The 112,833-nt window shown below is 66.1% G+C and carries 100 protein-coding genes, 2 tRNA genes and 1 pseudogene (1 of these 103 only partly in view); 68 read left to right on the forward strand and 35 right to left on the reverse strand.

From position 1 onward, the window contains the following. The 4 genes and pseudogenes from AC5P9W_RS14070 to AC5P9W_RS14085 form a co-directional block, all read left to right on the forward strand. Positions 1-111 (forward strand): annotated as a pseudogene (locus AC5P9W_RS14070) (IS110 family transposase); the annotation flags it as partial. 166 nt (positions 112-277) lie between these two features. Next, complete coding sequence (gene pyk / locus AC5P9W_RS14075; RefSeq protein WP_021203676.1) at positions 278-1,744, forward strand: pyruvate kinase; 1,467 nt, start codon at positions 278-280, stop codon at positions 1,742-1,744. A 161-nt stretch (positions 1,745-1,905) separates the two neighbouring features. Next, positions 1,906-2,910 (forward strand): class I fructose-bisphosphate aldolase, encoded by a 1,005-nt coding sequence (locus AC5P9W_RS14080; protein ID WP_019660018.1) that lies wholly within the window; start codon positions 1,906-1,908, stop codon positions 2,908-2,910. Between the two features lie 129 nt (positions 2,911-3,039). After that, complete coding sequence (locus AC5P9W_RS14085; RefSeq protein WP_019660019.1) at positions 3,040-4,188, forward strand: hypothetical protein; 1,149 nt, start codon at positions 3,040-3,042, stop codon at positions 4,186-4,188. Between the two features lie 92 nt (positions 4,189-4,280). Here the strand turns inward: AC5P9W_RS14085 and AC5P9W_RS14090 are convergent, their stop codons facing one another. Beyond that, complete coding sequence (locus AC5P9W_RS14090) at positions 4,281-4,880, reverse strand: O-acetyl-ADP-ribose deacetylase (protein WP_021203675.1); 600 nt, start codon at positions 4,878-4,880, stop codon at positions 4,281-4,283. Positions 4,881-5,117: 237 nt separating this feature from the next. Then, a complete protein-coding gene (gene cysK, locus AC5P9W_RS14095) occupies positions 5,118-6,077 on the reverse strand; it encodes a cysteine synthase A (protein ID WP_188250287.1) in 960 nt (319 codons plus the stop codon). Between the two features lie 206 nt (positions 6,078-6,283). Between cysK and AC5P9W_RS14100 the strand changes: the two genes are divergently transcribed. The 8 genes from AC5P9W_RS14100 (at position 6,284) to AC5P9W_RS14135 (ending at position 18,079) form a co-directional block, all read left to right on the forward strand. Continuing rightward, entirely contained in the window at positions 6,284-7,267 is a 984-nt protein-coding gene (locus tag AC5P9W_RS14100; protein WP_019660022.1) for a LysR family transcriptional regulator, read from the forward strand. A gap of 685 nt (positions 7,268-7,952) precedes the next feature. Continuing rightward, positions 7,953-8,384 (forward strand): DUF2946 domain-containing protein, encoded by a 432-nt coding sequence (locus AC5P9W_RS14105; RefSeq protein ID WP_111101809.1) that lies wholly within the window; start codon positions 7,953-7,955, stop codon positions 8,382-8,384. A gap of 72 nt (positions 8,385-8,456) precedes the next feature. Beyond that, positions 8,457-10,520, forward strand: coding sequence for a TonB-dependent copper receptor (locus tag AC5P9W_RS14110; protein WP_206621703.1), 2,064 nt, complete (start codon positions 8,457-8,459; stop codon positions 10,518-10,520). Between the two features lie 273 nt (positions 10,521-10,793). Next, a complete protein-coding gene (locus AC5P9W_RS14115) occupies positions 10,794-11,900 on the forward strand; it encodes an efflux RND transporter periplasmic adaptor subunit (protein ID WP_495219326.1) in 1,107 nt (368 codons plus the stop codon). Further along, entirely contained in the window at positions 11,897-15,022 is a 3,126-nt protein-coding gene (locus AC5P9W_RS14120) for an efflux RND transporter permease subunit (protein WP_111098279.1), read from the forward strand. The genes AC5P9W_RS14115 and AC5P9W_RS14120 overlap by 4 nt, the downstream gene beginning before the upstream one ends. Continuing rightward, the gene (locus AC5P9W_RS14125) at positions 15,015-15,554 is read left to right on the forward strand and encodes a GNAT family N-acetyltransferase (RefSeq protein WP_019660195.1); all 540 of its coding nucleotides are present in this window, start codon (positions 15,015-15,017) and stop codon (positions 15,552-15,554) included. Before AC5P9W_RS14120 ends, AC5P9W_RS14125 begins: the two co-directional genes overlap by 8 nt. 179 nt (positions 15,555-15,733) lie before the next feature. Further along, a complete protein-coding gene (locus tag AC5P9W_RS14130) occupies positions 15,734-17,245 on the forward strand; it encodes an alanine/glycine:cation symporter family protein (protein WP_021202003.1) in 1,512 nt (503 codons plus the stop codon). Beyond that, positions 17,246-18,079, forward strand: a complete 834-nt coding sequence (locus AC5P9W_RS14135) for a TrmH family RNA methyltransferase (protein ID WP_111101807.1) — start codon at positions 17,246-17,248, stop codon at positions 18,077-18,079. Positions 18,080-18,158: 79 nt separating this feature from the next. Here the strand turns inward: AC5P9W_RS14135 and AC5P9W_RS14140 are convergent, their stop codons facing one another. From AC5P9W_RS14140 to AC5P9W_RS14155, 4 genes are all read right to left on the reverse strand, one after another. After that, positions 18,159-19,580: a M28 family peptidase gene (locus AC5P9W_RS14140; protein WP_021202001.1), complete on the reverse strand. Its 1,422-nt coding sequence runs from the start codon at positions 19,578-19,580 to the stop codon at positions 18,159-18,161. Positions 19,581-19,805: 225 nt separating this feature from the next. Next, a complete protein-coding gene (mscL, locus tag AC5P9W_RS14145; protein WP_019660191.1) occupies positions 19,806-20,210 on the reverse strand; it encodes a large-conductance mechanosensitive channel protein MscL in 405 nt (134 codons plus the stop codon). 54 nt (positions 20,211-20,264) lie between these two features. After that, entirely contained in the window at positions 20,265-20,981 is a 717-nt protein-coding gene (locus AC5P9W_RS14150; protein ID WP_019660190.1) for a fumarylacetoacetate hydrolase family protein, read from the reverse strand. Positions 20,982-21,056: 75 nt separating this feature from the next. Next, positions 21,057-21,338, reverse strand: a complete 282-nt coding sequence (locus AC5P9W_RS14155) for a hypothetical protein (protein WP_019660189.1) — start codon at positions 21,336-21,338, stop codon at positions 21,057-21,059. 178 nt (positions 21,339-21,516) lie between these two features. On the opposite strand from AC5P9W_RS14155, the gene AC5P9W_RS14160 reads away from it, so the two are divergent. Next, the gene (locus tag AC5P9W_RS14160; RefSeq protein WP_111098281.1) at positions 21,517-21,852 is read left to right on the forward strand and encodes a Rieske (2Fe-2S) protein; all 336 of its coding nucleotides are present in this window, start codon (positions 21,517-21,519) and stop codon (positions 21,850-21,852) included. Positions 21,853-22,015: 163 nt separating this feature from the next. On the opposite strand, the gene AC5P9W_RS14165 is transcribed toward AC5P9W_RS14160, so the two are convergent. The 4 genes from AC5P9W_RS14165 to thiS all read right to left on the reverse strand — a co-directional run bounded on the left by AC5P9W_RS14165 (position 22,016) and on the right by thiS (position 25,726). After that, positions 22,016-23,863 (reverse strand): SLC13 family permease, encoded by a 1,848-nt coding sequence (locus AC5P9W_RS14165; RefSeq protein ID WP_019660187.1) that lies wholly within the window; start codon positions 23,861-23,863, stop codon positions 22,016-22,018. 27 nt (positions 23,864-23,890) lie between these two features. Next, positions 23,891-24,625, reverse strand: coding sequence for a tRNA (guanosine(46)-N7)-methyltransferase TrmB (gene trmB, locus AC5P9W_RS14170; protein ID WP_019660186.1), 735 nt, complete (start codon positions 24,623-24,625; stop codon positions 23,891-23,893). Continuing rightward, complete coding sequence (locus AC5P9W_RS14175) at positions 24,625-25,419, reverse strand: thiazole synthase (protein ID WP_019660185.1); 795 nt, start codon at positions 25,417-25,419, stop codon at positions 24,625-24,627. The genes trmB and AC5P9W_RS14175 overlap by 1 nt, the downstream gene beginning before the upstream one ends. Positions 25,420-25,525: 106 nt before the next feature. Further along, a complete protein-coding gene (gene thiS, locus AC5P9W_RS14180) occupies positions 25,526-25,726 on the reverse strand; it encodes a sulfur carrier protein ThiS (protein WP_019660184.1) in 201 nt (66 codons plus the stop codon). Positions 25,727-25,966: 240 nt separating this feature from the next. Between thiS and AC5P9W_RS14185 the strand changes: the two genes are divergently transcribed. Both AC5P9W_RS14185 and AC5P9W_RS14190 read left to right on the forward strand, forming a co-directional pair. Continuing rightward, positions 25,967-27,787: an autotransporter domain-containing esterase gene (locus AC5P9W_RS14185; protein ID WP_026347045.1), complete on the forward strand. Its 1,821-nt coding sequence runs from the start codon at positions 25,967-25,969 to the stop codon at positions 27,785-27,787. A gap of 115 nt (positions 27,788-27,902) precedes the next feature. Beyond that, positions 27,903-27,976: transfer RNA gene (locus AC5P9W_RS14190), tRNA-Gly, on the forward strand. Positions 27,977-28,110: 134 nt separating this feature from the next. Here AC5P9W_RS14190 and AC5P9W_RS14195 read toward each other — a convergent pair. After that, the gene (locus AC5P9W_RS14195) at positions 28,111-29,001 is read right to left on the reverse strand and encodes a PoNe immunity protein domain-containing protein (RefSeq protein ID WP_495219327.1); all 891 of its coding nucleotides are present in this window, start codon (positions 28,999-29,001) and stop codon (positions 28,111-28,113) included. 94 nt (positions 29,002-29,095) lie between these two features. On the opposite strand from AC5P9W_RS14195, the gene AC5P9W_RS14200 reads away from it, so the two are divergent. Then, a complete protein-coding gene (locus AC5P9W_RS14200; protein WP_241745004.1) occupies positions 29,096-30,280 on the forward strand; it encodes a hypothetical protein in 1,185 nt (394 codons plus the stop codon). A gap of 64 nt (positions 30,281-30,344) precedes the next feature. Here the strand turns inward: AC5P9W_RS14200 and AC5P9W_RS14205 are convergent, their stop codons facing one another. After that, a complete protein-coding gene (locus AC5P9W_RS14205) occupies positions 30,345-30,710 on the reverse strand; it encodes a hypothetical protein (RefSeq protein ID WP_238558821.1) in 366 nt (121 codons plus the stop codon). 165 nt (positions 30,711-30,875) lie between these two features. Here AC5P9W_RS14205 and rimK point away from each other — a divergent pair, with 165 nt between their 5' ends. The 6 genes from rimK to AC5P9W_RS14235 all read left to right on the forward strand — a co-directional run bounded on the left by rimK (position 30,876) and on the right by AC5P9W_RS14235 (position 35,991). Continuing rightward, entirely contained in the window at positions 30,876-31,754 is an 879-nt protein-coding gene (gene rimK, locus AC5P9W_RS14210; RefSeq protein ID WP_206621699.1) for a 30S ribosomal protein S6--L-glutamate ligase, read from the forward strand. Between the two features lie 250 nt (positions 31,755-32,004). After that, complete coding sequence (locus AC5P9W_RS14215; protein ID WP_495219328.1) at positions 32,005-32,481, forward strand: hypothetical protein; 477 nt, start codon at positions 32,005-32,007, stop codon at positions 32,479-32,481. A 93-nt stretch (positions 32,482-32,574) separates the two neighbouring features. Continuing rightward, entirely contained in the window at positions 32,575-33,048 is a 474-nt protein-coding gene (locus AC5P9W_RS14220; protein WP_021201975.1) for a hypothetical protein, read from the forward strand. Positions 33,049-33,056: 8 nt separating this feature from the next. Then, the gene (locus tag AC5P9W_RS14225; protein ID WP_005410804.1) at positions 33,057-33,734 is read left to right on the forward strand and encodes a response regulator transcription factor; all 678 of its coding nucleotides are present in this window, start codon (positions 33,057-33,059) and stop codon (positions 33,732-33,734) included. Continuing rightward, positions 33,697-35,064: a sensor histidine kinase gene (locus AC5P9W_RS14230; protein ID WP_031269244.1), complete on the forward strand. Its 1,368-nt coding sequence runs from the start codon at positions 33,697-33,699 to the stop codon at positions 35,062-35,064. Before AC5P9W_RS14225 ends, AC5P9W_RS14230 begins: the two co-directional genes overlap by 38 nt. A 540-nt stretch (positions 35,065-35,604) precedes the next feature. Next, positions 35,605-35,991 (forward strand): hypothetical protein, encoded by a 387-nt coding sequence (locus AC5P9W_RS14235; protein WP_171953456.1) that lies wholly within the window; start codon positions 35,605-35,607, stop codon positions 35,989-35,991. A gap of 173 nt (positions 35,992-36,164) precedes the next feature. On the opposite strand, the gene coaE is transcribed toward AC5P9W_RS14235, so the two are convergent. The 3 genes from coaE to AC5P9W_RS14250 are packed head-to-tail and all read right to left on the reverse strand — an operon-like array spanning position 36,165 to position 38,918. Beyond that, positions 36,165-36,776, reverse strand: a complete 612-nt coding sequence (gene coaE / locus AC5P9W_RS14240) for a dephospho-CoA kinase (RefSeq protein ID WP_288041440.1) — start codon at positions 36,774-36,776, stop codon at positions 36,165-36,167. Positions 36,777-36,787: 11 nt separating this feature from the next. Continuing rightward, positions 36,788-37,651 carry a prepilin peptidase gene (locus AC5P9W_RS14245; RefSeq protein WP_021204211.1) on the reverse strand — a complete coding sequence of 288 codons (864 nt, stop codon included), beginning with the start codon at positions 37,649-37,651 and terminating at the stop codon, positions 36,788-36,790. Positions 37,652-37,658: 7 nt separating this feature from the next. Beyond that, entirely contained in the window at positions 37,659-38,918 is a 1,260-nt protein-coding gene (locus tag AC5P9W_RS14250) for a type II secretion system F family protein (protein WP_207048964.1), read from the reverse strand. A 354-nt stretch (positions 38,919-39,272) separates the two neighbouring features. On the opposite strand from AC5P9W_RS14250, the gene AC5P9W_RS14255 reads away from it, so the two are divergent. Further along, a complete protein-coding gene (locus AC5P9W_RS14255; protein ID WP_276577069.1) occupies positions 39,273-39,668 on the forward strand; it encodes a pilin in 396 nt (131 codons plus the stop codon). Positions 39,669-39,785: 117 nt separating this feature from the next. After that, entirely contained in the window at positions 39,786-41,513 is a 1,728-nt protein-coding gene (gene pilB, locus AC5P9W_RS14260; RefSeq protein ID WP_227852961.1) for a type IV-A pilus assembly ATPase PilB, read from the forward strand. Positions 41,514-41,686: 173 nt separating this feature from the next. Here the strand turns inward: pilB and AC5P9W_RS14265 are convergent, their stop codons facing one another. After that, positions 41,687-43,060 carry a sigma-54-dependent transcriptional regulator gene (locus tag AC5P9W_RS14265; protein ID WP_021204206.1) on the reverse strand — a complete coding sequence of 458 codons (1,374 nt, stop codon included), beginning with the start codon at positions 43,058-43,060 and terminating at the stop codon, positions 41,687-41,689. A 60-nt stretch (positions 43,061-43,120) separates the two neighbouring features. Continuing rightward, the gene (locus tag AC5P9W_RS14270) at positions 43,121-44,734 is read right to left on the reverse strand and encodes a sensor histidine kinase (protein WP_111098288.1); all 1,614 of its coding nucleotides are present in this window, start codon (positions 44,732-44,734) and stop codon (positions 43,121-43,123) included. 380 nt (positions 44,735-45,114) lie between these two features. Between AC5P9W_RS14270 and sucC the strand changes: the two genes are divergently transcribed. From sucC to AC5P9W_RS14285, 3 genes are all read left to right on the forward strand, one after another. Beyond that, the gene (gene sucC / locus AC5P9W_RS14275) at positions 45,115-46,284 is read left to right on the forward strand and encodes an ADP-forming succinate--CoA ligase subunit beta (protein ID WP_005418614.1); all 1,170 of its coding nucleotides are present in this window, start codon (positions 45,115-45,117) and stop codon (positions 46,282-46,284) included. A 24-nt stretch (positions 46,285-46,308) separates the two neighbouring features. Beyond that, complete coding sequence (gene sucD, locus AC5P9W_RS14280) at positions 46,309-47,184, forward strand: succinate--CoA ligase subunit alpha (protein WP_005418610.1); 876 nt, start codon at positions 46,309-46,311, stop codon at positions 47,182-47,184. A 223-nt stretch (positions 47,185-47,407) separates the two neighbouring features. Then, positions 47,408-49,042, forward strand: a complete 1,635-nt coding sequence (locus tag AC5P9W_RS14285) for an NAD+ synthase (RefSeq protein ID WP_021204204.1) — start codon at positions 47,408-47,410, stop codon at positions 49,040-49,042. A 113-nt stretch (positions 49,043-49,155) separates the two neighbouring features. On the opposite strand, the gene AC5P9W_RS14290 is transcribed toward AC5P9W_RS14285, so the two are convergent. After that, positions 49,156-50,358, reverse strand: coding sequence for a lipase family protein (locus tag AC5P9W_RS14290; RefSeq protein WP_111098289.1), 1,203 nt, complete (start codon positions 50,356-50,358; stop codon positions 49,156-49,158). Positions 50,359-50,548: 190 nt separating this feature from the next. Further along, a complete protein-coding gene (locus AC5P9W_RS14295) occupies positions 50,549-51,436 on the reverse strand; it encodes an outer membrane protein assembly factor BamD (protein WP_026347042.1) in 888 nt (295 codons plus the stop codon). A 112-nt stretch (positions 51,437-51,548) separates the two neighbouring features. Between AC5P9W_RS14295 and rluD the strand changes: the two genes are divergently transcribed. Genes rluD through AC5P9W_RS14315 form a run of 4 tightly spaced genes read left to right on the forward strand, consistent with a single transcriptional unit; the run spans position 51,549 to position 54,247 of the window. Then, positions 51,549-52,538 (forward strand): 23S rRNA pseudouridine(1911/1915/1917) synthase RluD, encoded by a 990-nt coding sequence (gene rluD, locus AC5P9W_RS14300; RefSeq protein ID WP_021204201.1) that lies wholly within the window; start codon positions 51,549-51,551, stop codon positions 52,536-52,538. Next, positions 52,538-53,308 carry a peptidoglycan editing factor PgeF gene (pgeF, locus tag AC5P9W_RS14305; protein ID WP_111098291.1) on the forward strand — a complete coding sequence of 257 codons (771 nt, stop codon included), beginning with the start codon at positions 52,538-52,540 and terminating at the stop codon, positions 53,306-53,308. The genes rluD and pgeF overlap by 1 nt, the downstream gene beginning before the upstream one ends. Before the next feature lie 20 nt (positions 53,309-53,328). Next, the gene (locus tag AC5P9W_RS14310; protein ID WP_329867496.1) at positions 53,329-53,835 is read left to right on the forward strand and encodes a DUF4166 domain-containing protein; all 507 of its coding nucleotides are present in this window, start codon (positions 53,329-53,331) and stop codon (positions 53,833-53,835) included. Then, on the forward strand, positions 53,810-54,247 hold the full coding sequence (locus tag AC5P9W_RS14315; RefSeq protein ID WP_188250265.1) for a thiol-disulfide oxidoreductase DCC family protein: 438 nt from the start codon (positions 53,810-53,812) through the stop codon (positions 54,245-54,247). Before AC5P9W_RS14310 ends, AC5P9W_RS14315 begins: the two co-directional genes overlap by 26 nt. A gap of 125 nt (positions 54,248-54,372) precedes the next feature. Here AC5P9W_RS14315 and otsA read toward each other — a convergent pair whose 3' ends face one another. From otsA to AC5P9W_RS14335, 4 genes are all read right to left on the reverse strand, one after another. Continuing rightward, the gene (gene otsA / locus AC5P9W_RS14320; RefSeq protein WP_021202062.1) at positions 54,373-55,737 is read right to left on the reverse strand and encodes an alpha,alpha-trehalose-phosphate synthase (UDP-forming); all 1,365 of its coding nucleotides are present in this window, start codon (positions 55,735-55,737) and stop codon (positions 54,373-54,375) included. Then, positions 55,734-57,515 (reverse strand): glycoside hydrolase family 15 protein, encoded by a 1,782-nt coding sequence (locus AC5P9W_RS14325; RefSeq protein WP_031269310.1) that lies wholly within the window; start codon positions 57,513-57,515, stop codon positions 55,734-55,736. Before AC5P9W_RS14325 ends, otsA begins: the two co-directional genes overlap by 4 nt. A 39-nt stretch (positions 57,516-57,554) precedes the next feature. After that, a complete protein-coding gene (otsB, locus tag AC5P9W_RS14330; RefSeq protein ID WP_021202060.1) occupies positions 57,555-58,313 on the reverse strand; it encodes a trehalose-phosphatase in 759 nt (252 codons plus the stop codon). A gap of 263 nt (positions 58,314-58,576) precedes the next feature. Beyond that, positions 58,577-61,009 (reverse strand): TonB-dependent receptor plug domain-containing protein, encoded by a 2,433-nt coding sequence (locus AC5P9W_RS14335; RefSeq protein WP_188250264.1) that lies wholly within the window; start codon positions 61,007-61,009, stop codon positions 58,577-58,579. A gap of 214 nt (positions 61,010-61,223) precedes the next feature. Between AC5P9W_RS14335 and AC5P9W_RS14340 the strand changes: the two genes are divergently transcribed. The 4 genes from AC5P9W_RS14340 (at position 61,224) to AC5P9W_RS14355 (ending at position 66,497) form a co-directional block, all read left to right on the forward strand. After that, complete coding sequence (locus AC5P9W_RS14340; protein ID WP_021202058.1) at positions 61,224-61,706, forward strand: DUF3574 domain-containing protein; 483 nt, start codon at positions 61,224-61,226, stop codon at positions 61,704-61,706. Positions 61,707-61,742: 36 nt separating this feature from the next. Next, a complete protein-coding gene (locus AC5P9W_RS14345) occupies positions 61,743-62,600 on the forward strand; it encodes an SH3 domain-containing protein (RefSeq protein WP_111098296.1) in 858 nt (285 codons plus the stop codon). Positions 62,601-62,709: 109 nt separating this feature from the next. Beyond that, positions 62,710-64,428, forward strand: a complete 1,719-nt coding sequence (locus AC5P9W_RS14350; RefSeq protein ID WP_329867493.1) for a thiamine pyrophosphate-dependent enzyme — start codon at positions 62,710-62,712, stop codon at positions 64,426-64,428. Positions 64,429-64,886: 458 nt separating this feature from the next. After that, the gene (locus AC5P9W_RS14355) at positions 64,887-66,497 is read left to right on the forward strand and encodes a SulP family inorganic anion transporter (RefSeq protein WP_329866907.1); all 1,611 of its coding nucleotides are present in this window, start codon (positions 64,887-64,889) and stop codon (positions 66,495-66,497) included. Positions 66,498-66,661: 164 nt separating this feature from the next. On the opposite strand, the gene AC5P9W_RS14360 is transcribed toward AC5P9W_RS14355, so the two are convergent. Beyond that, positions 66,662-67,372, reverse strand: a complete 711-nt coding sequence (locus AC5P9W_RS14360) for a glutathione S-transferase (RefSeq protein ID WP_111098911.1) — start codon at positions 67,370-67,372, stop codon at positions 66,662-66,664. A 169-nt stretch (positions 67,373-67,541) separates the two neighbouring features. On the opposite strand from AC5P9W_RS14360, the gene AC5P9W_RS14365 reads away from it, so the two are divergent. The 3 genes from AC5P9W_RS14365 (at position 67,542) to AC5P9W_RS14375 (ending at position 71,769) form a co-directional block, all read left to right on the forward strand. After that, the gene (locus tag AC5P9W_RS14365) at positions 67,542-68,363 is read left to right on the forward strand and encodes a DUF3014 domain-containing protein (protein WP_021204730.1); all 822 of its coding nucleotides are present in this window, start codon (positions 67,542-67,544) and stop codon (positions 68,361-68,363) included. A 181-nt stretch (positions 68,364-68,544) separates the two neighbouring features. After that, positions 68,545-71,130 carry an ATP-dependent chaperone ClpB gene (clpB, locus tag AC5P9W_RS14370; protein WP_180877706.1) on the forward strand — a complete coding sequence of 862 codons (2,586 nt, stop codon included), beginning with the start codon at positions 68,545-68,547 and terminating at the stop codon, positions 71,128-71,130. Between the two features lie 93 nt (positions 71,131-71,223). Then, entirely contained in the window at positions 71,224-71,769 is a 546-nt protein-coding gene (locus AC5P9W_RS14375) for a hypothetical protein (RefSeq protein ID WP_194445346.1), read from the forward strand. Between the two features lie 39 nt (positions 71,770-71,808). On the opposite strand, the gene AC5P9W_RS14380 is transcribed toward AC5P9W_RS14375, so the two are convergent. The 3 genes from AC5P9W_RS14380 to AC5P9W_RS14390 form a co-directional block, all read right to left on the reverse strand. After that, complete coding sequence (locus tag AC5P9W_RS14380) at positions 71,809-72,609, reverse strand: MipA/OmpV family protein (protein ID WP_111098908.1); 801 nt, start codon at positions 72,607-72,609, stop codon at positions 71,809-71,811. Between the two features lie 140 nt (positions 72,610-72,749). After that, positions 72,750-74,039: an ATP-binding protein gene (locus tag AC5P9W_RS14385; protein ID WP_111098907.1), complete on the reverse strand. Its 1,290-nt coding sequence runs from the start codon at positions 74,037-74,039 to the stop codon at positions 72,750-72,752. Further along, positions 74,036-74,773 carry a winged helix-turn-helix domain-containing protein gene (locus tag AC5P9W_RS14390; protein WP_043400508.1) on the reverse strand — a complete coding sequence of 246 codons (738 nt, stop codon included), beginning with the start codon at positions 74,771-74,773 and terminating at the stop codon, positions 74,036-74,038. Before AC5P9W_RS14390 ends, AC5P9W_RS14385 begins: the two co-directional genes overlap by 4 nt. 182 nt (positions 74,774-74,955) lie before the next feature. On the opposite strand from AC5P9W_RS14390, the gene AC5P9W_RS14395 reads away from it, so the two are divergent. Further along, positions 74,956-76,242, forward strand: a complete 1,287-nt coding sequence (locus AC5P9W_RS14395; RefSeq protein ID WP_188250406.1) for an O-acetylhomoserine aminocarboxypropyltransferase/cysteine synthase family protein — start codon at positions 74,956-74,958, stop codon at positions 76,240-76,242. Positions 76,243-76,565: 323 nt separating this feature from the next. Here AC5P9W_RS14395 and ybaL read toward each other — a convergent pair whose 3' ends face one another. Continuing rightward, positions 76,566-78,263, reverse strand: coding sequence for a YbaL family putative K(+) efflux transporter (gene ybaL / locus AC5P9W_RS14400; protein ID WP_155030003.1), 1,698 nt, complete (start codon positions 78,261-78,263; stop codon positions 76,566-76,568). 483 nt (positions 78,264-78,746) lie between these two features. Here ybaL and AC5P9W_RS14405 point away from each other — a divergent pair, with 483 nt between their 5' ends. From AC5P9W_RS14405 to AC5P9W_RS14415, 3 genes are all read left to right on the forward strand, one after another. Beyond that, positions 78,747-79,286, forward strand: a complete 540-nt coding sequence (locus AC5P9W_RS14405; protein WP_206621692.1) for a hypothetical protein — start codon at positions 78,747-78,749, stop codon at positions 79,284-79,286. 44 nt (positions 79,287-79,330) lie between these two features. After that, positions 79,331-79,828 carry a hypothetical protein gene (locus tag AC5P9W_RS14410; RefSeq protein WP_109814736.1) on the forward strand — a complete coding sequence of 166 codons (498 nt, stop codon included), beginning with the start codon at positions 79,331-79,333 and terminating at the stop codon, positions 79,826-79,828. A 63-nt stretch (positions 79,829-79,891) separates the two neighbouring features. Further along, positions 79,892-80,836 (forward strand): hypothetical protein, encoded by a 945-nt coding sequence (locus AC5P9W_RS14415; protein ID WP_229301563.1) that lies wholly within the window; start codon positions 79,892-79,894, stop codon positions 80,834-80,836. Positions 80,837-80,932: 96 nt separating this feature from the next. Here the strand turns inward: AC5P9W_RS14415 and AC5P9W_RS14420 are convergent, their stop codons facing one another. Next, entirely contained in the window at positions 80,933-83,320 is a 2,388-nt protein-coding gene (locus AC5P9W_RS14420; RefSeq protein WP_206621691.1) for a TonB-dependent receptor plug domain-containing protein, read from the reverse strand. A gap of 334 nt (positions 83,321-83,654) precedes the next feature. Here AC5P9W_RS14420 and AC5P9W_RS14425 point away from each other — a divergent pair, with 334 nt between their 5' ends. After that, the gene (locus AC5P9W_RS14425) at positions 83,655-85,520 is read left to right on the forward strand and encodes an ATP-binding cassette domain-containing protein (protein WP_197575572.1); all 1,866 of its coding nucleotides are present in this window, start codon (positions 83,655-83,657) and stop codon (positions 85,518-85,520) included. A 78-nt stretch (positions 85,521-85,598) separates the two neighbouring features. Here the strand turns inward: AC5P9W_RS14425 and ampR are convergent, their stop codons facing one another. After that, positions 85,599-86,465 (reverse strand): LysR family transcriptional regulator AmpR, encoded by an 867-nt coding sequence (gene ampR, locus AC5P9W_RS14430; RefSeq protein ID WP_207050048.1) that lies wholly within the window; start codon positions 86,463-86,465, stop codon positions 85,599-85,601. Between the two features lie 174 nt (positions 86,466-86,639). Between ampR and blaL2 the strand changes: the two genes are divergently transcribed. The 3 genes from blaL2 (at position 86,640) to AC5P9W_RS14445 (ending at position 89,549) form a co-directional block, all read left to right on the forward strand. Next, positions 86,640-87,551: a L2 family extended-spectrum class A beta-lactamase gene (gene blaL2 / locus AC5P9W_RS14435; RefSeq protein WP_207050049.1), complete on the forward strand. Its 912-nt coding sequence runs from the start codon at positions 86,640-86,642 to the stop codon at positions 87,549-87,551. Between the two features lie 85 nt (positions 87,552-87,636). Then, entirely contained in the window at positions 87,637-88,851 is a 1,215-nt protein-coding gene (locus AC5P9W_RS14440) for a cation:proton antiporter (protein WP_019660140.1), read from the forward strand. Between the two features lie 53 nt (positions 88,852-88,904). Next, positions 88,905-89,549, forward strand: coding sequence for a hypothetical protein (locus tag AC5P9W_RS14445; protein WP_207050051.1), 645 nt, complete (start codon positions 88,905-88,907; stop codon positions 89,547-89,549). Positions 89,550-89,625: 76 nt separating this feature from the next. Here AC5P9W_RS14445 and AC5P9W_RS14450 read toward each other — a convergent pair whose 3' ends face one another. Then, positions 89,626-90,363, reverse strand: coding sequence for a DUF3011 domain-containing protein (locus tag AC5P9W_RS14450; protein ID WP_111098901.1), 738 nt, complete (start codon positions 90,361-90,363; stop codon positions 89,626-89,628). A gap of 158 nt (positions 90,364-90,521) precedes the next feature. On the opposite strand from AC5P9W_RS14450, the gene aspS reads away from it, so the two are divergent. The 18 genes from aspS to queC all read left to right on the forward strand — a co-directional run bounded on the left by aspS (position 90,522) and on the right by queC (position 106,866). After that, entirely contained in the window at positions 90,522-92,273 is a 1,752-nt protein-coding gene (gene aspS / locus AC5P9W_RS14455; RefSeq protein ID WP_111098900.1) for an aspartate--tRNA ligase, read from the forward strand. Positions 92,274-92,289: 16 nt separating this feature from the next. Then, positions 92,290-92,604: a DNA primase gene (locus tag AC5P9W_RS14460; protein WP_111098899.1), complete on the forward strand. Its 315-nt coding sequence runs from the start codon at positions 92,290-92,292 to the stop codon at positions 92,602-92,604. Positions 92,605-92,635: 31 nt separating this feature from the next. Continuing rightward, a complete protein-coding gene (locus AC5P9W_RS14465) occupies positions 92,636-93,157 on the forward strand; it encodes a GNAT family N-acetyltransferase (protein WP_155029997.1) in 522 nt (173 codons plus the stop codon). A 75-nt stretch (positions 93,158-93,232) separates the two neighbouring features. Continuing rightward, positions 93,233-93,865, forward strand: coding sequence for an esterase/lipase family protein (locus AC5P9W_RS14470; RefSeq protein ID WP_019660134.1), 633 nt, complete (start codon positions 93,233-93,235; stop codon positions 93,863-93,865). Between the two features lie 226 nt (positions 93,866-94,091). Continuing rightward, entirely contained in the window at positions 94,092-94,823 is a 732-nt protein-coding gene (locus AC5P9W_RS14475) for a YebC/PmpR family DNA-binding transcriptional regulator (protein ID WP_456115834.1), read from the forward strand. Between the two features lie 105 nt (positions 94,824-94,928). Then, positions 94,929-95,450 (forward strand): crossover junction endodeoxyribonuclease RuvC, encoded by a 522-nt coding sequence (ruvC, locus tag AC5P9W_RS14480; RefSeq protein WP_019660132.1) that lies wholly within the window; start codon positions 94,929-94,931, stop codon positions 95,448-95,450. A 13-nt stretch (positions 95,451-95,463) separates the two neighbouring features. Further along, the gene (gene ruvA / locus AC5P9W_RS14485) at positions 95,464-96,057 is read left to right on the forward strand and encodes a Holliday junction branch migration protein RuvA (protein WP_111098896.1); all 594 of its coding nucleotides are present in this window, start codon (positions 95,464-95,466) and stop codon (positions 96,055-96,057) included. A 49-nt stretch (positions 96,058-96,106) separates the two neighbouring features. Next, a complete protein-coding gene (locus AC5P9W_RS14490) occupies positions 96,107-98,026 on the forward strand; it encodes a potassium transporter Kup (RefSeq protein ID WP_021203145.1) in 1,920 nt (639 codons plus the stop codon). 330 nt (positions 98,027-98,356) lie between these two features. Then, positions 98,357-99,397 (forward strand): Holliday junction branch migration DNA helicase RuvB, encoded by a 1,041-nt coding sequence (ruvB, locus tag AC5P9W_RS14495; protein ID WP_019660129.1) that lies wholly within the window; start codon positions 98,357-98,359, stop codon positions 99,395-99,397. Then, the gene (ybgC, locus tag AC5P9W_RS14500; RefSeq protein ID WP_495219329.1) at positions 99,387-99,818 is read left to right on the forward strand and encodes a tol-pal system-associated acyl-CoA thioesterase; all 432 of its coding nucleotides are present in this window, start codon (positions 99,387-99,389) and stop codon (positions 99,816-99,818) included. Before ruvB ends, ybgC begins: the two co-directional genes overlap by 11 nt. A gap of 10 nt (positions 99,819-99,828) precedes the next feature. Further along, positions 99,829-100,608, forward strand: coding sequence for a protein TolQ (gene tolQ, locus AC5P9W_RS14505; RefSeq protein WP_005410752.1), 780 nt, complete (start codon positions 99,829-99,831; stop codon positions 100,606-100,608). 24 nt (positions 100,609-100,632) lie between these two features. Further along, positions 100,633-101,061, forward strand: coding sequence for a protein TolR (gene tolR, locus AC5P9W_RS14510; protein WP_006438804.1), 429 nt, complete (start codon positions 100,633-100,635; stop codon positions 101,059-101,061). After that, complete coding sequence (gene tolA / locus AC5P9W_RS14515) at positions 101,051-102,106, forward strand: cell envelope integrity protein TolA (protein WP_495219330.1); 1,056 nt, start codon at positions 101,051-101,053, stop codon at positions 102,104-102,106. Before tolR ends, tolA begins: the two co-directional genes overlap by 11 nt. Positions 102,107-102,392: 286 nt before the next feature. After that, positions 102,393-103,712 carry a Tol-Pal system beta propeller repeat protein TolB gene (gene tolB, locus AC5P9W_RS14520; protein WP_019660126.1) on the forward strand — a complete coding sequence of 440 codons (1,320 nt, stop codon included), beginning with the start codon at positions 102,393-102,395 and terminating at the stop codon, positions 103,710-103,712. A gap of 64 nt (positions 103,713-103,776) precedes the next feature. Continuing rightward, positions 103,777-104,295, forward strand: a complete 519-nt coding sequence (pal, locus tag AC5P9W_RS14525) for a peptidoglycan-associated lipoprotein Pal (protein WP_005418510.1) — start codon at positions 103,777-103,779, stop codon at positions 104,293-104,295. Positions 104,296-104,298: 3 nt separating this feature from the next. After that, positions 104,299-105,117, forward strand: a complete 819-nt coding sequence (gene ybgF, locus AC5P9W_RS14530) for a tol-pal system protein YbgF (protein WP_019660125.1) — start codon at positions 104,299-104,301, stop codon at positions 105,115-105,117. 303 nt (positions 105,118-105,420) lie between these two features. Next, positions 105,421-106,122 (forward strand): 7-carboxy-7-deazaguanine synthase QueE, encoded by a 702-nt coding sequence (gene queE / locus AC5P9W_RS14535; RefSeq protein WP_019660124.1) that lies wholly within the window; start codon positions 105,421-105,423, stop codon positions 106,120-106,122. A gap of 78 nt (positions 106,123-106,200) precedes the next feature. Further along, positions 106,201-106,866: a 7-cyano-7-deazaguanine synthase QueC gene (queC, locus tag AC5P9W_RS14540; RefSeq protein ID WP_111098894.1), complete on the forward strand. Its 666-nt coding sequence runs from the start codon at positions 106,201-106,203 to the stop codon at positions 106,864-106,866. 63 nt (positions 106,867-106,929) lie between these two features. Here queC and AC5P9W_RS14545 read toward each other — a convergent pair whose 3' ends face one another. After that, positions 106,930-107,925, reverse strand: a complete 996-nt coding sequence (locus tag AC5P9W_RS14545) for a DUF2268 domain-containing putative Zn-dependent protease (RefSeq protein ID WP_495219331.1) — start codon at positions 107,923-107,925, stop codon at positions 106,930-106,932. Positions 107,926-108,092: 167 nt separating this feature from the next. Between AC5P9W_RS14545 and AC5P9W_RS14550 the strand changes: the two genes are divergently transcribed. From AC5P9W_RS14550 to AC5P9W_RS14565, 4 genes are all read left to right on the forward strand, one after another. Next, positions 108,093-108,168: transfer RNA gene (locus tag AC5P9W_RS14550), tRNA-Lys, on the forward strand. 173 nt (positions 108,169-108,341) lie between these two features. Next, a complete protein-coding gene (locus AC5P9W_RS14555) occupies positions 108,342-109,445 on the forward strand; it encodes a DNA cytosine methyltransferase (protein WP_495219332.1) in 1,104 nt (367 codons plus the stop codon). A gap of 66 nt (positions 109,446-109,511) precedes the next feature. Further along, positions 109,512-110,840, forward strand: a complete 1,329-nt coding sequence (locus AC5P9W_RS14560; protein WP_495219333.1) for an ATP-binding protein — start codon at positions 109,512-109,514, stop codon at positions 110,838-110,840. Further along, complete coding sequence (locus AC5P9W_RS14565; RefSeq protein WP_495219334.1) at positions 110,840-111,805, forward strand: O-methyltransferase; 966 nt, start codon at positions 110,840-110,842, stop codon at positions 111,803-111,805. Before AC5P9W_RS14560 ends, AC5P9W_RS14565 begins: the two co-directional genes overlap by 1 nt. Positions 111,806-111,842: 37 nt before the next feature. Here AC5P9W_RS14565 and AC5P9W_RS14570 read toward each other — a convergent pair whose 3' ends face one another. The 3 genes from AC5P9W_RS14570 to AC5P9W_RS14580 all read right to left on the reverse strand — a co-directional run. Then, entirely contained in the window at positions 111,843-112,220 is a 378-nt protein-coding gene (locus AC5P9W_RS14570; RefSeq protein ID WP_495219335.1) for a site-specific integrase, read from the reverse strand. A gap of 54 nt (positions 112,221-112,274) precedes the next feature. Then, a complete protein-coding gene (locus AC5P9W_RS14575) occupies positions 112,275-112,697 on the reverse strand; it encodes a response regulator (RefSeq protein ID WP_005418495.1) in 423 nt (140 codons plus the stop codon). A gap of 92 nt (positions 112,698-112,789) precedes the next feature. Continuing rightward, positions 112,790-112,833, reverse strand: partial view of a CPBP family glutamic-type intramembrane protease gene (locus AC5P9W_RS14580; RefSeq protein WP_495219336.1) — the final stretch only. It continues 724 nt past the right edge of the window; only the last 44 of its 768 coding nucleotides appear in the window; its start codon lies off the right edge, out of view; its stop codon occupies positions 112,790-112,792.

Consider the following 112,833-nt stretch of genomic DNA (forward strand, 5'->3'; position numbering starts at 1 on the left):
AACATCCTGGCCAGAAAGCTGGCCAGGATCGCTTGGGGCGTCTTCAAGAGCGGCCGGGACTTTGACCCGGCCATGCTGAAAGTGGGTCAAGCCTGCTTCCAGCAGGCTTGACCACGAACATAGGATCTCGGCTCTACAGAACTGCCTGCGCCGGCGTATGTCCGGGTGATGTCCGTTCCATGACCCGCGAAGACAAGCGGCACAAGGCTGTAACCGTATACATGCGACGTGAAGGATGTGCTAATTTCCGTCCTTTACCGGGAGAGGCCCATTCACCATGTTCGAGCGTCAGCGTCGCACCAAGATCCTTGCCACCCTCGGTCCGGCCACTGATCCGCCGGGCGTGCTGGAGGATCTTTTCCGCGCCGGCGTCAACGTGGTACGCCTGAACTTCAGCCATGGCGACCCCTCCGGCCAGGCCAAGCGTGCCGCCGAAGTGCGTGCCGCCGCTGCCCGCGTGGGCGTGGAAGTGGGCATCCTGGCCGACCTGCCGGGCCCGAAGATCCGCATCGAGCGCTTCGCCGAAGGCAAGGTGCAGCTCAAGGCGGGTGACCGCTTCGACCTGATCGCCAGCACCAACGCCGGCCCCGGCGATGCGACCCAGGTAGGCGTCAGCTACCTCGGCCTGCCGCAGGACGTCGGCCCGGGCGATGTCCTGCTGCTCGATGATGGCCTGATGCAGCTGCAGGTGGTGGAGGTGCAGGGCGAGCGCATCATCAGCACCGTGCTCAACGACGGCGCGCTGTCTGATCGCAAGGGACTGAACAAGCAGGGCGGTGGCCTCTCGCTGGGCGCACTGACCGAGCGCGACAAGGAACTGATCGGCATCGTCGCCAAGATCGGTGTCGACTTCATCGCCGTGTCGTTCTGCCGCAACGCGCAGGACATGAACGACGCGCGCGAGATCGCCCGCTCGCACGGCTGCGATGCCGCGCTGGTGTCGAAGATCGAGCGCACCGAGGCGATCGAGAACCTGGAAGAGATCGTCGAGGCCAGTGACGTTGTGATGGTCGCCCGTGGCGACCTCGGCGTGGAAATCGGCGATGCCGAGCTGCCCGGCCTGCAGAAGAAGATCATCAAGGCCTCGCTTGCGCAGAACAAGGTGGTGATCACCGCCACGCAGATGCTGCAGTCGATGGTTGAAAGCCCGATCCCGACCCGCGCCGAAGTGCTGGACGTGGCCAACTCGGTCATCGATGGTACCGACGCGGTGATGCTGTCGGCCGAGACCGCTGCCGGTGCCTGGCCGGTCAAGGCGGTGGAAGCGATGGCGCGTATCTGCCTGGGTGCCGAGCGCCAGTTCCAGACCGAGACCGACTTCAACGCCTCGCCGCGTAATCTGGAACGTGCCGACCAGGCGATTGCCATGGCCACCATGTTCCTGTCGCAGCACGTGGGCGTGCGTGCGATCGTGGCGATGACCGAATCCGGTGGCACCGCCCGCTACCTGTCGCGGTTCCGCGCCAAGGCGCCGGTGTTCGCAGTCACCCGCCACGACGGCGCGCGCCGCCAGATGGCCCTGATGCGCGATGTGTTCCCGATCAACTTCGACAGCCGCGGGCTGACCCCGCGCGAAGCCGCGCGCGGCAGCATCCGCCTGCTGGTGGAAGCCGAACTGCTGCAGGCCGGTGACCGCGTCGTGTTCACCAGTGGCGAGCACATGGAAACCCACGGTGCCACCAATACCCTGCGCCTGCTGGAAGTGGGAGAGGACGGCCGCGCCATCGGCCTGGGCGACCTCTGAGGCCCGCCGGGGTCGGATCCCCGCAAGGGCTCTGACCCCGTGCCGCAGGACATCGCTTGTCCTGCGCCGACATTGGAATCGTTTCCATTCTGGCCTGCACGCCGGCGCAACGGGCGGCGGGGCTATACTTGTGTTTTTCCCGCACCCGCCACAGGAAGTACATGAGCATCGAACAGCTGGCTGAAACCGCCCAGGCCATGGTTGCCCCGGGCAAGGGCATCATCGCGATCGACGAATCCACCGCTACCATCGCCAAGCGTTTCGCTGGCGTCGGTATCGAGAACACCGAGGAGAACCGTCGTGCCTACCGCGAACTGCTGCTGACCACGCCGAAGCTCAACGAGCACATCTCCGGCGCCATCCTGTTTGACGAAACCATCCGCCAGTCGACCAAGGACGGCGTGCCGTTCGCCAAGTACATGGCCGACCACGGCATGATTCCGGGCATCAAGGTGGACAAGGGCGCGCACCCGCTGGCCGGCTGCCCGGGCGAGCTGGTGACCGAAGGCCTGGATGGCCTGCGCGAGCGCCTGCAGGAGTACTACAAGCTGGGCGCGCGGTTTGCCAAGTGGCGTGCTGTGATCAACATCGGCGAGAGCATCCCGTCGGGCACCTGCATCGAGTCCAACGCCCATGCGCTGGCCCGCTACGCAGCGCTGTGCCAGGAATGCGGCCTGGTGCCGATGGTTGAGCCGGAAGTGATCATGGACGGCGACCACGACATCGAGACCTGCTACGAAGTCACCGAAGCGACCCTGCGTTCGCTGTTCGACGCCCTGTACCAGCAGAACGTGCTGCTGGAAGGCACCATCCTGAAGGCTTCGATGGTCATCTCGGGCAAGGACTGTGAAGAGCAGGCCGATGTCGAGGAAGTGGCCGAGTCGACCGTGATGTGCCTGAAGAGCACCGTGCCGGCCATCCTGCCGGGCGTGGTGTTCCTGTCCGGTGGCCAGAGCGACGAGCAGTCCACCGAGCACCTGAACGCGATGAACCAGCTGGGCAACCTGCCGTGGCCGCTGAGCTTCTCCTACGGCCGTGCCATGCAGCAGGCCGCGCTGAAGCTGTGGGCCAAGGACATGAAGGGCAACTACGCTGCTGCCCAGAAGACCGTGTACGAGCGCGCCAGGGACAATGGCCTGGCCGCGCTGGGCAAGTGGAACGGGTGATCCGTCCCATCGCTGGATGAACAAGGCAGCGCCGGCATCACGCCGGCGTTTGCTTTTGCGGGTATCTTTTCCGCCCCCATGCGCCCGGCCGGTGCGTGGGAACCACATGGAAGGCCAAGGAGAAACAACATGCGTTTGGCAGCAATCACACTGGCCGTAGCCACGGTCCTGGTCGCCGGCGGGTGCAACCGCATCGGTGGCGGCGGTGCCGAGGCAGGCAAGGCCGCGTCGCTCGATTTCGACAAGCCGGTCTCCGGCGAGATCACCTCGCGCAGCGGCATCAACTTCAATGACGGCAGCCATCACCAGCTCTACCAGATCAAGCTGGAAGACAGGGATCTGGTCGGCCTGAAGCTCACTGGTGCCCTCAGCGGCTCGATTGCGGTGTTCAACAACGGCAGCCTGGTATCCACCAGCAACACAGGCTATGAGCGCGAGGGGGACGTCTCGCTGGCTTTCCGTGCCAACGGCAGTGGTACCTACCAGGTGGCAGTCAACGCCGATGGCCCGACCGCGTTCGGCCCTTATCGCCTTCGCGCCGAGAAGCTGAAGCCGTACGACGGCAAGCCGCTGGCGGGCAGTGGCGAGATCGTCGATATGCTGGCCAGCAACTCGCAGGACTACACGTTGCAGGTGGACAAGGCGGGCCTGTACGAGATCCGGCTGGTCTCGGACGCCTTCGACCCGGTGCTGAAGCTGTCCGGGCAGGGCGTGGATGCCGAGAATGACGACGGCGGGGACAGCACCAACTCGCGCCTGACCCTGTCGCTGAAGCCGGGCAAGTACACGCTGACCGCGCGTGGCCTCGGCGACGGCGTCAGTGGCATGTTCACCTTGTCGGCCAATCGGATCGAGCTGCCGGGCAACCTGGTCGATCGCGATGGCACCGCACTGCCGAAGTCCGGCAGCGTGTACACGATGCTCGATAACGATGGCGTCCGCCGCTTCCTGCTGACGCTGGACCGTCCGACCAATGTGCGGCTGGATGCAATCTCCGGCCAGGTCGATACCGTGCTGCGCGTGGTTGGCGGCGATGTCGAACTGACCGACGATGACGGTGGCAACGATACCAACGCACGCCTGGAAGAAGCGTTGCCTGCCGGTCATTACACCGTCGAGGTGTCCAGCCTCAGCAACGGCGCGGGCATGGTGGAAGTGCGTGTGCAGGTGGACGGCGCCAGCGCCGATGGGGCTGCTGCTTCGGCGGCAAGTGCCGCTGCCGACGCGGCCGCTGCTGCGGCCGATGATGCCGCCGCGGTGGAAGCTGCCAGCCGTTGAGCGTGTTCCACACTCCGTGGGAGTGTGGACAAGGGCGCAACAGGAAAGGCCGGGCAATGCCCGGCCTTTTTCCTTGACGCTGACCGCCGGATTCAGTGCGCGGCGGCGAAGCCCGCATCACCCAGCGGCGACAGCATCGAGCCGCGCGGTTCGCCGTCTGCGCCTTGCCCGGCGGCGCTCAACGCTTGCTGGTACGCCTTGGCCGTCGCGGTATTGAACGCCACCAGCACGATGCGCATCGGCTGTGCATGGCTGCGCTGCCAGGCCAGTGTCTCGGTCACGGCGATCTGCGCCGCCTGGTACAGCGGATAGCCATACACACCGCAGCTGATCGCCGGGAAGGCGATCGACTGCACTCCCAGCGACTCGGCCAGCTGCAGCGATTTCCAGTAGCAGTTGGCGAGCAATGCCGGCTCGTCGCGCTGGCCGTCGTGCCAGACCGGGCCCACCGTGTGCAGTACATGCCGTGCCGGCAAGGCGTAAGCGCCGGTGGCGCGCACTTCGCCGGTCGGGCAACGCACGCCCGGGCGCAGTTCCGGCAGTTGCTCGCACTCGGCCAGCAGCGCAGGGCCCGCGGCACGATGGATCGCACCGTCGACACCGCCGCCACCGAGCAGTGTTTCATTGGCCGCGTTGACGATCGCATCCACCGCCAGGGTCGTGATGTCGCCCTGCCAAACTTCGATCTTCATGCGTCCGTCTCCTGCCTGTGAGGTGTTCCGCGCAGCATCTGCGCCGGCTGTTCCCACGGTAGGGGACAGGGCATCGATACTGCGTCATGACCGTCTCACGCGCTGCGATCCGACGGCCTTCACGCACGATGGCGGGCGACGCCTTCACGCAGGCTGAAGCAGGGCGCACGCCGGGCACGGCCCGGCGCTACCTGCAGTCGGACGTCGGTAGCGCCGGGCCATGCCCGGCGGATCGCATCACGGCAGGCCGGCCAGCCAGTCGTCGTCGGAACCCTCATTCACATCGGCGAACAGCGGCGTGGAGAAATAGCGTTCACCGGTGTCGGGCAGCATCGCCAGGATCACCGCGCCCGGTTCAGCACGGGCCGCAACGTCCAGCGCGCTGGCCACGGTAGCGCCGGCGGAGATGCCGACGAAGATGCCTTCTTCTGCAGCCAGCCGGCGTGCGGTGGCGATGGCGCGGTCATCCTCCACCGACACCAGTTCATCCACCACATCGCGGTTGAGCACGTCCGGCACGAAATCCGGCGTCCAGCCCTGGATCTTGTGTGGCTTCCAGTCATCGCCCTTCAACAGTGCGGCGCCGGCCGGTTCGGTGGCGATGATGCGGGTCTGCGGGCGCGCGACCTTCAGCACTTCGCCCACACCGGTGAGCGTGCCGCCGGTGCCCCAGCCGCTGACGAAGTAGTCCAGCCGCTTGCCGGCGAAGTCGCGCAGGATCTCGGCGGCGGTGGTGTTGCGGTGGTACGCCGGGTTGGCCGGGTTGGCGAACTGGCTGGCCAGGAACCAACCGTGCTGTTCGGCCAGTTCGGCGGCCTTGCGCACCATGCCGCTGCCGCGTTCGGCGGCCGGGGTCAGGATCACCTTGGCGCCATAGGCGCGCATCAGCTTGCGGCGCTCCACCGAGAAGGTTTCGACCATGGTCGCCACGAATTTGTAGCCGCGCGCGGCAGCGACCATCGCCAGCGCCACGCCGGTGTTGCCCGAGGTGGCCTCCACGATCGTGTCGCCTGGCTTGAGCACGCCACGCGCTTCGGCGTCGAGGATGATCGCCAGCGCCAGGCGGTCCTTCACCGAGCCGCCCGGGTTGAACGACTCGACCTTGGCGTAGACGCTGACCTGCGGGGGCGCCAGGCGCTGCAGCCTGACGATGGGGGTGTTGCCGACGGTATCGAGGATGGAGTCGTACAGGGCCATGGAAGCGCTCCGGAAACGGGGCCGCGCCGGGCTTCGGCGGGCAAAGGGGAGGGCTGGCTGTTCAGGCCAGCGGCTGCCGGCTGACCGTAGCGCCGGCATATGACGCCCGGAAATGACCAGATACCTTTCTTAAACAACCTTTGGTTATAAGCTGGTGACGGCAAATGACCCTAGAGTGGACTTCCGCCCCACGCCGCCTGCCTCCCATGACGCTGACCCAGCTGCGCTACCTGGTTGCCATTGCCGATGCCGAGCTGAACATCACGCTCGCTGCCTCGCGCGTGCATGCCACCCAGCCTGGCCTGTCCAAGCAGCTCAAGCAGCTGGAAGACGAGCTCGGCTTCCTGTTGTTCGTGCGCAAGGGCCGCAGCCTGGAGTCGGTCACTCCGGCCGGCACCGAAGTGATCGCCCGCGCCCGCGCGGTGCTGGCCGAGGCCAACAACATCCGCACCTACGCGGCCAACCAGCGCCGCGAGAGCCAGGGCCAGCTGATCCTGACCACCACGCACACCCAGGCGCGCTTCGTGCTGCCGCCGGCGGTGGCGGCGATCAAGCAGGCCTACCCGCAGGTCAGCGTGCACCTGCAGCAGGCCGGTGAAGCCGACGCGCTGGACCGCTTGAACCAGGGTGATGCCGATATTGCGATCATCAGCACCGCAGGCGGTGAGCCCACCGATGGCATCGCAGTGCCGCTGTTCCGGTGGCGGCGCCTGGTGGTGGTGCCCAAGGGCCATCCGCTGGACCGCGCCGGCCGCGCACCGGACCTGGCCGCGCTGGCCCGCCAGCCATTGATCAGCTACGAATCCTCGACCCGACCGAACTCATCCCTGCAACGCGCCTTCGCCGCCAATGGGCTGGTGCCCGATCTGGCACTGACCGCGCTGGATGCGGACCTGATCAAGACCTACGTGCGCACGGGTCTTGGCGTAGGCCTGCTGGCCGAGATGGCGGTCAGTTCCAACGATGAAGACCTGCGTTCGTGGCCGGCCCCGGACCCGATCGCCGAGTGCATCGCCTGGGCGGTGCTGCCGCGCGACCGCGTGCTGCGTGACTACGCGCTGGAGCTGGTGCATGTGCTGGCACCGCAGATTGATCCGCGTGACCTGCGCAGGGTGCTGGATGGCAACCAGGCGGCGGCGTGGCCGGTGCCACCGACGTGGGAGTCACTGACCCAGACCATCACGGTGTGAGGGGTTGGTCGAGCAGGGCTTGCAGCCCTGCACCCACTACGACATTCAAGCAACAGCAACAGCAGAAGCGTGCATTCCGTGGGTTGGCGGGGCGGTGTCGGAGTGCGGGGACGCTGCAAGTACGTCCCTGTAAGCTTGGCAGCCGCATCCATGCGGCTGACACCCCGCACTCCGACACCGCCCCACCTCTGACAGATCCCGATGGCTGTTGGTAGGAGTCGACCTTGGTCGACACGTAGATCCATGCCATGCGTGGATGAATCTCCATCGAAATCGAATATTTCGAATTGAAATCGAAAAGCATCCACGCATGGCGTGGATCTACTGCAGATCGCGGAGATCTGTCGAAGGTGGGGTGGGTCCGGTTGCGGGAGTGTCCGCGGCATGGGCCCGAGGCATGCCTCGGGCGGGTTGGGCAGGACGCCCAACCCCGGTCTTGCCGTGTGCGCAGGAAAGCGCACACGAGCAAGCCGCGGCCAAGCCCCGGGGGTCACTTCATGGATGGGTTTACGGCGTCTCCCGCAACCGGACCCACCCCGCCCACCCTCAGGAAACCGCTTTTGCTGTTGCTTCGGCTCTTGCCGTGGTCCGCAGCAGGTGCAGGGCTGCAAGCCCTGCCGATAAACTCCCTCCTGCGACGGTTCGTCGCACAGGGCAACCCTGGACCCACCTCTACACTAGCGCGGTGACCCGCCTGTCCCGCCCGCAGCGCCTTCTGCTCCAGCTCGCCGTCCTGGCGACGCTGCTGATGGTGCTTGCGCCGCTGGTCAGCCGCGCGCTGCAGGCGCCGCCGATGGACCACACCGCAATGGCGGGCATGGACCACGCCGCCATGGGCCATGGCATGCACGACATGACCATGGCCGGGCACGACCCGCATGGCGCTTCGCAGGCAGCACCCAAGCGCCCAGCCGACCCCCACGCCATGCATGGCGAAGTCTGCGAATACTGCGTGCTGGCCATGCGCCTGCTGCCGTGGCTGGCGGTGCTGGTGCTGCAGTTGCCGCTGCTGTGGCGGCCGCGCCTGGTGTTCCCGTGGTCGCAACAGGTGCTGCCGGCACTGCGCTGGCCGGCGCATGCCGCACGTGGACCACCACGCTCCTCCATCGTCCGCTGATGTCCCTATCGAATCTGCCGCACGACGCCTGACCGGGCGCCGTGCGCGCGTGCGTACCTTGGAGCTGTTCCGATGAAAATGACTTCCCGCCCCGCGGGCGCCTGCGCGCGCCTGCCGGTTGCCCTTGGCCTGGCCGTGGCCGCGTCACTGGCCCACGCTGCGCCTGCTGAAGAAGCGCGCACCCTCGACACGATGGTGGTCACTGCCGCCGCGCCTTCGTCGCCACTGCACTGGGTGACCGATCCGCGCCTGCCGCGGCAGCCGGTCCCCGCCAGTGATGGCGCCGATTACCTGAAGACCGTGCCTGGCTTCTCCGCCATCCGCAACGGCGGCACCAACGGTGACCCGGTGCTGCGCGGCATGTTCGGTTCGCGGCTGAACATCCTCAGCAACGATGGCAACCTGATCGGTGCCTGCCCGTCGCGCATGGACAATCCGCTTTCCTATATCGCGCCGGAGAGCTTCGACCGGCTGACCATCATCAAGGGCCCGCAGAGCGTGCGCTGGGGCGCAGGTGCCTCGGCCGGCACCATCCGTTTCGAGCGCGATACGCCGCGCTTCGAGGAACCCGGTCTGCGTGCCGATGCCAGTGGACTGGTCGGCTCGCGCAACCGCAACGACCAGGTGCTGGACCTGACGCTGGGCAATCCGGCCGGTTACGTGCGTGCCAGCGGCAATCGCTCGGAAGCGGACGACTACAAGGATGGTCATGGTGACGTGGTGCCGTCGAAGTGGCGCAAGTGGAACGGCGACGTGGCCATCGGCTGGACGCCGGACGCCGATACGCTGCTGGAAATCTCCGCCGGTGCCGGCGATGCGATCGCGCGCTATGCCGGGCGTGGCATGGACGGCGCCGCGTTCGAGCGCACCAGCTACGCGGCACGCTTCGAGAAGCGCAACCTGCCGGGCGCGTGGGAAACGTTGCAGGCCAACGTGTACTACAACGAAGCCGACCATGTGATGGACAACTACACGCTGCGCACGCCGAATCCCAACAGCATGATGCCCATGCCGATGGCTTCGAATGTGGACCGCCGAACCCAGGGCGGCCGGGCCAGTTCCGAGTGGCGCTGGCAGGAGGTGCAGCTGGTGGCCGGTGTGGACGGTGAGGACAGCCGCCACCGTGGCCGCAACGGCATGGGCCGCGGTACTTACCGCCAGGCCGCGTGGCAGACCGATGCGAACTTCCGCCGCTACGGCGTGTTCACCGAGTTGACCCTGGGCGCCGGCACCGACCAGCGCTGGATCAGTGGCCTGCGCATCGACCGTGCCAGCGCCCGCGATGAGCGGCAATCGATCGGCGGCATGATGGGCAACCGGCCCAATCCCAGCGCCGGGCAGACGCGCAAGGAATGGCTCGGCAGCGGGTTCCTGCGCTACGAGCAGGACCTTGCCGACGGCCTGACCTGGTACGCCGGCCTCGGCCACAGTGAACGCATGCCCGACTACTGGGAGCTGTTCTCGCCCAACCATGGCCCGTCGGGCGCAGTGAACGCGTTCACCGGCGTGCAGCCCGAGCGCACCACCCAGCTCGACATGGGCCTGCAGTTCAAGGGACCGCGTGTGCAGGCATGGGTATCGGCGTATGCCGGGCAGATCCAGGACTACATCCTGTTCACCTATCACGGCAGCGGCATGATGGGCATGAGCCAGGCCAACAACGTCGATGCGCGCATCGCCGGTGCCGAAGCCGGGCTGGAAGTGAGCCTGGCTGCGCAGTGGAAGCTGGGTGGCACGCTGGCCTATGCCTGGGGCGAGAACCGCGACCAGCAGCGTCCGCTGCCGCAGATGCCGCCGTTGGAAGCGCGCCTGAGCGCGAACTGGGAAGGCCAGCGCTGGAGTGCCGGTGCGCTGCTGCGTGCGGTGACCCATCAGCATCGTGTCGCAGATGGACAGGGCAACGTGGTCGCGCAGGACCTGGGGCCGAGTGCCGGCTTCGCTACCTTCGCGCTCAATGCCGCTTACCGCTTCAGTTCGCAGCTGCAGCTCAGCGCCGGCGTCGACAACCTGTTCGACCGCGCCTACAGCGAGCACCTGAACCTGGCCGGCAGCGCCGACTTCGGCTTCCCGGCCGACCCGGTACGCATCAACGAGCCCGGGCGCAGCCTGTGGATGAAGGTGAACTACCGGTACTGATCGGCCGGGTAAAAAAAAACGGGGCCGGATCCCCGCCAGGATCCGTCCCCGCCCGACGCCCTCTGTCGGGCAGCTTCGACTCTACGATGACAACGCCTGCGGCGCACGGCGGGATACACCTCGACACATGCCGACACCGCTGCTGCGAGCCTTGCACGGAACAGGTTCACGGCGCTATCGCCCCGCCGGTGCCACGCCAGTAAACGCTTGGCACATATCGCTTCCACGGGTGCTTGCCTACACTCGGCGGCCGTGGATCTATCAGGACCGTTCATGTTGGCTCGCATTGCTTCGACCCTGGCCCTTGGCCTCAGCCTGGCCCTTCTGGCCGGGTGCGGGGGCAAACAGGAGGCCGCCGCCCGTCGGCAGGGCGAAGCGGTGCCGGTGACCGCGCAGGTCGTGCAGTCCTCGCAGTGGAATGACACGCTGCAGGCGCTGGGCACGGCCAAGGCGCGCGAGTCCATCAGCGTGACGGCCAAGGTCAGCGAAATCGTCGAGAAGGTGCACTTTGAAAGTGGCCAGCATGTGGCCGCCGGTGCGCCGATCGTGACCCTGCGCGGGCAGGCCCAGGAGGCCGCGCTGGTGCAGGCGCAGGCCACCTTCCACGAAGCCGACCAGCTGTACAGGCGCCAGCGCGAGCTGGCCTCCCAGCGGCTGGTGTCCAGCGCCACGCTGGATACGCAGAAGTCGATCCGCGACGCCGCCGAGGCACGCGTGATGCAGATGCAGGCAGACATTGGTGACCGACGCGTGCGTGCGCCCTTTGCCGGTGTGCTCGGCATCCGCCAGGTCAGTCCGGGATCGCTGCTGACCCCGACCACGGTCATCGCCACGCTCGATGACATCGAGCACATGCACGTCGATTTCCAGGTGCCGGAAGTGGAACTGGCTGCGCTGGGCGTCGGTGACAAGGTCAGCGCCACCAGCGTGGCGTGGCCGGGCCGCACCTTCGAGGGTGAGGTCAGCACCATCGATGCGCGCATCGATCCGGTCACCCGTGCGGTGACCGTGCGCGCCGACTTCGCCAACGGCGATCATGCGCTGCGCCCGGGCATGCTGCTGGACGTGCGGCTGTTCCGCCCCGAGCGCCCGGCGCTGGTGGTCCCGGAAATCGCCGTGGTGCAGGTCGGCCGCGATACCTTCGTGTACCGCATCAAGGCCGACGACAGCGTCGAGCGCGTGGACGTGGTCACCGGTGCGCGCCGCGCCGGCGTGGTCGAGATCAAGCAGGGGCTGGAAGCGGGCCAGCGCATCGTGGTTGATGGCACCGGCAAGCTGCGCCCGGGCCTGAAGGTCGCGGCCAGGGATGCGGCACCGGCCAGCGGCGCGAAACCGGATGCCGCGCCGGCACCGGCCGCGGCCGAGGGGCACGGCGGATGAAACTGTCCGACATCTCCATCCAGCGGCCGGTGTTCGCCGTGGTGATGAGCCTGCTGCTGCTGGTGCTGGGCGTGATGTCCTTCACCCGCCTGACCCTGCGCGAGCTGCCTGCCATCGACCCGCCCATTGTTTCGGTGTCGGTGGATTACACCGGTGCCTCGGCGGCGGTCATCGAAAGCCGCATCACCCAGGTCCTGGAAGATGCACTGGCCGGCATCGAAGGCATCGATACGATCAACGCGCGCAGCACCAACGGCCGCTCGCAGGTCAGCATCGAGTTCACCTCCAACCGCGATATCGAAGCGGCGGCCAACGACGTGCGCGATGCGGTCAGCCGCGTCGCCGACCGCATGCCGGAAGAAGCCCGGCCGCCGGAAATCGCCAAGGTCGAAAGCGATGCCGACCCGATCATCTGGTTCAACATGGTCTCTTCGACCATGGACACGCTGGAACTGAGCGATTACGCCGACCGCTATGTGGTCGACCGCTTCTCCAGCCTCGACGGCGTGGCCCAGGTCCGCATCGGCGGCCGCCAGCGCTATGCGATGCGCATCTGGCTGGACCGCGACCAGCTGGCCGCACGCGGGCTGACCACCGGCGACGTGGAAACCGCACTGCGCAACGAGAACGTGGAACTGCCGGCCGGTCGCATCGAGTCGACCGACCGTGATTTCACCCTGCGCGTGGAGCGCAACTACATCAAGCCCGAGGATTTCGCCACCATCCCGCTGGGCAAGGGCCGCGACGGCTACGTGGTGCGCATGGGCGACGTGGCGAAGATCGAACTGGCCTCGGCCGAGCGCCGCGCCTACTACCGCAGTAACGGCGAGCCGGGCATCGGCCTGGGTATCGTCAAGACCTCCACCGCCAACTCGCTGGACGTGGCGCGCACCGCGCGCGCTGAAGCCGAGCGGGTGGCACTGACCCTGCCCAAGGGCACGCAGATCTTTGTTGCGTTCGACAACACCACCTTCATCGAAGCCGCCGTTGACCGCGTCTACGCCACGCTGGTGGAGGCAATGATCCTGGTGCTGGCGGTGATCTGGCTGTTCCTCGGCAGCTTCCGTGCCGCACTGATTCCGGCGGTGACCGTGCCGGTCTGCCTGGTGGCCGCGTTCATCGCACTGTACGCGTTCGACTTCTCGATCAACCTGCTGACCCTGTTGGCACTGGTGCTGTGCATCGGCCTGGTGGTGGACGATGCGATCGTGGTGGTGGAAAACGTGCAGCGCCGCATCGACCTGGGCGAGCCCCCACTGGTAGCCTCCAAGCGCGGTACCACGCAGGTTGCCTTCGCGGTGATCGCCACCACCGCCGTGCTGGTGGCGGTGTTCCTGCCGGTCGGTTTCCTGGAAGGCAATACCGGGCGCCTGTTCCGCGAGCTGGCGGTGGCGCTGGCGGCAGCGGTGGCGCTGTCCGCATTCGTAGCGCTGACGCTGACGCCGATGATGGCGTCCAAGCTGCTCAAGCCGCACACCGGGCAGGCACCGCGTGGCCTGCATGGCTTCATCAACCGCAATCTGGAGCGCCTGGCCTCGGGCTATGGCCGCGTGCTCGACCACCATGTCGACCGCACCTGGATCTACCTGCTGGTGATGGTGGCCGCACTGGCTGCCAGCTGGGGCCTGCTCAAGCTGCTGCCGTCGGAACTGGCGCCGGCCGAAGACCGCGGTTCGTTCCAGATCATGATCGACGGCCCGGAAGGCGCCGGCTACGACTACACCGTGCAGCAGGTGCAGCAGGTGGAAGCGCTGCTGGCACCGCATGTCGGCCCGGACAAGCCGATCGTGCGCGCCAACCCGCGCGTGCCGGGCGGCTGGGGCGCCAGCGAGGAGATGCACACCGGCCGCGTCAGCATCTTCCTGCAGCCGTGGCGCCAGCGCAGCGAGGGGACGCCTGAAGTGGCCGACGCGCTGCAGAAAGAACTGGACACCATCCGCGGCGTGCGCGTGCGCACGCAGGTGGGCGGTGGCCTGGTGCGCAGTGGCGGGCAGCCGTTCCAGATCGTGCTGGGCGGCCCCGAATATGCCGAGATCGCGCAGTGGCGCGACCGCATCCTGCTGCGCATGGCCGACAATCCCGGCCTGGTTGGCCCGGACTCGGACTACAAGGAAACCCGGCCGCAGATGCGGGTGAACATCGACCGCCAGCGCGCGGCCGACCTCGGCGTGCCGGTCACCGCGATCGGATCGGCGCTGGAAACCATGATGGGTTCGCGCCGCGTCACCACCTTCGTCGACAACGGCGAGGAGTACGACGTGCTGGTGCAGGCCGGGCGCGATGGCCGTGCCAGCCCGGCCGACCTGGCCGCGATCCGCGTGCGTGCCACCTCCGGCGAGCTGGTGCCGCTGTCCAACCTGGTCACGCTGAGCGAAGTGGCCGAGGCCGGAACCCTGAACCGCTTCAACCGACTGCGCTCGATCACCATCAGTGCCGGCCTGGCGCCAGGCTATCCGTTGGGCGAGGCCATTGCCTGGGCACAGAACGTGGCCCGGGAAGAGCTGCCGCAGTACGCACAGGTGAACTGGAAGGGTGAGTCGCGTGAGTACCAGAGTGCCGGCGGTGCGGTGCTGCTGACCTTCGCGATGGCCCTGCTGGTGGTGTACCTGGTGCTGGCCGCGCAGTTCGAAAGCTTCATCCACCCGCTCACCATCATGCTGACCGTGCCGCTGGGTGTGCTCGGTGCGCTGGTCGGCCTGTGGGTGAGTGGCGGCACGGTGAACCTGTTCAGCCAGATCGGCATCGTGATGCTGGTTGGCCTGGCCGCGAAGAACGGCATCCTCATCGTCGAATTCGCCAACCAGCTGCGCGATGACGGGCGCACGGTGCGCGAGGCGATCATCGAATCGGCGATGGTGCGCCTGCGCCCGATCCTGATGACCTCGATCGCCACCGTGGTCGGCGCGATTCCGCTGGTGGTCGCCGGTGGTCCTGGTTCGGCCAGCCGTGGCACGATCGGTATCGTGATTATCTTCGGCGTAACTCTTTCGACCTTCCTGTCGCTGTTCGTGGTGCCGGCGTTCTACGCACGGCTGGCCCCGTACACCCGCTCGCCGGAAGCGGTGAAGCGCGAGCTGGAGAAGCAGGAAGCGGAATCGCCATCGGTGGGTGGCCATGCCTGACCCGACCACCGTGCTGCGAGGTGAAGGCTTCCAATTGCGCCCCTGGCGCCCGGATGACCTGGAATCGCTGCTGCACCACGCCAACGACGCCGAGGTGTCGCGGGGCCTGCGTGATCGCTTTCCGTACCCGTACACGCGCGGGGATGGCGAGGCCTTCCTCGCCGGCCGCGTGCTGGCTCCCGGCACCCTGAACCTGGCCATCGAGATAGACGGCCAGGCCTGCGGCAGCGTCGGTGCCCAGCAGGGCGTGGCCGAGCGTGGGCATACCGCCGAACTGGGTTACTGGCTGGGCCGGGCCTACTGGGGCCAGGGCCTGATGACCCGGGTGGTCGGTGTGTTTGCGCCTTGGGTGATGGACGAGCTGCGCCTGTTCAGGCTGCAGGCCACGGTGGTCGACTTCAATCTCGGCTCGGCCCGGGTGCTGGAGAAGAACGGCTTCCAGGAAGAGGGCGTGGAGCGCTGCGCGGTCTACAAGCGCGGCGTGCTGCACGACCTGCGCCGCTTCGCCCGGGTACGCACGCAGCTGCCCTGAACGCGCGGGCTGGCCGCTGTAGCACCGAGCCCATGCTCGGCTGATTCCGGGGCCCAAGCCGGACATGGGCTCGGCGCTACAAGACAGCGCTACCGCAGCGGCCTTCGATCAGGGAGAATCGACCGGTCCCCTCCAGCCGACGGGACGTCCTTACAACCCGCCGACTGGAGAGAGCGCGCGTGGAAGCAACCGTACACTTCATCAACAGCATCATCTGGAGCAAGGCACTGATCTTCGTGTGCCTGGGCGCCGGCCTGTTCTTCAGCCTGCGCACGCGCTTCATGCAGATCCGTGGCTTCTTCGAAATGTGCCGCCTCACCGTCAGGGGTGAGAAATCCGACGCCGGCGTGTCCTCGTTCCAGGCGCTGGCCATGTCGATGGCCGGCCGCATGGGCATCGGCAATATTGCCGGCGTGGCCACCGCCATCGCCTTCGGCGGCCCCGGGGCGATCTTCTGGATGTGGGTGATGGGCTTCCTCGGCGCGTCCACCTCGTACGTGGAATGCACCCTGGCGCAGATCTACAAGACCAAGGACGCCGAAGGCCGCTACCGCGGTGGCCCGGCGTACTACATCGAGAAGGCGATGGGCCTGAAGTGGTATGCGCTGGCCTTCGCCATCGCCACGATCATCGCCGCAGGTTTCCTGATGCCGGGCGTGCAGGCCAATGCCATCGCCGACAGCATCATCAACGCCTGCCGTGGGACCGCGCTGTGCGGGCCGCTCGACGGCCAGGCCTTCGGCATGGAATCGGTGCAGGCGCTGAAGCTGGGCATCGGCATCGTGGTCGCGCTGCTGCTGGGCGTGGTGATCTTCGGTGGCGTCAAACGCATCGCCAACTTCGCCGAAGTGGTGGTGCCGTTCATGGCTGCCGGTTTCATCCTGATGGCCATCATCATCATGGTCATCAACTACGACCGCGTGCCGGAAATGTTCGGCATCATCTTCCAGAGTGCCTTCGGCACGCATGCCGCATTCGGCGCGATGATGGGCCTGGCGGTGGAGTGGGGCATCAAGCGCGGCATCTACGCCAACGAAGCCGGCCAGGGTTCGGGCCCGCATGCAGCGGCCGCCTCGGAAGTCTCGCACCCGGCCAAGCAGGGCTATGTGCAGGCCTTCGCCATCTACTTCGACACCATGATGGTGTGCACCGCCACCGCGTTCCTGATCCTGGCCAGCGGCACCTACAACGTGTACTCGCCGGCAGGTGCCAGCGCACCGCCGATCTTCCAGGGCCTGGCCGGCATTCCCGAAGGCGCCGGTTACGCCCAGGCCGGCGTGGAAGCGGTGCTGCCGGGCTGGGGTTCGGCATTCGTGTCCATCGCCATCTTCTTCTTCGCCTTCACCACCATCATGGCGTACTACTACATGGCCGAGACCAACCTCAGCTATGTAAACCACAACAGGAAGCGCCCGCTGACGGTGCTGGTGCTGCGCCTGGGCATCATCGGCATGGTGGTGTTCGGCGCGTTCCACAATGCCACCCTGGCCTGGGCGCTTGGCGACATCGGCGTGGGCCTGATGGCCTGGCTGAACATCATTGCCATCCTCATCATCCAGAAGCCGGCGATGCTGGCCCTGCGTGACTACGAACGACAGAAGAAGCTGGGCCTGGATCCGGTGTTCGACCCTGATGCCTTGGGCATCAAGAACGCCGATTTCTGGCGCCAGCGCAAGCAGGAGAGTGTGTAAGTGAACAACCCTTGGAACAACCGCCGCCCGTCCGCCCGTCCGCCGCGCGCAACGCCGTTGCCGCGCCCGGAGGTGCCGGCCACGGGCGGTGGTGGGCGCGGTGGCAGCGATGAGCTGCGTCTGTACGGCCTGAATGCCGTGCTGGCTGCGTTCGAAGCGCGGCCGCAGGCGCTGCGCAAGCTGTACCTGCTGGAAGCACGCATTCCGCGCCTGCAGCCGTTGTTGAAGTGGTGCGTGGCCAACCGCGTGGGCTACCGCGTGGTCGAGGATGGCGATCTGAACAAGCTGGCCGGCACCACCCATCACGAAGGCGTGGTGGCCGACATGCTGCGCGCACCGGCACTGCCGCTGGCGCAGTGGCTGCAGCAGGTCGGTGACGGCCCGGCGCTGGCGCTGTGGCTGGATGGCGTGGGCAACCCGCACAACCTCGGTGCGATCCTGCGCTCGGCCGCGCACTTCGGCGTCAAGGCGCTGCTTCTGCCGGCTGGCAGCACGCTGGCCCTGTCCGGCGCCGCCGCGCGCGTGGCCGAAGGCGGCGCCGAAGCGGTGCCGCTGGTGCAGCTGCCGGAGACCGCTCAGGCAATGGCACAACTGCGCGCAGCCGGTTTCGGCCTGGCCGCGACCCTGGTCGAGGGCGGTGATGACGTGTTCCGCGCGTCCCTGCCAGACCGGCTGGTGTACGTGATGGGCGCCGAAGGCGAGGGCATGGACCGTGGCCTGGCGAGCCAGTGCGATCTGCAGGTCTCGATCCCCGGCAGCGGCGCGGTGGAAAGCCTGAATGTTGCTTCCGCCACGGCCGTGCTGCTGGCGCAGTGGGCGAGCCGCCGCGGCTGAGTGACGCCCGGTGGGTGCGAACCTTGGTTCGCACCGCTCTTCCCGCCGCAAACGCCGGGCATGGCCCGGCGCTACCGCATCATTCGTTCGGCGGCGTGGTCGCCTTGGCCTCGCTGCCGAAGCTGCCATCGGCTTCCGCCGCCAGGTAGGCGAACACAGTGTAGGCGGCCACGTTCTGTGCCAGCGCCTTCGGGTCGATCTTATCCAGCGTGTCGTCGGCGGTGTGGTGCAGGTGGAAGTAGTCCGAGCCGTCCTGCGCCAGCCACGCCCACGCACCGCCCTTGGCGGCCAGCGGGCCGACGTCCGGGCCCGGGCCACCCTTGTCGGCCTGGTACTCGATGCCCAGCGGCTTCATTACTTCGGCAATCTGCTTCGTCGCTTCGCGCGAGCCGTCCGGATTCGGCGAACCGGTATTGAAGGCGTAGATGCGGCCCGCGCCGAAGTCGCTCTCGGCGGCCAGCTGGTGCAGGGCCACGTCCTTCGCGTGCGCTTCGGCATAGGCCTTGCCGCCATACAGGCCCTGTTCCTCGTTGGCGAAGGCGATCACGCGGATGGTGCGCTTCGGTGCCTGCTTGAGCTGGCCGATCAGGTGGCCTGCGGCCATGGTGATGCCCACGCCCGCGCCGTCATCCACCGCGCCGGTGCCCAGGTCCCACGAATCCAGATGCCCGCCAATCACCACTACTTCCTTCGGCAGGCTGCGGCCGGTGATCTCGCCGATCACGTTGTACGAGGTCGCCGTACCATCCCAGCCGCAGTCCAGCGCCACCTTCACCGTGGTGCTGCCACGGGCCAGCAGGCGGGCCAGCTGGTCGGCATCGGGCACCGACAGTGCCGCAGACGGCACCGGGGTCAGGCCGTCATCGAAACGGGTGATGCCGGTGTGCGGCACGCGGTGCGAGTCGGTGCCGGCCGAACGCATCAGGAAACCGACCGCGCCCTTGCGGATCGCCTCGGACGGACCCTTGCTGCGGATCGCACCGCCGCGGCCGTAGTCGCGGCCATCGCGGAACGGCAGCATCTGGTAATCGACGAAGGCGATCTTGCCCTTGAGCGAACCGGCCGGCGCCGCCTGCAGTGCGGCCAGGTCGGCGAAGCGCACCACCTCGGCTTCAACGGTGCCGCCCGGGCTGCCGCCCAGTGCGGTGATCTGCAGCGGCTGCGGATTTTTGCCGGTCACGGCAGCGTGTTCACTGCGGCGCTCCCACTTCGGGAAGGTCACCGGTTCCTTCCACACCTTGTCGAAGCCCAGTGCCTTGAACTTGGCTTCGGCCCAGGCCACGGCGCGGGCGTCAGCCTCGCTGCCGGCGATGCGCGGGCCGATCTCGGTGGTGAGCGATTCGACCACCTTCCAGCCGGTGTCATCGGCCAAGGCCTGGTCGCGCAGCTGTGCGGCGGTGGCCAGCGACGCCGGGGGCAGGGTAGTGGTGTGCGGCGCCGCGAAGGCCGGGGCGGCCAGCAGGGCGAGGGAGGATGCGATGGCAAGAACGCGGCGACGCATGGACAACTCCGGGAAGGGACCTAAGCCTTGGAGCTTAACAGTCGTTCAGCCCGGCGCATGGGCGGGAGGTCATGGCTGGCGCGGATGCTGTTTCCCGCCAGATGCAGCAAAGCGAAAGCCCCGCCGGGGCGGGGCTTTCGCCTGCTTCTGCGGTAGCGCCGGGCCATGCCCGGCGAGCGCAGCGTCAAGATGGCGTCCCGCCGGGCATGGCCCGGCGCTACTACCTTATTTCTTCAGGCTGTCGCGGATCTCGCGCAGCAGCACCACTTCCTCGGCCGGTGCGGCCGGTGCAGCTTCCTTCTTGCGAGACAGGCGGTTGATCGCCTTGACCACGATGAAGATCGCGAAGGCCACGATCACGAACTGGATCAGGGTGTTGATGAAATCACCGTAGCCGATCACCACCGCCGGAATCTCCTTGCCGTCCGGGCCGATCCGTGCCGGCGACAGCGTCCACGCCAGCTGCGAGAAGTCCACCTTGCCGATCAGCAGGCCCAGCGGCGGCATGATGATCTTCTCGACCAGCGCCGTCACGATCTTGCCGAAGGCCGCGCCGATCACCACGCCGACGGCGAGGTCGATGACGTTGCCGCGCATGGCGAATTCCTTGAACTCGGTGAGCATTCCCATTGTTGTTTTTCTCCGGTGGGGAAGTGGACAGCGCGCAGGGTAGCGCAGGTGACGTCAGCCGGCGATCACGCCGTGGCGCTCGGCCACGTTTTCCAGGCGGGCACTGAAGCGGTCGCCGGGCTTCAGCGCAGCCACCCCGGACGGGGTGCCCATGAACACCAGGTCACCGGCACGCAGCTGCCACAGCTTGGACAGCTCATGCAGGATCTCCGGCACGTTCCAGATCATCTGGTCGAGCAGTGCCTGCTGGCGCACCTCGCCGTTGACCTCCAGCGACAGGTTCAGCGCAGCCAGGTCGCCGACTTCTTCGGCGTGCACGATTTCGCTGATCGGCGCGGAGGCATCGAACCCCTTCGCGGCATCCCAAGGATGGCCCTTGTCCTTGGCTGCGGCCTGCAGATCGCGGCGGGTCAGGTCCAGGCCGACGGCGTAGCCGTAGACCAGCGCATCGGCGTCGGCGACGGCCAGCTCGCCGGCGGGCGCATCGCGACCGATCGCCACCACCAGTTCCACTTCGTGGTGCAGGTTGGCGGTTGCTGGCGGATAGGGGATGGCATCGTCGTGGCCGACCACGATGGCGTCGGCCGGCTTGCTGAAGAACATCGGGCGGCCGCGGTCATCGGCCGCCGGCACCGCCGCGCCCATTTCGCGGGCGTGGTCGGCGAAGTTGCGGCCGACGCAGTAGATACGGTGCACGGGGAAGCTGCCGCCACCGGCTACCGGTACACGCGGCAGGGCTACGGCAGGGATCACATCGGAGACATCGGACATGCGGGCATCCAGGAAGGGCGTGCCCGCAGTCTAGAACGCATGGCGCCCGCCGTCAGCGGGCGCGGAAGGCCTGGATCAGCGCGAGGCCGGCAACACCGGCTTGCGCACCACGCGGTACTCGCCCTCGACCACGGTCGGGTCGACCGGACGCGCGGCGCCCGGCTTGCGCGAGGCCAGCAGCTTCCATGCCAGGCCAACCAGGATCATCGCGGCACCGACGAACACACCGATGAACACCATCGCGGCCAGGATCGCCAGGCCGAGCAGGCCCACGGCAACGCGCACCAACGGATGGCGCGGCTTGCGCGGCGCGAACAGGGTGCGGAACTGGTTGAAGGCGGATGCGCGGTTGAACATGGCGGCTCGATAGGCTGGGATCAGCGAAGACAGAGTATCGGGACGCGCCACTGTCATTGAGTGAAAAACTCGTTAAATATAGCCTGTGCTTATTACGGATCAATGACTTGTGTTCATGTCGCAGCCAGTCACCTGAGCAGGCATGCGACAATTCCGGTTTACCGTCCGAGCTTTCGCCATGACTATCGCTGCTGCCCTGATCGCCCTTGATGCCATTGCCGATGGCGCGTTTGCCGAGGTCGAAGCGGTGATCGATGGCGATGCCGAATCGCTGGTGCTGTACCGCGACGGCGCGCAGGTGCGCGCATTCCTGAACATCTGCCCGCACGCCGGCCGTCGCCTGGACTGGGCCCCGGGCCAGTTCCTGAAGAGCCGCGAGGGCCACCTGGTGTGCGCCGCGCATGGCGCCTCGTTCACGCTGGACAGCGGCGACTGCATTGCCGGCCCGTGCAAGGGCGACCGCCTGCGTGCGGTGCCGGTCGATATCCGCGATGGGCAGGTCTATCTGGCCTGAGGCCGGAAGCAGTCGAGCACGGCTCGATTCTACAAAGGCTCCACGCATGGCGTGGACCCACCCCGCCATCCCACGGAATGCCAGCCGTTGACGTTGACGTTGACGTTGACGTTGACGTTGATTCTGCGGGTGCAGGGCGCAGCCCTGCCAACAAACCCAACCCTCAGAACATCAGGTTGATCATCAACACCACCACGCAGGTGTAGATCAGCGACAACGGTCCGCCGACCCGCCACATCTCGCGCGGGGTGTAATTGGCCGGGCCGGTGATCATCGAAATCACCGGGTTGGAGGCCGTCATCAGGTTGTTGGACGCCGACAGCGCCACGATCAGCGCGAACGCGGTCGGGTTGCCGCCCGCCGCCAGTGCCAGATTCACCGCGATCGGTACCATCACGATGGTCGCGCCCACATGGCTGATCACCAGCGAGAACGCCGTGGTCAGCAGTGCCAGCGCCACCTCCAGCACCCACACCGGGATGCCGGTGGGCAGCTTGTCGATGGTGTGGCCGGCCACCCATGCCGCCGCACCACTGGAGTCCATCGCCCATCCGAGCGGGATCAGCCCGGCCATCATGAACACCGTTTTCCAGTTGATCGAGGCATACGCCTCGTCCATGCGCAGCACGCCGGTCAGCAGCATGCCGGCCACGCCGGTCATCAGCGTCAGCGCGACCGGCAGCTTGCTGGTCAGCGCGATCAGGATGGTCAGCGCGAAGATCGCCATCGCAATCTTGAACTTGTGCGGGCGCTGCTCGCCGGTCGGATAGTCGGTCACCACCACGAAGTCGCGGCTCTTGGCCGCCTGTGCCAGGTCGGTCCAGATGCTGTGGAAGACCAGCATGTCGCCTGCACGCAACTGCACGTCGCGCACGTCCTCGCGGATCACCTGCTTGTCGCGGTTGATCGCCAGCAGGCTGATGCCACGCTCCTTGCGCAGGCGCAGGTCGGCCGCGCTCTTGCCGATCACGTTCGAGGTCGGCGGTACCACCGCCTCGGAAATACCGGCGCGGCTCGGGTTGAACAGGTCACCCAGGTGCTTCAGGCGCGAAGACATGCGCAGGAACTGGTTCTGCGCGAAATCGTTGATCTGCTGGCGCGGGCCCATCGCACCGAGCACGCTGCCTACCCAGATGCGCATCTCCGCCGGCGGCGCCAGGCGGGTGTCATTACCGGTTTTCAGGGCCAGCAGCAGCGGGGCGTCGTGCAGGTTCTCGGCCTCGCCCAGGGTCATGCCCACCAGCGGACTTTCCGCGCTGACCACCAGCTCGAACACATCGCCTTCGATGCCATAGGTCTTGGCGAAGTAGCTCTCGGTGCGTGCTGGGGTGACCCCGTCGTTGACCAGGGTTTCTTCCTCGATCAGCTTGCGGTCGCCGTAGTAGCGGAAGTACAGCAGCGATGCGATCAGCAGTGCCACGCCAATCGGCAGCGGCGCGAACATGCGCAGCGGCTCGATGGTGGCCAGGCCGGAAGGCAGGTTGTTGTTGGCCGAGGCCAGCAGATCGTTCAGCAGGATCAGCGGCGAATTGCCGACCATGGTCAGCGCACCGCCCATCACGATCGCCGCCGAGATCGGCAGCAGCAGGCGCTGCATCGTCAGCCCGGTGCGCGCTGCCAGTCGCGAGGCGACCGGCAGATACAAGGCCATCACCGACGGGTTCTGCATGAAGGACGAGTTCAGGCCGGCGATGGCGGTGGTCATCATCAGCAGCCGCTGTTCGACGCCGTGGCCGCGCCGCAGCAGCCATGCGGCCAGCCGGTTCAGCGCCCCGGTGCGGTCCAGGCCCGCACCGAGGATGGTGGTGGCGATGATGCTCATCACCGCGTTACCGGAGAAACCGCCGAAGATCTCCTCCGGCGCGATCAGGCCGGTGACACCGAGTACCACCAGCACCACCAGCGCGACCACGTCGGCGCGGATGCGCTCGAACAGGAACATCGCCATCGTGAAGCCGACCAGCCCGAGCACGAGCTTCATGTCGTTGGTCAGCGTCAGCGCGGTATCCATGTGGGGCGCGGCGTCCTCAGGCGATCATCAGGTGCGGTCGTACAGCAGGTCCCAGACGCCGTGGCCGAGTTTCTGGCCGCGGGTCTCGAAGTGGGTCTGCGGGCGCCAGTCCGGACGCGGCACGCTGCCACGCGGGCCGGCGCGGTTGACCAGGCCGGCAGTCGCGTCAAGCACGTCCCACATCTGCTCGGCGTAGTCTTCCCAGTCGGTGGCGCAGTGCAGGCGGCCACCCGGGCGCAGCTTGCGCACCAGCAGCTCGGCAAATGCCGGCTGCAGCAGGCGGCGCTTGTTGTGGCGCTTCTTGTGCCACGGGTCCGGGAAGTAGATGCGCACTTCATCGAGCGCGCCATCGGCGATCTCGTTCTGCAGCACTTCCACCGCGTCATGGTGGTACAGGCGCACGTGGTCGGCATTGTCCTCAGCCAGCGCGTTCAGCAACCGGCCCACGCCGGGGGCGTGCACTTCGATGCCGATGTAGTCGCGCGACGGATCGTGCTGGGCGGCGAAGCGCAGCGCGGCACCGTTGCCGAAGCCGATTTCCAGCACCTTGTGTGCCGGGCGGCCGAAGGTGGCATCCAGGTCACGCGGCTGGCCGGTGTAGTCGAGGCCGAAGCGCGGCCAGCGTTCGTCGAACGCGCGCTGCTGGGCGGGGGTGAAACGTCCCTGGCGCAACACGAAGCTGCGCACCTCGCGGCGGCCCTCGCTTACGGTGAAGGGCTTGGGTGGGGCCTTGGAGCCGGCGCTGTCAAAAGGATTGGTCATCAGCCGATCAGCCCGTCCACCGGAGAGGATGCGCTGGCGTAGCGCTTGCGCGGGATGCGCCCGGCCAGGAAAGCCTCGCGGCCGGCCTCGACTGCCTTGCGCATGGCAGTGGCCATCAGCACCGGGTTGCGCGCACCGGCAATGGCGGTGTTCATCAACACGCCGTCGCAGCCCAGTTCCATCGCGATCGCCGCATCCGACGCGGTGCCCACGCCGGCATCAACAATGATCGGCACCTTGGCGTCTTCGATGATCTGCAGCAAGTTGTACTTGTTCTGGATGCCCAGGCCCGAACCGATCGGCGCGGCCAGCGGCATCACTGCGGCGCAGCCGATCTCTTCCAGGCGCTTGGCCAGGATCGGGTCGTCGGAGGTGTAGACCATCACCTCGAAGCCGTCCTTGACCAGCTGCTCGGCGGCCTTGAGGGTCTGCACCACGTCCGGGTACAGGGTCTTCTGGTCGCCCAGCACCTCCAGCTTGGTCAGGTTGTGGCCGTCCAGCAGCTCACGGGCCAGGCGGCAGGTACGCACCGCGTCTTCGGCGGTGTAGCAGCCAGCGGTGTTGGGCAGGATGGTGAAGCGCTCCGGTGGCAGCACGTCCAGCAGGTTCGGCTCGCCCGGGTTCTGCCCGATGTTGGTGCGGCGGATGGCCACGGTGACGATCTGGGCGCCAGCAGCCTCGGTGGCCAGGCGGGTTTCTTCCAGGTCCTTGAACTTGCCGGTGCCGGTGAGCAGCCGCGAGCCATAGGTCTTGCCGGCGATCACCAGCGAATCGGGGGAGACATGAACGTTCATGGCGCGATTATCGCCTATCCGCCTGAAGATGGGATCACGCAATGGCGTGCCGGCCGTGGATCGGCATGGGTAGTGCCGGCCGCTGGCCGGCAAACCCGGACAGGCCTCAGCCCCCACCCAGCGCGTGCACGATCTCGACAATGTCGCCTTCAGCCAGGACATGCTCGCGATGGCGGCTGCGGCTGACGATCTCGCCGTTGACCTCCACTGCCACCCGGCGCTGCAGCAGCTGCTCGGCCTCGAGCAGGTCGTGAAGGGTCGCCGAGGCGGGCAGGGTGCGGGGTTCGCCGTTGAGCTGGATGTTCATGCCTGCATTGTCGCTTATAGCCCTTCGTGATCGGAACGTTTGCAATTTGATCGGGGCGCCAGCTCCAGCACAGCAGGCTTCGGCGTGCTCAGGCGACAATCCATGCGGCGGCGCAGCGTGAGCAAACGGCGGCCCGGTGAAACCATTGACCGTGCGCCGGCGTACGTGTGCCGGATTCCAACCTATTTACCCCACAGGAGTTCCTAGATGCAGCTCAGCAAACACCCGATCCGCTCCCTGATGGCGGCTGCGATCGCACTCGCCGCGCTGCCGGCCATGGCAGGCGAAAGTCCGTATTCCAAGGCCGTGTTCTTCGGCGACAGCCTCACCGACGCCGGCTATTTCCGGCCGCTGCTCGATCCGGGCGTGCAGCCGGTCACCGGCCAGTTCACCACCAACCCGGGTTGGGTGTGGGCACAGCAGGTCGCCAACTACTACGGCCTCAACGGGGGTGCCAACGGCAACGGCCAGAGTGGCGACAACTACGCCGTGGGCGGTGCCCGGGTATCGGTGGACGAGGCCGGTGGCCTGGGCGTGATTCCGTCGCTGAAGTCGCAAGCAACCCGCTACCTTGCCGCGAACGGTGGCAAGGCTGACGGCAACGCCCTGTACACCGTATGGGGAGGCGCCAATGATCTGTTTGCGGCCACCCGTGCGGCGGCAGGTGGCGCGTCGCAGGCCCAGGTGCAGGGCATCATCGGCGCAGCGGTCACCGACCAGATCGCGCTGGTAGGTGCGCTGAAGCAGGCTGGTGCCCAGTACGTGCTGGTACCGAACCTGCCGGATGTGGGCATCACCCCGCAGTTCCGCGGCCCCAATGCCGCCGCCGCCACCGCACTGTCGGCCGGCTACAACAAGGCGCTGTACGGTGGCCTGAAGCAGGCAGGCATCGAGTTCATTCCGCTCGATACCTTCAGCATCCTGCGCGAAGTGACTGCCAATCCGGGCATGTACGGCTTCACCAACGTCACCAGCACTGCCTGCAGGATCGATCCGAACAACTCCACCGCCAGCATCATCGGCTGCAACCCGACCAGTTACGTCAGCCCGGATGCAGCCAACACCTACCTGTTCGCCGACGGCGTGCATCCGACCACCGCCGGCCATCAGCTGCTGGGCCAGTATGCTGTCTCGGTGCTGGAAGGCCCGCGTCTGCAGCAGGTGCTGAGCCACTCGGCCCAGACCATCGGCCGTTCGCGTGCCGACCAGGTCAGCATGCACCTGGGTGGTCGCCCGGCCGATGGCCTGTCCTGGTGGGGCGGCGTGCGCGGTGACCTGCAGCGTTATGACCATGCCGACCTGTACGACGGCCTGGCGCCCGCCGGCCTGTTCGGTATCGACTGGGCACGCGACGGCATGGTGTTCGGCGGCTTCGCCGGCTTCGGCCGCCTCAACGCAGACTTCGGCAACAGCCGTGGCGACTTCACCCAGAAGGACACCACTGCCGGCCTGTTCGCCGGCTGGTATGGTGACCGCATCTGGATCAATGGCCAGGTCAGCTACACCTGGCTGTCCTATGACGTGAACCGCAAGGTCCAGCTGGGCCCGGCCACTCGTGAGCACGGCGGTTCGCCGGACGGCAGCAACCTGACCGCCGCGCTGAACGCCGGCTACGAGTTCGGCACCGAAGGCGGTTTCCGCCACGGCCCGATTGCTTCGGTGATCTGGCAGAAGGTGAAGATCGATGGCTACACCGAAAGCGCTGCCGCCGGCACCCTGGCCACCGCACTGGGCTACGACCGCCAGAACGTCGATTCGACCGTCGGCCGCATCGGCTGGCAGGCCCGCTTCGATGGCGGCACCGTCAAGCCGTACGCGCAGGTGACCTACGACCACGAGTTCGAAGACACCAAGCAGGCCAGCGCATGGCTGCAGACCCTGCCGGAACTGGGCAGCTATCGCGTGCCGGGCCTGAACTTCGACAAGAACTACGCCACCGTGGTGCTGGGTGCCCGTACCGAGCTGTTCGGCCTGCAGAGCAACTTCGGCCTGAGCGCTTCGGCCGGGCAGAAGCGTGCCCAGGACGCGACGCTGTTCGCCAACTTCAGCGGCAGCTTCTAAGCAGAAACCAGGCGGGGCCGGATCCCTTTCGGGAACGAAGGGGATCCGGCCCCGCTCTGATGCGGGGGCACCATTGCGCAACACCGGCCCCAGCGCATAGACTTTCCACCGCATCGCGGGCGTAGCTCAATGGTAGAGCTGTAGCTTCCCAAGCTACTGACGTGGGTTCGATTCCCATCGCCCGCTCCATGTCTCCAGGGTATTCACCCCCGGCAGACGCGGCGTACTCGATGCACCACACCCAGCTCGAGCGTGTGGCAGCAGCGCCGCAATCTCTTCCTCAGTGTTGGGCTGTGGTCCCTTCGAACCATAGCTCGAGTGGCTTATGCGCCCGCTTGCGGCCGGGCGAAGTCCACCAGGTCGGAAGGATAGTGCGGGCAGGTGCGCAGCGCGGCATCGTCGCCGCCATACAGCACCACCAGCGCTGCTACCTCCAGCGCCCAGTAACCCCATGCATGCGGTCCGGTCAGCCGTCGGGTCCGCTTCTGAGCCTGGGGCGACAGTAGAAAGAAGTCACGGTAGTGCACCTGCAGGTAGCCGGTCAGCAGGGATGGAACGAACGCTTCACCGTCGCGCAACGGCGCGAACAGCTCGGCGAACGGGCGCGGATGGAATATCGCATCGCTGGCTTCGGCAAGGCCCAGTGCCGGTGCGCTGAGGTAGTCCAGCACGCGGTCGGTGTCGAAGCAGAGCACCTTCTCCACCAACGCTGGAAGACGGTCCTGCGCATCCAGCAGCACGCCCAGTGACAGCAGCTGCAGGGCGTACTCGTAGTGCTGCGTTGTGCGCGGTTGCAACGGCGCGGCCAGCGCGATGTCGTGGCCCTGCTGTTGCAGGCTGTTCCGGGCAATGGCCAGCAAACGTGCATGCTCGAGCCAGAGTTCTGCAACGTCGGCATGCATCTGCTGCAATGCCGTGGGGGCGAATCCACGGTCGATGCCTTTCAGCAGCAGGTTGCTGCCGGTCTGGGCAACCGCTTCCCAGCCGTACGCATGTTCCAGCGCCGCATGCCCCTGCAGCGGTTCCTCCGCAGGGTCACCGCCATTGCGCGCATGACGCGCAAGCAGGGCCATGCCCGCGTTCCAGTCTGCCTGCCAGTCCGGCAGGCGAAGCATGCGGCGCGGTACTCCCGGATCCTTGGCCAGTGCTCTCCATCGCGGTAGTAAGTCCAGCAGCAGATTCCGGCGGTTCACGGCAGTCATCGGTTCCATCATCAGGGAAAGTCTAGCGGCAATGCCGGTTCGACCCCCATTGCCTGGCACCGCGTTGAAGGTTTGAATGGTGCGCAATCGCAGTCACCATGCCCGCATGACCGTTGATCGAATCGCCCTCCGCCGTTTCACCCAGTGGCTGCCGTTCCTGGTCCTGGTCGCCATCTGCGTGGCCTGGTGGTCGCCGCTGGGCGTGGTTGTCGCCCTGGCCGCGTGCCTTGCAGTGGGTGGTGTGCTGCAGCGCCTTGATCTGGTCGGCGATACCGTAGGCGGCGCACTGCTGCGCTCGCGGGCGACGCTGCCCTTTGCTACCCGGCCGCCCACGCATGATGTCCTGTTGGATTGGGGCGAACTGGGCATGGGGGGGCCGGCCTACAGCACCCAGATGCTGCGCGATGGCGCCATTGTCGAGGGCGTATCCACTGGAGGCAGCCACGACGCCAGTGGCGAGTGGCAGACGCTGGCGGGAAGCGGGCTGCGTGTGGCCAGTGGCTATGTTGATCGCAGCGAAGCGGTGATCGTCTACGACGAAGCGGACAAGCGGGTGATGCACCTGCAGGCGATTGTTCCCAGCCTGTTCTGGCAGGAACTGCACGAGCGCCGGCAGCTTGGCGGGGATGCCGAAGCCGCAATGTGGTTGCGGGATATCCCCTGTCGATCGACCACGCTGCGGCCCTGCCGGGGTCTATGGCTGGAACCGGAGCATCCCGCGCTGGCCGCCGGGTTGCCGCAGGCATTGCGGCATGTCCTGCCGGATGCCCGGGTGCTGCAGGCCATACCGCTGCTGCCCGACGATCTGCGCCTGACCGCGCATCCGACGCTGTTCGCGCGCATCTGCCCGTACGCGCTCTGTCTTGATGGCGAGCCCAGTGACCGTCACGCCTGCGATCTGGAAACGGTGATCACCAGCCCGTCCGGACGGTGCGTGGCGGTGGCGGGCAGCGTGCTTGATGGGGATCTGCGTCCCATCGAGGGCGTATGGCTCGTCCACTGGCAGGGGTGTTGGCAGGCCATTGGCCGCCGTGCAACGGGCGGCAGCGGCAAGGCCCGCAGTGGTGCCTGGATCGATGTGATCGAGGCCGGCGATGACGGTTCGCTTCGCTGCGAAGCCTATGAGGAACACTGGACGTTCGACGCGATCACACGCGTCCCCACGCCACACACGGCGCTCGCCCTGCCTGTGGAATGGCGGGAAACCGCGCTGGCCGTGCGTGTCCGCGATGGGCACTTCTCGCTGCGCCTGCCCCGCGCTGATCAGCGGCGGCAGGCATCCCTTGGATGAGCCATGAGGATGTCCCCGGCGACGGTGCGGTCATCGCCGGAGACGGTGCGGCGACTATCGGCTGTCAGTCTGAGTAGAAGCCGTTGCCAAGGGTGCCGGGCAGGCTGGGTTCCGGCCACGGCATCAGTGATGTGCAAGCGTCATACAGCGTGCAGAAGTCCTGCCGCAGTTGCGCAGGCACCCAGCTGCCGTAGGACACGTCGGTCGAGTCGCCCTGGCAGGCGTAGGAAACATCGATCCAGCGGATATTGGCGTGTGAGGCAACGCCTTGGTGCTGTGTCTTGCCCGTGCAGTAGCGCAGGCCCTGGCCGATCAGGGTGTTGTTGGCATCGAAGTAGAGCCGGGAGACTGCGTGGGTCGGCGCAGCCCGTACGTCTGCGGCGCCTCCCACCAGGCCAAACAGCAACAACAGCGGAATTCCCATTCGCATCTGTGGTTCTCCTTGGATTGTGCAAGCCGGCCGTTTATGTCCATCAGCCGGCAACGGCATATTCGCACAGCCCCGGCAGGCATGCAGATGCGGTGGCCTGCGGGGCATCATCCACCCGCCACACGCCCGCGCTATGCTGCGCGCCTGCCGCCCGATCCTGCCGCGATGAAGCTCGCCATCCTGTCCCGCAACAGTTCCCTGTATTCCACCCGCCGGCTGGTCGAGGCGGCACGCACGCGTGGCCATACCGTTCGCATCCTCGACCCGCTGCGCTGCTACATGCGCATCGCCGCCGATGGTTTTTCGATGCACTACAAGGGCCGGCCGATGACCGGCGTGGACATGGTCATTCCGCGCATCGGTGCCTCGATCACCCGCTATGGCACCGCCGTGCTGCGGCAGTTCGAGCTGATGGGCGCACGCACCCCAAACCCCTCCGACGCGATCCTGCGTTCGCGCGACAAACTGCGTGCGCACCAGCTGCTGGCCGCCAAGGGCATCGACATGCCTGTCACCGTGTTCGGTGACAACCCGGATGACACCGTCGACCTGTTGTCCATGCTCGGCCCGCCGCCCCACGTGGTGAAGCTCAACGAGGGTACCCAGGGGCGGGGAGTGATCCTCACCGAAAAGGCCAGCGCATCGCGCGGCATCGTCGAGGCCCTGCGCGGGCTGTATGCCAATTTCCTGATGCAGGAGTTCATCGGTGAGGCCAAGGGCGCCGACCTGCGCTGCTTCGTGGTGGGCGACCAGGTGGTGGCCTCGATGCAGCGCCAGGCGCCGGAAGGCGACTTCCGCTCCAACCTGCATGCCGGTGGCACTGCGGTGGCGGCCAAGGCCAGCCGCGCCGAACAGCAGGTGGCGGTGCGTTCGGCCAAGGCGCTGGGCCTGTCGGTGTGCGGGGTGGATCTGATCCGCTCCGCGCGCGGCCCGCTGGTGCTGGAGGTCAACTCCACGCCGGGGCTGGAGGGGATCGAAGCCGCCTGCGGGGTAGATGTGGCCACGCGCATCATCGAGCACGTCGAGAAGCTGAAAAAGTCATGACAAATCAATATCTTGAGATTCTCATGGGCGAATGAGGCCGGCTTTAACATGCCTTTAATCGGCGCCGGCGTAGCCTTCAGCGAACCGCAGCTCTGCCTCTCAGCAGGATCGGTATCGGGATACGACTTCAGACCCAGGCGGGCCACCGCCTGGGTCTTTTTTATACCTGCTACCTGCCGGAAGTCCCTTGTGGAGGCCGCGTGACGGCCGTAGAGTGGCCATCGTTCCTGGATGGATCCGGAGGCTGGCGATGTACCGCATCACGATGATCGCGTTGTTGCTGGGGTTGTCTGGCACTGTCTCCGCCAAGCCGGAGAAGACCGCCATACAGATGGACGGGCAGGCACCGGTGGCCGAGCAGGTCCGGCGGGTTGAAAGGGCCCTTGATGATGGCGAGTACAGCGAGATTTCCGCTGACGACCGCGCCCAGGTGCAGCAGGCACTGGCGCGCATCACCCAGCGCATGGGGGACCACAGCACGCTTCAGGAGCTCCCGCCGCAGGTCCAGGCAGAGGTCTTCAACGACCAGGAGCGGATCAACGCCGTTCTTGTCCGCGCCCACGAAGACAGCCGCCAGATCTGCCAGCACACCCGCACCACGGGCAGCAACATGCCCAAGGGCCGCTGCCTGACGGTGGCCGAGCGCCGCCGGATCGAGGAAAAGGGCAAGGCCCTGCTCAACGACCAGCGCACCTTCAACAATCTCACGCCTCCCAGTAACCGCTAGCCGGGCCGATTGCCGCCCGAGCGACCGGCACTTGCTCGCGTGAAGGCGGTGCGAATACAGTCAACCCTCAACTCAAACAAGGATTCGTTTGTCATGAAGTCCCTCCTGATGTCGGCGGTCCTGGTCTCGGGCCTGACCCTGGCCACCGCCGCCTCCGCATCCAGCCAGGCCGGTGAGGTCTTTATTCCGGGCAAGCCGCTGCAGCAGCAGATCGAGCGCATCGAAATCGAACTCAACGATGGCGAGACCTACAGCGAGCTGAAACAGGCCGACCGCAGCCGCGTGCGCGAGGCGCTGGTGCGCATGCGTACGGCCGTCGAGCAGCATCCCGACCGCGATTCCATGCCTGAACAGGTACGAACCGATGTCTTCAACGATCAGCAGATCGTGAACACGGTTTTGACACAGGCCCGTGAAGATAGTCGTCTAATATGCCAACGTGAAAAGGCCACGGGTTCGAACCGGTCCACGACGCAGTGCACGACCGTAGCCGAGCGCGCGCGACGGAAGGACAAGGCACAGCGTGATATGGGCCAGGCCCAGCGCGTCGGCAAATTCGTCAATTAGAGGTGACAGTGAGAATCCTGGTAATCGAAGACAACAGCGACATTGCGGCCAACCTGGGCGACTACCTGGAGGACCGGGGCCACACCGTGGACTTCGCGGCTGACGGGGTTACCGGTCTGCATCTGGCCGTGGTGCACGAGTTCGACGCGATCGTGCTGGATCTCAACCTGCCAGGCATGGACGGCATCGAGGTCTGCCGCAAGCTGCGCAACGAAGCGCGCAAGCAGACCCCGGTACTGATGCTCACCGCCCGCGACTCGCTGGACAACAAGCTGGCCGGCTTCGATTCCGGCGCGGACGACTACCTGATCAAGCCGTTCGCGCTGCAGGAAGTGGAAGTGCGTCTGAACGCCCTGTCGCGACGCGGCAAGGGCGTGCAGACCCGCGTGCTGGAAACCGGCGATCTGGAATACAACCTGGATACGCTGGAAGTGCGCCGCCAGGGCAAGCTGCTGCAGCTCAACCCGACTGCACTGAAGATCCTGCAGGCGCTGATGGAAGCGGCCCCGGCCGTGGTGACCCGCCAGGAACTGGAAACCCGCGTGTGGGGCGAAGAACTGCCCGATTCGGATTCCCTGCGCGTGCACATCCACGGCCTGCGTGCGGTGGTCGACAAGCCGTTTGAAGTGCCGCTGATCCAGACCCGCCATGGCATCGGATACCGCATCGCCACCCCGGAAGCCTGATTCGGTGGCAAGCAAGGGGGAGCGCCGGCGCACGCCGTATCGGCGGCGCCTGCGCAGCCGCATCATCGTTTCGTTCGTGTTGTTGGGCTTCTGCCTGACAACGCTGTTCGCGTTCGCCACCAACTGGGCCCGCCTGCGCGTGGAAAACCAGCTGGTGGAAGAGCTGATGAACCGCAACATCGACGAGTATGCGCGCCGCTATTACGAGCACCCCGGGCATAACCCGGATGCACCGGTGCTGCAGATCAGGGCTTATGCCTATTCGAAGGACAAGTTCGACCGGGTGCGCGAAGAACGCGCGCAGTGGGCGGGCTTCTCCGATGGCATCCACAGCGTCAGCGGTGATGAGCACGGCGAGCCGTACTCCTACAAGCTGGCCGTGCGCAAGACGCCGGACGCCTGGTTCTTCCTCGCCTATGACATGACCGACAGCGTGCGCGGCGGCAAGCAGCTCAACCGCGCGCTGGTGCTGTCGGTGCTGGTGTTCAGCCTGCTGTCACTGGTGCTGGGCTGGTGGTCGGCCTCGAAGGTGATGAAGCCGGTATCGGACCTGGCCGCACGGTTGCGCGCCTACCGTGGTGGTACCAGTGACCCTGAGCCGCTGGCGCCGCGTTTCCCCGATGACGAAGTGGGGCAGCTGGCACAGGCACTGGACGACTATTCCTCGCGGCTGACCGAAGTTGTGCAGCGCGACCGTGAGTTCAATGCCGACGTCAGCCATGAGCTGCGCACGCCGCTGGCGGTGATCCGGGGTGCCACCGAGCTGCTGCTGACCCGGCCCGGCCTGGACGAAAAGGTGCTGCAGCGCCTGCAGCGCATCCAGCGTGCCGAACAGCAGTGCAGCGATCTGATCGGCGCGTTGCTGCTGCTGTCGCGCAACGAACGCGGTCAGGGCACCAGCAACGTGGCCCGCGTAGCCGAGCAGCTGCTGGATGCGCACCGTGCGCAGCTGGGCGGCAAGCCGCTGGAGCTGGTGCTCGAAGGTGAGCGCAACCTGGTGATCGACGCGCCCGAGGCGGCGCTGTCGGTGGCACTGGGCAACCTGATCGGCAATGCGGTGAAGTACTCGCAGGACGGCGAGGTGCGCGTGTTCGTCGGCGCCAATTCGGTCTCGGTGACCGACAGTGGCCCGGGCCTGAGCGAGGAAGATGCCGCCAAGCTGTTCCAGCGTGGCTACCGCGGCACGCATGCTGGCCATTCGCAGGGCGGCGGCATCGGCTTGTCGATCGTCAGCCGCCTGTGCGATCTGTACGGCTGGCAGGTGAGCGTGCGCCCCGGTGGCGAGCGTGGCGTGATCGCCACCCTGACGTTCTCACCGAAGCCGTTGTAAAGCCTTCACTTTGGTGGGGGCTCCACGTTTGTAGAGCCGAGCCCGCGCTCGGCTGCGGTGGCTTCCCGGAGCCGAGCATAGGCTCGGCTCTACACCGGGTTCGTTTTGCGCCCTGTGTCGCTTGTGCCATCGAATTAACTTCGCAGGCGTGATGGGCCAGAAGCCCAACACGACATCACCGTGATCGCCGCCACGCCGCGCGCGTGCCCGCATGCACGCATTCGCACCCTCAGCTGCGGCTTGAGAATTTCCTTACAGATCACAGCGCTGCGTGATGGCCAGATGGGGCGGCCGGGGCAGGTGCCCTGGCCGGGATTGGCGTCCTGAAAAAAACCTTCAACTCAAGCGCTCCGGGTGTGCTGCGGCTCATCACGGAAAATGCATCGGCTGCCTTGTTTCGGCGGATGGTGCGTGGGGATTCATCAGAATCCGCTGGAGTCTTTTTCCTCGCGCTTGAGTTGTTGGGTCTCCGGTACGCCAACCCGCACCGTCCGCCACCTTGCATCCGCGGGTGGCCTGCCGTCTGCGAGGAGATTCACCATGTCCGCACGCCCCTTGTTCCCCCAGCTGCACGCCCTGATCGGCGAAGCCGCTGACCTGCTGCCGGTCGACGTCGCCGAGCGCATCGAAGCCCTGCTCGATGATCCCAAGGATCTGCTGCCTGCGCTGCTGGCCCGCATGGACGGGCGCGATGCAGCCGACGGCCGACGGCTGGACGCGCAGGGCCTGAGCCCGGCCCAGGCGGCCACCATGGCCGGCCTCAGCCGCACCCTGGCCGGCTTGAATGCACTCATGCAGGTGCTGCACGCCGCCGAAGCCGCCCGCGAGCAGGGCGGTGCCCACCAGCAGCTCAGCCCGGATGTCGTAGATGGACTGCTGCTTGGCGCACGAGAACTGGCCCGCTATGCCCGCCTGCAGCTGGAGTAGGTCCACGCAATGCGTGGATGCAGAACGCTTTGTAGAGCCGAGCCCATGCTCGGCTTGATGATCGCAGCCGAGCATGGGCTCGGCTCTACAGCAGTTCCACGCCGGTGCAGGGTAGATCGCCGCAATGCGCGGATGCGCCTCGGTAGTGCCGGCCGCTGGCCGGCAACCAGGTCTCAGCCCCCAGCCAACCCCAGATACCGCTCATGCAGCTGTTCCACCTGCGCCTGCAGGTCTTCCGGGTGGCCATCATTGACCACCACGTCATCGGCCAGCGCCAACCGCTGCGCGCGGCTGGCCTGCGCAGCAATCATCCGGTCGGCCAGCGCAGCATCAATGCCATCGCGCTGCATCAGCCGGGCATGCTGCACGGCCTCCGGCGCGTCCACCAGCAGCACCCGGTCCAGCCATGGGTAGGCCTTCCGCCCACCCACCTCGGTCAGCAGCGGAATGGCGGCAACCGCATAGGGGCTCTCAGCCTGCTCGCACTGCTGCTGCATCAGCAGGCGGATAGCCGGGTGGGTGATCGCTTCCAGCGCCGTCCGCTCGGCCGGATCGGCGAACACGTGGGCGCGCAGGCGCCCCCGGTCCAGGCTGCCATCGGCCAGCAGCATGTCGGCGCCGAAGCGCTCGGCGATGCGGGCCAGCGCCGGGCTGCCGGCGGCCACCACGGCCCGTGCGGCCAGATCGGCATCGGCCACCACAATGCCCAGCGCCTCGAAGCGCCGGGTTACTTCGGTCTTGCCGGAGGCGATGCCCCCGGTCAGGCCAACCACATAGCGGCTCATGGGGACTCCCCTCAGCGCAGCCCGCTCATCATCAGGTACTGATCCACCAGCGGTGCGCCCCACATGAAGTACAGCCAGCCTGCGATGGCCAGATACGGCCCGAAGGGAATGGGCGTGGCGCGGTCACGGCCCCGGCTGTACAGCCAGATCGAGCCGATGATGGCGCCCAGCACCGACGACAGCAGGATGATCGGGAGAATGCCCTTCAGCCCGCACCAGGCGCCGAGCGCGGCCAGCAGCTTGAAATCACCGTGGCCCATGCCTTCCTTGCCGGTCAGCTGCTTGAACAGCCACCAGACCATCCACAGCGACAGGTAGCCCACCGCCGCGCCGACCAATGCAGGCTTTGCCGGCATGTACAGGTTGTCGATGTTGCCTATCAGGCCCAGCCACATCAGTGGCAGGGTCAACTGATCGGGCAGCAGCTGGGTGCGCAGGTCGATGCCGGACAGGGCGATCAGGAAGCAGGTCAGCACGATGGCGCCGAAGCCCTGCCAGCCGAAGCCGAACTGCCAGACGCAAGCCAGCACCAGCACCGAGGTCAGCGCCTCCACCAGCGGGTACTGCAGCGAGATCGGCGCCTTGCAGTGGCGGCACTTGCCGCCCTGGATGATCCAGCTGAACAGCGGGATGTTCTCGTACCAGCTCAGCTTGTGCTTGCAGTGCGGGCAGTGCGATGGCTCCACCACGATCCCCGGTGGGGGTGGCTCATAGAAGTCCGGTTCCTCCAGGACTTCGCGCGCATCGCGCTTCCACTGCCACTCCAGCCGCTTGGGCAGGCGCAGGATGACCACGTTCAGGAAACTGCCCAGCAGCAGTCCCAGGGCGGCCGCGGCGGGGTAGCCGAGGCCGGGGTGCTGGTCGAGAAATGCCATGTATGTTTTATCCGACGACGGAAGCGAGCTTGAAGATCGGCAGGTACATGCCGATGACCATGCCGCCCACGACCACACCAATGAACACCATGATCATCGGTTCGAGCAGGCTGCTCAAGGCGTCAACGGCATTGTTGACCTCCTGCTCATAATACTCGGCAACCTTGAACAGCATGGTATCCAACGCGCCCGCCTCTTCGCCGATGCCGGTCATCTGGATGACCATGTGCGGGAACAGGTTGGTCTGCTTCATCGCCATGTTGACCGGGTAGCCGACCGAAACGTCGTCGCGCATGCGCAGCACGGCCTCTTCATAGACCTTGTTACCGGTGGCGCCAGCGACAATGCCCAGCGCTTCCACCAGCGGCACACCGGCCTTGAAGGTCACCGCAGTGGTCCGCGCAAAACGGGCGATCGAGCTGTTGTGCATGATCTGGCCGATCACCGGCACCTTCAGGATCAGCCGGTCCATCCGGTGTTGCATCGCCGGTGAGCGTCTGTAGGCCATGACGAAACCGACGATGCTGCCGATCACGATGATGGCGATCAGCCACCACCATGAGACCATGAAGCGCGAGCAGGCGACGATGATCTGGGTGAAGGCGGGCAGGTCCGCGCCGAAACTCTTGAATACGTCTTCGAACTGCGGCACCACGAAGATCAGCAGGATCGCGCTGACCAGAAGTGCCACCGTGATGACCATTGCCGGGTAGAACAGCGCTTTCTTGATCTTGCCCTTCAGTGATTCAATGTTCTCTTTGTAGGTGGCCACCGTGTCCAGAACGGTTTCCAGCACACCTGCACCTTCACCTGCCCGCACCAGGTTGCGGTAGAGCTCGTCGAACTGCAGCGGGTGCTTGCTGACGGCCTCGTACAGCGATGAGCCACCCTCGATGTCGCTGCGCACGCCATCGACCATCTTCTTCATGCGCGGGTTCTTATGCCCGCTGCCGATGATCTCCAGCGCCGAGACGATCGGCACACCGGATTTCATCATCGTGGCCATCTGACGGCTGAAGAAGGCTATGTCCTTGGTGCTGATCGCCTTGCCCGCAGCGCCGAACAGCGGTTTGGGCTTGGGTTTCACCTGTCCGGGATTGATGCCCTGTCGGCGCAGTTCGGCCCTGAGCAGATTGGCATTCTTGGCCAACTGCTCGCCCTTCATCTTGATACCCCGTTTGTCGGTCCCCTCCCAGACAAACGGTTGCAGCTCCATCGTGGCGCGGGCCACGGGCTCCTTCTTGATCGCACTGCGACTGACAGACATGTTGGCTCCCCAAGACCCGCCATCCCCAGGCAGGTAACTAGCCGTTGATGGTAGCGGGTTCAAGGCCGTATGGGCAGCTGGTGGATCGCCCGGAGTGCGATTTCGTGCCGGGTGCAGACCAAAGGTGACGTACTGCGTCACATTGCCGCGTCCATCGCAGTTTCGCGTGCCGGGGGTTCCCATCCGCGAAATTGCTGCCATCATGGGCGCGGGGAAATCCAGGGGGAGGCGTGCCGGGGTTGGCACGTAACCTGCGTTGATCCACCCGCAGGGTGCAGGACCCGCTCACCCGGCCGATGGTCGGACCGATCCTGTGCGCTGACTCAACCACCACTTATCTTGGGGATGTATCAAATGAAGAACCAGAAGGGCTTCACCCTTATCGAACTGATGATCGTTGTCGCGATCATTGCCATCCTGGCCGCCATCGCGCTGCCGCAGTACAAGAACTACACCGCTCGCGCCAAGATCACCCAGGCCGTTGCAGCGGTTGCTGGTGAGAAGATCAAGGTTGCTGAGAACTATGCCTCGGAAGTGGCCGACCTTTGCCAGGGCGCAGCGAGCTGCACCGGCGGTACCGGTCTGGCGACCGTAGTCCTGGCGGGTAGCTCGAAGGACTCCACCGCAACGGTTGAGGTCACGCCGACTGTTCCGGCGAACTCCACCGACCCGATCCAGTGGACCTGCACCGTGAAGACTTCCAGCGTTGCCGGCTACCAGAACGATCCCTGCGAGACGCTGAGCCCGTAACGGGGTCTGCGCTAGCAGCATCGACGCACGGATGCCCGCGAGAAATCGCGGGCATCTGCATTTGTAAAGTGTGGTCTTGGCGTCTATAACCTGATTACCCTTTCCAAAGTCTCCTCCATGAACGCAGTCACCACCGCCAATCTCGTCGGCATCACCGGCCTGGCCCGTCGTCTAGTGCAGGACGGCGCCCTAGACGAAGCCGGCGCCCGCGATGCGATGGCTAAGGCAGCTGCGGCCCGCCAGCCGCTGCCGACCTGGTTCGCCCAGAACAAGCTGGTCAATGCCGCGCAGCTGGCTGCCGCCAACGCGGTCGAGTTCGGTATGCCGCTGTTCGACGTGTCCACCTTCGATGCCAGCCAGAGCGCGATGAATCTGGTGAGCGAGGAATTGTTGCGCAAGCACAACGTGCTGCCGCTGTTCAAACGCGGCGGCAAGTTGTTCGTGGGTACCAGCAATCCAACCCATGCGCTGGACGAGATCAAGTTCCACACCAATCTGGTGGTGGAACCGATCCTGGTCGATGAGGACCAGATCCGCCGCACTTTGGAGCAGTGGCATTCCAGCCACGACACCCTGGGCGATTCGCTGGGGGGCGAAGACGATGCGTTGGCCAACCTGGATGTCAGCGGTGGTGACGAGGATGCCGCAGGCGGTGACGCCGGCATCGACGCCAAGGGCGACGACACCCCGGTAGTGAAGTTCGTCAACAAGGTACTGGTCGATGCGATCCGCAAGGGGGCCTCGGACATCCACTTCGAGCCCTACGAAGACGATTACCGCGTGCGCCTGCGCATCGACGGCCTGCTGAAGATGGTGGCGCGCGCGCCGGTGAAGTTGAACCAGCGCATTGCCGCGCGCCTGAAGGTGATGGCGCAGCTGGATATCGCCGAAAAGCGCGTGCCGCAGGACGGGCGCATCAAGCTCAACCTGTCCAAGACCAAGCAGATCGATTTCCGCGTCAGCACGCTGCCGACCCTGTTCGGTGAAAAGGTGGTGCTGCGTATCCTGGATGGCAGCGCGGCCAAGCTGGGCATCGACAAACTGGGCTACGAGCCGGACCAGCAGAAGCTGTTCCTGGATGCGATCCACAAGCCTTACGGCATGGTGCTGGTGACCGGCCCGACCGGTTCGGGCAAGACCGTTTCGCTGTATACCGCGCTGGGCATCCTCAACGACGAGACGCGCAACATTTCCACCGCCGAAGACCCGGTGGAAATCCGCCTGCCCGGCGTCAACCAGGTGCAGCAGAACAACAAGCGTGGCATGACGTTCGCTGCGGCGCTGCGCTCGTTCCTGCGACAGGATCCGGACATCATCATGGTCGGCGAAATCCGCGACCTGGAGACGGCGGAGATTGCGATCAAGGCGGCGCAGACCGGCCACATGGTGCTGTCCACGCTGCATACCAACGATGCGCCGCAGACCATCGCGCGCCTGATGAACATGGGCATCGCGCCGTACAACATCACCAGCTCGGTGACGCTGGTGATCGCGCAGCGCCTGGCACGCCGGTTGTGCCCGAACTGCAAGCGCCCGGCGAACCTGCCGGAGCACGCGCTGCTGGCCGAGGGCTTCACCCAGGCGCAGCTGGATGCGGGTATCCAGTTGTATGAGGCGGTGGGCTGCGATGAGTGTACCGAGGGCTACAAGGGCCGAACGGGTATCTATCAGGTGATGCCGATGACCGATGAGATCGCCACCATCGTGCTGGCCGGTGGCAATGCACTGCAGATTGCAGAGGCGGCGCAGCAGATCGGGGTGAACGACCTGCGGCAGTCTGCGTTGAAGAAGGCTGCGGCCGGGATCACCAGCCTGGCGGAGATCAATCGCGTTACCAAGGATTGAGGTAGAGCCGAGCCCATGCTCGGCTGAGGTACCGAAGAGCAGCCGAGCGTGGGCTCGGCTCTACAGTAGATCCACGCCATGCGTGGATGATCGGCCACGGATCCCATAGTAGTTCCACGCCGTGCGTGGATGGCGCGGTCCCGACCACCGCGCAGCCGGGCATGGGCTCGGCTCTACTCCATCCCCAGCTTCTTCAGTTTGTAGCGCAGCGCGCGGAAGGTAATCCCCAACTGCGCGGCCGTGCGGGTCTTGTTCCAGCGGTTCTCCTCCAGCGCGCGCTGGATGGCGCTGCGCTCCAGCTGCTCGATGTACGAGGGCAGGGCGGCGCTGCCGGGCTGCAGGTCGGCCACGGCTTCGGCGGGCGCGGCACTGCCCGGCGCACGCGGGGCGTGCTGCGGCAGGCGCAGGTCGTCGGCACCGATGCGGTCTTCTTCGGCCAGTGCCAGCGCGCGTTCCAGGATGTTCTCCAGCTCGCGCACATTGCCCGGGAACGCATAGTGGGCCAGCGCTTCCAGCGCCGACGGCGCCAGCAGCGGGGTGGCGCGGCCGTGGCTGCGGGCCAGCCGCGCCAGTACGGCGGCGGCCAGTTCCGGCAGGTCCTGGCGGCGCTCGCGCAGTGGCGGCACCTTCAACTCGATCACGTTGATGCGGTAGTACAGATCGTGGCGGAAGCGCCCGTCCTCGACCAGCTCGGCCAGGTCCTTGTGGGTGGCCGATAGGATGCGCACATCCACCGGTTCCTCGTTGGCCGCACCCACCGCACGTACCGACTTTTCCTGGATCGCGCGCAGCAGCTTCACCTGCATCTGCAGCGGCAGCTCGGCCACTTCGTCCAGGAACAGGGTGCCGCCGTGCGCGGCCTGGAACAGGCCGGGCTTGTCGGCATGCGCGCCGCTGAAGCTGCCTTTGCGGTGACCGAAGAATTCGCTTTCCATCAGCTCGCCGGGAATGGCGCCGCAGTTGACCGGCACGAACGGCCCGGCCGCGCGCGCGCCCTGGGCGTGGATGGTGCGAGCAACCAGTTCCTTGCCAACTCCGGATTCACCGAGGATGTAGACCGGCGCCTGGCTGCGCGCGACCTTGCTGATGGTGGTGCGCAGTACGTCCATGGCCGGCGAAGCGCCGAGCAGGCGTGCTGCCTGTTCGGTGGCGGGGCCGGGCGCAGGGCGCTCGCTGTTGTTGAGTTCCAGCGCGTGCTTGACCAGGCCACGCAGTACCGAGATGTCCACCGGCTTGCTGACGAAGTCGAAGGCACCGGCCTTCAGCGCTTCCACGGCCAGATCCATGCTGCCGAACGCGGTGATCATCGCCACCGGCGTGCGCGGGTAGTGCTGGGCGATCTCGCTGACCAGCTCGATACCGTTGCCATCCGGAAGCCGCATGTCGGTGATGCACAGATCGTACGGATTGCTGGCCAGCAGCTCGCGGGCTTCGGCCAGGTTGGCGGCGGTACTGATGCGCAGGCCCATGCGGCCAAGGGTCAGTACCAGCAGTTCGCGGATGTCGCGTTCATCGTCGACGACGAGGGCGCTGCGGGTTTCGTTCATGGGCGTGAAAGATAAACGAGGGGGCTGGAAGCGACAAATGTTTGACGCACAGATCTGCAATCAGGTGGGCAGCAGCGTGTGGGGGCCGGGCAGCACCAGGCGGAAGCAGGAGCCGCCGGCGGGCACGGGAATGTAGTCCAGGCGTGCCTGGTTGGCCCGGCACAACTCGCGGGCGATATACAGGCCCAGCCCGGTGCCGTGCTCGGAGGTGGTGAAGAACGGACGGAACAGCTGTGCGGCCACGCTCTCGGGAATGCCCGGGCCACGGTCCATCACGTCGATCACCGCGCTGCGCTCGTGCTGGGCCACGCGCAGGCGCACCCGGGCCGGCTGCTGGCCGATACGGCCGTACTTCAATGCGTTGTGCACCAGTACGGTGAGCACCTGGTACAGGTGCTTGGTATCGACCTGCGCCATCACCGCCGTACCGCTGATGATCGGTTCGATGCTGTCGGTTTCCAGCGTCTGGCCTTGTTTGTACTCCAGCACGAAGCGGCGCACGAAGGCGACCAGGTCGACGTTCTCGGGCGTGGCGCGTTCGCGCCGTGCCAGCCCCAGCACGCTTTCGACGATGCCATTGGTGCGCTGGCATTGCTGGCGGATGATCTGCAGCAGGCGGCGGTCGCTTTCGTTGAAGCCGGTGCCTTCTTCCAGCAGCTGCACGGCATAGTTGATCGCCGCCAGCGGGTTGCGGATTTCATGGGCGAGGCTGGCGGAGAAGCGGCCCATGGCCGACAGGGTGAGCGATTCGGCGCGCCGCGAGACCACGCTGGAATCGTCCAGGAACACCAGGGCCAGCTCGCTGCCCGCCAGCAGGCGGGCGAAGCGCGGTTGCACTTCCGGCTGGTCGGGGTTGAGCTGCAGCGGCAGTTCGTCCTGCGCCCAGCCGTTGCGCCAGCGCTGCAGGCGGCGCGCCAGTTCCGGCGCGGCACTGGCCAGATCCAGGCGTCCTGTCTCACCGATGCCGTCATTGTCACCGAGCAGCATCGAGGCCGCTTCATTGGCCAGGGTGATGCGGTTGTCGGCGTCTACCACCAGCACGCCAGTGCGCATGCGGCGGATGATCAGTTCGTTGATCTGGAACAGGTTGGCTACTTCGTCGCCGCGCTGGTTGGCCAGCTGCTGGTTGCGGCGTGCGCGGCTGCCCACCTGGTAGCTGATGAAGGCCAGCGCCAGGTAGCTGGTGGCGAACATGGCCAGCTCGGCCAGCGTGCGGGTGGGATCGCCGCCTTCCAGCACTTTCCACAGGTATTCGGTACCGGTGGCCAGGCTGGCCGCGACTGCCAGGCCCAGCCCCCAGCTCAGCGGCAGCAGGGTGGCGGCCGCGGCGATGTTGAACAGCAGCGACATCGAGATGCCGGCGCTGGCGCCGGGCAGGGCGTGCGCCAGCAGGGTGGCGGCGATGATATCCACCAGCACGCTGGTGACCACGATGGGGCGCAGCCAGCGTTCGTTGCGGCCGATCGCCAGGGCCAGCAGCGACAGCACCAGATAGATGGCCGCAACGGTATCGGCCAGGCGCGGGTGGTGGGCCTCGCCGACCATGCCGGACAGGGGGCTGTAGAGCAGGCCGGCGATGACTGCGGCGATCAGCACCCGGTACAGCGCGAAGAAGTACAGCTCACGCCGCGGAATCGATTCGATGCGGTCGATCAATGAAGCACTGGGTGACACGCCGGAACTCCCCTTCTGGCTGCCTGGGTCTGGAATCTGCGGCGGGCCTGCCTGGCATCCCCTGAGGCCGGGCGGGCACGTCGCGTCGATGTAGTGTCGAGCGTGCTCGAGAGGGCCAGTATAGGGCCCCTGCGCTGGCGCCGCGGGACCGCCCCGCATCGCGCATTTGGCCCGCCGCGGAGACCGGAGGCCAGCGCCAGGGCGGGCGCAACTGCCTGAATGACCGCGAAAATCCGCCCGCGTCTGGCGTTTTGTACAGACTTCTTTGCGCCCCGGCGCCGGCTCGGCCACAATAGTGGGCCCGCCGCGGTCCGTGCCGGTGCCTCTTCCAGGGGGCCCTGAGGAATTGCGTGCGGTCGTTCCTATTCCCACGGTGACGCATGAATTTCCACGAATACCAGGCAAAACAACTGCTTGCCGAATACGGCATCCCGGTCCCGGCCGGCAAGGTCGCGGCGACCCCGGACGAGGCGGTTGAAGTCGCCCAGTCGCTGGGCCAGGGCCCCTGGATGGTCAAGGCGCAGATCCACGCTGGCGGCCGCGGCAAGGCTGGCGGCGTCAAGTTCTGCAAGACCGTCGATGATGTGAAGGCCGCAGCGGCCAAGATGCTCGGCACCAAGATGGCCACCTACCAGACCGCCGGCGTCGAGCTGCCGATCAACCTGGTGCTGGTGACCACCGCCGGTGAGATCGTCAAGGAGCTGTACCTGTCGGTCCTGGTGGATCGCGGCACCCGCACCATCAGCTACATCGCCTCTTCCGAAGGCGGCATGGAAATCGAGCAGGTCGCTGCCGAGACCCCGGACAAGATCCACACCCTGAACGTGGACTTCGTCGAGGGCGTGCAGGGTTACCACGGCCGTGACATCGGCTTCAAGATGGGCCTGACCGCCAAGCAGGCCGGCCAGTTCGCCAACATCATGGTGAACCTGTACCGCATCTTCAACGAAAAGGACCTGGCGCTGGTTGAGATCAACCCGCTGGCCATCCTGGACGATGGCAACCTGTACGCGCTGGACGGCAAGTTCAACAGCGACGACAACGCCAACTTCCGCCACAAGGAACTGGTCGCGATGCGCGACAAGTCCCAGGAAGACGAAACCGAAGTGACTGCTTCGGAGCTGGACATCAACTACGTCACCATGGACGGCAACATCGGCTGCATGGTGAACGGTGCCGGCCTGGCCATGGCCACCATGGACGTCATCAAGCTCAACGGCGGCGAGCCGGCGAACTTCCTGGACGTGGGCGGCGGTGCGAACAAGCAGCGCGTCATCGAAGCGTTCAAGCTGATCCTGTCCTCGGACAAGGTCGAAGGCATCTTCGTCAACATCTTCGGCGGCATCGTCCGCTGCGACATGATTGCCGAAGGCATCATCGCCGCCGTGAAGGAAGTGGGCGTCAAGGTTCCGGTCGTGGTGCGCCTGGAAGGCACCAACGTGGAAGAAGGCAAGCAGCTGCTGCGTGACAGCGGCATGGCCATCATCCCGGCTGACAACATCAACGACGGCGCCAAGAAGGTCGTTGAAGCGGTCAAGAACGCCGCCTGATCCACGACACCGAAGGAAATTCCCATGTCTGTTTTGATTAACAAGAACACCAAGGTGATCGTGCAGGGCTTCACCGGCCAGCAGGGCACCTTCCACGCCACTCAGATGATCGAGTACGGCACCCAGGTTGTTGGCGGCGTGACCCCGGGCAAGGGTGGCACCACCCACATCGACCTGCCGGTCTTCAACACCGTTGCCGACGCCGTGCAGAGCACCGGCGCCAACGCGTCGGTCATCTACGTGCCGCCGCCGTTCGCGGCCGATGCGATCCTGGAAGCCGCTGCTGCCGGCATCAAGGTCATCGTCTGCATCACCGAAGGCATCCCGGTGCTGGACATGCTGCGCGTCAAGAACGTGCTGACCCGTTCCTACCCGGACACCGTCCTGATCGGTCCGAACTGCCCGGGTGTCATCACCCCGGGTGAGTGCAAGATCGGCATCATGCCGGGCCACATCCACAAGCCGGGCAAGATCGGCATCGTGTCGCGTTCGGGCACCCTGACCTATGAAGCGGTCAAGCAGACCACCGAAGTCGGCCTGGGCCAGTCCACCTGCATCGGCATCGGTGGCGACCCGATCAATGGCCTGAACTTCGTCGACTGCCTGAAGCTGTTCAACGAAGACCCGCAGACCGAAGGCATCATCATGGTCGGCGAAATCGGCGGTGACGCCGAGGAAGCCGGTGCCGAGTACATCAAGAACCACGTGAAGAAGCCGGTCGTCGGTTTCATCGCCGGTGCGTCGGCTCCGGCCGGCAAGCGCATGGGCCACGCCGGCGCGATCGCCTCGGGCGGCAAGGGCACTGCCGAAGGCAAGTTCGCCGCCATGGAAGCTGCTGGCGTCGTCACCGTCCGTTCGCCGGGCGACCTGGGCGCTGCCATCGCCAAGCTGGTGAAATAAGAACGACTGCCTCTGGCAGCCGATTCTGTAGAGCCGAGCCCACGCTCGGCTTGCTTTGGAAAAGCCGCCCTCGGGCGGCTTTTCTGCGTCTGGCGGCCGCCTGGTCGGCCCATCCACGCATGGCGTGGATCTACTGAGCCGGGGCTGTCCACGCAGTGAACGCCCCCGGCGCGCGCACGACGCGGCGCTACAATGGGCGCATTGCAACCACAGGCTGATTCCCATGGCTTCGATCCGCATCGCGATGGCGCAGTTCGATTTCCCGGTCGGCGATGTCGCCGGCAACACCGAGCGCATCATCGAGATGATCGGACAGGCGCGCGACGAGTATGGCGCCGAGCTGGTGATGTTCCCCGAGCTGGCAGTGAGCGGTTATCCGCCGGAGGACCTGCTGCTGCGTCCCGGCTTCCTGTACGAATGCGAGCAGGCGATGGGCCGTATCGCTGCTGCCTGCCGTGGCATCACCGCCGTGGTCGGCTGGCCGCAGGCGGCTGGTGCGGTGGTCTACAACGCCGCCAGCGTGCTGCGCGATGGCCTGCTGGAGCAGACCTACCGCAAGCGCGAGCTGCCCAACTACGCGGTGTTCGACGAGCGTCGCTACTTCGATGTCGATCCGGACGGCGGCAGCTGTGTGTTCGAGGTCAATGGCATTCCGGTGGGTTTGCTGATCTGCGAGGACCTTTGGTTCGCCGAGCCGCTGGCCGACACCGTGCGCGCGGGGGCGCAACTGGTGGTAGTGCCCAATGCCTCGCCGTACGAGCGGGGCAAGCACGCCCAGCGCGACGCGGTGCTGGCCGCACGCACCCGCGAGAGCGGGGCGGCCATCGCCTATCTCAACGTGGTCGGTGGCCAGGATGCGCTGGTGTTCGACGGCGCGTCGGTGGTGGCCGATGGTGACGGCACGGTACACCCGGCTGCCGCTGCCTTCGTCGACCAGTGGCTGGTGGTGGAGTACGACGGTGAGACCCGCCGCTTCATGCCGCACGTGTGGATGGACGATGGCGACGAGAGCATGGACGCGCTGGCCTGGCGTGCCGTGACCCGTGGCATCCAGGACTACTGCCGCAAGAACGGCTTCAAGAAGGTGTGGCTGGGGCTGTCCGGTGGCATTGATTCGGCGCTGGTACTGGCGCTGGCGGTCGACGCGCTCGGCGCTGGGAACGTTACCGCCGTGCGCCTGCCGTCGCGCTATACCGCCGGCATGTCCAACGACCTGGCCGCCGAGCAGTGCCAGGCACTGGGCGTGAAGCTGGAAGCGGTCTCGATCGAGCCGGCGTTCAAGGGCCTGATGGAATCGCTGGCGCCGATGTTCGAAGGCACCGCGCCGGACGTGACCGAAGAGAACCTGCAGTCGCGCAGCCGCGGGGTGATCCTGATGGCACTGGCCAACAAGTTCGGCGGCCTGTTGCTGACCACCGGCAACAAGAGCGAGTACGCCGTCGGCTACGCCACCATCTACGGCGACATGTGCGGTGGCTATGCGCCGTTGAAGGACCTGTACAAGACCGAGGTGTTCGGCCTGTCCAAATGGCGCAATACCGTGGGCGGCGCGCCGGTGATTCCGCCGGCGGTGATCAGCCGCCCGCCATCGGCCGAGCTGCGCGAGAACCAGCTGGACCAGGATTCGCTGCCGGCCTATGACGTGCTGGACGGCATCCTGTACCGCTACATCGACCAGGAACAGTCGCGCACGGAGATCGTGGCCGCCGGCTACGACGCGGCCGTGGTTGACCGCGTGCTGCGCCTGGTACGCATCAGCGAGTGGAAGCGGCACCAGGCCGCGCCGGGGCCGAAGGTGTCGCGCCGGGCGTTCGGTCGCGAGCGTCGCTACCCGATCAGCAACGGCTACAAGGGCTGAGGCAACGGTGGGTGGGCAGTGCCGGCCGCTGGCCGGCGACCCGTCGGCCCTCTCCGGTGGGTGCGGACCTTGGTCCGCACGGTGGTCGAAGATCATCCACGCGTGGCATGGATCTACGGGACTTCGTCGAGCAGCTGTTCGATGCCGGCAGTTTCCGCAGCGTCGCTGAAGTGGCCATCCTCAAACCGCGCACGTACGAACGCCAGGCCATCCGCCGCCGCCGCGTCCAGCGTGCCGCGGTGATCGACCGGATAGCGCCGGAACGCGACCGGCTCGCCTCGCAGGGCCAGGCCTGCGGCATACAGCAGGGTGGTCAGATAGGGCACATCGCGGTCCTCGCTGCCGTGGCCCAGCATCAGCGGTTGGCTGAAGCCGCGGCGCGGTACGCCAAGGTAGTCGTACAGCACGGCCCAGATGCCCGGCACGTGGGTCAGCGGTGCAGTGAACATGCTGCCGGTGTCCGCGCCGTCCAGGGTGACGGCCAGTTCGCCCAGGCACTGCTCGCGTGCCACCGCCACCCGCGCGCGGCCTTCATCGCTGAGGACGCGGTCGATCTGCGGCGCGGCCTGCAGCAGGCCATCGAGCAGATACGCGTGATACGCGTTGAGCGCGCCCGGATTGGCGGTGCGGTTGTCGGGCTTCATCACCAGCGCGGTCAGTTCGACTGCGGTGGGCGTGCCGGTGGTGAAGCTGCCGCGGTACTGCAACGACGGCCCACCATAGGAGGGGGCGATGTGGCCCGCCGTGAGCGCGGCGGCACCGCCCTGCGAATGGCCGACCGAGACCCAGCGCGGCGACAGCGCCCCGTTGCCGAGGTACTGGCGGCTGGCCTTGATCATGTCGATGGCGTTGCGCGCGGCAGTGCGCACATGCAGATAGGCATGGCTGCCTGGACTGCCCAACCCCTGGTAATCCGCCGCGACCACGGCATAGCCCTGCGCCAGGAACTGATCGAGGAAGCGCCCGTCGCGCGCGGGCTGGTACGGGCCGGAGACCGAAGGCGCACAGCGATCGGCGATGCCCTGCGTGCCATGCGCCCAGGACACGACCGGCCAGCCGCCCGCCGGCGCCGTGCCGGCGGGCAGGTACAGCAGGCCGGTGCCTTCGGCCAGTTGGCCGCGATGATCCGGGGTACGGTAGTACAGCTTGTAGGCGTGCGCGGCCTTGGAGGGCACCCACGACGCGCGATAGGGGGCTGCAGACAGCAGATCGCCCGGTGCTGCCGGTGCGGCAGCCAGGGAGGCCGAGGACAGCGCCAGCAGGGCAGTGGCGAGGAGGCAGGCGCGGGGACGGAAATGGCGTGGCGGTGGGGTCATGAGGCGCTCCTTCACGGCCGGGATGGCCGTTGCGCCGCAGTGTGGAGGGGCTCGCCCGCGCCGATTGGGACCGGCGTCGCATCCGCCGGGGATTCGTAGAATTCCTAGTGTCGTGGTCCATGGGCGCACGAACCATCCACGCATGGCGTGGATAACCGACAAAGAAAAGGCCCCTTGCGGGGCCTTTTTCTTATTTCTTTTCCAGTCGCGCGTTGCGCTGGCCGGTGCTGGCGGACTTCTCGCCAGCGAACGGGTTCAGCTTGCGGATCATCCACGGGTACTTCGGCCACTTGCCTTCCAGCCACGGGTGGTCTGGCTGGTTCAACTGCAGGACGCGGCGCGCATCATCGGCCAGGGTCTTGTTGCCCAGGTGGGTGTAGGAATCGGCCAGGACAGCAACGGCGTCGTACTGGAACGCGCTCTGCGGATAGGTTTCCAGCAGGTAGTTGGCGCGGCCGGCGGCCGAGACCCAGGCGCCGCGGCGCATGTAGTACAGGGCGTTGTCCAGTTCGTGCTGGGCGAACACGTCACGCAGTTCCAGCATGCGCTGGCGCGCATCGGCGGCGTAGCGGCTGTTCGGATAGCGGTCCACCACGATGTTGAAGTCCGAATACGCCTGGTGCGGCGTGGACAGGTCGCGGCGGCTGGCATCCAGCGACCATACGCGACGCAGGAAAACCGTACTGCGGTTGGAGTTCGCCAGGCCGCGCAGGTAGTACAGGTACGCGATGTTGCGGTGGGTCGGGTAGGTACGGATGAAGCGGTCGATGCTGGACACCGCGTCATCGTGCTTGCCGGCCTTGTACTGGGCGTAGGCGGTCTCGATCATCGCCTGCTCGGTGTACGGACCGTACGGATACTGGGCCACCAGGCGGCGGAAGCTGGCCTCGGCGCCGCTCCAGTTGCCGCCCTGCATCAGCTTGTGGCTTTTCTCGTACAGCTGTTCGACCGGCACGCCTTCATCGGGGCGATCACCCTTCTTGGCGCCGCGATGGCAGCCGGTGGCGGCGATGACCAGCACCAGCAGCAGGGCGGTGAGGCGGACGGGCGCGGAGAGCATGGCGGAGCGTCGGATCATGGGGTCGAGGCGGGACGCGGCTGGAATACGAAGGGTCGATGATAGCCTAGTGTCCTGTCCAGCGACTGAAACCGGCCGCCGGGACCCCAAAATTTCAAAGAATGCCCCTGCCATGTCTGAACAACCCTCTGAATCGGCCCGCCAGGCCATCGTCCCCGACACCGCTGCCGGGCGCCGTTTCGACGCCGTCGTGGCCGAACTGTTCCCCGAATACTCGCGTTCGCGCCTGACCGAATGGATCAAGGCCGGGGAGGTGCTGCTGGACGGTGCCCAGGTGCGCCCGCGCGATCCGCTGCGCGGCGGCGAGGTGGTGACCCTCAACGTGGTACTGGAAACCCAGACCGACGCCCAGCCGGAGGACATCCCGCTGGACGTGCTGTTCGAGGACGAGCACCTGCTGGTGATCAACAAGCCGGTCGGCCTGGTGGTACACCCGGGCGCGGGCAACCACAGCGGCACCCTGGTCAACGCCCTGCTGTTCCGCGACCCGTCGGTGGCGGTGCTGCCGCGCGCGGGCATCGTGCACCGCCTGGACAAGGACACCAGCGGCGTGATGGTGGTGGCCAGGACCCTGGAAGCGCAGACCGCGCTGGTCGAGCAGCTGGCCGCACGCGACGTGCACCGCCAGTACCTGGCCATCGTGATGGGCGCGCTGGTGGCCGGCGGTACCGCCGATGCCCCGATTGATCGCCACCCGCGCGACCGCCTGAAGATGGCCGTGCGCGAGGACGGCAAGGAAGCGGTGACCCATTACCGCCTGCGCGAGCGCTTCCGTGCGCATACCGCGCTCGAGTGCCGCCTGGAAACCGGCCGTACCCACCAGATCCGCGTGCACATGGCGCACGTGCGCCATCCGATCATCGGCGACCCGCTGTATGGCGGCGCGCTGAAGCTGCCCAAGGGCGCCAGCGACGAGCTGGTGGCCGCGCTGCGCGGCTTCAAGCGCCAGGCCCTGCACGCCGAGACGCTGGAGTTCATGCACCCGATCACCGGTGAACCGGTGCGCAACACCGCGCCGGTGCCGGAGGACATGCTGCACCTGATGAAGGTGCTGCGCGAAGACAGCGAAGCCTTCGCCGCACGCGAGCGGGACCGCTGGTGATGGCCGCCGCGCTGCCCTTGCTGCAGGCGGACTGGCCGGCGCCTCCGGGCGTCCATGCGCTGACCACGCGCCGGCACGGTGCGGGCATCTCGCCGGCGCCGTTCGCGCAGTTCAACCTGGGCAACCGGCACGCGGCCGATGGTGATACCCCCGCCAACGTCGAGCACAACCGCCAGCTGCTGCAGCAGGGGTTGGCGCTGCCGTCGGCCCCGCACTGGCTGCGCCAGGTGCACAGCAGCACCGTGCTGCGATTCAACGCGCCGCCGGTGCCGGGTGCCGCCGAGCCGGTGGCCGACGCCGCGGTGACCTCGGTGCCCGGCGTGGTGCTGGCGATCCTGACCGCCGACTGCCTGCCGGTGGTGTTCGCCGCCGCAGACGGCAGCGAGGTGGGCGCGGCCCATGCCGGCTGGCGGGGGCTGGCCGACGGCATGCTGGAGGCCACCGTGGCGGCCATGCAGACGCCGCCGGCGCAGCTGCGGGCCTGGCTGGGCCCGGCGGCGGGGCCGGCCGACTACGAAATCGGCGAGGAGGTCTACCACGCCTTCGTCGGTCACGATCCGGCGGCCGAAGCAGCGTTCGTCGCGACCCGTCCCGGTCACTGGAAGGTGGACCTGTTCGCGCTGGCGCGGCAGCGTCTGCAGTCTGTGGGGATGGACCCGGCACAGGTGTATGGCGGCACGGTGTCGACCATGGCCGACCCGGACCTGTATTCGCATCGGCGCGATCGTCGCACCGGGCGCATGGCGACCCTGGCCTGGATCGCGCCCTGACTCCGCCGCTGTTCGCGCGTGTGCTGGGGCCGGCCTTCGCCACCCTGGCAGGACCGGTGCAGGCGCTGCATGCCGCGCCGTTGCCGTGCCGCTACGTGGGGCAGGCCTGCATCGTGAGGGGGCGGCACTGGCTGGTGCCGCTGCTGGCGGCGTTGGCGCGGCTGCCAAACGACGGTGAAGCCGTCCCAACCGAAGTGGCGTTCAGTGCACACGGGCAGGGCGAGCAGTGGGCGCGGCGGTTCGGCCGCTGGCCAATGGTGTCGCGGCTGTGGGCGCACGACGGGCATCTGCGCGAGCAGTTGGGCGCGGTGCGCTTCGAATTTGATCTGCAGGCCCGCGAGGGTGGCATCGACTGGTCGGTGCGGCGGGTCTGGGCGTTCGGGCTGCTGCCGCTGCCAAGGCGCTGGTTTGATGGCGCGCGTTGCCGCGAAGCCTGGCAGGGCGAGCGTTACACTTTCCTGGTCGATGTGACGCTGCCCTGGGTGGGAGCCCTGATCCGCTATGAAGGCTGGCTCGAACCGCGGTGAGGCCGCCGCCGAGGCTGGGACCGCGGTGATCGTATTCGATGGCGTATGCGCGCTGTGCAACCGCTGGGTGCGCTTCCTGCTGCGCTTCGACCGCAGGGGGCGCTATCGCTTTGCGGCGATGCAGGGCGCACAGGGCAGCGCGATGCTGCGCGCGCACGGGCTGGACCCGCAGGACCCGATGTCGTTCCTGCTGCTGGACGCACAGGGTGCCTGGACCGATACCGATGCGATGCTGCGCGTACTTGAGGGGCTGGGCGGCGCCTGGCGCCTGGCCGGCGTGCTGCGGCTCGTGCCGCGCGGCTGGCGTGATGCGGCGTATCGCGCGCTGGCACGCAACCGCTACCGCTTGTTCGGTCGGCATGAGGCCTGTTACCTGCCCGCACCGGAGCAGGCCGCGCGGTTCCTGGATTGATCGGCTGTCTTTTGTAGAGTCGAGCCATGCTCGACTTGCTTTTTTCTCCTGCCAATAGCAGCCGAGCATGGCTCGGCTCTACAAAACGCAGCCGAGCATGGCTCGGCTCTACAGGAACGCGTGCTTCAACCCTCCAGCGCGTCCAGGTAGCTGCGGCGCCAGTGGTTGATGTCGTAGGTGCGCAGGTGCTCCATCATCGCGTGCCAGCGCTCCTTGCGCCTGCTCAGCGACATCGTGGCTGCGGTGGCGATCGCATCGGCCACGCCGTCCAGATCATGCGGGTTCACCAGCAGTGCCTGCTTCAGTTCGTCGGCGGCGCCAGCCAGCAGTGACAGCACCAGCACGCCCGGATCCTCCGGGTCCTGCGACGCCACGTATTCCTTGGCCACCAGGTTCATGCCATCGCGCAGCGGCGTGACCAGGCCGACCGCCGCCGCCCGGTAGAAGCCGGTGAGCGTGGCATGTGTGAAGTTCTGGTTGACGTACCGCAGCGGCGTCCAGTCCGGCTCGGCATGGCCGCCGTTGATGTGGCCAGCGATCTGCTCCAGCTGGCTGCGCAACTGCCGGTACTCGGTGACATCACCGCGCGAGACCGGGGCGATCTGCAGGTAGGTCAACGAGCCGCGCTGGTCAGGGTGGCGCTGCAGGTAGCGCTCGAAGCCAAGGAAGCGCTCGGGGAGGCCCTTGGAATAGTCCAGGCGATCCACGCCGATTGCCAGCTGGCGGTCGCGCAGGCTGGCGCGAAGATTCTTCACGGCGGTCTTGGTGGCGGCTGTGCCGGCCTGGCGTGCGATCAGCTCGGTGTCGATGCCGATCGGGAAGGCTGCTGCACGGAAGCGGCGCCCGCCCGGCGCTTCCAGCTCGCCATTGTCGAGCACGCGCCCGCCGCCGAACAGGCGCAGGTAAGTCTGGAAGCGATCGGCATCGCGCTGGGTCTGGAAGCCGACCAGGTCGTAGGCGTACAGCGCGGAGAACAACCGCAGGTGATCGGGCATCGCCTGCAGCAGGTCGGCCGACGGCATCGGGATGTGCAGGAAGAAGCCAATGCGGCAGCCGATACCGCGCTCGCGCAGCAGTGCGCCGAGCGGGATCAGGTGATAGTCATGGATCCAGACGATGTCATCCTCGCGCAGCAATGGCGCGAGCTTGTCGGCGAACAGCGCATTGACCTTGTGGTAGGTCTCGCGGGTACCGCGGTCATAGTCGACCAGATCCAGGCGGAAGTGCAGCAGTGGCCACAGCGTGCGGTTGGCAAAGCCGTTGTAGTAGCCATCGACCTCGCGCTTGCTCAGGTCCATGGTGACGTAGTCGATGTCACCGTCCTTCTGCCGGTGCAGCGTGCCGCTGCCTTCCTTTACGGTCTTGCCACTCCAGCCGAACCACAGGCCGCCGCGCTCCTTCAGGGCGGCCAGCAGGCCGACCGCCAGGCCGCCTGCGCGGTTCTCGCCGGGCACGGCCACACGGTTTGAAACCACGACCAGACGACTCACGATGCCTCCTGCCAGGACCGCGACAGGCGCATCGCGGCGGTGATCAGGCCGACGTGCGAATAGGTCTGCGGGAAATTGCCCCAGGCCTCGCCGCTGTCGAAGGCCAGATCCTCCGACAGCAGGCCCAGGTGGTTGCGCTGCTTCAGCAGCAGCTCGAACATCTCGCGTGCTTCATCCATGCGCCCGATCGCCGCCAGCGCATCGATGTACCAGAACGTACAGATGGTGAAGCTGGTTTCCGGTTCGCCGAAGTCATCCGGCGCGACGTAGCGGTACAGCGAATTGCCGTGCTTGAGGTCGCGGCCGATGGCATCGACGGTGGCAATGAACCGGGCGTCCATCGCGTCGATGAAGCCGATGTCGGCCAGCAGCAGCAGCGAGGCATCCAGGCGATGGCCGCCGAAGGTATCGGTGAAGTGGCCCAGCTCCTCGCTCCAGGATTCGGCCATGATGCGGGCGTGGATGGTGTCGGCGCGCTCGCGCCAGTAGTGTGCGCGGTCATCACGCTTCAGGCGCACGGCGATCTTGCACAGGCGGTCGCACGCAGCCCAGCACATCGCGCTGGTGTAGGTGTGCACTTCGGTGCGGCCGCGGAATTCCCACAGGCCGGCATCGGGGACGTCGTGCAGGGCGAAGGCCTGTTCGCCCAGGGGTTCCAGGCGGGCAAACGTGTGCGCGTCGCCGGGATCCTGCAGGCGACGGTCAAAGAAAAGCTGCGTGGACGCCAGCACCACGCTGCCGTACACGTCGTGCTGGCGCTGCACCCAGGCCAGGTTGCCGCGGCGCACCGGGCCCATGCCGCGGTAGCCGGACAGGCTGGGCACTTCGTCTTCGTCCAGCTTGGCTTCAAAGCCGATGCCATACAGCGGCTGCAGCGTGCCGTCGGTGGTGGCCAGGTTGAAGATGTACCCGAGGAACTGTTCCATCGTGCGCGTTGCGCCGAGACGGTTCAGCGCGCGCACCACGAAAGCTGCGTCACGCAGCCAGCAGTAGCGGTAGTCCCAGTTGCGCACGCTGCCGGGTGCTTCCGGAATGGAGGTGGTCATCGCCGCGATGATCGCACCGCTGTCCTCGTACTGGCACAGCTTCAGCGTGATCGCGCTGCGGATCACCGCGTCCTGCCACTCCAGGGGAATGGACAGGTAGCGCACCCATTCGCGCCAGTAGTCGCGGGTGCGCTGGAAGGCTTCCTGCACGTAGCCGCTGATCGAGCGGTTGAGCGATTCGTCCACGCCCAGGATCAGGTGGACGGGATGGCTGAGCACGAAGGGCAGGCCGTCGCGCACGAAGCGGACCGGCACATCGGTGGTCAGCCGCAGCACGTGCTCGGGCAGGATCCAGCGCACATGGTTGCTGCCCCAGGTGGACTCCGGCACGCGCGCGCCCCAATCGGCCAGCGGGCGGGCGCGCACGGTGATGCGTGGGCTACCGGCCAGCGGGCGCACCTGGCGGATCAGGCTGACCGGCCGGTAGAAGCGGTCGTTCTGCCGCCAGCGGGGCGCGAAGTCGAGGATCTCCAGTTCGCCGCCGTGCGTGTCGCGCAGGACGGTGCGCAGGATCGCCGTATTGGTCAGGTACTCCTGCTCGCTGCTGGCGAAGTCTTCCAGCTCGATGGCGAAGTCACCACCGGTCTGCTGGTTGGGGCCGAGCAGGGCACAGAAGGTGGGGTCGCCGTCGAAGGTGGGCAGGCAGCTCCAGACAACGCGGGCACGTTTGTCGACCAGGGCGCCGAAGCTGCCGTTGCCGACCACGCCCAGATCAAGATCGGGTTGGGTCATCACGCGGTACATCTCGGTTGCGGCCGTGGGGGGGCCGGGTCAATAGGCATTCTCACGCAGCCACGCGTGCACGCTGCGTATGTCGGGCAGCGCGAACACGGCCACGCTGGGTTCGCGTTCGCCCACCAGCACGCTCCAGCCATGCTGGCCGTTGGCAGCGTCGAAGCCGAATTCGTCGGTGAGGTCGTCACCGAGGAAGACGGGCAGGCGGCCACGGAAGGGCAGGTACTGCATCATCCTCCGTACCGCACGGCCCTTGTCGCTGCCAACCGGGACGAACTCGACCACGTGGTCGCCGGGTTGCAGGCGGTAACTGGAACGGCCGCGCACGTGGCGGTCGGCGAAGGCGCGCACATCGCTGGCGGCGTGCGGCGCGCCGCGCCAGTGCAGCGCCAGGCCGACACCCTTGTCTTCCACCAGCACGCCGGGGTGGCCATGGGCGAAGCGCATCGCCTGCTGGTGCAGCGCGTGCAGCCACTCGGCGGTGTCGTCGTCGTGCTCCTCGCGCAGCACACGACCGTCCTCGCCGCGCAATTCATGGCCATGCAGGCCCGCGGCAGGCAGTTGCAGGGGAGCGAACAGTTGATCGAGCTGCTCAAGCGGGCGACCACTGACCAGTGCTACGGCACCTTCCAGGCGGTCGCTGATGCGGCCGATGGCGTCACGCACATCCGGCAGCAGCTGCACGGCATCCGGGCGCGCAGCGAACTCGATCAGGGTGCCATCGACATCGAGGAACAACGCACAGGCGTCGTCCAGCAATGGCGGTGGCGGACGCAGGGGGAGCGGTTCAGCCATGCCGCCCACCTTGCCAGCGTGGGCGTGTACGTGGGGTCGAGGGCAGGCTACGGATCAGCTTCGGTGGGTGCCGACCGTTGGTCGGCACAAAGGGTCAGCCTGCATTGAACCCAGACAGTGCGGACCAACGGTCCGCACCCACCGAGAGCGATCACTTCCGGTGGGTGCCAACCGTTGGTTGGCACAAAGGGTCAGCCTGCATTGAACCCGGGCAGTGCGGACCAACGGTCCGCACCCACCCAAGGCAATTACACCCAGAGCAATCAGAAGGTATAGCGGACGCGGCCGTAGTAGTACGCGCCATTGCTGCCGATCGGCGACAGCACGTCATACGGCAGGTTGCCGAAGTAGTGGATATCGCTGTTGGACCGATCCGGGTAGTTGTCGGTCAGGTTCTGCCCGCCGATGGCCACGCTCCACTGCGGGGTGATGCGGTATTCGACTTCCGCGTCCAGCTGCCACTCGGCCTGGTAGGTCTGGCGCGGGATGTAGCCATCACCGAAGTTGAACACGCGGGTGGCGCTGCCGTAGCGGTTCACGCGGCTGCTCAGCGACCAGTGGTCGTTGCTCCAGGCAGCCGAGAAACTGCCACGTGTACGCGGTGTGGCATCGGTCAGCGTGTTGGTCTCTTCAATCCCGAACAGCACATAATCCGGGTCCAGCGCCTGCAGCTGGGCCGGCGTGGCCAGCACGTTCTTCAGCGTGGTCTTGGTATACGCATAGGTGCCGGTCAACAGCAGCTGGCCATCGCCCAGCGACTGGCGCCAGTTGCTCACCAGCTCGGCGCCACGGGTGCGGGTATCGGCGGCGTTGACGAAGAAGCTGGCGCTCTGCAGGCCGCTGACACCGTAGTTGGCTGCCACGTAGCCGGTCAGTGCATCACCGGTGATGCTCTCCGACAGTGCGATGCGGTCGTCGATGTCGATCTGGAAGAAGTCCAGCGAGAGGTCGAAGTGTTCGCCGATGCGGCTGGTGAAGCCCAGCGACGTGTTCAGGGATTTTTCCGGTTTCAGGTCCTGCGCGCCAAGGCCACGCGCGATCGGATTGTTGACCGACAGCAGTCGGCCCTGCACCAGCTGGCCACCAGCGTTATAGCCGGTGGAGGTGGATTCGTAGCCGATCTGCGCCAGTGAAGGTGCGCGGAAGTTGTTGGAGATAGCACCGCGCAATGCAAACGCCGGCGTGAACTCGTAGCGCAGGCCGAGCTTGCCGGTCAGCTCGCCGCCGAAGTCGTCGTTGTGCTCGTAGCGCGCGGCCAGATCGGTGGAGAACTTCTCGCCGAACTGGCTGGACAGGCTGGCATAGGCGCTGGCCACGTCGCGCGACAGGGTGGCGGCGTCCTGTGGGGTCAGGCCGCCACCGGCCTGCGAGCCGGTCGGGCGGTCGGTGTACGGGCCCGCCGCATAGCTGGCCGGGTCGCCGGGGCGGGTCTGGTAGCGCTCATGGCGCGCTTCCACGCCCAGGCCCAGCGTGTGGCTGATGCTGTCGCTCTGGGTGAACACGCGGCTCAGGTCGAGGTTGCCCACGGTCTGCGCGTACTCGTAGTCGGCGGTCTTGAAGCGGGTCGGGCTGGTCGGGCCCAGCGAGGCGTTGAGCGAATCACGCAGGCGGTAGGTGAAGTCGTTCTGGCCGTAATCCAGGCTGCCGTCGTAGCTCCACTCGCCCCACTGGCCGCGCACGCCGGCCACGGCCTGTACGTCGCGGTTCTCGCCTTCGGAGATCGGTCGGTAGCCGTTCGGATAGACCTGCTTCCAGTTGGCATCGCCATCGGGATAGCGGAAGTAGTTGGCGCCTTCGGTATCGCGCTGGTTGAAGGTACCGAACGCGTAGAACGTCGAGGTCTGGCCGACCGGAATCTCGGTGTTCAGCCACAGGTTGATGTCCTTGCTCTTGCCATCACCCAGGACGTAGTTGCGCTTGCCCTGCAGTGCCAGGTTGCCCGGGGTCTGGTCCCACGGCGGAATCTGGTCGAAGCCGGCGCGGTTGGTGCCGTTGCGGTGCTTGTACTCCAGGCCGACGCGCAGGAAGCCACCGTCTTCGCCCAGCGAGGTGCCGACCTTGGCGCTGATGTTGCCGGTCTGGCCATCGGTGAGGGTGCGGCCGATCGGCTGGAGGTCGGTGTGGTTGGCACCGTAGCTGGCCTCGATCTCGCCGCCGTCGCCGCCGTTGTCGAGGATCACGTTGATCACGCCGGCCACGGCGTCCGAGCCGTACAGCGCACCGGCACCGTCGCGCAGCACTTCGATGCGCTTGATCGCGCTGACCGGGATCGAATTGAAATCGACCGGGGTGGTGCCCTTGCCGATCTTGCTGTCGGTGTTGACCAGCGCGGTGTGGTGGCGGCGCTTGCCGTTGACCAGTACCAGCACCTGGTCCGGCGACAGGCCGCGCAACTGCGCGGCGCGCACATGGTCGGCGCCACCGGAGTTGGACTGGCGCGGGAAGTTGAACGACGGCAGCAGCGCCTGCAGCGCGCTGCCCAGTTCACCGTTGACCACGCCGGCCTTGCGGATGTCCTCGGCGGTGAGCACGTCCACCGGCGAGGTGGATTCGAGCACGGTGCGGTCGGCGGCACGGGTGCCGGTGACGATCACCGTGTCCAGGTTGGTGGCGTCCTGGGCCAGGGCTGGGGCGGCGGAGGAAAGCGCGATGGCGATGGCGAGGCCGAGCGGCGACGCGGGCAGGCGGAAGGACATGGGGGCTCCAGCAACAACGACGACGGGGAAGGGGAGATAGTTTCACTTACATCCATCCGGATGAAGCGATATATTATCTTCGCGTGATGGCCGGTGCCGATGCAAGCCCCTGCCGGCCTGGCATGAGTTGATGCCCTGCTGGCATCAGCACGCCGGGCCGGTGGCGCTGTACGCTGCCGGCTCGCCTTGTCCCCCCTTCCCCGGAGCTGTACCGATGAAACACCTTGGCCTCGTCTTTGCCGTGCTGCTGGCCACCAGCGGCTGCGCCAGCCTTTCTTCGCAGGCGCCCAGCGCCTATGCCACGGCCACTACCGCCGAACTGAAGGGCGATGCCGCCCGCCCGTCTTCCGCGCACGGCTGGGTGCGCAGCGAGCTGTATTTTGGCGTCGGCGAGGAGCAGGGCGCCGGCAACCGCCCGCAGGCCGACACCATCAGCGACGCGCAGTGGCGCACCTTCCTGGACAAGGAGGTGACCCCGCGCTTCCCGGATGGCCTGACCGTGTTCGATGCCTATGGCCAGTGGCTGTTCCGCGGCGATGCCGCGCCCAACCGCCTGCGCACGAAGGTGCTGGTGGTGCTGCATGAGGACACCCCGCAGCGCCGCGCCGATATCGAAGCGATCCGCCTGGCGTGGAAGCAGCAGACCAGGCATCAGTCGGTGCTGTGGTCGCGGCAGCCGGTCGAGGTATCGTTCTGAGTTGAAGGCGCCGCCGCGGTGCCGCAGGGAGCAATGATGAACTACAGGGAATGCCTGCTGGGCCTGGTATTGGTGGGCGTGCTGGCACCGCCGGCGCAGGCGGGTGGGGACGACGGCGAAACGCTACGCTTCCAGGTGGCCGCTCATGTGCAGGCGCATGCCGATCCCCAGCAGGACGGAAGCATCGTGGTGCAGCTGTCACCGTCGGGCAAGCGCCAGACGCTGGCGGGCGCGGCCGATGCCGACGGCAATTCGCGCTGGGGTCTGGAAGACGTCGATTTCGATGGCTACCCGGAACTGGTCGCGCGCGCCCCGGTCGGCATGGTCAACGAGGCGGTGGCGGTGTACCGCTTCGATCCGACCAGTGCCGGTTTCCGCGCGCTGCAGGCCGGTACCCACGGCAAGGACAGTTGTGGTGACCTGATGGGGCTGAGCGTGGACGTTGCCACCCGCACCCTCACCAGCAGTTGCCGCAGCGGCCCGATGTGGTACACCGACCAGTACCGGTTTGCAGGCGCGAAGCTCCATCTGTACCGCTCTGAGAGCGTGCTGATGCTGGCCGATACGTTGAACGCCGCGCTGCAGTGGGAACAGACCGAAGAGCAGGGCCCGTTGGCGGTCTGGCGCACCTATGACCCCGCCGGCCGTGTGTTGGAAAGTGCCATCGCCGATGGCCTGGGAGCACCGCCGGACGGGCCGTTGCAGGGGCAGCAGGCCACCGTGGTGCCCGCGCGCCTGTTCCTCTTCGACCGACCCGGCGCGTCCAGCACCAAGCGTTACCTGGTGCAGGGGGATCGCGTGGAACTGCTGGATGAACAGGACGGCTGGGTGAAGCTGCGCTACCGCAACCCGAAAAGCGGTGCAGTGGAGGGTTGGATCAACGTCAATGATTGACGAGACGTCTACCCGCAGTTTGCACATCGAGGCAATGGGCAACTTGCCCACGGGGGCATCACTTCATCGGGTCTAGCCTCGGACGTTCCCCCGTTCGAGGATGTATCCGATGAGCAAGCGCGTGGCCGAAATCGTGGTGGACGCCCTGCAGCAGGCTGGTGTCCGCCGTTGCTACGGCATCGTGGGCGATACGCTCAACCATGTGACCGATGCGATGCATGGCAGCGAGATCGCCTGGGTGCACGTGCGCCATGAAGAAGTGGCAGCGTTCGCCGCCGGCGCCGATTCGCTGGTGAGCGGCGAGTTGACCGCCTGTGCGGGCTCCTGTGGTCCCGGTGGCCTGCACTTCATCAACGGTGTGTTCGAGACCAACCGCAACCGTGCACCGATGGTGCTGATCGCCAGCCAGGTGGTGACCAGCGAGCTGGGCATGGAATTCCCGCAGGAAGTGGATTTCAAGGCGGTCTATGGCAGCTGCACGGTGTTCTGCGAGCAGGTGCACAGCCCGGAGCAGGCGCGACGCGTGGTGGCCCTGGCCTGCCAGGCGGCGATCAGCCGGCGTGGCGTGGCGGTAGTGATCCTGCCGGCCGACATCAGCCAGGCTGAGGTGAAGCACGATGTGCCGTTCTCGGTGCACTACACCCAGCCGGTGCTGCGCCCGTCCGACGCCGAACTGCAGCGCATTGCCGAGCTGCTGGGGCAGGGCAAGCGTATCGGCATCTATGCCGGTGCCGGTTGCCAGGGCGCGCACGCGCAGCTGCTGGAACTGGCCCGGCACCTGCAGGCGCCGGTTGCGCACACTTCGCGCGCCAAGGATTTCGTCGAGCCGGACAACCCGTACAACATGGGCATGACCGGAATCTTCGGCATCGAGTCTGGCTTCCACACGCTGATGGAGTGCGACACGCTGCTGCTGCTCGGCGCCGACTTCGCCTGGGGCCAGTTCTACCCCGACAAGGCCACGATCATCCAGGTCGACCGTGATGGCAGCCACCTTGGCCGCCGCCACCCGGTGAACCTGGGCGTGGTCGGTGACATCGCACCGACGCTGGATGCCTTGCTGCCGATGTTGCCGCCGCGCGAGGACAGCAGTTTCCTGGACGAATGTATCGAACGTCGCGACAAGGCGCTGAAGAAGCGCGAACAGGAAGAACAGCCGGGCGAGGGCAAGCTTATCCACCCGCAGCATCTGACCGCGCTGCTGTCGAAGCATGCCAGCGACGATGCGCTGTTCACCGCTGACGGCGGCTCGCCGATGGTCTGGGTGCTGCGCCATATCCGCGTCAACGGTCGCCGCCGCACGCTGACCAGCCTGCTGCACGGCACGATGGCCAATGCAATGCCGCAGGCCCTGGGCCTGCAGAAGGCGTTCCCCGGCCGGCAGGTGATTTCGCTGTCCGGCGATGGTGGCCTGGCGATGCTGTTGGGTGACCTGCTGACCGCGGTGCAGGAAAACCTGCCGATCAAGGTGGTGGTGTTCAACAATGGCTCGCTGAACTTCGTCGAGCTGGAGCAGAAGGTGGAAGGCCTGCTGGACAACTACACCGACCTGAAGAACCCGGACTTCGGGCGCCTGGCCGAGGTGATCGGCTTCCACGGCCGCACGGTGACCCGTAGTGAGGATCTGGAGGAAGCGGTGCAGGATTTCCTGGCCCAGCGCGGCCCGGCACTGCTGGACGTGCACACCAGCCGCGCCGAGCTGGTGATGCCGCCGCAGATCGAGGCCAAGCAGGTCGCCGGCACGGCGCTGTATGCGGCCAAGGCGGTGTTGAATGGCCGCTTCGACGACGTGAAGCATCTGCTGGTGGACAATTTCCTGAAGAAGTAGGGGGAGTCGATGCAGGGCTGCGCCCTGCACCTGCGGAGGCGAAGGTCGAAGCAACAGCAACAGCTGGGTATCCGTGGGATGGCGGGGTGGGTCCGGTTGCGGGGGGCGCTGCAAGTCCCCCTCCGGGGCCCGGCCCAGCCGCTGGCGGCTGTGCGTTCGGGCGCTTGCGAAGCAGTGCTTCGCAAGCAAAGCGCCCTCACCCATGTAAGCTCGGTCGCCGCTTGCTCGTGTGCGCAGGATTGCGCACACGAGCAAGCGGCGACCGAGCTTACAGGGACGTACTTGCAGCGAACCCTGCGCAGCCTACCCGCCCGGCCCACCCGCTGAGGTCCGCTGTCCGCGACCAACCCAGCCAAGAGGGCCCCGCCGTTGGCTGGAACCCATCATTCCACGACGGAATTGGCGCGCCGGCCCCGCTGGGCCTACCATCGGCGGTCCCCACCCCCACCGCCCCTTCCATGTCCGCTCCCGCTTCCGCCGCACCGCGTCGCTGGTTCGTCGCCGGCGACTTCAACGGCTTCTTCGGCCTGGTCGTCGACAACCTCTCCATCCTCGGCTTCATCGCCATGGCCCTGGTCGGGATCTTCCAGTTCCCCGCCGACGTGGTGTTCGGCCGCATGTTCCCCGGCACGGCCTTCGGCGTGCTGATCGGCAACCTGCTGTACACCCTGATGGCGCGCCGGCTGGCCGCGCGCACCGGCCGCGACGATGTCACCGCCATGCCGCTCGGCCTGGATGCCCCGACCAGCATCGGCATGGCCCTGCTGGTGCTCGGCCCGGCCTTCATCGCTTTCAAGCAGCAGGGCATGGACCCGCACGCGGCGGGCATCGCCACCTGGCAGCTGGGCATGGCGGCGCTGGTCATCATGGGCGTGCTCAAGTTCGTTCTGTCGTTCTTCGGTGAAGCAGTCACCCGTGCGCTGCCGCGTGCCGCGCTGCTGGGTTCCATCGCCGGCATCGCGCTGGTGCTGATGGGCCTGTTGCCGCTGCTGGAGACGCTGCGCTCGCCGCTGGTCGGCTTCACCACGCTGGGCCTGCTGCTGTATGTGCTGATCGCCAAGGGCAAGCTGCCGGTGCGTGGCCCGGGCGTGATGCTGGCCTTCGTGTTCGGCACCGCGCTGTACTACGGCCTGGGCCTGGCCGGGCTGGGCGCCCCCGGCTTCCATGTACCGGAGTGGGTGCCGCCGCAGGTGGTGCTGCCGCTGCCGACACTGGGCTTCCTCGACGGCCTGCCCACCGCGATGACCTACCTGCCGCTGCTGCTGCCGTTCGGCCTGCTGATGGTGGTCGGCGGCATCAATGTTTCTGAAAGCGCGCGTGCGGCCGGCGATGACTACCGCACCCGCGACATCCTGCTGGTGGAAGCGGTGGCTACGCTGGTGGCAGGCGTCTGTGGCGGCGTCGCGCAGACTACGCCGTACATCGGCCAGCCCGCCTACAAGCACATGGGTGCGCGCAGCGGCTATACGCTGCTGACCGGCCTGTTCGTCGGCATCGGCGGCATGCTCGGTATCATCTCCGGGCTGGTGCAGTGGTTGCCGCTGGCGGTGCTGGCACCGATCATCGTGTACGTGGCCATCGACATCACCACGCAGGCGTTCCAGGCCACGCCGCGCCACCATGCCGGCGCGATGGTGCTCGGTTTCCTGCCGTCGGTGGCCTACCTGCTGGCGATCAAGGCACCCGGCTGGATCGCACCGGATCAGCTGGCGCAGCTGCTGACCAAGCTCGACGGCCACGGCCTGCCGGAGCTGGCGGTGATCTTCACTCTCGGCAACGGCTTCATCATCACCTCGATGCTGTGGATTTCGGCGGTGGCGGCGATGGTCGATGGCCGCCTGCGCCGTGCCTGCGGGTTCCTGCTGGTGGCTGCGCTGCTGACACTGTTCGGGCTGATCCACTCGGTGGATCCGCGCGGCGGCATCTACCTGCCGTGGGACCTGGAAGGATTGGCGCGCATCATCAGTTTGCAGTTTGCCGGCGCCTACGTGGCCCTGGCGGTGCTGCTGGGCCTGCTGTCGCTGCAGAAGCAGCCGGTGCAACCGCTGGCTGATCGCACCGATCATTGACCGGTGACGCCGGGCATGGCCCGGCGCTACCGCTCCTTCCACTTCTGGTGCTCTGTAGAGCCCAGCCTGCGCTCGGCTGCTCTGAGCCGAGCATGGCTCGGCCCTACAGGGGCGTGTTGCAGGCGGCGAATGATCACAGCGCGCTCTGCCGGCCAGGGCCGGCACTACCGTTCGGCGTCCAGCTCCGGGTAGTGGCGGAAGATGCCATTCGTGTTGAACGCCAGACGTCGTTCCGAGGCCAGATAGGCGGCGATGTTCGGCCGCTTCGCCACCCGCGCCTGCAGCGCGCGCAGCAGGGGCAGGGTGGACGCCAGTGCCTGCATGCGGCGTGGAAACATGTAGTCCAGCCCACTCAGTAGCTGGAACAGCGACAGATCCACGTAGGAATGCTCGCGCAGTGCATGGCGGCCACCGTTGGCGGCCAGCACCCGTTCGAAGTAGCCCAGGAACTTCGGCAGGCGCTCGCTGCGCAGCGACGCGGCACGTGCCTTGGCCTCGGTCTTCTGCGCTTCGTAGTACTTCGATGCGGCAATCGGATGGTGGGTGTCGTGCACCTCGGCCACCAGGTCGGCGATGGTCAGCTGCAGTTGCAGCGCCTGCATCCGCCGCGAGGCCGCCTGTGGCACCAGGTCCAGCGTCGGGCCGAGGAAATCCAGGATCGCCGCGACCTGCGCGATGACCTGGCGGCCGGCCTTCAGGAACGGCGGTGCAAAGGGCTGTGGCCCGTCACTGCTGCCATCCAGGAATGGCTGCATCACCGCATCGCCGTGCACCCGCGCCATGTCGATGTAGTCGGCGCCGGCATCTTCCAGCGCCAGTCGCACGAACTCGCCCCGGCCCTGGATGCCGGTCCAGTAGTACAGCGCGTACTGCATGGCAGTGTCTCCGCAGGACAAGGCCCCCAGCCTCGCGCGCGGCATGCAAAGCAGGCGTGAGCGCGGTTCTGGTGCAGGGCGAACCCGAACGGCAGCGGAACCGGTGGGGAACCGGCTGGAACCGGTGGGGTCACACCTTCTCCATGCGTGTGAAACGAGGTGCTGCATCATGCAGAGTGCAAAGGCGGTATGGCCCTGGGTGCTGGGTGTGGTGGTGATCGGCGGCGCGGGCGGTTGGTTGTTCCGGGATCAGCTGAAGCACTTGGCAGATGGTGTTTCGGTGCCGGTGCAGTCAACTGCCGTCAGTACCAGCGCAGCGCCACAACCGCAGGCGGCCGCGGAACCCGCGCCAGCACCACCGTCGATCAGGCATCCGCTGGATACCGAGGCCGCCGCTGATCCGGCACTGCCGAAGCTGGCTGACAGCGATACGGCTGCCTGGGGTGCATTGAGCCAGCTGTTCCAGGGCGAAGGGCCGCTGACCCTGCTGCTGCGCGATCACCTGATCCAGCGCCTGGTCACCCAGGTCGACAACCTGGACAGGCCCAGCGTGCCGCCCACTGCGCTGGCCGCACGGCCGCTGCCGGGCAACCTCCAGGTCGAGCCCGGCGAAGGCGGTGATCGCACCGCCGCCAGCAACGCGGCGCGCTATGCGCCCTATGTGCAGGCCTTCACCGCGCTGGATCCGGCAGCAACGGCAACGGCCTACAAGCGCTTCTATCCGTTGATCCAGCAGGCCTACGTCGACCTGGGCCGGCCCGACGGATATTTCAATGATCGCCTGGTCGCGGTGATCGACCATCTGCTTGATACCCCGGAACTGGCCCAGGCGCCTCTGGTGCAGCGCGATGAGCGCGGCCGTTACCGCTTCGTCGATCCCACCCTGCAGTCACGCTCGATCGGGCAGAAGGCCCTGCTACGCATGGATCCTGCACAGGCGCGGGCGATCAAGCAGCAGCTGCGGGCGATCCGCAGCGCGATCACCCGCTGAGCCCGTCCACCGTGCCGAACTGATCGGGATCAACGCGCCGACCACACCCGTTCCGGCATGCTGGCCGCAGGCTGACTGGCCCCGGGGTGCAGTCGCAGCCACCCTTGAAACGGGGTGGGGCAACCGCATCTTCCCAGCATCGCCGGCGCGGGCCGGCCCTGATGACCGATGAGGATTCGCAATGCGGATGGACAAGCTCACCTCGCGTTTCCAGCAGGCGCTGGCAGACGCACAGTCGCTGGCCGTGGGCCGCGACAACAGCATCATCGAACCGGTTCACCTGTTCAGCGCGCTGCTGGACCAGCAGGGCGGCAGCACGCGCCCGCTGCTGGCCCAGGCCGGGGTGAACGTGCCGGTGCTGCGCGAGCGCCTGACCGAGGCGCTGGATGCACTGCCGAAGGTGTCCGGCCAGGCCGGCAACGTCTCGATGGGCAATGACCTGGGGCGCCTGCTGAACCAGACCGACAAGCTGGCCCAGCAGCACGGCGATGCCTTCATTGCCAGCGAGTGGTTCGTGCTCGCGGCGCTGGAAGACGGCGGCACGCTGGGCATGGCGCTGCGCGCCGCCGGTGCCGACAAGACCCGCCTGCAGGCTGCGATCGACAAGCTGCGTGGCGGCGAGAACGTGCAGTCGGAGAATGCCGAGGAACAGCGGCAAGCGCTGGAGAAGTACACCATCGACCTGACCGCGCGTGCCGAGAGCGGCAAGCTCGATCCGGTGATCGGCCGTGACGAGGAAATCCGCCGCACGATCCAGGTGCTGCAGCGCCGGACCAAGAACAACCCGGTGCTGATCGGCGAACCCGGCGTGGGCAAGACCGCAATCGTGGAAGGGCTCGCCCAGCGCATCATCAATGACGAAGTGCCCGAAGGCCTGCGCGGCAAGCGCGTGCTGTCGCTGGACATGGGCGCGCTGATCGCCGGCGCCAAGTTCCGCGGTGAATTCGAGGAGCGCCTGAAGGGCGTGCTCAACGACCTGGCCAAGAACGAAGGCCAGATCATCCTGTTCATTGACGAACTGCACACCATGGTCGGTGCCGGCAAGGCCGATGGCGCGATGGATGCCGGCAACATGCTCAAGCCGGCCCTGGCGCGTGGCGAGCTGCACTGCATCGGCGCGACCACGCTGGATGAGTACCGCAAATACATCGAGAAGGACGCCGCGCTGGAGCGCCGCTTCCAGAAGGTGTTCGTCGGCGAACCCACGGTGGAGGACACCATCGCGATCCTGCGCGGGCTGAAGGAAAAGTACGCCGTGCACCACGGTGTGGAAATCACCGACCCGGCCATCGTGGCTGCAGCCACGCTGTCCAACCGCTACATCACCGACCGCCAGCTGCCGGACAAGGCCATCGACCTGATGGACGAAGCCGCCTCACGCCTGCGCATGGAGATCGATTCCAAGCCGGAGGAGCTGGATCGCCTGGAACGCCGGGTGATCCAGCTGAAGATCCAGCGCGAGATGCTGAAAAAGGAGAAGGACGAAGCCTCGCGGCAGCGCTTGGCCGATCTGGAGAAGGACATCGATGCGCTGGAGCGCGAGTTCTCCGATCTCAATGAAATCTGGAAGTCGGAGAAGGCCGCGCTGCAGGGCGCAACCAAGATCAAGGAACAGGTCGAGCAGGCCAAGCTGGAGCTGGAGGCCGCGCAGCGCCGCCAGGATTTCGCCAAGATGAGCGAGATCCAGTACGGCCTGTTGCCGCAGCTGGAAAAGCAGCTGGCCGCGGCCCAGGAAGCCGAGCACAAGGACTTCAAGCTGGTACAGGACCGCGTGACCGATGAGGAGATCGCCGAGGTCGTTTCGCGCTGGACCGGCATCCCGGTCAACAAGATGCTCGAAGGCGAGCGCGACAAGCTGCTGCGCATGGAAGAAGTGCTGCACAACCGTGTGGTCGGCCAGGAAGAGGCGATCAAGGTCGTCTCCGATGCGGTACGCCGCTCGCGTGCCGGCCTGTCCGATCCGAATCGTCCGGCCGGCTCGTTCCTGTTCCTCGGCCCGACCGGCGTCGGCAAGACCGAGCTGTGCAAGTCGCTGGCCGAGTTCCTGTTCGACAGTGCCGACGCGATGATCCGCATCGACATGAGCGAGTTCATGGAAAAGCACAGCGTCGCCCGCCTGATCGGTGCGCCCCCGGGCTACGTCGGCTACGAGGAAGGCGGTTACCTGACCGAGGCCGTGCGTCGTCGCCCGTATTCGCTGATCCTGCTCGATGAGGTGGAGAAGGCGCATCCGGATGTGTTCAACATCCTGCTGCAGGTGCTGGACGATGGCCGCCTGACCGACGGCCAGGGCCGCACCGTGGACTTCCGCAACACCGTCATCGTGATGACCTCGAACCTGGGCTCGCACCAGATCCAGGACATGAGCGCCGACGACAGTCCGGAGGCCTACACGCAGATGAAGGCGGCGGTGATGGGCGTGGTACAGGCGCACTTCCGGCCGGAGTTCATCAACCGCCTGGACGACATCGTGGTGTTCCACCCGCTGGACAAGCAGCAGATCAAGCAGATCGCGCGCATCCAGATGCGCGGGCTGGAGAAGCGGCTGGCCGAGCGTGGGTTGAAGCTGGCGGTCTCCGATGCGGCGTTCGACCTGCTCGGCAACGTCGGCTTCGATCCGGTGTATGGCGCGCGCCCGTTGAAGCGTGCAATCCAGTCGCAGCTGGAGAATCCGCTGGCACAGCAGATCCTGTCGGGTGCTTTCGTCAACGGCGACACCATCGAAGTCGGAAACGACGGCGGCCGCCTGGTGTTCGCCAAGGCCTGAACCGGTGGCGCGCCTGCCATGGCTGGCGCGCCACCAAAGCCTCAGCAAGGCACAATAATCCCGTTTTACTTTCGCAAGGACGAGGAGAACCGCATGGACGTTACCCGCAGGGTTTCACTCTGCGTGGCGCTGGCGCTCGCTGCAGTTGCTGGACACGCCGCAGCCGTCGAACAGGTCCAGCTGCCGCCGATGAAGGGTTACCAGCAGGCCCACCAGAGCACCGACGCACAAGGCAACCGCATCACCGAGTACGTGCCGCAGGGCCAGACCGTGCAGGACTGGACCGACATGGTCACCGTCAACGATGCGCCGAACAGTGGCCATGTGAGTCCGCGCGAGTTCCTCGGCATCATCGAGGCGGGGTGGCGCATGGCCTGTCCGGCTGCGCAGAGCCACTGGATCCGCGAAGGCGAGGAGGGCGGACGGCCATTCGCGCTGCTGATGCTCAGTTGCCCGCTGAACCCCGGCACCGGCAAACCGGAGTTCACCTGGATCAAGGGCATGCAGGGCAGGCAGGGCTTCCACACCGTGCAGAAGTCGTTCCGCGCCGAACCGGAGAAGGACGACGTCGTGCAGTGGATCGGCTGGCTGCGCGAGGTTGGCTTGTGCGGCAGCGGCGACGCCCCGGCCTGCCGCTGATCGCAGCAGAAGAGGGCGCCCAGCGGCGCCCTTCATGCATCAGAAGCGGTGCGTATAGCCGCTCATCACGCCGAACTGGTTCGCCTTCTGCACGATCGGGCTGTCGGCGGCATCACCGAGCAGGCGCGTGCCTTCGGCCGAGATGTACCAGTTGCCGTTGCGGCCCACGCGGTGGCTCCACTTCAGGCCGACACCGGCACTGACCAGGCCGGCCTTTGGCTTGTGCTCGGCAAAGCCGGTACGCGCCGCCTGTTCCGGGCTGACGCCGTACCAGGTCTGCATGTAACCGCGGTTGCCGTAGTCGGTGGACACGCTGCCGCTGACCACGCCGCCGGCCAGGTCGAACAGCGGCATGCTCAGGTTCAAGTGCACCTGCTGGGTGGCCAGGCCGTTCTCGGCCTTGTCCTCGTCTTTGCGGGTGAACTGCCAGGAGCCGCTCAGCACGGCTTCGCCCAGCGTATAACCAGCCGAGACGCCGACCAGGGGACGGGTATCGATATCACCCATGCCGCGCAGGAAGTCGGAACCGCCGAGCAGCGAGTCCTTTTCCTTGCGGATGCCGCTGGCGCCGACATACGCGCGCACGCGGGTGTGCTCGCCGATGGAGGTGCCCCAGCCAATGCCACTGGTGCCCAGAAACCATCCACCCGGCGAGGTGACATCAAAGGACAACGACGGCGTCGCACGATACTCCTCGCTGCCGCTGTAGCGCGGCGCCACGCCACCGCCGGCAGCGAGCTCGAAGGTCCAGTGGTCATCCCTGGCGTGGGCGATCGGTGCGGCGAACAGCGGCAACAGGGCCAGGCAGAGCAGGGCGGGGGAACGGCGAAGCTGGGACATGGAAACTCTCGACAATGGGAGGAAGGCAGCGCGCGCATCCGGCGAGTGCTGCAGGGTCGCTAGCGTGGCGATACGCCGGCGACCGATCCGTCGGCAGTTGTGCGGGAGTTGTAATCAACTGTAATTGCACCCAAGGGCGTTCAGCTGGCAGCCAGCGGCCAGTGCATCTCCAGGCGCGCGCCGCCCAATGTGGCGCGGCTGATGCGAAGCTCACCGCCGTGGCGGACGGCAATGCGGCTGACGATGGCCAGGCCCAGGCCGAAGCCCCCGGTATCGCGGCTGCGGCTGTCATCCAGGCGGGTGAACGGGCGCATCACCTTCTCGCGATCGGGTTCGGCAATGCCGGGACCGTCATCATCCACGCGCAGGCAGGCGCGGCCGCTGACACCGACCAGCGAGACTTCCACCTGCGAGCGCGCATGGCGCAGCGCATTGCCGACCAGGTTGCTCAGTGCCAGCTGCAGCAGGCGCGGCTCGGCATCCACCCGTGGCAATGCACTGGGTTGCACGCGCAGTACCACCCCGGCACGTTCGGCATCACGGCGCGCATCGGCCAGGCAGGCCTGCAGCCAGTCATTGGCTTCGATACGCTGCATCGGTTCGCCTTCGCTGGGGTGCTCCAGGCGCTCATACGCCAGCAGTTCGCTGACCAGCCGGTTGAGTTCGGCCAGATCGCCGTGCAGCCCCTGTGCCAGCCGTGCACGGCGTTCGTGATCGTCGCTGTCCTGCATCAGGTCCAGGCCGAAGGCCACGCGCGCGATCGGCGTGCGCAGCTCATGCGAGATCGCATGGGTCAGGTCGCGCTGGCGCTGCACCAGTTCGGCCACGCGTGCCGCCATGCGGTTGGAATGGTCCACTATGACCCGGATCTGCGAGCGTGGCGAGACCTGCGCGCGTGCCTGCAGATCGCCAGCGCCGATGCGGTCGGCGTGCAGGCGCAGCGCTTCCAGGTCGCGCCAGAGCAGGCGCACCCACGCGTACAGGCTGGCGCCCACCAGCAGCAGGATGCTGAGGTAGGCGGCGATGGTCATGTACGTCGTCATCTGCACCGCGCCAGGCAGGCGCAGGTGCAGCCAGCGGCCATCGCTGCCCTCGATGGGCAGCAGGACCTGCTGGTATTGATCGCGCACGATGAAACCATCGGCCTTCACGGCCACCTGTTCCTGCGCGTCGAGTGCTGGAGGTTTGTCGAGCAGGGTCAGGGCGATGCCGTAGTGTGGCTGCCACTGCTGCAGGCGCTCACGCTGCTGGTCGGCATCCAGGCCGGCCAGGCCACTGCGCAGGGCGTACACCTGACCACGCACCTGCTGGACGAAGACGCGATCCTGCACGGGCGTGTAGATGCCATCCAGGATGTGGTTGAGGAAGAACACCGACACCAGGAAGCAGGCACCAGTGACGAACCACAGCCACAGGAACAGCCGCTTCATGCGGTCCAGGCCGACGGGTTGAACTGGTAGCCGCGGCCCCACACGGTCTTGATCCGCCGCGGTTCGCGCGCGTCATCGCCCAGCTTGCGGCGCAGCTTGCCGATGCTGACATCGACACTACGGTCCAGGCCGTCGAAGCCGATGCCGCGCACCGCCTGCAGGATCTGGTCGCGCGACAGGATCTGCCCCGGCTGGCTGGCCAGCAGCCACAGGATCTCGAATTCGGTGGTGCCCATGTCTACCGGCTGGCCATGCAGATGCACCTCGCGCTGCATGCGGTCGATCAGCAGTTCACCATGCATCAGCCGGCAGGGCGTGCCAGTGTTGCTGCTGCCGTGGCGGCGGCGCAGCAGCGCGCGCAGGCGCGCCAGCAGCAGGCGCGGTTCGATCGGCTTGTGCACATAGTCGTCGGCGCCGGATTCCAGGCCCAGCACCTGCTCGATGTCGTCCTCGCACGCGGTCAGCATCAGGATCGGCACGTCGGAGAAGCTGCGGATCTGCCGGCACACGTCGATGCCGCCGAGGCCGGGCAGCATCAGGTCCAGTACCACCAGCTCGGGCGCATGCTGTCGGCAGGCCGCGCCGGCAAGGTCACCGCGCGCCACATGCTGCACGGCGAAACCATGTTCGTGGAGATAGTCGCTGACCAGTTCGGCCAAGCGACGGTCGTCCTCCACCAGCAGGACCGGTGTCGGCGTGCCGTTGGCGGTGGGTGTCCAGGGGGATGGCTGCATGCGCGTGGGGCCTCCGTGCCCGGGCAGGAGCGCCCGGCGGCGCAGCCTAGCAACGGCCTATGACGGCTGCCTGAATCGCGGCCAACCTGATAACCGCCGGTACGCACGTCATCGCCAGCGGCTCTCAGTGCCACGCCCCGGCTGGCCTATGGTGGCGGTTTCCCCGGATGGAGCCTGGTGCAATGAGCGACCCGCAGTGGCAACTGGAAACCCTGGCCGTGCATGGCGGCTATCGGCCCGATCCGACCACCCGCGCGGTGGCGGTGCCGATCTACCAGACGGTGGCGTATGCCTTCGATGACACCCAGCACGGTGCCGACCTTTTCGACCTGAAGGTACCGGGCAATATCTATACGCGCATCATGAACCCCACCACCGACGTACTGGAGCAGCGCCTGGCTGCGCTGGAAGGCGGCATCGGTGCGCTGGCGCTGGCCTCGGGGCAGGCCGCGATCACCTATGCCATCCAGACCATTGCAGAGGCCGGGGACAACATCGTCGCCTCCAGCGCGCTGTATGGCGGCAGCCTCAACCTGCTGGCGCACACGCTGCCGCAGTACGGCATCCAGGCGCGCTTTGCTGATCCGGCTGATCCTTCTGCGTTCGCCGCGCTGATCGACGAGCGCACCAAGGCGGTGTTCGTCGAATCCATCGGCAACCCGCGTGGCAACGTCACCGACATCGCCGCCATCGCCGAGGTCGCGCATGCCGCTGGCGTGCCCCTGATCGTCGACAACACCGTCGCCACGCCGTTCCTGCTGCGCCCATTCGAGCACGGCGCCGACATCGTGGTGCATTCGCTGACCAAGTACTTGGGCGGCCACGGCACCAGCCTGGGCGGCGCGATCATCGATTCGGGCCGCTTCGACTGGACCGCACAGCCCCAACGCTTCGCGCGGCTCAACCAGCCCGACCCCAGCTACCATGGCGTGGTCTATACCGAAGCCCTGGGGCCAGCGGCCTACATCGGCCGCGCGCGCGTGGTGCCGCTGCGGAATACCGGCGCAGCGTTGTCGCCGTTCAATGCGTTCCTGATCCTGCAGGGCATCGAGACCCTGGCCCTGCGCATGGAACGCATCAATGCCAATGCGCTGGCCGTCGCGCAGTACCTGAAGGCGCACGCCAAGGTAGCGTGGGTGCGCTACGCCGGACTGGCCGACGACCCCGAGCACGCCGCCGCGCAGCGCTACCTGGAGGGACACGGCTCGGGCGTACTGACCTTCGGCCTGCCCGGCGGCCGTGAGGCGGGTGCACGTTTCCTCGATGCGCTGAAGCTGTTCACCCGCCTGGTCAACCTGGGCGATGCGAAGTCGCTGGCCACCCATCCGGCCTCCACCACCCATCGCCAGCTGGATGCCGCCGAACTGGCCAAGGCCGGCGTCAGCGAAGACACCGTGCGGCTGTCGATCGGCATCGAGCACATCGGCGACCTGCGCGCCGACCTGGAGCAGGCCTTGGCCGCCGCCTGATAGCCACGCGCTTGGTCGTCATCGCCACAGGCGATCACCGCCGGCCACGCGATGCGCTAGGGTGGAACTGCCTCTCCAAGGCGTGGCAACGTGGCGATCCAGATCCCCGGTCGATGCGGGTCGACCGGGGATTTTTTTGTTTCCGGGGTCAGATCCGTTTTCCTGCGGAAAACGGATTTGACCCAATGCACCAACAGCAGCGGGGAACTGTCGAAGGCGGACCCACCCCGCCATCCCACGGAATGCCTGCTTTTGCTTTTGCCGCTGCAGTTGAAGTTGCTTCAGCAGGTGCAGGGCTGCAAGCCCTGCCGCACCCACACCCCTCACACCACCGGAATGCTGTGCTGCCCCAGATTCCGGTACGGCGGTGTGGACATGATCATCTCCGCCAGCGAGTACGCCAGCTCACGTTCGGCCATCACCGTGCCATCGGCACCGTGTTCCAGCAGATGCTTCACTTCCGCATCGCTGTGCGCGCGCGCCAGCAGGGTCAGGTCCGGGTTGATCGCACGCAGCTTGGCCAGCGCCTCACCGGCTTCCAGCGGCTGCGGAATCGCCAGCACCGCAATCTTCGCCCGCTCAGGATGGGCCTCGGCCAGCACCCGGTCGGCCGCCGCACTGCCGCGGATCGCCGCCAGGCCCTTGGCGTGCGCCGCCTCGACGTGTTCCTTGTTGTCATCGATCACCAGCACCGGCACGCCACGGTCGCTCAGCACCTGCGCCAGTTCGCTGCCGACCCGGCCATAGCCGATCACGATGGCGTGGTCATGCAGGTCCCGTGACGGGCCGATGGCTTCAGGCGGCTCGGGTGCCTGCGGGGACTGCTCCTGCTTGGCCTGCCAACGGTCCAGCAGCCCGAATACCAGCGGGTTGAGCATGATCGACACCAGCGCACCGGCCAGCACCAGCGACTGGCCTTCCTTCGGCAGGATCTGCAGCGCCACGCCCAGGCCGGCGATGATGAAGGCGAACTCGCCGATCTGTGCCAGGCTGGCCGAGATGGTCAACGCGGTGCTGGTCGGGTGGCCGAACGCACGCACGATGAAAAATGCCGCCGCCGACTTGCCGAACATGATGATGGCGACGGTGGCCAGCACCTGCCACGGATGCTGGACGAGGATGTTGGGGTCAAACAGCATGCCGACCGACACGAAGAACAGCACCGCGAACGCATCGCGCAGCGGCAACGAATCATGCGCGGCCTTGTGGCTCAGCTCTGATTCGTTGAGCAGCATGCCGGCGAAGAACGCGCCCAGCGCGAACGAGACACCGAACAACATGGCCGAACCGAACGCCACGCCCAGCGCGATCGCCAGCACCGACAGAGTGAACAGCTCACGCGAACCGGTACCTGCGATGCGCTCCAGGATCCACGGGATGACCCGGCGCCCGACCACCAGCATCACCGCCACGAACAGGCCCAGCTGCACGAAGGTCCAGCCGATGTCGGCCAGCACGCTGCCGAGCGAGTGCGATTCCTTGGCCGCGTCGGGGCCGAACACACCGGCCATCACCGGCATCATCACCAGTGCCAGCACACAGGCCAGGTCTTCCACGATCAGCCAGCCGACCGCGATCTTGCCGCGCATGGTCTCCAGCAGACGGCGTTCCTCCATCGCCCGCAGCAGCACCACGGTACTGGCGGTGGCCAGCGAGAAACCGAAGATGACGCCATGGATGGCGGGCCAGCCCATCAGCGAGGCCACGCCCCAGCCGAGCAGGGTGGCCACGGCGATCTGGCCGATGGCACCGGGGATGGCGATGGCCTTGACCGCCATCAGGTCCTTCAGCGAGAAGTGTAGGCCGACGCCGAACATCAGCAGCATCACGCCCAGTTCGGCCAGCTGGTTGGCCAGCGCCTGGTCGGCGACGAAGCCGGGGGTGAACGGGCCTACACAGATGCCAGCAACCAGGTAACCGACCAGAGGGGACAAGCGGAGCTTGTTGGCCAGCGCGCCGAAGATGAAGGCGAGCCCCAGGCCAACGGCAACGATGTTGATCAGGTCGGTGTCATGGTGCATCGGCACTCGCAGGAAATCGGGGGAATGCCCCGATTTTCACCGATGCGGCCAGATACGGCAAACCGGGCCAGCGTATCGGATCGTTGCGTGGGCGGAGCCATCAGTGGTCGGCGTCCGACCTGGCGTGTGCGGGGCGGTCGAGGGTGGCGCTGTCGGGATCGGACCTATTTGGGGTGGCTAGTGGCTCTGGACCGTGAACCGCAGCCAGGCCGACGCCACCCGAGAAAGGCACGGGAAGGGGATGGGTTCGATACGCGGCGGTGCCATCGCAGGACCCTTTGCCCCTGTGCGCCAAGATTTTCAGTCGATGCGACAGCATCCAAGGGCCGGTGGCCGGCCGGGAGGCGCAGGCGACGGGGCTGAAGTTTGCAATCTGGCGGAGGGTTCCTCGAGTCCGGAACACGTCACCATGTGTCTGCTACTCCGTTCTGCTGACCAATCAGAGGGGCCTGCTCTCTCCAGACCGCATGGGCGAACGACCACATGAAGCTTCCCGCCATTGGCGTAGTGATTCAGGCGATAGGTCAAGACACAAGCTCGGCGCCCCTGTCCCGCTTGCTCCTTGATCTGGAAATTGGTGAGCGCGACTTTCGTCACTATCCGTTGAAGTTGGCGGGAATGCGGTTCTGGACTGACGAGGAAAATACGCTGCAGTTGGAATTCAAGGACGTCGGGCTGCTGGTGGACATTCCTTGCCACGACCTGGACGAAGGGCCCTGGGTACTGACGAGCGTAGCGCTCTGGGGAGCGAGAGTGAGTAAGAAGAACAAAGTCAGGAAGCAGAAGCCTGCCTACTCAGGCCCGTTGCCCTGTGGACTGAGCTTTTCCATGCTGCGCCAGCATGTAAGGGAGCGACTCGCCGCGTTGAGTGCAGGGAATGCTGTTGAAATGGGATTTGATGGTGAGGTGGATGTCTGGTGCGTCAGTGGCTTGGAGCTTGCGGTTGATTTCTCTGGTCCAGATGACTCGATTCGCTGCATCTCGTTGAGCATCCCCATCAAGCGTAGCGATCATCATCCGTAAGCGCTACGTAGGCGCATCTCGCCCATACAGATAGGCGGAATTTCATGAATCATCCCACCGTTGAAGAGTTCATCGCCGCGATCGGTAGAGATTCGGAATCGAAGGAGCTCGAAACCATCTTTTCCAGGATCGGAATCCAGCTTCAGAATCTGGATGATTACCGCCTGGGTGTCAGTGGTCACCGGATCTGGGCAGATGACGCTGCTGGACTGCAGCTTGAATTCAAGGATGCCGGTCTGGTCTCAGAGACCGCCTATCACGACATCGATGATGGCCCCTGGATGCTCACCGACGTGATCTTCTGGGGCTGGCGAAATGACACCGGCACCCAGTATGAAGGGCCGATGCCTTTCGGCCTGAACTTCCTGATGTCCAGGGACCAGATCAGGTCGGACGCATCTGCCGATCTGGGGGCGCCAATGGTGTTTGGTCTGTCTGGCAATGTCGACGCATGGATGCTCGGAAAGCTGGAGCTGGCTGTCGACTACGACGGTGAAAGGGGAGTCCGCTGCGTCAGCCTGGGGCTGCCACAAGAGGAATGAATGGACCTACAGGCGATAACGGCCCTGTTTGGCAGAAGCGCCACTGACCCAGCCGTCTCAACGATGCTGCAGTCGCTTGGCGTCAGGCGAAGGCCAGAGCTGGCCCGTCCTGCCAAAAGCCCTTACGAGGCGATTGTGCGTGTGAGCGCGCGGGGCATGCTGTTCTCCTTCAGCGAGCGCAACTACTGGAACGGGCGATCCATTGCTTCGCACGGCAAGAGCGGTGAGCTGATCTTCACCAACGTTGCGGTGACGGCCGGCATTCCGGATGTCATGCGCAGGTACGAAGGCGACCTGCTGTTTGGCCTGCAATGGGAGGACGATAGGACGACAGCGCGCGAAAGGCTCGCCACGGCGGGCTTTGGGGACAGCTTGCACGCCGGCAGGCGTGACGCGTGGTGGTTGCCTGACTACCGCATCCGTCTGACGTATCAGGCTGGATGCATCAAACAGGCAGGAGCGTGTGGGATCTTTGATATCAGCTTGGGAATTCCCATGCATCCATTGGCTTGCGCACCGGCAACGCGCGAGTACCCTTCGGCGGAGCAGGTGCTCGCTGTCCTCGGCAGATCGACCAATGACCCCGATTTCCAGGTCGCGTTCCGGGACCTTGGTCTTGCGAGTCTGATGGCGGAGGCGAGCAGCGAGGTCGTTGATAGAGCCGACGAGCATGGCTTCATCCTTTACTTTGACAGTAGGCAGGGCGTGCCTGGTAGCCATCCGGTATGCACCGGCATCAGTTTCGTCCGCGATCGACTGGGAAACTCAAGAGCCTGGGCTGGGCCGCTGCCATTCGGCCTTCAATTCGATGATCCGCCGTCCATTCTCGAAGAGCGCATGGATCAACGAGCCAGTCGTTGGCTTGATGAAGGAACGTTTGGCAGCGCGAGGTGGTCGCTGCCTGGTCTTCAAGTGAGCGTGAATTTTGACAGTCTGGACAACTGTCTCGAGTCTGTCCGTGTGATCGCAGAAGGTCATCGCACGTCCAATTGCCAGCCGCGCGGCTGATCTTGCCCGCAGCACATAACAAAACACCCGCCGGATCACTCCGGCGGGTGTGAGAGATGTGGCTAGGAGTTGCCGGCCAGCGGCCGGCAGTACCCCTTACCAGGTGTACTTGATCCGCCCGTACACATACGCGCCGTTGAAGCCGAACGGCGAGTAGTTGCTGTACGGCAGCATGCCGAAGGTGGAGTTCTGCAGGTCTTCGGTGCGGTCCGGGTACTTGTCCAGCAGGTTGTCGGCGCCCACGGTCAAGGTCCAGTTGCTGCTCGGCTTGTAGCTGGCCGAGGCATCCACCACCCAGGCATCGCCGTAGGTCTGGTCGCGCAGCGCGGTGGCCGAGTTGCGCACGGTGAACTTGCCGTAGCGGGTTGCGGCCAGGCCCAGTTCCCAGTGATCCGAACGCCAGGTGCCGCTCAGGATCGCCTTGTCGCGCGGGTAGCTGTCCTCGATGCGGCCGATCTCATCACGGCCGATCAGCGACTGGGTCAGGCCCAGCGTGCCAAACACCGCCGGGGTGCCGCCCACGCGGCGCACTTCGGTGTCGTTGTAGCTGTAGGCGGCGGTCAGCTCCAGGCTGCTGGCGCTGAACGGCACCGTATAGCTGGACACGAAGTCGACGCCGCGGGTGCGCGTATCCAGGCCGTTGGTGAAGTACGAGAACGCGGTCACCTGCGGCAGGCCGAGGGTGCCCAGCAGCGCGCTGGTGGCGGCGTTGGTGGTGATGCTGGACGACAGCGCGATGCGGTCATCAATGTCGATCTGGTACGCATCGACGGTGATGTACAGGCGGTCGACCGGCTGCAGCACCAGGCCCAGGCTGTAGGAGGTGGAGGTTTCGGCCTTCAACGGCGAGGCGCCCAGCGCCTGCGCGGCCGGGCTGGTGGTCGGGAAGGTGCCACGCTCGACGAACACGCCATTGAGGAACTGGCTGGTCACCGCCTGGTAGCCCTGCTGCGCCAGCGAGGGCGCGCGGAAACCGCTGGAGGCGGTGGCACGCAGCGCGACCTTGTCGGTGAATGCATAGCGCGCCGACAGCTTGCCGGAGAAGCGGTCGCCGAAGTCCGAGTAGTCCTCGTAGCGGCCGGTGATGCCGGCCGAGAACTTCTCGGTCAGGTCCGCTTCCAGGCCGGCATAGACCGCGTAGTTGTGGCGGTCGGCATGCACTTCATTGGTCGGGGTGAAGCCCGCGAAGCCCTGCGCGCCGCTGCCGGTGTACGAGTTCAGCTCGCCCGGGTTCTGGTCCCACTTTTCCTTGCGGTACTCACCACCGAAGGACAGCGTGACCGGGTAGGCCAGGCCCCAGTCCAGTGACTTGGTCAGGTCGGCATTGAAGATGTCCTGCTGGTACTTCAGCGTGCCGTCGTAGAACGAGCGCGGGCTGGTGGCGCCGAGGCTGTAGTTGATGCTGTTGCGGGTGTGGAAGTCGAGGGTGTTCTCGCCGTGGTTCAGGCTCAGGTCCCAGGTCCAGCCGTTGTCGGTGTTGCCCTTGACCCCGGCCACCAGCGAGCGGTCCTTGGAGTACTGGTTGATCTCCGGCACGTAGCCGTCCGGGTAGGTCTGCGCCAGCAGCGCGCTCTGCCCGCTGTGGTTGCGCGAACGGTAGAACGCGAACGAGGTGATGTCGCGGTTGCTGAGCAGCGCGCTGGCGTAGCCGGTCACGTGGTCGCTGAAGTCGAAGCTGGCGTTGGCCGAGGCGGCGGTGGCATCCACGCGCGGGTCGCCGACGATGAAGGTCTTCTGGCCGATGCTGGGGAAGTTGCCGGTGTTCGGCGTGGTGCCGCGGTACGGGCCGGCGCGGTTGCTCTCGTCCTGCTGGCTGATCTGGCCAGCCACGTGCACGCGACCACGGCCGTTGCCGAACTCGACGCCGGTATCGCCGGAGAGCTGGTACTTGTTGCCGTCACCGGCCGAGTACTGGCCGTAGTCCACGGCCAGGCTGCCGCCACGGCCGCTGCCCTTGAGCACGATGTTGATGACGCCTGCAATGGCGTCCGAGCCGTACTGTGCCGACGCACCGTCGCGCAGCACTTCCACGCGCTCGATGGCGGCGATCGGGATCGCATTGATGTCCACCGCCGACGAGCCACGGCCGATGCTGCCGTTGACGTTGATCATCGCCGAGGTGTGGCGGCGCTTGCCGTTGACCAGCACCAGCACCTGGTCCGGCGACAGGCCGCGCAGCTGCGCCGGGCGCACGCCGCTGGTGCCGTCGGTCAAGGCCGGGCGCGGGAAGTTCAGCGAGGGCAGGGCGCGCGACAGTGCGGTGGCCAGCTCACTGGTGCCGGTGGACTGCAGCACTTCAGGGGTGATGATGTCGATCGGCGACTGCGATTCGGCGACGGTGCGGTCGGCCACGCGGGTGCCGGTGACGATCACGGTGTCCAGGGTATTGGCGGCGGTGCCGGCCTGCTGGGCGGCGGCGACGAACGGAGAGCCACCGAGTGCGACAGCGACGGCGGCGGCGATCAGGCTGGTCTTGCGGGTCATCGGGATGGGCTCCGGTTGGCGGGGGCGGCACCGGAATCGACATCACGGGGGTGAGGCGGACGGCGGTTGTTGCGGTGCGCAATACAGCAATTAACGGGATATTCAGTGCCTGTCAAATGCCGGTCATCGGAAAAAACGTTGCAGCAGCAACCATTTAGCCCGGGCAGGCATCGGCGGGGAGGAGACCCGGGACGCGCGCGGCGAGGACGTGGGAGAGAGGAACGTCGGCCACTGCGCATCCCGGGACGCGTCAAGTATTCGTTAACGCTAGAATTGCGTCGCAGGAACAGTGCTCACCAGCACATTCCATCCGGTTATATGGACCCCTTCCCCGATGATCTCCCTTCGTAATTTCGCCTTGCGCCGCGGCGAGCGGCTGCTGTTGTCCAATGTCGACCTGACCCTGCACGCCGGTTACCGGGTGGGCGTGGTCGGCCGCAACGGTGCTGGCAAATCCAGCCTGTTCGCGGCGGTGAAGGGCGAACTGGAGGCCGACAAGGGTGACGTCGACCTGCCCGGCAAGGTCCGTATCGCCAGCGTGGCCCAGGAAACCCCGTCGCTGCCGGACCCGGCGCTGAGCTTCGTGCTGGGCGGCGATACCGAGGTGGCCGCGGTGCTGGCCGAAGAGGCCGAGGCGACCGCCCGCGAAGACTGGGAGGCGGTGGCCAACGCACACACGAAGATGGCCGAGATGGGCGCCTACGACGCCGAAGCGCGCGCCGGCAAGCTGTTGCACGGCCTTGGTTTCCCGGCCGAGACCCACCACCGCGCGGTGTCCTCGTTCTCCGGTGGCTGGCGCGTGCGCCTGAACCTGGCCCGCGCGCTGATGATGCCCAGCGACCTGCTGCTGCTCGACGAACCGACCAACCACCTCGATCTGGACGCGGTGTACTGGCTGGAACAGTGGCTGCTGAAGTACCCGGGCACCCTGCTGCTGATCTCGCATGACCGCGAGTTCCTCGACAACGTGGCCACCCACACCCTGCACCTGCACGGCGGCGGCGCCAAGCTCTACCCGGGCGGCTACACCGATTTCGAACGCCAGCGCGCCGAACAGCTGCGCCAGCAGCAGATCGCGCACGAGAAGGAGCAGGCCGAGCGTGCCCACCTGCAGAGTTTCATCGACCGCTTCAAGGCGCAGGCCAGCAAGGCCGCGCAGGCGCAGAGCCGCATGAAGCGCCTGGCCAAGCTGGCCGGCACCGAAGCGGTGCGCGCCGAGCGTGAGTTCCGTATCGAGTTCGCGCCGCCGGCCAAGCTGCCGTTCTCGCTGATCCGCCTGAACCACGTCGAGGCCGGCTACGGCAAGGACGCGGTGATCCTGCACAACGTCGGCTTCGGCCTGGAAGCGGGCCAGCGCATCGGCCTGCTCGGCCCCAACGGCGCCGGCAAGACCACCCTGGTGAAGACCCTGGTGGGTGAACTGGCGCCGATCGTCGGTGAGCGCATGGCGCACCCGGACCTGAAGATCGGCTACTTCGCCCAGCACACGGTGGAGTCGCTGCACGAAGGCCAGTCGCCGATGGAGCACTTCCGCGAGATTGCGCCGGATGCGCCGAACCAGTCGTTCCGCGATTTCCTTGGCAAGTGGAATTTCCCCGGCGACCGTGCGTTCGAGCCGGTCGATGGTTTCTCCGGTGGCGAGCGCGCGCGCCTGGCGCTGGCGCTGATCGCCTGGCAGCAGCCGAACGTGCTGCTGCTGGACGAACCGACCAACCACCTTGACCTGGAAATGCGCGAAGCGCTGGCCGAAGCGCTGGCCACCTTCGAAGGCGCGATCGTGATGGTCTCGCATGACCGCCACCTGATCGGCCTGGTCTGCGATACCTACTGGCGCGTGGCCGATGGCGTGGTCGAGCCGTTCGACGGTGACCTGGATGCATACGCCGCGTGGCTGCGCACCCGTCCGCAGGCGCAGGGCACGAAGGCCCGCATGGAGCAGGTGGAAGAGCCGGTGGTGGTCAAGACCGCCCCGGTGGCACAGGTGGTGCAGAAAAAGCCCGTGAACCCGCACAAGCTGGCCGCCGCCGAGGCCAAGGTGGCCGAGCTGGAAGGTGTGCTGGCCGAGCTGGACCGCCAACTCGCCGACCCGGCCAACTATGCCGATGCCAGCCGCATGGCGGTGATCGGCCGTGACCGCGAAACCGCTGCCGCGCAGCTGGAAAAGGCCGAAGCGGCCTGGATGGAACTGCTCGAGTCCTGACCGGTAGTGCCGGCCGCTGGCCGGCAGCGCGATGCGCCCACAACGATCAAGGGATTGCCGGCCAGCGGCCGGCACTGCCTACGCGCCCTGCGCCTGCAGCCACTCGCGGAAGCGCTTGGCCGGCTCGCGCTCGGCGCGCGAGCGTAGCCGCGTCAGCCAGTATCGGCCCAGCTCCAGCGTGGTGCCGAACGGCTGCAGCAGGCGGCCTTCGGCCAGTTCCTGCTCGAACATGCGCAGCGGCAGCAAGGCCACGCCGGCACCGCCGGCGGCGGCCATCGCCACCGTCAGCGAGGAATCGAACACCGGCCCACGTGCTTCCACGCCGCTGACGCCGGCCGCCTGCAGCCAGCGCGGCCATTCGTCGCTGCGATAGGAACGCAGCAACGGCAGCGTGGCCAGGTCGCGCGGCTGCTTCAGCCGCCGCGCCAATGCCGGGGCGCACAGCGGCGCGAAGGGCGCATTGAGGATCGCCGTGCAGGCCTGGCCCTGCCAGTCGCCATCACCGAAGCGGATGGCCAGATCCAGCCCCTCGCCGGCCAGGTCGATGCGGTTGTTGTGGGTCTGCAGGCGCAGCTCGATGTCCGGATGCGCGGCCTCGAATGCGGTCAGCCGTGGCAGCAGCCAGCCGGTGGCGAAGGTACCGACCACGCCCAGCGTCAGCACTTCACGGGCCGGCCCGCCGGTGTAGCGCGCGATGCTGGCCGAGATGCGTTCGAACGATTCGTTGAGCACCGGATACAGCGCTGCGCCTTCATCGGTCAGCGCCACGCCGCGCGGCAGGCGATGGAACAGGCGGATGCCGAGCCGGTCTTCCAGGCCCCGGATCTGGTGGCTCAGCGCCGCCTGGCTGACACACAGCTCCAGCGCGGCACGGGTGAAGTTCTGATGGCGGGCGGCGGCCTCGAACGCGCGCAGCGCATTCAGCGGCAGGGTCGGGTGCAACATCGCGCAGTCGTGAGCTGGAGTGATGGCTGATCCTACCCTGTCGATGGAGTTGTTCGTAACAGCAGTGGGTCGAATGCGACAGGCATGAATAATGTTCATGTCTCTCGCTGATATTTCGCGCTGGTCGCCCATCGTGCTGGCCTGAATAATCGAGGGGTTGCCAGGAGATTCCGTATGCTCGCCCGTCGCCGATTCCTGCAGTTCAGTGGTGCCGCCGCCGCTTCTTCGCTTGCCCTGCCGTTGCTGGCGCGTGCGGCAGGCAAGGCCAGCGCACGCGCACCGACCGAGGCTGCCATTACCACCGCCAACGATTTCGCAGCGCTGGAGATGGCCTGCGCCGGCCGCTTGGGCGTGACCCTGCTCGATACCGCCAGCGGTCGCCGCATCGGTCATCGCCAGGACGAGCGCTTCCCGATGTGCAGCACCTTCAAGAGCATGCTGGCGGCTACCGTGCTCAGCCAGGCCGAGCGCACGCCGGCATTGCTGGACACCCGCGTGCCGGTGCGCGAGGCCGATCTGCTCTCGCACGCACCGGTTACCCGCCGCCATGCAGGCAAGGACATGACGGTGCGCGATCTGTGCCGTGCCACGATCATCACCAGCGACAACACCGCCGCCAACCTGCTGTTCGGCGTGGTCGGTGGCCCGCCCGCAGTGACCGCGTTCCTGCGCGCCAGTGGCGATACGGTGAGCCGCAGTGACCGCCTGGAGCCGGAGCTGAACAGCTTCGCCGAAGGCGACCCGCGCGACACCACCACCCCGGCTGCGATGGCGGGTTCGCTGCAGCGTGTGGTGCTGGGGAAAGTGCTGCAGCCGGCATCGCGGCAGCAGCTGGCCGACTGGCTGATCGATAACGAGACCGGTGACGCCTGCCTGCGCGCGGGACTGGGCAAGCGCTGGCGGGTGGGCGACAAGACCGGCAGCAATGGCGAGGACGTGCGCAACGATATTGCCGTGTTGTGGCCGCGGGCAGGCGGCGCACCGTGGGTGCTGACCGCCTATCTGCAGGCCAGTGCGATCAGCAACGAGCAGCGCGCCCAGGTGCTGGCCCAGGTGGGCCGGATCGCTGATCGACTGATTGGGTGAGGTAACCGGGGTCATTCAAACGTCGCTTGCCGGATCGGTTCGGCGCGCGCATCCTGCGCGCGTTCGAACCCCACGGAAGACCCCGATGAGCCATGAGTTGATCTACCTGCTGCTGATCTTCGCGCTGCTGGTAATCCCGCGCGCGCTGCAGCGCTTCAGCCTGCCCGCACCACTGACCTGCCTGCTGTTCGGCATCATCGGCATGCTCTGGCTGGGGGATCAGGCACATGATGCGGTGATCGGACTGCTGGCCACCCTGGGCATTTCCTCGCTGTTTCTGTTCGCCGGCTTGGAAGTGGATCTGCAGGCGCTGCGCCGGGGCATGTGGCCGCTGCTGGCACATCTGGTCATCCGTACCGGCACGCTGTTCGGGGTGGGCTGGCTGGCTTGGCGCTATGCGGGGCTGCCGTGGCAGGCCGCTGGCCTGTTGGCGTTGGCGCTGCTGACGCCGTCCACGGGCTTCATCATGGATTCGCTGTCGCGGCTGGGCCTGAGCGAGGACGAGCGGTTCTGGGTGACCAGCAAGGCCATCGCCGGCGAACTGCTGGCGCTGGCGGCGTTGTTCATCGTGCTGCAGGCCGGCGATCCGGGGCATATGGCGCTGTCCAGCCTGGCGCTGCTGGCGATGATGGTCGGCCTGCCGTTGCTGTTCATCGCGCTGGGTCGCTGGGTGGCACCGCATGCGCCCGGCTCGGAATTCTCGCTGCTGGTGATGGTCGGCATGGTGGCGGCCTACATCACCTACCTGCTGGGCGTGTACTACCTGGTTGGCGCGTTCATCGCCGGCCTGGTCGCGCGCCTGCTGCACCAGCGCATGCCGTTGCTGGCCTCGCACGAGAACCTGCATGCGCTGCGCCTGTTCGCCTCGTTCTTCGTGCCGTTCTACTTCTTCAACGCCGGCACCAAAGTTCCCAGCGAAGCGCTCAGCTTCGAGGCGCTGGGGCTGGGCATCGTGATCACCCTGGTGGTGCTGCCGCTGCGCATCGGCGTGGTCTGGCTGCAGCGCCGGGTGATGTTCGGCGAGAGCTTCCGCAGCAGCCTGCGGGTCTCGCTGGCGCTGGCACCGACGCTGATCTTCACCCTGGTGCTGGCGGCGATCATGCGCGAGCGCTTCCAGATCCCGGCGGTGCTGTTCGGTGCGCTGTTGCTGTACGCGGCGCTGACTACGCTGCTGCCTTCGCTGGTGTTCCGTACCCCGTTTGACGTTGATCCGGTGGAGCAGGAGCCGGCCGGTCAGGGCGAGGCCGCACCGGTGGCGGCGACCGAAGCACTGCCGACAGCACCGTCTGCCGAGCGCTGAGCGGGACTGGCGCGCGGTTTGCGCCCATCGTCCATGGCCGTTAGGGTTGGGGCATGAGATCGATTGCCGTTGCCACTACCGCCGCCCTCCTGCTCAGCCTCGCTGCGTGCACGCAGCGCTCCGATACGGTCGCCCATGATCTGGCGACCGCACCGGCCGACGCCTTCATGGCCGCCATCGCTGCACATTGCGGCCAGGCCTACGCCGGCAAGGTGGTGGAGGACTCGCCGGCACCGACCGGCAAGGATCCGTTCGCCGGGCAGCGCCTGGTCATGCATGTGCGTGGCTGCGCCGACCCGGCGCATGAGCTGCGCATCCCGTTCCACGTGGGTGATGACCACTCGCGGACCTGGGTGCTGACCCGTACGCCGAACGGGCTGCGGCTGAAGCACGACCACCGCCACGAAGATGGCAGCCCCGACGCGATCACCCTCTACGGTGGCGACAGCACGCCACCGGGCACCGCCGAGCGCCAGCAGTTCCCGGCCGATACGGAGTCGGTGGCGATGTTCCGCCGCGCCGACATGCTGGCGTCGACCCACAACACGTGGGCGATGGAGATCGATCCCGACCAGACCTTCGTCTACGAACTGACGCGCCCGGACGGCCGCCGCTTCCGCGTGCAGTTCGACCTGAGCAAGCCGGTCGACCTGCCACCGCCGCCTTGGGGTGATGAGGCCGCGCAGCCAGCCCGGTAGCGCCGGGCCGTGCCCGGCGGGTTTTCTGCAGTTGACCGCGCCACTGCGCTCGCCGGGCATGGCCCGGCGCTACCCCTCACCGCGTGCCGAAGCGCGCCCGGCAGCCGTTGCTCACCCACACCTGGCCACGCGAGTAACCCCAGCTGCGGCCTTCCTGGCAGGCGCTGCCCGACAACTGCTGCTGCAGCACCGGCCGGCCCTGGCGCTCATCCCAGTCGCAGGTCTGCGAGCGGTTGTTGTTGCTGCTGCAGGTGACGGAATAGTTGCTGTTGCCGCCGCCCCAGCCGCCGCCGCCCCAGCCGCGGGCCTCGGCGAATTCGGCACGGCAGCCGTTGCTGACCCACACCGCGCCATTGCGCACGCCCCAGGTACGACCTTCGTCGCAAGGGCTGCCGGACAGCTGGCGGACCAGGCGGGCATTGCGCCAGCCGACCGGGCAGCTGCGCTCGCGGTTGTTCTGACTCTCGCAGCGGATGGTCTCGCCGGGCCGGCCGTTGTTGCCGCCCCAGCCGCCCCCGTTGCCGCCGCCCCAGCCGCCACGGGCCTCGACGAACTCCGCGCGGCAGCCGTTGCTGACCCAGATGCTGCCGTTACGGCTGCCCCAGGTGCGGCCTTCGTCGCAGGCGCTGCCGGACAGCTGGCGGACCAGCTGCGCATTGCGCCAACCGGTGTTGCAGACCCGTTCGCGGTTGTTCTGGCTTTCGCAGCGGACCACGCCGCTCTGCGCATGCGCGGAAGGGGTGGGCAGGGCCAGGGTGCCCAGCGCACCCAGGCTGAGGGTTACGGCCAGGCTGGCCAGGGACAGCGGTTTCATGGCGGCATCCCATACGGTGGTAGGTGCCCGACTATAGGGAGGGAGGCGATCAAGCCGGTGTGACTGGCCGGATTTGCCCCGGCCGGGGCCTCGGCCGCAGAATACGAGGCTTTCCGGCCCCCATCCGGTGCCGGCGTTCTCCAGCGGAGCTTCCCCCCATGCGTACCCACTTCTGCGGCCTGGTCGATGAGACCCTGATTGGCCAGACTGTCACCCTCGCCGGCTGGACCGACGTGGCCCGTAACCAGGGCGGCGTCTGCTTCATCGATCTCCGCGATCATGAAGGCATCGTGCAGGTGACCGTGGAAGTCGACAACGCCGACGTGTTCGCCGTGGCCGCGTCGCTGGGCTATGAGGATGTGCTGCAGGTGGAAGGCGTGGTGCGTGCACGCCACGCGGTGAACGACAAGATGCGCACCGGCAAGGTGGAAGTGATCGCCACCGCCATCACCGTGCTGAACAAGGCCGCGCCGCTGCCGTTCCACGCGCACGAGAACCCGGGCGAGGAAACCCGCCTGAAGTACCGCTACCTGGACCTGCGCCGTCCGGAAATGCAGCGCATGCAGCGCACCCGCATCAAGCTGGTGCAGGCCCTGCGCCGCCACCTGGACGAGAAGGGCTTCCAGGACATCGAGACCCCGATCCTGACCAAGGCCACCCCGGAAGGCGCGCGCGACTTCCTGGTGCCGGCGCGCATGCACCCGGGCGAGTTCTATGCCCTGCCGCAGAGCCCGCAGCTGTTCAAGCAGATCCTGATGGTGGCCGGCTTCGACCGTTACTACCAGATCGCGCGCTGCTTCCGCGATGAAGCACTGCGTGCCGACCGCCAGCTGGAGTTCACCCAGCTGGACATGGAATTCGCCTTCGTGCGCGAGCGCGACGTGCAGGACTTCGTCGAAGACATGATCCGCGCCATCTTCAAGGAAGTGGTCGACGTCCAGCTGGACGCCAGCTTCCCGCGCATGACCTGGGCCGAGGCGATGCGTCGCTACGGTTCGGACAAGCCGGACCTGCGCATCGCGCTGGAGCTGGTCGACGTGGCTGAACTGGTCAAGGACAGCGAGTTCGCAGTGTTCACCGGCCCGGCCAACGATGCCGAAGGCCGCGTCGCCGCGCTGCGGATCCCGGGCGGCGCAGCGCTGAGCCGCAAGCAGATCGACGAGTACGCCGCGCACGCCGCCAAGTACGGCGCCAAGGGCCTGGCCTACATCAAGATCGCCGACAACGGCGAAATCAGCTCGCCGATCCAGAAGTTCTTCAGCGAGGCCTCCTTCGCTGCGCTGGTGGCCCATGTTGGCGCCGGCAACGGCGACATCGTGTTCTTCGGTGCCGGTGGCTACAACAAGGTCTCCGACTTCATGGGCGCGCTGCGCCTGAAGGCCGGCAAGGACTTCGGCCTGGTCGCCGACGGCTGGGCGCCGCTGTGGGTCACCGACTTCCCGATGTTCGAATGGGACGAGGAAGAACAGCGTTACGTCGCCCTGCATCACCCCTTCACCGCACCGGCCGTGGACGACATCGCCGACCTGCGCGCCAACGCCCGTACCGCCGTTTCGCGCGGCTACGACATGGTGCTCAACGGCAATGAGATCGGCGGTGGTTCGATCCGTATCCACCGTCCGGACATGCAGAGCGCGGTGTTCGAGCTGCTCGGCATCGGTGCCGAAGAGGCCCGCGCCAAGTTCGGCTTCCTGCTCGACGCGCTGAACTACGGCGCGCCGCCGCACGGTGGCATCGCCTTCGGCATCGACCGCATCGCCGCGCTGATGGCCGGCACCGAATCGATCCGCGACGTCATCCCGTTCCCGAAGACTACCGGTGCACAGGATCTGATGACCGACGCGCCGTCGCCGATCGTCGACGCGCAGCTGGCCGAAGTGCACATCCAGGTTCGCCCCAAGACCAACTGATCAGGAGATCCAGGCAATGACCGAGTTTGCGTTTTCGCTGGAGTGGGAAAAGCTGGGCAATGAAGGCTCCGAGGCCAACCTGGTCACCGAGCGTGCACGGGTGTTCGGTGGTTGGCTGGTCCGCGTCGGAACCAACCCGGCGGCGATGGCCCTGACCTTCGTCGCCGACGGCGAAGGCCGTTGGGACGGTGAAGACTTCGGCGTCGAGGATTACGAGGACGACGAAGAGGAAGAGTACGACGAGGACGAGGAAGGCGAGGAAGAAGAGGACGAAGAGGAGTACGAGGAAGAGGACGGGGAAGAAGAAGCGGAGTCGCCTGAAAAGGCTTGACCCCTGCTTCGCCCTGGCGTCAACTTCCTTCATGTATTCGATCCGCCGCGCCACTGTGGACGACGCGCCGACCCTGTCGGCGCTGGCCGCCCGCACGTTCACTGAAACCTTCGGCCATCTGTACCCGCCGCAGGACCTGCAGGCCTTCCTGGAGGAGGCCTACGCGGTCGAGCGCCAGCGCGTGATCCTGGCCCACCCCGATTACGCGGTGTGGCTGCTGGAACTGGATGGGGAGGCGGTCGGCCATGCCGCCGCCGGCCCCTGCGGCCTGCCGCACCCGGACGTGAAGGCCGGTGACGGCGAACTCAAGCGCCTGTACCTGATCAAGACGCAGCAGAGCTGCGGCTGGGGCAGCCGCCTGCTGGAAACCGCGCTGGCCTGGCTGGAACACGAGGGCCCGCGCACCCTGTGGTTGGGCGTGTGGTCGGAGAACTTCGGCGCACAGCGCTTCTACGCCCGCTACGGTTTCGAGAAGGCCGGCGAATACCTGTTCCCGGTGGGCGACACGAACGATCTCGAATTCATCCTGCGCCGCGCACCGCGCGCGGCCTGATGTTCACTGCCGCTTGCTGCGCGCGCGTGTTCAATCACCGTACGTTCCTGCCCCGCTGACCGCCAGGCTGTTTGCATGACTCCCCCCGTATTGCTGCTGCATGGCATCTGGAATGCCCGCGCCTGGGTCGGGCCGCTGGCTTGGCGCCTGCGCGCGCGCGGCTTCCAGGTGCACGCGTTTGGTTATTCCTCGGTGTTCGGTGGCCCGGACGTGGCCGTACCGCAGCTGCTGGAGCGGCTCGCCGACGCCGGCCCGCTGAGTTTGGTCGGCCACAGCCTGGGCGGGCTGCTGGCGCTGGAAGCGCTGCGGCGCAATCCGCAGCTGCCGGTGCAGCGCGTGGTCTGCCTGGGTTCGCCGCTGCGCGGCAGTGGTACCGCACGCTCGTTGTCCGAGCACGGCTGGGGCCTGGCGCTGGGCCGCAGCAGCGAGCTGCTGCTCGATGGCCTGCCGGACTGGCAGGGCCGGGCGGAGGTTGGCCTGATCGCCGGCTCGGTACCGCATGGGCTGGGCAGCCTGCTGGGTGCCATCGACGATGCCTCCGACGGCACCGTGGCACTGGCCGAGACCCGCCTGCCGGGGCTGGCCGACCATTGCGTGGTGCGCACCAGCCACAGCGGCCTGGTGGTATCGCCCGACGCCGCGCGGCAGACCGCGCATTTCCTGCGCCATGGCCGTTTCGACCACAGCCGCGACGCCGCCGCCGCGTAAGTTGGTGGGAGCGAACGGCCTGCCAGGGTGGGTGCGAACCGTTGGTTCGCACGCTCTTCGCCGGGCATGGCCCGGCGCTACCGGGAAAAGCACCACCAGATCGCCAGCGGTAGCGCCGGGCCATGCCCGGCGAGCGCAGCGGCATCCATCGGGCCTAGACACGGTTGCAGCGCCCGATCAGGTAGAATCCGCGCCTTGATCCTGAAGCAGCCAGACGGTAGCACCCATGGGTAGAGGCCCCTCCATCGAAGCCCGCAAGAACGCGTCCGACGCGAAGCGCGGCAAGATTTTCACCAAGATCATCCGCGAGATCGGCGTCGCCGCGCGCGGCGGTGGAGGCGACCCCAACAACAACCCGCGCCTGCGCGTGGCGGTGGACAAGGGCCTGGCCGTGAACATGTCCAAGGACGTGATCGAGCGCGCCATCAAGAAGGCCACCGGTGAACTGGAAGGCGTCGATTACGAGGAAGTCCGCTACGAGGGCTACGCCCCCGGTGGCGTGGCCGTGATCGTCGACTGCCTGACCGACAACCGCGTGCGCACCGTGGCCGATGTCCGCCATGCGTTCAGCAAGTGCGGCGGCAACATGGGCACCGAAGGCTCGGTGGCCTTCATGTTCAAGCGCCTGGGCGTGCTCAGCTTCGCCCCGGGCGCCGACGAGGAGGCCATCACCGAAGCCGCCATCGAGGCCGGCGCCGATGACATCGTGGTCTATCCGGACGACGGCTCGATCGACGTGGTCACCAGCTCTGACGCCTTCAACGCGGTCAAGGACGCGATGACCGCCGCCGGCCATGTCGCCGATCACGCGGAAATCACGTTCCGCGCGGACAACGACATCAAGGTCGAGGGCGAGGTCGCCCTGCAGGTCAAGAAGCTGCTGGACATGCTGGAAGATCTGGACGACGTGCAGGACGTGTACTCCAACGCCGAACTGGGCGCCGACGCCTACGCCTGAGCCGTCCTCGACGGCCTGGGCGCGGGCCGTTGAACGGTCACCGCGGACAGTCATGAGCCCATACGCCTGCCAGCGCACCCCGTTCCACCCTGCCAGGAGCGCAGCATGACCCGCATCCTCGGCATCGACCCCGGTTCACAGCGGACCGGGGTCGGCATCATCGATGTCGACGCCGCCGGGCGCGTCACCTACGTGCACCACCAGCCGCTGGTGCTGCTGGGCGCGGACGATTTCCCGCAGCGCATGAAGCTGCTGGTGCTCGGCCTGGCCGACCTGTGCCGCGAGTTCCAGCCGCAGGAAGTGGCCATCGAACGCGTGTTCATGGCCCGCAACCCCGATTCGGCGCTGAAGCTGGGCCAGGCCCGGGGCGCGGCGATTTCCGCCGTTGTGCTGCGTGACCTGCCGGTGCATGAATATGCCGCCAGCGAGATCAAGCTGGCGGTGGTCGGTCGTGGTGGTGCCGAAAAGCAACAGGTTCAACACATGGTCGGGCTCATGCTCAACCTGAAAACCAAGCTGCAGGCCGACGCGGCCGACGCGTTGGCGGTGGCGATCACCCATGCCCACGTAAGGGCAACGGCCAACCGCCTGGGGCTCAGTGCCCGCCAGGCGTGGGGCCGCAAATGAGGAGCTGCACGCAATGATCGGTCGACTGCGCGGCATCGTCGCCTACAAGGCGCCGCCGTGGCTGGTGCTGGACGTGAACGGAGTGGGCTACGAGCTGGAGGCGCCGATGAGCACCTTCTATGACCTGCCCGAACTCGGCCGCGAGGTCACCCTGTACACCCATTACGCGCAGAAGGAAGACAGCGTCTCGCTGTACGGCTTCCTGCGCGAGGGCGAACGGCGGCTGTTCCGCGACGTGCAGAAGGTCAGTGGCATCGGCGCGAAGATCGCGCTGGCCGTGCTGTCCGGGGTCACCGTCGAGGAATTCGCGCGCATGGTCCAGGCCGGTGACATCACCGCGCTGACCCGCATTCCGGGCATCGGCAAGAAGACCGCCGAGCGAATGGTGCTGGAACTGCGCGACCGCGCCGCCCAGTTCGGTGCCGGCGGCGCGCTGCCCACCGGCAGCGGCCCGGCCGCGGCCGACCCGCTTTCCGATGCCACCGTGGCGCTGCAGCAGCTGGGCTACAAGCCTGCTGAAGCGGCCCGCATGGCCCGCGACGCCTTCACTGAAGGCGATGAAGTGGCCACCGTGATCCGCAAGGCGCTGCAGTCCGCGCTGCGCTGAGTCGGCTTCCTTTCTCTCAACGAACCGCCTGAGCCTCGCCAGGAGTCCCATGTCCAGCAGTCAAACCCCGCACGCAGCTGCCCCCGGCGGCCACGGTCACGCTCCTCCCGCCGGAGGCCTGGCGCTGATCATCGGTGCGATCGGCGTGGTCTTCGGTGATATCGGTACCAGCCCGCTGTACACCCTGAAGGAGGCGTTCTCGCCGCACTACGGGCTCAACAGCGACCACGACACGGTACTGGGCGTGCTCTCGCTGGCGTTCTGGGCACTGAACATCGTGGTCACGCTGAAGTACGTGACCATCATCATGCGCGCCGACAATGACGGCGAGGGCGGCATCATGGCGCTGATGGCGCTGACCCAGCGCACGCTGCGCAACGGGTCGCGCTCGGCCTACGTGGTGGGCATCCTTGGCATCTTCGGCGCCTCGCTGTTCTTCGGCGACGGCGTGATCACCCCGGCGATCTCGGTGCTTGGCGCGGTCGAAGGCCTGGAGGTGGCCGCGCCCGGCCTGCATGCCTTCATCGTGCCGATCACGGTGGTGGTGCTGCTGATGGTGTTCGCGGCGCAGCGCTTCGGCACCGAGAAGATCGGCAAGGCGTTCGGCCCGATCACGTCGGTCTGGTTCATTTCGCTGGCGGCGATCGGCATCTACAACATCGTGGATGCGCCGGAAGTGCTGAAAGCCTTCAACCCGTGGTGGGCGATCCGCTTCTTCATGGAGCACAGCTGGCACGGCATCTTCATCCTCGGTGCGGTGGTACTGGCGGTGACCGGCGGCGAAGCGCTGTACGCCGACATGGGCCACTTCGGTGCCAAGCCGATCCGCCATGCCTGGTACTTCTTCGTGCTGCCGTGCCTGGTGCTGAACTACCTGGGGCAGGGCGCACTGGTGCTCAACCATCCCGAGGCGCTGAAGAACCCGTTCTTTGAGGCAGTGCCGTCGTGGGCGCTGTACCCGATGATCATCCTGGCCACCATGGCGGCGGTGATTGCCTCGCAGTCGGTCATCACCGGTGCGTTCTCGGTCTCGCGTCAGGCGATGCAGCTGGGCTACATCCCGCGCATGCGCATCAAGCACACCTCGCACGACACCATCGGCCAGATCTACATCCCGGGCATCAACTGGGGCATCGCGGTGATGGTGATCGGCCTGGTGCTGGCCTTCCGCAGCTCGTCCAACCTGGCGGTGGCCTACGGCATCTCGGTGTCGGCCACCATGCTGATCGATACCCTGCTGCTGGCCCTGGTGGCCCGCTCGTTGTGGCCGAAGGCACGCGCCTGGCTGCTGCCCCTGTGCGTGGTGTTCTTCATCATCGACCTCGGCTTTGTCATCGCCAACGGCGCCAAGCTGCTGCAGGGCGCCTGGTTCCCGGTAGTGCTGGGCATCTTCCTGTTCACCATGATGCGTACCTGGCGCCGGGGCCGCGAGCTGCTGCGCGATGAGATCCGCAAGGACGGCATCCGCCTGGATACCTTCCTGCCGGGCCTGATGCTGGCGCCGCCGGTACGCGTGCCGGGCACCGCCGTGTTCCTCACTGCGGATCCGACCGTGGCCCCGCACGCACTGATGCACAACCTCAAGCACAACAAAGTGCTGCACGAACGCAACGTGTTCCTGCATGTGGAAACCCTGCCGATCCCGTATGCGATGGAAGGGCAGCGGCTGAAGATCGAATCGGTGGGCGACGAGTTCTACCGGGTCTATGTGCGCTTCGGCTTCATGGAGACCCCGGACGTCCCACTGGCGCTGATGCGCTCGTGCGACCACGGCGGCATCTACTTCGACCCGATGGACACCACCTTCTTCGCCAGCCGCGAGACCATCGTGGCCACCGCCAACCGCGGCATGCCGATCTGGCGCGACAAGCTGTTCGCGCTGATGCACCGGAATGCCGCGCCGGCGACCGGCTTCTTCCGGATTCCGGGTAACCGGCTGGTGGAACTCGGCGCGCAGGTGGAGATTTAATCTCCACCGTCGATTCCTCCAGAGATCCGTCCACGCATGGCGTGGATCTACCGTGCCGACCAACGGTCGGCCCCCACCAAAGCAGAACGCCGTTCCGACAGACCGCAGGAAACTGTCGAAGGCGGGGTGGGTCCGGTTGCGGGGGCGTGAGCGCCATGGATGGCGCGACCGAGCCTACATGGACGTATTTACGGCGTCCCCCGCAACCGGACCCACCCCGCCATCCCCCAGGAAGCCCGCTTCGGCTGTTGCTCTGGATGTTGCCGTTGCCTCTGCGGGTGCCGGGCGCAGCCCGGCCGAATCACCCCGCTTTTGCCGCATAATCAGCACATGACCGACGACCGCATCATCGGCGCCGGCGCCACCCGCGAGGATGACGCCGCCGACGCCAGCATCCGCCCCAAGCGCCTGGCCGACTATCTCGGCCAGGCCCCGGTGCGCGAGCAGATGGAGATCTACATCGAAGCGGCCAAGGGGCGCGGCGACGCGCTCGACCACGTGCTGATCTTCGGGCCGCCCGGCCTGGGCAAGACCACGCTCAGCCACGTCATTGCCAACGAACTGGGCGTGGCCCTGCGCGTGACCTCCGGCCCGGTGATCGAGAAGGCTGGCGACCTGGCTGCGCTGCTGACCAACCTGCAGCCGCACGACGTGCTTTTCATCGACGAGATCCATCGCCTGTCGCCGGTGGTGGAGGAAGTGCTGTACCCGGCGATGGAAGATTTCCAGATCGACATCATGATCGGCGAGGGCCCCGCTGCCCGCTCGATCAAGATCGACCTGCCGCCGTTCACCCTGATCGGTGCCACCACCCGTGCCGGCCTGTTGACCGCACCGCTGCGTGACCGCTTCGGCATCGTCCAGCGGCTGGAGTTCTACAGCGTCGAAGAGCTGACCCGCATCGTGCGCCGTTCGGCGGCGATCCTGGCCATCGACTGCACCGCCGATGGGGCAGGGGAGATCGCGCGCCGCGCGCGTGGCACCCCGCGTATCGCCAACCGCCTGCTGCGCCGCGTGCGCGACTACGCGCAGGTAAAGGCGGGCGGCCACATCGACGAGGCCGTGGCACAGGCTGCGATGCAGATGCTGAAGGTCGACCCGGAGGGCTTTGATGAGCTCGACCGGCGCCTGCTCAGGACCATGGTCGACTACTTCGATGGCGGCCCGGTCGGCATCGAATCGCTGGCCGCGGCCCTGTCCGAGGAGCGTGGCACGCTGGAAGACGTGGTCGAGCCCTACCTGATCCAGCAGGGCTTCCTGGTGCGTACCGCGCGTGGTCGCATGGCCACCCACAAGGCTTACCGGCACATGGGCCTGAAGCCGAAGAACCCGCCGCAGGACCTGTTCGCGGAGGTTCCCGATGTTGGTTGAGCCACTATTCAGTTGGCCGACACGCATTTACTGGGAAGATACCGACGCAGGCGGCGTGGTCTACCACGCCCGCTACGTGGCCTTCATGGAACGGGCCCGGACCGAATGGATGCGTGCGCTCGGCTACGGCCAGGAGCGCATGCGCGCCGAGCATGGGATGGTCTTCGCGGCGCGCTCGATGCAGATGGATTTCATCAGGCCGGCACGGCTGGATGACACCCTGCAGGTGAGCGCCCGTCTGGTCCAGCTGAAGAAGGCCAGCATGGTCTTCGACCAGCAGATCCTGCGCGACGGCGAATTGCTGCTGTCGGCCCAGGTCCGCATCGCCGCACTGGACGCGGCCAGTTTCCGCCCGCGTGGCATGGACGAGGCCGTCCTTGCCGTGCTGCAACCCCACCTCCACCCCGAATCCGAACACTGAGGAACAACGGATGATCGCAACGCTCCTGGCCCTGCAGGCCACGGTCACCGAGGCACTGCCGGCCGACGTCAGCAACGCCGCGACACAGACCCTTGCCCAGGCCACCACCGGCGGCGGCATCAACTACCTCGAACTGATGGCCAAGGCCAGCCTGCCGGTGAAGATCATCGTGCTGCTCCTGCTGGTCGGCTCGTTCGTCAGCTGGGTGATCATTTTCCGCAAGGCACGCGTGTTCAAGCAGGCCACCCGCGAAGCCGACGAGTTCGAGAACCGCTTCTGGTCCGGCGCCGACCTGGGCAAGCTGTACAGCGCCGCCACCGACCGCAGCCGCAGCGTGACCGGCCTGGAAGCCATCTTCGAAGCCGGTTTCCGCGAGTACACCCGCCTGCGCGACAAGCGCCGCCTGGACGGCCGTGCGCAGCTGGAAGGCGCGCAGCGTGCCATGCGTACCACCTACACCCGCGAAGTGGACCAGCTTGAGCGCAACCTGGAACTGCTGGCCAATATCGGCTCGACCGCCCCGTACGTGGGCCTGGTCGGTACCGTGTTCGGCATCATGGTGACCATGCACGACATGATCAGCAGCGGTGCGCAGGCCGGTATCGCCGCCGTCGCGCCGGGCATCTCCGAAGCGCTGTTCGCCACCGCCATCGGCCTGTTCGTGGCGATCCCGGCAGTGTGGGCCTACAACCGCTTCACCACCCGCGTAGAGCGCATGTCGGTGCGGTTCGAGACCTTTGCCGAAGAGTTCAGCTCCATCCTGCAGCGCCAGAGCGCTGGCGACGAGTAAGCGCCTGACCCGGGAGTCCAAGCCATGTCCGCTGCCATCGGCCGCCGAAAGCGCCGCAAGCTGAAATCGGAAATCAACGTCGTCCCCTACATCGACGTCATGCTGGTGCTGCTGATCATCTTCATGGTCACCGCGCCGCTGCTCACCCTGAGCTTCGACGTCGACCTGCCGCAATCCAACGCCAAGGCGCTGGAAAGCAAGCAGGACCCGGTGATCGTCTCGGTGCGCCAGGACGGCCAGCTCAGCCTGAAGCTGCCCGACGCCAAGGAACCGGCCGCCGTGTCGGCCGAGGAACTGGAAGGCCGCCTGGCCGGCATTGCCGCCCAGGACAAGGGCGTGCGCGTGATCGTCGCCGCCGACCGTGCCGTGGCCTATGAGAAGGTCATCGCCGCGATGGATGTGATCAAGCGCGCCAAGGTAGACAAGGTAGGCCTGGCCACCGATGCACGCTGACGCCCTGCCACCTTCGCATCAGCGCGAACCCGGCTGGGGCCTGCCCCTGGCACTGGCACTGCTGGTGCACCTGCTGGTCGCGCTGGTCTTCATCGTGGCCTGGTTCTGGTCACCCGAGCGCAACACCGATGCCGCCGCCGGTGACCCTTCGGTGGAGGCCAGCCTGGCGCTGTCCGCGTCTGAGGCGTCCGCCGCGCGCCAGGCCCTGCGCCAGTCGGAAAAGCTGGAAGACCTGCCGCCGCCGGTGGCCGAGCCGGTTCCGGTGCCGGAAGACACCATTCCGCCGCCACAGCCGATTCCCGAGCCGCGCCCACAGGACGCCCCCACGCCGCAGCAGCAACAGGCACAGGAGCGTGTCGCGCAGCCGGATACCAAGGACCAGGAAGCGGTGAGTGCGCTGGCCATCTCGCAGGAGAAGGCCAGGCAGGAACAGGAAGCCAAGCGCCGCCAGGAGCAGATCGACCTGACCGAACGCAAGCGCCAGGAAGAAGCGGAGCAGAAGCTGCGCCTGGCCAAGCAGCAGGAAGCGGACGAGAAGAAGAAGCAGGCCGAGCAGGAGCGCGTCGCGGCTGACAAGGCCGAGGCCGAGAAGCAGAAGAAGATCGCCGAGATCCGTGCCCGCCGCGAGCAGGCCGAGAAGGAAGCCAAGCTGGCCGAGCGGAAGCTGCGCGAGGTCGCCGCCGCGCGCAATGCTGCCGGCAGTGCCGCCGCCGGTTCCAGCGGTGCATCCCAGCCAGCCGCCGGTGGTGGCGGTAACAGCGACGATCTATCGGCCAAGTACGCTGCGGCGATCCAGGCCAAGGTGCTGTCGCAGTGGGTGCGGCCGGACACGGTGCCGTTGGGCCAGCGCTGCCAGATCACCATCACCCAGATTCCGGGTGGCACAGTGATGCAGGCCAAGGTCAGCCCGAACTGCCCGTACGACGAGGCCGGCAAGCGTTCGATCGAGGCCGCCGTGCTCAATGCGCAGCCGTTGCCGTACCGCGGCTTCGAGTCGGTGTTCGCGCGCACGCTCAACTTCACTTTTACCGCCCAGGATCGCTGAGGCGGGCAGGGCAGGGGGGGGGGCTCGGGCCACTCCTGCCCATGGATGTCGCGCTTGCCTCTGGTGTGCTCGGTTTCGGCCGGGCAGGCTTTAGGCTTCTGTCGAACACCGCCCCGCTGGGCGGAGTGACCGGGGCAGGCAGGTGCGATGTTAGCCACGACGTTAACGGTGCGTGAGAGGACGGGCTGGAACTGACCCGGAATTCACGTACCCTTGGTTCATGATTGCGAAGCGGTTCACTCCTGCTTTGCTATCCCTCGTTCCGGTTTCCCCTATTGAGCGCTCCATGAAAAAGATGCCTCGCTGGCTTGCCGTGTTTGCGGCCCTGTTGCTGCCCTTTGCTGCCGTCGCGCAGCAGAAGGGGCTGGATATCGACATCATCGGCGGCAATGCCTCCGCGCTGCCGATCACCATCGTGCCGATGCCCTACCAGGGTTCGTCGGCCGCTCCGCAGACCGACGTCGCCGGCGTGGTCCGTGCCGACCTGGAGCGTTCGGGCCAGTTCCGCACGCTGCCGGAAGCGCAGATCGTCGAAAAGCCGGTGCGTGGCGGCGACATCCAGTTCGCCACCTGGCGCGCGCTGAAGCAGAACTACATCGTGGTCGGCCGCGTACTCGACGCCGGTGCCGGTGCCTACCGCGTCGAATACGAACTGTTCGACGTGCCCAAGGGCGAGCGCCTGCTGGGCCTGGCGATGACTGCCCGCGGCAACGCCATGCGCGACGTCGCCCACCAGATGGCCGACGCCATCTACGAGAAGATCACCGGCATCCGCGGCGCCTTCTGGACCCGCATCGCCTACGTGACTGCCAGCGGCAAGGGCGACGCCATGCGCTATGCGCTGATGGTGGCCGACTCCGACGGCTTCAACCCGCAGACCATCGTGCGTTCGGCCGAGCCGCTGCTGTCGCCGTCGTGGAGCCCGGATGGCAGCAAGCTGGCCTACGTCAGCTTCGAGCGTGGCAATTCGGCCATCTACATCCAGAACATCGGCACTGGCGCGCGCGAGCTGGTCACCAGCTTCCGTGGCATCAACAGCGCCCCGGCGTTCTCGCCGGACGGCCGCAAGCTGGCCCTGACCCTGTCGCGTTCGGGCAACCCGGAAATCTACGTCATGGACCTGGGCAGCAAGCAGCTGACCCAGCTGACCAACCACTTCGCCATCGATACCGAGCCGACCTGGGCACCGGACGGCAGCGCGGTGTACTTCACCTCCGACCGCGGCGGCCGTCCGCAGGTCTACAAGGTCGGTGCAGGTGGCGGCAGCGCCGAGCGCGTGACCTTCCAGGGCAACTACAATGCCAAGCCGTCGGTGTCCTACGACGGCAAGAAGATCGTCGTCGCCCAGGGTTCTGGCAACAGCTACAAGATCGCGATGATGGACAGCTCGCTGGGGTCGCCCCGCTGGAGCACGCTGTCCCCGGGTTCGCTCGATGAATCGCCGAGCTTTGCGCCCAACGCAAGCATGGTGCTGTACGCCGCCCGCGAAGGTGGCCGTGGTGTGTTGTATGCCGTTTCGGCCGATGCGCGGGTTCGCCAGCGCCTGGTCCTGGCTGACGGTGATGTGCGCGAACCGGCATGGTCCCCATACCGTACCCAGCGCTAAAAGAGTGTTAATATTTTCGTTGTCTTGAACCCCTCATCGGCTTAGGAGCCACAAAGGTATCGCCATGAACAAGTCCACCCGCGTTCTGCTTGTTTCCCTGCTGTCTGTGGCCGTCCTGGCCGGTTGCTCGAAGAAGGTGAAGGAAGAGCCGGCAGCCCCGGTCGACACCGGCACCTCGACCACCACCCCGACCGGTCCGTCGACCTCCGGCCTGTACGGCCCGGGCGACCTGGACACCGACGCCTGCCTGCGCCAGCGCGTGGTCTACTTCGACCTGGACAAGGAAGACGTGAAGCCGGAATTCCAGGCCATCATGGCGTGCCACGCCAAGTACCTGCGTGACCGTCCGTCCTCGCGCATCACCCTGCAGGGCCACACCGACGAGCGCGGTTCGCGCGCGTACAACCAGGCCCTGGGTGAGCGTCGTGGCAACGGCGTCAGCTCGGCCCTGCAGGCCAACGGTGGTTCGGCTTCGCAGCTGACCGTCGTGTCCTACGGTGAAGAGCGTCCGGTCTGCACCGAGTCGAACGAGTCCTGCTGGTCGCAGAACCGTCGCGTCGAAATCGTCTACACCGCGCAGTAATCCATGCGCATTGGCATCAAACTGATGCTGGTCGTTGCGGCAGCCCTCGTGGCTGCCGCACCGGCGCACGCACAGCGACAGAGCCTGGCTGACCGTGTCGGCGCGCTCGAGCAGCAGATGTACAACAACAGTGCCAACCAGGACCTGTTGAACCAGATCAATCAGCTGCGGCAGCAGGTCACCAGCCTGCAGGCCTCGATCGAGCAGTTGCAGCACGACAACGCCCAGCTCAAGCAGTCCGCCCAGGACCAGTACCTGGATCTGGACAGCCGCCTGAACCGGTTGGAAGGGGGCAACGCCGCCCCGGCCCTGCCGCCCGTTCCGGCGAGCGCGCCCAAGGCCGCACCGGCCCCGGCAAAACCCGCAGCGGCGGCCACTTCCGAGCGGCCGCCTTCCGTCCATGGTGATGCCGGCAGCCTCGCCGCCACCGGTGACGAGCGCACCTCCTACAACGTTGCCTTCGATGCCTTGAAGGCCGGCAGGTACGACGATTCGGCTCAGCTGTTCCTGAGCTTCCTGGAGTTGTACCCGAATGGCGTCTACGCGCCGAACGCGCTGTACTGGCTGGGCGAGAGCTACTACGCCACCCGCAATTTCCCGATGGCCGAGACCCAGTTCCGTGAACTGCTCTCGCGCTATCCGACCCACGACAAAGCCGCGGGCGGCCTGCTCAAGATCGGCCTCTCGCAGTACGGCGAGGGCAAGGTAGACCAGGCCCAGCAGACGCTGGAGACCGTCGTGGCGCAGTACCCCGGCTCGGACGCCGCGCGCACCGCGCAGGACCGTCTGCAGTCCATCCGCCTGGGCAAGCAGATCCGCTGATCCGCTGACCGGGCGTACAATGTGTGCCCTGTAGAGCCGAGCCCATGCTCGGCTGCTTTCGTTTCCGGACCGGCAAACCCGCCCGGATCCGGTAGCGCCGGGCCATGCCCGACGGCTCGCGTCACCGGCAGGGATATGCCCGTTTGGTTGCTGTTGTAGAGCCGAGCCCACGCTCGGCTGCTTTCGTTACCGGCTGGGCCATGCCCGCCCGGTTGTTGTTGTAGAGCCGAGCCCACGCTCGGCTGCTTTCGTTACCGGCCACGGTAGCCCACCCGCCACGTGTCCCACCAAGAAGTGCCCGCCATGACCGCCGTTACCCCGTCCAGCGCCGCCGCCACGCCCAGTGAGATTGTGCAGTCGCCCCTGCCACGCCTGAAGATCACCGAGATCTTCACCTCGCTGCAGGGCGAAGCCGATACCGCCGGCTGGCCGACTGTGTTCGTGCGCCTGACCGGCTGCCCGCTGCGCTGCCAGTACTGCGATACGGCCTATGCCTTCCATGGCGGCACCTGGTGGGACATCGACGACATCGTGGCCGAGGTGCTGGCCCAGGGCGTGCGCCACGTCTGCGTGACCGGCGGCGAGCCGCTGGCGCAGAAACGCTGCCTGGTGCTGCTGCAGAAGCTGTGCGACGCCGGCATGGACGTCTCGCTGGAAACCTCCGGCGCGCTGGACGTCAGCGCGGTGGACCCGCGTGTATCGCGCGTGGTCGACATCAAGACCCCGGGGTCGGCCGAAGTGGCGCGCAACCGCTGGGAGAACCTGCCGCTGCTGACCGCACGCGACCAGATCAAGTTCGTCATCTGCAGCCGCGAGGACTACGACTGGGCCAAGGCCCTGGTCGCCGAGCACGAGCTGGTGAAGCGCTGCACCGTGTTCTTCTCGCCCAGCAAGGGCGAGATCACCGCGCGCCAGCTGGCCGACTGGATCGTCGAAGACCGCCTGCCGGTGCGCTTCCAGATGCAGTTGCATAAAATCCTGTGGAACGACGAGCCGGGCCGATGAGCCCAGGCAACGTTCCCTGATGTAACTCCGGCGCGGGACAGCGTGCTGGCTTTCCCCTCCCAACCGGATGTTTTACCCATGAAGAAGGCAGTCGTGCTTCTCTCCGGCGGCATGGATTCAGCCGCCGTCATCGCCATGGCCCAGGAACAGGGCTTCGCCGTGCACGCCCTGAGCGTGCGCTACGGCCAGCGCCACACCTCCGAACTGGATGCCGCCGCCCGCGTGGCCAAGGCCCAGGGCGTGGTCGCGCACAAGACCGTGGACGTGGACCTGCGCAGCATCGGTGGCTCGGCGCTGACCGATGACATCGACGTACCGGAGGCCGGTGGTGCCGGCATTCCGGTCACCTACGTGCCGGCGCGCAATACCATCATGCTGTCGCTGGCCCTGGGCTGGGCCGAAGTGCTCGGCGCCAACGACATCTTCTGCGGCGTCAACGCGGTGGATTATTCCGGCTATCCGGACTGCCGCCCCGAGTTCGTGGCCGCGTTCCAGGCGTTGGCCAACCTGGCCACCAAGTCAGGGGTGGAGGGCGCGGGCATCAAGGTGCACGCACCGCTGCAGTTCCTCAGCAAGGGCCAGATCGTCAGCGAAGGCGTGCGCCTGGGCGTGGACTTCGGCCTGACCGTGTCCTGCTACAACGCCGACGCCAACGGCGCCGCCTGCGGCCACTGCGATGCCTGCCGCCTGCGCGCGCAGGGTTTCGCCGAAGCCGGCGTGCCGGACCCCACGCTGTACGTCTGAGGTGATGGGGCTGATGCCCCAATGGTGGGTGCGAACCGTTGGTTCGCACTCTCTGTCCCGGCGCTACCGGCGGCTGGAGTCTGGTAGTGCCGGCCGCTGGCCGGCAGCCTCATCAGGCAACCACCCCGATGCCTCGATGAACGCCCGCACCGCCTTCGGATCGGCATAGTCCAGCTCGATCATCCGTGCGATGCCGGCGTTCTCATCGGCCTGCTGGCGCATGTACTCCTGCGCGATGCGATAGCCGGCGTAGTAGCCCAGATCGCTCACCCCGAACGGATTGCGCGCACTGTTGTACAGCCAGTTGTCGAGGTTGTCCCCGCTCATCTCGGCAATGAACCGCGTGCGGATCTCCGCTTCGTGCGCGGGCCCGTAGGCATACAGCGGCAACGCGGGCCGACGCCCGCTCAGCCGCTCGGCCACATACTCGGCGACGCCCTCGCGCAATGCATGCTGGGCCAGGCTGCCGGTGGTCTCGCGCTGCTGGGTATGCACGTACTCGTGCAGGTTGTTCTGCGCGTTGTTCGCGCCCGGGCGGCTGTCGTAGAAGATCCGCAGCCGGCTGCGCATCGGCTCCGGAAGCTCGCTTACATCCACTCGCTCATCGCCCAGCGCCATCTCCGCTCCAATCAGCACCTTGTCGCCCAGCGTGGTGCCGCCGGTGCGCAGGACACCGATCGCATAGGTGATGGTGGCCGGGCGCAGTGCCGGGTAGAGCGCGCGGAAGGCGGTCAGATCCCGCTCCAGCGTGGCGCTGGCCTGCTGCGCGTTCGCAGTCAACGGCCGTACCGACGTCCAGAAGCGTGGCCATGACTGCATGGCCTCGGCGTACTCGCGGGCGGTGTAATGGCGGGCCTGCATCAGTGCATGCAGGCCGGGGCTGCCCGGATCGATGTAGCGCTGCTGGACCAGCGCCACCCGGCGCTCGGCATCGGGTTCGGCGCGCACCGCGTCATAGGTGGCCCAGAAGCGGGCGATGTCGTCGGTGACGACCTGGGGCGGCGAAGCCAATGCTGTGCAGGGCAGCAGGGCGGCAAGCAGGCTGACGATCAGACGCATCCATGGCTCCAGAAAGGACCACAGATGGGATGCGCCAGTGGCGCCAAAGGTTTAATCCCGCTGGTAGTGCCGGCCGCTGGCCGGCAACCCCGACACACCGGGGTTCCACGCGACCGGCCAAAATAGGGTAGAATGCCCACCCCGCCGAAAGGCCGGGGCGATGCATTGGGCCGTTAGCTCAGTCGGTAGAGCAGAAGACTTTTAATCTTTTGGTCGAAGGTTCGAATCCTTCACGGCCCACCAATGCAATCAATGACTTAAGGCGCGAAATTGGCGCCTTTTTTCTTGCCTCCGTAAAATGCTCCGTAATTCCGGCCGTTCGCCGGTTCACTGAAGGCCACTGTCATGTGGTCTGGTTCTTGAGTGCAAGAATTGCTCGATCGACAGAGACACCAGGGCTGCGGTAGCATCCTCCGATGAAGCCAGTAATCGTAGATCTCTTCTCGGGTGTGGGTGGTATGAGCCTTGGTGCTGCACGCGCAGGGTTCAAAGTCGGTGCAGCTTTCGAGTGGGATCCGATTGCCCTCTCTTCGCATGCGCTGAATTTCCCTGGCACCTTCCATTCATCCGTGGATGTTGCCACGCTGTCTGGCAGAGACGTCCTTGCCCCTCTCAATGGCCAAGAGCTGGTTGGTTTGGTGGGAGGTCCGCCATGTCAAGGCTTTAGCACGATTGGTAAGCGGGTAGTTGATGACCCGCGCAACTCCCTGTTTGGTCATTTCTTTCGCTTGGTGAAAGAGACTCGTCCTGCGTTCTTCGTCGCTGAAAACGTGCCCGGCATACTGAGCCCGCGCAACGAGAGAGTGGTGCGGGCAGCGCTAGGATCTGTCCCTGGTCACTACCGACTTCTCAAACCTAAGGCGGTAACCGCCTCGAACTTCGGTGTTCCGACATCTAGGAAGCGAGTGTTCTTCATCGGCTACGACCCTGAGCGGTTTGCTGACATATGTGAACAAGCGTTGTTCGAACCCGTCGACTATAGAGTGACCGTCGCCGAAGCACTGGCTGGCCTACCTGCCATTAGATCTAGTTGGCAATCCGCCCATCAAGGGTGGCGCAAGATGGGGGCTGGCAGCGGCCACTCGAGCTTCCTGCAACGCCTTTCAGGCCATGTGCCGGATGGAGTTGGGGATCCGGAAGCATTGCTTGCGCTTGCCCAAGGAAGAGTGTCTGGCAACCTCGGCACAGTGCACGAGCCTGAGGTGGTTAAGCGCTTCAGGGGCGTCAGATGTGGCGCGACTGATCCAATTTCGCGGGCGCCTAAGCTGCACCCTGAGGGCTTCTGTCCCACGCTCAGGGCAGGGACTAATTCTGACCGAGGGAGCTTTCAAGCCGTGCGACCGATTCATTTCGCCCGACCGCGCGTGATTACGCCTCGAGAAGCCGCTAGGCTGCAGGGCTTCCCGGATTGGTTCCAGTTCCACGATACGAAGTGGCACTCGTTTCGCCAGATCGGCAACAGTGTCAGTCCTGGTGTCGCAGAATTGCTGCTGTCGCGGCTCCTCGCTTACCTCCGATAGCGGGGTCTTGCGTAGCTGATCTACACGCGGCAGACTCGCTCCATACCTAACGTATGGATGCGCGAAATGGCTGAAATTGACGCTTCACCGACAAAAGAGTTCTTCATATCCATTATCACCAAGGATATCTCTCTCCTTGATGCAGTTAAGGATCTTGTTGATAACTCCGTTGATGGCGCTAGGTCGTTAAGAAGGAATGGTGATTTCGACGGATTAAATGTCCAGGTCGACGTTTCGAAAGACTCATTCTCAATCCGTGATAACTGCGGCGGTATGTCTGTTTCTACCGCGGCCGAGTATGCCTTCAGGTTCGGGCGCGCAGCAGGCGCCCCCAGTGTCGACGGATCTATTGGGCAGTTCGGTGTCGGGATGAAGCGAGCCCTGTTCAAAATGGGTAGGAAGTTTGTAGTTGAATCAACGGCGCCAAGCTCAAGCTTCAAGTTGACAGTAGATGTGGATGCCTGGAAGCGACTAGTTGATCAAGACGGAAAAGATGTGTGGAAGATGGCTTTCGATGAGGCTAACGAGGGTCAAGTGAATGCGCCTGAACGGCTCGGAACGTCAATCTTGGTTGAGGACCTTCACCCGGGCATTGCGGCTGAGTTTTCCTCGCAGAATTTCGTTAATGCACTGATCAGAGGCCTTCAAGACGCTCATGCTAGGAGCATGGACGCTGGCTTGGATATCAAGGTCAACAACTATGCGCTTAGGCATCGAGCGGCAACGCTACTTTTGAGCGACGACATTGTTCCATTCAAGTCGGAGGTTACTTATCCGAAAGATGAGGCAAGGGGACAGTTTGCTGCAGTTAAGCTTTCTCTATACGCGGGCGTGGCCGATTCCAATATCGACGAGGCTGGCTGGTACATCATCTGCAATGGGCGTCAAATTGTCACGGCGGATAAATCTGTAACAACTGGCTGGTCTACGTTGGAAAGTGAGTACTCCACCCCGAAGGCGCATCAGCAGTTTGCACGGTTCCGCGGTTACGCTGTGTTCGAAAGCGATGATGCAAGTTCACTGCCTTGGAACACTTCAAAGAGTGGCGTTGATACTGACTCGAGGGTCTATCAATCTGCCCGCCAAGAGATGACAGCTGCACTCCGGCAGGTCATTGACTTTCTTAATGCTCTTGCCAACGAGAAGGATAGTGAAGATCAATTCCTTCAGCAGGCGATTGATAAGGCTCGCCCTGTTGAACTCTCAAAGCTTCCGAAGAGCTCCGCCTTTGCATATCCGGTCCGTCCAACTGTGTATGCCCCGAAGACGTTAAAAGTTCAATTTGATAAGTCCATAGAGGATATCAATTTCGCTCGGGAATTTTTCCATGTTGGTAGCGCGAAGAAGGCTGGTGAGGCCGCGTTCGACTACTTCCTGGAAAGGGAGCGGGACTGATGGCTGGCAGCTATAAAACGATTGATTATCGCGTTCGCCCTGCAAAGAGTATCGAGAGGAAAATGCTTGCAGAGGCATTTCGCCGTTTAAGTCACTTCCATGAGGTGCAGCGCTATACCTACGTAGGTATGGGTTCCCTGTATTTCTCGGATTTCAGTTTGTTTCATCGTTCGCTCGGTTTTGAGCGGATGATTAGTATCGAGAACACGACAGCCGAGGCTAGTAAAAAGAGATTTCTGCTGAATGTCCCATTCTCTCAGATTGAGATGAAATTTGGGCATTCAAATGTGGTGCTGCAGAGGCTGAAGATAGACGGCCCGTTAGTGGTATGGCTGGACTATGACGGTATGCTTGATCAGAGCTGTTTGGTCGACATCAAATATGTGGCTAAAAAGGCCCCGTCCGGGTCCCTGGTGATTGTTTCTGCCAATGCTGACGCTAAGTCATTGCAGGGAGAGGTGGAGGACAGCGAAGAGCCGACGAATGTACTGGATGTGCTCAAAAGACGGGTGGGCGCAGATTCGATATCTCCAGGGCTGACTGCTGCTGATGTGAGCGGACATCGCGTAGGTGACATTTTCAGGGATGTAATAGACTCAGCCATTAGAGATGCTGTGCAGAACCGCAACAGCGAAGTTCCGGCGAGTGAGGCTTTTTCCTATCAGCAGATCTTCAATTTTAGGTATTCCGATAATGCTCGGATGATTACTGTTGGCGGTGTTGTTTTCTCGGAGCCAGATCGTGAAAAGTTGGAGCGTTCGTCGTTTGCTCAGCTTAGTTTTACGAGATTTGGAAATGAGGTTTGTAAAATTGAGCCTCCTTTGCTTACATTTTCTGAGATGCGTCGCATCGATGCGGCTAAGGCAGAGGATCTTGAAAATCTATCTTTGCCCCAAGGCGACATCGATAAGTATCGTTCGAACTATAGATACTTTCCGAATTTCGTAGAGGCGGAAGTGAGCTAGGTAGATTGCCCTGTGGTTGTAGTTCTGCGCGCGGATTTCATGATCCGCGCGTGCTTCCGGATGGGGGGACCTTAGGCACGCTTTTGTCGTATACCTTCATCATCGCATCGCTGACACCCAGCGCATCTTGCCGATCAGCCCTGTTTCCGATGGTGTCGGTCCCGCCCTTCCGCTTTAGGTCATGGAGGCTGAAGCGTTCCTGGGCGCCGATGACCCCGGTGGTAATGGCGAGCCGAATGAAGCGCTGCCAAGTGCTGTCCAAACTGGTCTTCTGCAACGGCTCACCATGCTCTGCAAGGAACAAGTGGCGCTGATCGGCCCGCATTTGCACCGGTAGGCTATGGCGGTCAATGATGGCCTCGCGGCGCGCGATCGCAGCATCCCAAGCGGCTCGTAGCCGTGGGGTCCAGACCACCAGGTTATCGCGACTGCGCTTCCGGCGATTGGTGTGCAGCCCTTCAGTCGTGCCTCACGCCGCCTGCGCGTCCGGCCCGATCAGTACGCCCACATCGGCGTGCCGGAAGCACAGCCGGATGGCGTCGAGCAGCTCGCTCATGTTGTAGGGCTTGGGCAGGAAATGAATGCCGTCGCGCAGCTGCGGCAGCACCTGGTGCTGGTCCATGCCCGACGTCACCAGGATCGGCAGCTGGGGATACAGGCCGCGAACCCGGTTGGCGGCTTCAATGCCGCTGATCGGGCCCAGGTTGACGTCGGTGAACAGCAGGTCGAAACGCTCACCGGCAGCCAGCAGGCCCAGTGCTGCTTCGGCAGAGCTCACACCCACCACGTGGCAGGCCTGGCTTTCCAGCGCAAGACGGCTCAGCTCGCGGGTTTCCTCGGCATCCTCGATCAGCAGGACGCGGGGTTCAACGTGGCGCTTGGACAGCAACATGACGCTACAGCTCCGGAAAGCAGCAATGAAAAGGCGCGCAAGTATGCGCAAGCCGGGGGTGATCCCGGCGTGCACGCCAGGCTAAGTGGGCGTTACAGCGAGCGCTGGCGCTGGCGACGTACCTGCCAGGCCAGCA

Source organism: Stenotrophomonas sp. YJH_SMC_33, assembly GCF_059372295.1.

What these genes read in the sequence shown, in the direction of transcription:
- pyk (WP_021203676.1), top strand. Translation starts at nt 278, where the DNA reads ATGTTCGAGCGTCAGCGTCGCACCAAGATCCTTGCCACCCTCGGTCCG.
- AC5P9W_RS14080 (WP_019660018.1), top strand. Translation starts at nt 1,906, where the DNA reads ATGAGCATCGAACAGCTGGCTGAAACCGCCCAGGCCATGGTTGCCCCG.
- AC5P9W_RS14085 (WP_019660019.1), top strand. Translation starts at nt 3,040, where the DNA reads ATGCGTTTGGCAGCAATCACACTGGCCGTAGCCACGGTCCTGGTCGCC.
- AC5P9W_RS14090 (WP_021203675.1), bottom strand. Translation starts at nt 4,880, where the DNA reads ATGAAGATCGAAGTTTGGCAGGGCGACATCACGACCCTGGCGGTGGAT.
- cysK (WP_188250287.1), bottom strand. Translation starts at nt 6,077, where the DNA reads ATGGCCCTGTACGACTCCATCCTCGATACCGTCGGCAACACCCCCATC.
- AC5P9W_RS14100 (WP_019660022.1), top strand. Translation starts at nt 6,284, where the DNA reads ATGACGCTGACCCAGCTGCGCTACCTGGTTGCCATTGCCGATGCCGAG.
- AC5P9W_RS14110 (WP_206621703.1), top strand. Translation starts at nt 8,457, where the DNA reads ATGAAAATGACTTCCCGCCCCGCGGGCGCCTGCGCGCGCCTGCCGGTT.
- AC5P9W_RS14115 (WP_495219326.1), top strand. Translation starts at nt 10,794, where the DNA reads ATGTTGGCTCGCATTGCTTCGACCCTGGCCCTTGGCCTCAGCCTGGCC.
- AC5P9W_RS14120 (WP_111098279.1), top strand. Translation starts at nt 11,897, where the DNA reads ATGAAACTGTCCGACATCTCCATCCAGCGGCCGGTGTTCGCCGTGGTG.
- AC5P9W_RS14125 (WP_019660195.1), top strand. Translation starts at nt 15,015, where the DNA reads ATGCCTGACCCGACCACCGTGCTGCGAGGTGAAGGCTTCCAATTGCGC.
- AC5P9W_RS14140 (WP_021202001.1), bottom strand. Translation starts at nt 19,580, where the DNA reads ATGCGTCGCCGCGTTCTTGCCATCGCATCCTCCCTCGCCCTGCTGGCC.
- mscL (WP_019660191.1), bottom strand. Translation starts at nt 20,210, where the DNA reads ATGGGAATGCTCACCGAGTTCAAGGAATTCGCCATGCGCGGCAACGTC.
- AC5P9W_RS14150 (WP_019660190.1), bottom strand. Translation starts at nt 20,981, where the DNA reads ATGTCCGATGTCTCCGATGTGATCCCTGCCGTAGCCCTGCCGCGTGTA.
- AC5P9W_RS14155 (WP_019660189.1), bottom strand. Translation starts at nt 21,338, where the DNA reads ATGTTCAACCGCGCATCCGCCTTCAACCAGTTCCGCACCCTGTTCGCG.
- AC5P9W_RS14160 (WP_111098281.1), top strand. Translation starts at nt 21,517, where the DNA reads ATGACTATCGCTGCTGCCCTGATCGCCCTTGATGCCATTGCCGATGGC.
- AC5P9W_RS14165 (WP_019660187.1), bottom strand. Translation starts at nt 23,863, where the DNA reads ATGGATACCGCGCTGACGCTGACCAACGACATGAAGCTCGTGCTCGGG.
- trmB (WP_019660186.1), bottom strand. Translation starts at nt 24,625, where the DNA reads ATGACCAATCCTTTTGACAGCGCCGGCTCCAAGGCCCCACCCAAGCCC.
- AC5P9W_RS14175 (WP_019660185.1), bottom strand. Translation starts at nt 25,419, where the DNA reads ATGAACGTTCATGTCTCCCCCGATTCGCTGGTGATCGCCGGCAAGACC.
- thiS (WP_019660184.1), bottom strand. Translation starts at nt 25,726, where the DNA reads ATGAACATCCAGCTCAACGGCGAACCCCGCACCCTGCCCGCCTCGGCG.
- AC5P9W_RS14185 (WP_026347045.1), top strand. Translation starts at nt 25,967, where the DNA reads ATGGCGGCTGCGATCGCACTCGCCGCGCTGCCGGCCATGGCAGGCGAA.
- AC5P9W_RS14195 (WP_495219327.1), bottom strand. Translation starts at nt 29,001, where the DNA reads ATGATGGAACCGATGACTGCCGTGAACCGCCGGAATCTGCTGCTGGAC.
- AC5P9W_RS14200 (WP_241745004.1), top strand. Translation starts at nt 29,096, where the DNA reads ATGACCGTTGATCGAATCGCCCTCCGCCGTTTCACCCAGTGGCTGCCG.
- AC5P9W_RS14205 (WP_238558821.1), bottom strand. Translation starts at nt 30,710, where the DNA reads ATGCGAATGGGAATTCCGCTGTTGTTGCTGTTTGGCCTGGTGGGAGGC.
- rimK (WP_206621699.1), top strand. Translation starts at nt 30,876, where the DNA reads ATGAAGCTCGCCATCCTGTCCCGCAACAGTTCCCTGTATTCCACCCGC.
- AC5P9W_RS14215 (WP_495219328.1), top strand. Translation starts at nt 32,005, where the DNA reads ATGTACCGCATCACGATGATCGCGTTGTTGCTGGGGTTGTCTGGCACT.
- AC5P9W_RS14220 (WP_021201975.1), top strand. Translation starts at nt 32,575, where the DNA reads ATGAAGTCCCTCCTGATGTCGGCGGTCCTGGTCTCGGGCCTGACCCTG.
- AC5P9W_RS14230 (WP_031269244.1), top strand. Translation starts at nt 33,697, where the DNA reads ATGGCATCGGATACCGCATCGCCACCCCGGAAGCCTGATTCGGTGGCA.
- AC5P9W_RS14235 (WP_171953456.1), top strand. Translation starts at nt 35,605, where the DNA reads ATGTCCGCACGCCCCTTGTTCCCCCAGCTGCACGCCCTGATCGGCGAA.
- coaE (WP_288041440.1), bottom strand. Translation starts at nt 36,776, where the DNA reads ATGAGCCGCTATGTGGTTGGCCTGACCGGGGGCATCGCCTCCGGCAAG.
- AC5P9W_RS14245 (WP_021204211.1), bottom strand. Translation starts at nt 37,651, where the DNA reads ATGGCATTTCTCGACCAGCACCCCGGCCTCGGCTACCCCGCCGCGGCC.
- AC5P9W_RS14250 (WP_207048964.1), bottom strand. Translation starts at nt 38,918, where the DNA reads ATGTCTGTCAGTCGCAGTGCGATCAAGAAGGAGCCCGTGGCCCGCGCC.
- AC5P9W_RS14255 (WP_276577069.1), top strand. Translation starts at nt 39,273, where the DNA reads ATGAAGAACCAGAAGGGCTTCACCCTTATCGAACTGATGATCGTTGTC.
- pilB (WP_227852961.1), top strand. Translation starts at nt 39,786, where the DNA reads ATGAACGCAGTCACCACCGCCAATCTCGTCGGCATCACCGGCCTGGCC.
- AC5P9W_RS14265 (WP_021204206.1), bottom strand. Translation starts at nt 43,060, where the DNA reads ATGAACGAAACCCGCAGCGCCCTCGTCGTCGACGATGAACGCGACATC.
- sucC (WP_005418614.1), top strand. Translation starts at nt 45,115, where the DNA reads ATGAATTTCCACGAATACCAGGCAAAACAACTGCTTGCCGAATACGGC.
- sucD (WP_005418610.1), top strand. Translation starts at nt 46,309, where the DNA reads ATGTCTGTTTTGATTAACAAGAACACCAAGGTGATCGTGCAGGGCTTC.
- AC5P9W_RS14285 (WP_021204204.1), top strand. Translation starts at nt 47,408, where the DNA reads ATGGCTTCGATCCGCATCGCGATGGCGCAGTTCGATTTCCCGGTCGGC.
- AC5P9W_RS14290 (WP_111098289.1), bottom strand. Translation starts at nt 50,358, where the DNA reads ATGACCCCACCGCCACGCCATTTCCGTCCCCGCGCCTGCCTCCTCGCC.
- AC5P9W_RS14295 (WP_026347042.1), bottom strand. Translation starts at nt 51,436, where the DNA reads ATGATCCGACGCTCCGCCATGCTCTCCGCGCCCGTCCGCCTCACCGCC.
- rluD (WP_021204201.1), top strand. Translation starts at nt 51,549, where the DNA reads ATGTCTGAACAACCCTCTGAATCGGCCCGCCAGGCCATCGTCCCCGAC.
- pgeF (WP_111098291.1), top strand. Translation starts at nt 52,538, where the DNA reads ATGGCCGCCGCGCTGCCCTTGCTGCAGGCGGACTGGCCGGCGCCTCCG.
- AC5P9W_RS14315 (WP_188250265.1), top strand. Translation starts at nt 53,810, where the DNA reads ATGAAGGCTGGCTCGAACCGCGGTGAGGCCGCCGCCGAGGCTGGGACC.
- AC5P9W_RS14325 (WP_031269310.1), bottom strand. Translation starts at nt 57,515, where the DNA reads ATGACCCAACCCGATCTTGATCTGGGCGTGGTCGGCAACGGCAGCTTC.
- otsB (WP_021202060.1), bottom strand. Translation starts at nt 58,313, where the DNA reads ATGGCTGAACCGCTCCCCCTGCGTCCGCCACCGCCATTGCTGGACGAC.
- AC5P9W_RS14335 (WP_188250264.1), bottom strand. Translation starts at nt 61,009, where the DNA reads ATGTCCTTCCGCCTGCCCGCGTCGCCGCTCGGCCTCGCCATCGCCATC.
- AC5P9W_RS14340 (WP_021202058.1), top strand. Translation starts at nt 61,224, where the DNA reads ATGAAACACCTTGGCCTCGTCTTTGCCGTGCTGCTGGCCACCAGCGGC.
- AC5P9W_RS14345 (WP_111098296.1), top strand. Translation starts at nt 61,743, where the DNA reads ATGAACTACAGGGAATGCCTGCTGGGCCTGGTATTGGTGGGCGTGCTG.
- AC5P9W_RS14350 (WP_329867493.1), top strand. Translation starts at nt 62,710, where the DNA reads ATGAGCAAGCGCGTGGCCGAAATCGTGGTGGACGCCCTGCAGCAGGCT.
- AC5P9W_RS14355 (WP_329866907.1), top strand. Translation starts at nt 64,887, where the DNA reads ATGTCCGCTCCCGCTTCCGCCGCACCGCGTCGCTGGTTCGTCGCCGGC.
- AC5P9W_RS14360 (WP_111098911.1), bottom strand. Translation starts at nt 67,372, where the DNA reads ATGCAGTACGCGCTGTACTACTGGACCGGCATCCAGGGCCGGGGCGAG.
- AC5P9W_RS14365 (WP_021204730.1), top strand. Translation starts at nt 67,542, where the DNA reads ATGCAGAGTGCAAAGGCGGTATGGCCCTGGGTGCTGGGTGTGGTGGTG.
- clpB (WP_180877706.1), top strand. Translation starts at nt 68,545, where the DNA reads ATGCGGATGGACAAGCTCACCTCGCGTTTCCAGCAGGCGCTGGCAGAC.
- AC5P9W_RS14375 (WP_194445346.1), top strand. Translation starts at nt 71,224, where the DNA reads ATGGACGTTACCCGCAGGGTTTCACTCTGCGTGGCGCTGGCGCTCGCT.
- AC5P9W_RS14380 (WP_111098908.1), bottom strand. Translation starts at nt 72,609, where the DNA reads ATGTCCCAGCTTCGCCGTTCCCCCGCCCTGCTCTGCCTGGCCCTGTTG.
- AC5P9W_RS14385 (WP_111098907.1), bottom strand. Translation starts at nt 74,039, where the DNA reads ATGAAGCGGCTGTTCCTGTGGCTGTGGTTCGTCACTGGTGCCTGCTTC.
- AC5P9W_RS14390 (WP_043400508.1), bottom strand. Translation starts at nt 74,773, where the DNA reads ATGCAGCCATCCCCCTGGACACCCACCGCCAACGGCACGCCGACACCG.
- AC5P9W_RS14395 (WP_188250406.1), top strand. Translation starts at nt 74,956, where the DNA reads ATGAGCGACCCGCAGTGGCAACTGGAAACCCTGGCCGTGCATGGCGGC.
- ybaL (WP_155030003.1), bottom strand. Translation starts at nt 78,263, where the DNA reads ATGCACCATGACACCGACCTGATCAACATCGTTGCCGTTGGCCTGGGG.
- AC5P9W_RS14405 (WP_206621692.1), top strand. Translation starts at nt 78,747, where the DNA reads ATGAAGCTTCCCGCCATTGGCGTAGTGATTCAGGCGATAGGTCAAGAC.
- AC5P9W_RS14410 (WP_109814736.1), top strand. Translation starts at nt 79,331, where the DNA reads ATGAATCATCCCACCGTTGAAGAGTTCATCGCCGCGATCGGTAGAGAT.
- AC5P9W_RS14415 (WP_229301563.1), top strand. Translation starts at nt 79,892, where the DNA reads ATGCTGCAGTCGCTTGGCGTCAGGCGAAGGCCAGAGCTGGCCCGTCCT.
- AC5P9W_RS14420 (WP_206621691.1), bottom strand. Translation starts at nt 83,320, where the DNA reads ATGACCCGCAAGACCAGCCTGATCGCCGCCGCCGTCGCTGTCGCACTC.
- AC5P9W_RS14425 (WP_197575572.1), top strand. Translation starts at nt 83,655, where the DNA reads ATGATCTCCCTTCGTAATTTCGCCTTGCGCCGCGGCGAGCGGCTGCTG.
- ampR (WP_207050048.1), bottom strand. Translation starts at nt 86,465, where the DNA reads ATGTTGCACCCGACCCTGCCGCTGAATGCGCTGCGCGCGTTCGAGGCC.
- blaL2 (WP_207050049.1), top strand. Translation starts at nt 86,640, where the DNA reads ATGCTCGCCCGTCGCCGATTCCTGCAGTTCAGTGGTGCCGCCGCCGCT.
- AC5P9W_RS14440 (WP_019660140.1), top strand. Translation starts at nt 87,637, where the DNA reads ATGAGCCATGAGTTGATCTACCTGCTGCTGATCTTCGCGCTGCTGGTA.
- AC5P9W_RS14445 (WP_207050051.1), top strand. Translation starts at nt 88,905, where the DNA reads ATGAGATCGATTGCCGTTGCCACTACCGCCGCCCTCCTGCTCAGCCTC.
- AC5P9W_RS14450 (WP_111098901.1), bottom strand. Translation starts at nt 90,363, where the DNA reads ATGAAACCGCTGTCCCTGGCCAGCCTGGCCGTAACCCTCAGCCTGGGT.
- aspS (WP_111098900.1), top strand. Translation starts at nt 90,522, where the DNA reads ATGCGTACCCACTTCTGCGGCCTGGTCGATGAGACCCTGATTGGCCAG.
- AC5P9W_RS14460 (WP_111098899.1), top strand. Translation starts at nt 92,290, where the DNA reads ATGACCGAGTTTGCGTTTTCGCTGGAGTGGGAAAAGCTGGGCAATGAA.
- AC5P9W_RS14465 (WP_155029997.1), top strand. Translation starts at nt 92,636, where the DNA reads ATGTATTCGATCCGCCGCGCCACTGTGGACGACGCGCCGACCCTGTCG.
- AC5P9W_RS14470 (WP_019660134.1), top strand. Translation starts at nt 93,233, where the DNA reads ATGACTCCCCCCGTATTGCTGCTGCATGGCATCTGGAATGCCCGCGCC.
- AC5P9W_RS14475 (WP_456115834.1), top strand. Translation starts at nt 94,092, where the DNA reads ATGGGTAGAGGCCCCTCCATCGAAGCCCGCAAGAACGCGTCCGACGCG.
- ruvC (WP_019660132.1), top strand. Translation starts at nt 94,929, where the DNA reads ATGACCCGCATCCTCGGCATCGACCCCGGTTCACAGCGGACCGGGGTC.
- ruvA (WP_111098896.1), top strand. Translation starts at nt 95,464, where the DNA reads ATGATCGGTCGACTGCGCGGCATCGTCGCCTACAAGGCGCCGCCGTGG.
- AC5P9W_RS14490 (WP_021203145.1), top strand. Translation starts at nt 96,107, where the DNA reads ATGTCCAGCAGTCAAACCCCGCACGCAGCTGCCCCCGGCGGCCACGGT.
- ruvB (WP_019660129.1), top strand. Translation starts at nt 98,357, where the DNA reads ATGACCGACGACCGCATCATCGGCGCCGGCGCCACCCGCGAGGATGAC.
- ybgC (WP_495219329.1), top strand. Translation starts at nt 99,387, where the DNA reads ATGTTGGTTGAGCCACTATTCAGTTGGCCGACACGCATTTACTGGGAA.
- tolQ (WP_005410752.1), top strand. Translation starts at nt 99,829, where the DNA reads ATGATCGCAACGCTCCTGGCCCTGCAGGCCACGGTCACCGAGGCACTG.
- tolR (WP_006438804.1), top strand. Translation starts at nt 100,633, where the DNA reads ATGTCCGCTGCCATCGGCCGCCGAAAGCGCCGCAAGCTGAAATCGGAA.
- tolA (WP_495219330.1), top strand. Translation starts at nt 101,051, where the DNA reads ATGCACGCTGACGCCCTGCCACCTTCGCATCAGCGCGAACCCGGCTGG.
- tolB (WP_019660126.1), top strand. Translation starts at nt 102,393, where the DNA reads ATGAAAAAGATGCCTCGCTGGCTTGCCGTGTTTGCGGCCCTGTTGCTG.
- pal (WP_005418510.1), top strand. Translation starts at nt 103,777, where the DNA reads ATGAACAAGTCCACCCGCGTTCTGCTTGTTTCCCTGCTGTCTGTGGCC.
- ybgF (WP_019660125.1), top strand. Translation starts at nt 104,299, where the DNA reads ATGCGCATTGGCATCAAACTGATGCTGGTCGTTGCGGCAGCCCTCGTG.
- queE (WP_019660124.1), top strand. Translation starts at nt 105,421, where the DNA reads ATGACCGCCGTTACCCCGTCCAGCGCCGCCGCCACGCCCAGTGAGATT.
- queC (WP_111098894.1), top strand. Translation starts at nt 106,201, where the DNA reads ATGAAGAAGGCAGTCGTGCTTCTCTCCGGCGGCATGGATTCAGCCGCC.
- AC5P9W_RS14545 (WP_495219331.1), bottom strand. Translation starts at nt 107,925, where the DNA reads ATGCGTCTGATCGTCAGCCTGCTTGCCGCCCTGCTGCCCTGCACAGCA.
- AC5P9W_RS14555 (WP_495219332.1), top strand. Translation starts at nt 108,342, where the DNA reads ATGAAGCCAGTAATCGTAGATCTCTTCTCGGGTGTGGGTGGTATGAGC.
- AC5P9W_RS14560 (WP_495219333.1), top strand. Translation starts at nt 109,512, where the DNA reads ATGGCTGAAATTGACGCTTCACCGACAAAAGAGTTCTTCATATCCATT.
- AC5P9W_RS14565 (WP_495219334.1), top strand. Translation starts at nt 110,840, where the DNA reads ATGGCTGGCAGCTATAAAACGATTGATTATCGCGTTCGCCCTGCAAAG.
- AC5P9W_RS14575 (WP_005418495.1), bottom strand. Translation starts at nt 112,697, where the DNA reads ATGTTGCTGTCCAAGCGCCACGTTGAACCCCGCGTCCTGCTGATCGAG.